The sequence below is a fragment of the Pseudoalteromonas sp. MMG007 genome (genome assembly GCF_018100985.1).
Taxonomy (GTDB): Bacteria; Pseudomonadota; Gammaproteobacteria; order Enterobacterales; family Alteromonadaceae; genus Pseudoalteromonas.
In genome coordinates this window covers 691,396-806,738 of sequence record NZ_JAGJEI010000001.1, presented here as the reverse complement: position 1 = coordinate 806,738, position 115,343 = coordinate 691,396, and the positions used below count along the sequence as shown (strand labels likewise).

Here is a 115,343-nt window from a genome sequence, read left to right as displayed (position 1 = left end):
AATTTTTCTTTTGGTGGAAATTTTGGGTCGTGCAAGCCCAGCTCTTTAGCTTGCTCAACCAAAGTCGTAATGTCCATTTGCGATATATCAAACAGATCATGAATCGAGTTAATGGTGTAGTACTGTGGTTGCATAATATCAATACGGTACGGCGTTCGCAGCACATCAATAACGCTCATAGGCGTTATTTCTGGTGTATCTGAATACACGTATTGCGTTTCACCTGGGCTTGATAAAATGCCGCCGCCGTAAATACGCAGGCCGTTTTCAGTTTGCATTAAACCAAACTCAACCGTAAACCAATACATACGTGCAAGGTACACACGATCTTTTTTCTGCGTTGCATACCCTAATTGGCCGTATTTGTGTGTGAATTCGGCAAAGTCAGGGTTGGTTAGCATGGCGCAGTGGCCAAATATTTCATGAAAAATATCAGGCTCTTGTAGGTAGTCAAACTCTTCACGGCTACGAATAAATGTAGCGACCGGAAACTGCTTGTTTGCCAACAACCTAAAAAACTCATCAAAATCGATAAGCGCAGGTACAGGCGCTACTTGCCAACCAGTTGAGGCAAGAAGCACTTCGTTAAGCTCGCTTAACTGTGGGATACGATCGTGTGGTAGGTTTATTTTTTTAAGCCCCTCCATGTACTCATCGCAGGCCTTGCCTTCTATGCACGCAAGTTGGCGTGCTACTAGCTCAGACCAAATTTTATTTTCTTCATCACTCCAGTGTATAACACCATTTTCGTCTGGTGTTTTGGATGTGTATTTACTTGCTTTAGCCATAATAACCTTCTTGGGTGTGAGCCCTAAATCGGTGTCAGTGTGATATTCAAATCTGTTGAATATCGAATGACCCCATACTATGCAAAAGTGAAGAAAAGTTTAATAGATAGGCTAACATCAGCATTTAGCGCGATCATTTAGATCGTAAAGTTTAAATTACACCTGTGACACATTAAAAGTACAGACCTTTAGATAAAGGCCTGAAGATTGCTTTTATGTGTATACAATTAAATACACCTAAACAATTTTAGTAAAAGCTTGGTTTAAGTCGTCAATAATATCGTTAACATCCTCAAGCCCAACAGAGAGCCTAATTAGACCGTCGCTTATGCCTGCAGCTGCTCGCTCCTGTGGTGTGTAAGGTGAATGTGTCATTGATGCGGGGTGCTGAATGAGCGTTTCTGCATCGCCTAAACTTACAGCGAGTGTGCAAAGCTTCATACTATCTATAAATTGCGCTCCTTGAGCAAGGGTGCCTTTAATTTCAAATGCAATAACGCCGCCTGCGGCTTTCATTTGATTCCCTATGTATTTATTACCAAGATGCGATTTAAGCCCAGGGTAATAAACAATATTAACTTGTGGATGCGCCTCTAAGTATTCAGCTACTGTTTGTGCACTTTGGCAATGGCGTTCCATGCGTATGGCTAAGGTTTTTAAGCCGCGGTTTATTAGCCAAGCGTCGTGCGGACTTATAGTTGCACCAATATCTTTAAGTACCGTCATTTTTATTAAGGTAATGTGCTCTTGCGTTCCACACACAAGCCCGGCTACTACATCACCATGGCCGTTTAAATATTTGGTGGCGCTGTGCATAATAATATCTATCCCATATTGCTTAGGTGATTGCAGCAGTGGCGTTAAAAAGGTGTTGTCGACCACACTAATTAAATTGTGTTGTTTAGCGAGCGCGCCAATTAAGGCTAAATCAATAACAGCCATTGTCGGATTTATGGGGGTTTCGACAAAAATCATTTTGGAATTAGGTTTAATGGCAGCCCGGAGTTCGTCCTCGCAGGTCATATCAACAAACGTGACTTCAATTCCCCAGCGCGGCAACATATGTGCAAAAAACGCGAACGTACAACCGTATAACGCACTTGATGCAACTAGGTGATCGCCCTGCGATAAAAAGCTCAATACCGATGCCGATACAGCGCCCATACCTGTGGCGGTGGCAGCTGCAGCTTCGCAGCTTTCTAACTGTGCTACTTTTTGCTCAAGTTCGGTGGTGGTCGGGTTACCTAGGCGGGTGTAAATATAACCTGGCTCTTCGCCTGCAAAACGTGCGGCGCCTTGTGCTGCATTTTCAAAATGAAAGGTAGAGGTTTGATACAAAGGCGACGTGAGTGCGCCGTGCGGATCGTTTGCTTTTTGTGGGCCATGAATACATTGGGTATTAATATGATGCTTGCTCATTGTGTGATCTCGTTTTTATTATATGTGTCAATTACATAAATAAAACGTACCGCACTTTAAATCACAAGCATGCCGGATGCTCAGATGGCTATTTGTGCAAAAACCGTCCAGCGCGGCTTTGTACACAAATATTGCCACTTTTTTATTGTGTTGGCTCGGCCTTTTTACGGCTCATAATTTTACTAGCAATACTTTGCACTGTGCCTTTTAACAAGCTGCGTTTGTTTTCAAGCCTTGGTAGTGGGCGGCTAAGCTCCATTGCTTTGTAACCAATACGTGCTGTAAAAATACCGGCACTTACACCTTGTGCTGCACGCCCCGAAAGCTTGCCTAAAAGCTCAGCACTGAGTGCTGTGGCTGCTAAATCAGATACAAGCTCAGCACTGCCTACAAACATCACTTGTTTTATCAGCATACGGTAGAGCTTAATGCGGCTTGCGTAACCAAAACCAATGCCATAAATCTTACCAATTTGCTCAATTAACTTAGTACCGCGCCAAAGCACCGCCATCATGTCCACCAGCGCAAGCGGGCTTAGGGCAACAAGCAAGGCTGACTCTGTGGCAAAGCGATTTATTAACTTTTTAGCGTGGGTGTCTTGCGTTATAAGTAAGCTATTCGCGTAAAGGGTCATTATTTCTTTATCGCTATGATGGGTAGCTACTTGGTTTTTAAACGCGTCGAAGTTGTCGAGTTGTTGGTGCTTGTTTAGTTTTTCAAGCCACGGCAATGCGCCGCCTACTTGCTCGCTATTTAAAAGCCTGTCCGCTTCTTGACGGTGTAACTGATTGCGCTTTAAACTGCGCAGCATTCTATATTCGCGCCAGAGCATGCGCCCAATTAATAGCACACCACTTACCACGGCTGTTAAATATACGCCGCCTAAAATTACCGATTGCTGAAATGCAAATACTAGCGAATAAGCAAACTCAAGTAGCACCAGTACTAAAAAGCTGACAACAAACACACCTTTAAGCGTTTGCCATTTTGACTTTTTATATACCGGCTCTAAGTCTATTTCATCTTCAAGAAGCTCATCATAAGGCTCTTCAATGTATTCACTTTGACCTTGAGCAACTATTTTTGCAGGGGCAAGTTTAGGCTCAACCTGCTCATCTGCTTGGGTATTAATACGCCTACCCGCTTGAAATGTTTGGTGTGTATCGTTCATGATAATTTGTCTCCTAACAGGTACTGCATCACATGATCAAGGCGAATATGTTTAAGTTGCTTATCGGGGTTTGGCATAGGCGAAAACGACAAAAACTCAAACCCCTGCGCTGGCCACTCATTTTTATTAAGCATGCGGTTAGGTGGCTGTGGTGGTAAGTAAGTTAGCCAGTCTTGCTCGTTAAGTGGTTTGCCATAAATGCAATCAAGCGTTTGGCCTTTATCGGCAACTTGGCGCGGCTGCGTTGCAGTAATTGACGACATAGCCATGGTTTCTATTTGTACGCCATCAAACTTTAAGTGATTGCTTTGCTCATGCACTAGCGAATCAAGCAGTAGTGCTAAGTCTTTATGGTGCTTGGCACTTATATGATCTGACTTATTGGCAGCAAAGAGTATTTTATCTATATTGGGTTTAAATAAGCGCTTAAAAAATCCCGACTCGCCGTAATTAAAGTGTGCGAGCAATTGATTAATTACACTACTTTGCTCTTGGAGTGTTTCGTGGCCTTCGTTTAAAGCGCTGAGTACATCTACTAGCACAATTTGACGGTCAAAGTGTTTAAAGTGCTCATTATAAAAAGGCTTAACTACTTCTTTTATATAGGCGTTAAAACGCTTAATTAAATGCGCTAAGTTAGAGCCAGGCACCACTTCATCGCTTTTTATATGCTGTGCATTTACCGGAAAAAACAATAACAGCGGCGCACCTTGTAAGTCGCCAGGCATAAGCATTCGCCCAGGTTGTAACATGGCAAGCTTAGTGTCTTTTTTAAGACCCACCAGCATACTTTGATAAAGCGCTGCAATGTGCGCAAGCAACCCTTCATCTACGGGGGCATTTAAATCAAGCTGTTCAAGCGCGTTTAAAAATTCAGTAGAGGTGTTCACACGCGGGTGCTGTAACAATAACGGATATTGTTGCTCGCACCACTGGCTATAGCTTTGCTCAAGCATAGGTAAATCAAGTAGCCATTCACCTGGGTAGTCAATAATATCTAAATACAGCGTAGATTGCGGCGAAAAATGTCCACGTAACCCTGAGGCACTTTGGTATTTAATAGCCAAACGGAGGGTGTTAATACGCTCGGTTGATGCAGGCCATGTAGGCTCCCCATCACTTGGGAGTAATGCGTTAAGTGCTCGTAGGTAGTCAAACGTAGGCACCTTTAACGCCTCTTGCGGCACAACTTTAGTGGCAATGTGGCGGTGCTCTCGCATTACATCAAAAAAGGGTAAGTTTTTATCATCACTTTGTGTGGTTAAGTGTTTAACAAGCGCGGTAATAAATGCCGTTTTACCACTACCACTTAAACCCGTTACGGCTAATTTTACGTGTTGATCTAAACTACGATGAAGGGCTTTTTGGGCTGAACCTTTAATGCTTTTAAGGGTTTTTTTGGCAAATGAAGTGCTACTCATAATGGGCTAGCACTTCATTGATGCTTAATCACCGAACAAAGTGCTATTAAATCCTTTAAAGTTTGTTGATTTCACGGCTAACCGTAAACTCGCTTGAAGTAACATGGCGTTCCATATCTTGGAGGCGCGAATCTACTCGCCCTAAACGCTCTTTTAAGTCTTGCAATGCGCGGCGCGGAGGCTCGCCTTTTTGCCATACTTTAAATTTAACTTCTAGCGGATCGTCAGTTTTAGTCGAGCTGCTTGTATGTGTAGTTGTGGGGTCTTTTTTATCTAAAATAAACCACGCTGCAATATACGCTACCACAAATAATGGGCCACCTGTTAGCAGTACCGCACTAACAAATATAATGCGAACTAACCATAACTCCATATTAAAGTAGTCACTTAATCCCGCACATACACCGGCTATTTTACCGCGTTGTGGGTCTCTTAATAATTCGCGTTTGGCACTCATACTTTGCGTCTCCATTGTGGTGACTCTTGATCAAGTAATGCTTCAAGGGTTTCTACTCTATCAGCCATTTTTTCGGCCTTGTGGGCAAGTTCCAATAACTGGCGATGTTCATGCTCACTTAACCCTTGGCTCACTTGCTTTTTGCTCCGGTAATGTAAAATTAACCACAGTGGCGCAACAAAAATCATGAACAAGATAAAGGGTGCAATTAGTATCTCTGGATCAAACATAATCCTCTCCTGACAATCCGTATTCGATGTTTTAAGCAGTGGGGCACTTAAAGTACCCCTTTATAAGTTATTTATCAGCTAGCTTCTTTTTAAGTTCGGCAAGCTCATCATCTATCTTTTCATTTTTTTGTAGGTCGGCAATTTCATCTGCAAGCGACTTTTTACCTAAATCGTAAGACTCTATTTGAGATTCTAGTCCATCAATTTTAGTTTCGTAACGTTCAAAGCGATTAAGTGCATCTTCTACCTTAGAGCTATCAAGTGCTTTTTTCACTTCAAGGCGCGACTCGGCCGAACGTTGACGTAAAATAATTGCTTTTTGACGTGCTTTAGCATCGGCTAGCTTTTCTTGTAGTGTGGTCACTTCTTGTTGAAGTTTCTCAATGTGAGACTCTACATGCTCAAGCTCAGACTCTACTGCCGCCACTGCTTCTGCCGATTTTTGCTTTTCAAGTAATGCTGAACGCGCTAAATCGTCGCGGTCTTTACTCAGTGCAAGCTCTGCTTTGTCTTGCCAGTCGCTTACTTGTGCTTTTAGTGTGTCTACACGACGTACTAATTCTTTTTTCTCAGCCAGTGTTTTAGCTGACGTAGAGCGAACCTCTACCAATGTGTCTTCCATCTCTTGGATAATAAGACGAACCATTTTTTCTGGGTCTTCTGCTTTATCTAAAATGGCATTGATATTAGAATTAACAATGTCTGCAAAACGCGAAAAAATTCCCATAACATTTACCTCTGTAATATAAACTTAGTTGGTCTGCTGTAACTAGTATCAATATGCTTGCCAACTTTTTAAAATCTAAAATACACTTTATTTTCATTAAGTTAAACTAAATATACAAATTCCTTTAGTTATCCCTGATTATGAAATACACTAACTGTTAGCAAAAATGACCAAGAGTTAGGAAAAATGAGCCAATATCGCCAACAGGATAATTTACTCGGCCAATCTGATAGCTTTTTAGCTGTACTTGATCAGGTATCGCAGTTAGCTAATTTAGATAAGCCAGTGCTTATAATTGGCGAACGAGGAACCGGTAAAGAGCTCATCGCTGCGCGTTTACACTTTTTATCAAAACGTTGGGATCAAAACTACGTAAAGCTTAACTGTGCTGCCCTTAACGAAAACCTCCTCGAAAGCGAATTATTTGGTCATGAAAGTGGTGCATTTACCGGAGCAAGTAAACGTCACGAAGGCCGATTTGAGCGCGCTAACAGCGGTACTTTATTTTTAGATGAGTTGGCTAATACTTCCGCTATGGTACAAGAAAAGCTTCTTCGTGTTATTGAATACGGCGAATTTGAGCGTGTGGGCGGTAAGCAAACCGTAAAAGTTGATACCCGTCTAGTATGTGCCACTAACGAAGATTTACCCCACCTTGCTGAGCAGGGCGAATTTAGAAGTGACTTACTTGATCGCTTAGCTTTTGATGTAATTACTCTGCCGCCACTGCGCGAACGTCAAGACGATATTATGTTACTTGCCGAGCAATTTGCGATGAACATGGCCCGCGACCTAGAGTGGGAGTTATTTAGTGGATTTACCCGAAGCGCGACCGAAACCCTGTTAAGTTACGATTGGCCAGGTAATATACGTGAGCTTAAAAATGTAGTTGAGCGCAGCTTATATCGCCATGGCAGCGAACATATTCCCGTTCACCAGATTATTTTAGACCCATTTGAAAGCCGCTTTAGACCAAAAGCGCGTATTAAAGCCCCTATCCCCGCGCAAGTTGTTGCACAAGAGCCCGCTTTGGCTCCTGCGCCAAGTGCTTTACCTAAAGCAGAGCCCAATGCAGAAATACAGTTTCCGTGTAGCTTAAAAGAGCGTTCTAACGAGTTTGAAATAAATATGATTAATAAAGCACTAGAACATAGCCAATTTAATCAAAAGAAAACTGCAGAAGTACTTGGTTTAACGTATCATCAATTACGTGGTTATCTTAAAAAATACAACTTGTTGGATCAACAATAGTTAGAGGTTATGCGGGTGCATAAATTATTACTTGTTTTGCTTGCCACCACTTTAGTTGGTTGCCTTGATAGCAAAGAAGAAATCATAGAAGAAAAAAACCAAGGGCTTGTTTATTGCGCTGAAGCTAACCCTGTGTCGTTTAACCCTCAAGTAACGACTACAGGTTCAACTATTGATATTATTGCCAATCAGTTATACGACCGCTTAATTAGCATTGACCCCGTCACGGCCGAATTTAAAAGCGAGCTCGCTACCGATTGGAAAATTAGTAAAGATGGAAAGTCGGTAACCTTTACCCTTCGTAAAGACGTAAAGTTTCATACTACGTCGTATTTTACCCCGTCGCGTGATTTTAATGCCGACGATATTATATTTACCTTCAGTCGATTATTTGACGTATATAACCCCTATCACTTTGTGGGCGATGCTAATTATCCGTATTTTCAAAGTGTGGGGATTGATCAGCTAATTCGTAAAATTGTTCGCGTGTCGGATTATCAAGTGCGTTTTGAACTGTTTAACCCTGAGAGCAGCTTTTTAGCGAATATGGCTACCGATTTTGCCGTGGTGCTTTCAGAAGAATACGCCATGCAGCTTAAAAAAAATAACCAAGAGAACTTATTTGATCAATACCCTATAGGTACTGGTCCTTATATTTATAAAGAGTACCGCCGCGACCATTTAGTGCGTTTTTACCGTAATCCGCTGTATTGGAAGCACGATGTAGCCCTTGAGCAATTGGTTTACGATATAACACCTAATGGCACCACCCGCATTGCAAAAATGCTAACTAAAGAATGTGATATAACCGCTCACCCAAGTAGCGCACAACTCAGTATTTTGGCTCAGCGCGATGACATAAACGTAGAAAAAGAAACCAATTTAAATGTAGGTTATTGGGCTTTTAATACTGAACGAGCGCCGTTTGACGATATTCGCGTACGCCAAGCACTGGCGCATGCTATAGACACCGATAAAATAATGCAGGCTGTTTATTACGGAAATGGCACACGTGCACAATCTATTTTACCGCCAACATCATGGGCATTTGAGCCACAAGAAGATATGCCTAGGTTTGACCCCGAACTTGCTAAAAAACTACTCATAGAAGCTGGCCTACCTAATGGCTTTGATATGACCATTTGGGCAATGCCAGTGAGCCGAATTTATAACCCTAATGCACGTAAAATGGCTGAGCTAATGCAAAGTGATTTACGAAAAGTAGGCGTTAACGTAAGTATTGTAGAGTACGAATGGAACACCTTTATTCAGCGCATTGGTGAACATCGCCACGACAGTGTATTACTTGGTTGGGCCGCTGATACGCCCGACCCAGATAACTTTTTTAGCCCACTATTAAGCTGCACCGCCACATTTACCGGTAAAAACCCTGCAAATTGGTGTAATCCGCAATTTGATTTAATGCTTACACAAGCACTCGACACCACAGATTTAAACAAGCGTAAAAAATACTACGAAGATGCACAAAGCTTAATAATTAAAGAGCTGCCATTGCTGCCTTTAGCCCATGGTCTGCGTTTTCAAGCCAGTAGCGCCGATGTAGAGGGCATAACACTTGGCCCATTTGGTGCTATTTCTCTTGCCAATGCGAGGAAAAAATAATGATCGTAGATTATATTTTACGCCGCCTTGGCTTATTGTTTTTTATGGTTTTAATGCTCAGCGTTTTTACTTTTTCTCTCGCTTATTTGTTCCCTGGCGATCCATTAAGTAATTTAAGTGGTGTACCTAGCAGCAACTTCGCTCAGCATAGTGAGCTTGAAGACAAATATTTATACAACAGCAATTACTTTATGCAATACATTGCTTTTTTAGGGCGAATATTTCAAGGTGATTGGGGGCTGTCGTTTGCCTCTGGTGGCAGTGTGTTTAGTCATATTTTTGATTTATTACCAGCAACGCTTGAGCTTAGCTTATATGCACTTATTGTATCAATTGTGGTTGGTGTACCAGCAGGCATTTTAGGCTCTGGCTATCATAAACGCTGGCCCGATAAACTCATAAACTCAACCACTATGGTGGGTTATTCTATTCCGGTATTTTGGCTTGCCCTGTTATTAATAATGATTTTTTCATTAAAGCTTGGCTGGTTTCCTATGTCGGGAAGAATGGGCTTACTTTATGAAATACCAGCAAGTACTGGGTTTATTTTAGTTGATATTGCTTTAGCGGGCTTTCCCTATAAAGGCATGGCTTTTGTAGATGCCCTGCGCCATTTAACACTCCCCACTATTGTACTGGCAATGTACCCCACAACGGTATTGGTGCGCTTTACACGTGAGTCTATGCTTAAAATAATGGATCAAAACTTTATTAAAACAGCCAGGGCAAAAGGCCTTAACCGACGCCAACTTATCATGCACCATGCGCTTCGTAATGCATTATTACCGGTTATAAAACAAATAGGTTTGCAATTTAGTACGCTAATTACCCTTGCTATGATAACCGAGGTTATTTTTTCGTGGCCAGGCATAGGCCGCTGGTTAATTGACAGTATTTATCAGCGCGACTTCCCAGCTATTCAAGGTGGTTTAATGGCAGTGTCTTTATTTGTTATATTAGCCACTATTATAGCTGAGCTCACTTACACATTATTCGACCCACTCTCGCGGAACCAGGCCCATGGCAAAGTTTAATTTATTTTCTGAAGAGTCGAATAAATCGCCACTTGCGCGATTTTGGCGAAAATTTAAAAATAATCATCCTGCTCTTGTGGGTTTATGGATTTTTATGGCGTTTGCTTTATTAGCAGCCAGCGCGCCATTTTTAGCGCCTTATGGTGTAAATCAACAACATAGTGATGCCTTACTCATTCCACCTTCGTGGCGTGAAATGGGCGATGTGCGCTTTATTTTAGGCACCGACGATTTAGGCCGAGATGTTCTCTCTCGTTTAATGAATGGCGCAACCTATACGTTTGGATTGTCTGTGGTCGCCGCTTTATTAACAACAATTATTGGTGTTTTAGTCGGTACTTTTGCAGGTATTAGCCGAGGCCTTCGTTCAAGCTTTTTAAATCATTTACTTGATATAACGCTCTCAATACCTTCTTTATTATTGGCAATAATTATAATAGCCATACTTGGCCCTGGTTTAATGAATACCGTATGGGCAATTATATTGGCGCTACTGCCACAGTTTATTCACTCGGTTCGTAACTTAATTGTTGATGAACTAGGTAAAGATTACATCACCGCGTTTAAGCTAGATGGCGCATCTAACTGGCATATTATATCGCGGGGAATTTTTCCAAATATTTACGAGCACATTGTGGTTATTTTCACTATGGCGCTTTCTACCGCTATATTAGATATTTCTGCCCTTGGCTTTTTAAAGCTGGGTGCACAGCCTCCCACAACCGAATGGGGCGCAATTTTAGCTGAAAACTTAGGCCTGATTTATTTAGCACCGTGGACGGTAGCTTTGCCCGGTGTACTGTTATTTTTAGCCGTATTATCTACCAATTTAGTAGGTGATGGCCTGCGACAAGTGCTTAAAGCACGTAAGGCAGATTAAATGCAATTACTTGATGTTCGTAACTTAACAATTGAACTACGCACCTCTGAGACGATAATTAGAGCCGTAGACAGAGTGAGCTTTAGCTTAAAAGAAGGTGAAGTACATGCACTTGTAGGTGAGTCTGGTTCAGGTAAAAGCTTAATAGCAAAAGCGATTATTGGCGTATTAAACGAACGCTGGGATATAACAGCCGATCGTATTCACTGGCGCGGTGTTGATTTAATGCGCCTAAGCCCAGAGCAGCGCCGTAAAATAGTCAGCCAAGACATCGCCATGATTTACCAAGATCCAAGTAGATGCCTTGACCCTACCGCAAAAATATTTGACCAAATAGCCGAAACACTCCCTGAAGTTGCTCACAAAGGTTTCTTTTTAAAACGCAACCGCGAGAGAAAAGACCGCGTAAAAGCGCTTATTCATAAGGTCGGTATTAAAAATCACGAAGCTGTACTTAGTAGTTACCCGCACGAGCTCTCAGAGGGCGTGTGCCAAAAAGTAATGATTGCAATGGCCATCGCTCGTACGCCTAAGCTCTTGATTGCTGATGAGCCGACTACAGCGCTTGAAAGCACCACCCGCGCGCAAGTTTTTAGGTTACTAAAAAGCTTAAACCAGCTTAAAAACATGTCTATTTTGATGATTTCTCATGAACTTGAAGAAATTGCTCATTGGTCACATGGTATCCATGTTTTGTATTGCGGGCAAATGGTGGAAGCAGGCCCTACTCATCAAATATTTAAACAACCTAGGCATCCGTATACACAAGCGCTCTTAAAAAGCTTGCCCGACTACGAGCAAGGCTTAGCCCATAAAGAGCCGTTTTATGCGCTTAAAGGTACCATTCCTACGCTGCAACATTTGCCTATTGGCTGCCGATTAGGACCGCGTTGCCCACAAGCGCAAAAGGCATGTGTCGTTACACCCGCTTTAACTAAACATCATGGCCATAGTTATGCGTGTCACTTTCCGTTAATTAAGGACATGAAGTAATGCAGCCAGTATTAAAAGTACAAGCCCTTTGTAAAACCTTTAATGTACGCGCCGGGCTTTTTTCTCGCAAAAAGTTTGAGGTACTTAAAAATATTTCATTTTGCGTAGGCAAAGGTGAAAGTATCGCCATAATTGGCGAAACTGGTGCGGGTAAAAGTACATTAGCTAAGCTGCTTTCGGGCGCTGATAACGCAGATAGCGGGCAAATTTTACTCGAAAATAATATTATTGAAGATAACGGCGTACGCGATAATCAATGTCGGCATATCCGCATGATTTTTCAAGACTCAGGTGCCTCGCTCAACCCTGGTTTAACCATAGGTGAAATGCTTGACGATTGCCTGCAGTACAATACCGAGTTTGATACAGCTCAGCGTGATGAGAAAATAGATGCCACGCTTTCTAAAGTAGGTTTATTAATCGATCATAAACATTATTACCCACATATGTTTAGTGTGGGGCAATTGCAGCGTGTAGCGTTTGCTAGAGCTCTAATATTAGATCCGAAGGTAATCGTACTTGATGAAGCGGTTTCTTCTTTAGACCCTTCGATACGCGCTCAAATCGTAAATCTATTACTTAAACTGCAGCGTGATACTGGCCTCACTTATGTCATGATCACTCATCACCTTAGTTTAGTTCGCCATATTAGCGATTTAGTCGTCGTGCTTGATAAAGGTGAAGTGGTGGAATACGGGCGCACTGAAGAGGTATTTCAAAACCCACAATCAAAAGTTACTGAGCGTTTATTAAGCTGCTAATGCCGTTTTTTGTAATGTAAGTACATTTTAGAAGGTCTTGTTATTAACTTTTACTTTTAACAAGGCCGCTCCATGCTCAAACACACACTACTTAGTATTACTCCCCTACTGCTATTATCTGCTTCTGCTATTGCCGATACCCATAACAAAGTTAAAAACTGGGTTGGCGGAGTCGATCATTTGGGCTTAACTGTTTCAGATTTAGATTCATCAAAAACATTTTTTACACAAGTATTAGGTTTTAAATTACTGGGTGGTGATAAAAGCTACCCGGCTTATTTTTTATCAAACTCACATATTACAATTACGCTTTGGAAAGTTAAAAATGATGAAAAGCATGTTGAGTTTAATCGAGCCAATAATGTGGGGTTACATCATTTAGCGCTAAGCGTAGAAAGCATTGAAAAACTCGCCGAGTTATACATGCACCTAAAAGGCAAAGATAATATTAAAATTGAGTTTGCACCAGAGAAGTTAGGTAAAGGCCCTGCGCAGCACATGATGATAAGAGAGCCTAGTGGTAATCGGATTGAGTTTATTGCGAGGCCTATCTAGCCCCATAAAATGATTAGTATTATTACGGACTGCTGAATTCAAGACAATAAAAAAGGCGCTCAAGGCGCCTTTAGTGTATTAGCTAAAACAACTTATTCAGCCGCTTGCTCCACCAGTGGTAAGTTAAGCTCAGCTTGTGCTTTTAGCGCTTCAATAAATACCATATAGTTTTTATTGGCTTGCGCCATAGTAATTGTTTGCTTAGTTTGTGCATCAATGTTTTCTGCAACTTGTGCATCACTCACCGATTTAAGCGCAACAATTGCTGAGTCACCATTGTTTAAATCAACAATATCAACCACTGCAGAATCTGCTGGGTGAGCCATTTTAAACGTTTGCGTTACAATTGCTGGCGATACAGTGTAGCTTTGACGCGTTAATTGCGCTTCTTGGCGAACTATTAAGCTTTGCTCTTGTGCAACATCATTTAAGCTTTTGCCTGCTTGTACTTGAGCGAATAATTCACGCGCTTTACTTTTAGCAAGCTCTGATGATTTTTCGTTAACTAAGCGAGTTTTAATTTGCTCACTTACCTCAGATAGTGGCTTAGTTGCTGCAGGTTCGTGTTCGTTAATACGAACAACAACTGCGTGCTCATCACCAAGTTCAATAACCTCAGAGTTTACTTTATCTTCTAGTAAATCAACTGATGTTAGCGCTGTAATAACCGCTGGGTTATTTAATGGCTCAGGAAGTGCGTTAAGCGCTAAAAGAGGTGTAGATTTAACTTCAATGTCTGCAGCTTCTGCGGCGTCATCTAAACGGTCTGAAATTTCGAACGCTAATGCGCCCATTTCAGTTTGCTTCTCGTAAAATGCATCTACTTTTTCAGTTTGCTCAAGCTCAGCACGTAAATCTGCTTTAACATCATCATACGCTTTTACTTGTTGTGGCTGTAGATCTGTAAGTTTAATAATGTGATAACCAAACTCAGATGCAACAACCTCTGAAAAGTCACCTTTATTTTCAAGTGCAAACGCAGCCTCTTCAAATGCAGGGTCCATTACATCACGCTCAATCCACTCAAGGTCGCCGCCCATTTCACCGCTTACAATATCATCAGACGATGACTCAGCAAGCTCTGCAAAATCTGCACCTTGCTCAAGTTGAGCGTGTAGCGCGTTAGCTTTTTCTTTAGCTGCATCGTCGTCTTCACTGTTATCAATTAAGATATGCGATACACGGCGTTTTTCAGGCTCGATGTACTGCGCTTTATTTTGCTCGTAATACGCTTTTACATCATCCTCAGTTACCGACTCAACGTTAATATCTGACGCATTTAATTCAATATAATTTACTGAAATTAGCTCTGGCGATAAAAACTGTGAAGAGTTTAGGTCGTAGTAATCAGAAATTTCTTGCTCTGATACTTCAATGTCTTTTGCTAGTGCTTCTTTGTTAACGACTAAGTAGTCGATGCTACGCGTTTGTTGTTGTAGTGCAATCGCACTCTTAAGCTCGCTTTCTAATGCAAAGTCAGTACCTGCTACAGCTGATACTAATTGGCTGCGCGTCATATCTCTACGAAGATATTCACGAAATGCATCTGGTTGAAAGTTCATTTGACGAATTACTTGTAAGTAACGGTCGTTATTAAACTTTTCGCCAATTTGAAAGTAAGGTAGTTCTAAAATGGTTTTACGTACGCTGTCGTCGCTTACGCGAAGGCCTAAATCTGCCGCTAATTGTGATTGCAATTCTTGTTGTACTAAGCGGTCAATTACACCTTGACGTATTTGTGCCATATAATTTGGATCGGCTGCAATTTGTGTAAAGTATTCACCAAATTGTTGCTCTAAACGGCTACGTTCGTTTTGATAAGCACGATTAAATTCGGTCTGGCTAATTTTAATTCCATTTACTTCAGCAACGGGTTGTTCTGTGGTTTGACCTAAGTAACTACCGATCCCTGCTAAGGCAAAAGATAAAATCACCGCGCCTAAAATTATTTTGGCTACAGGGCCTTGTGAGCCCTCTCTGATTTTCTCAAGCATTTGTTTATCTCTTTTTGATCAAGGTATTTTACCTTGTCACATGTAAAAAAAGCGTATCTTACCAGATACGCTTTTTCACTTGAAGTAACTGGCGGTAAAGTTACTTAATTCATCTGTTGTGGTGAATCAGTATCTTTACACTCGCCATAACTAATGTGTGTAAAACAGTGATTAGTTTACTGCGTCTTTAAGCGCTTTACCGGCTTTGAAAGCTGGGATATTAGCTGCAGCAATTTGAATAGTTTCACCAGTTTGTGGGTTACGGCCTGAACGTGCAGCACGTTCACGTACTGAGAAAGTACCAAAACCTACAAGTGCAACTGAATCGCCATCTTTAAGCGCGCCAGATACAGATCCGATGAATGAATCTAGTGCACGACCTGCAGCCGCTTTAGAAATGTCAGCGTCAGCTGCGATTTGATCGATTAATTGAGATTTATTCACAATATCATCCTCTTTCATTGTTATTATCAAGAGCGATGGTTTTTTAAACTAACATCACTTTTTTGAAAATTTTAGAGCAAACTTTTAATGCTCACATGATTATATTTTTCTTAAGCCTAGGCCCCATAAGGGCTAGGCTTGAAAACCAGTGCTTAACTTATCATACCGTTTAGATTTGAAAAGCCCTAAGAAGCACTTTTTTTGGGTTTTTTATTGGTTTTTCGGTGTTTCGGGCGAAAAACTCTCAACAGGATGCACTAAAGCAAGCTTTAACACCTCGTCAATCCACGTAACAGGGTGAACATCAAGACCTGCCAGCACGTTGTCTGGGATCTCTTTTAGGTCACGTTCGTTAATTTTTGGAATGATGACTGTTTTAATTCCACCGCGATGCGCAGCCAATAACTTTTCTTTAAGGCCACCAATTGGCAATACTTCACCACGCAGTGTTATTTCGCCTGTCATTGCAACATCAGCTTTTACAGGGTTACCCGTTAAGCTAGACACTAAACCCGTAACCATAGCAGCACCGGCACTTGGGCCATCTTTAGGTGTTGCACCTTCAGGTACGTGAACGTGTATGTCGCGTTTTTCGTAAAAATCGCTATTAATACGGAATGTATCAGCACGATTACGAACAACAGTCATCGCAGCCTGAATCGACTCTTGCATTACATCACCCAGTGAACCTGTGTAACTTAACTTGCCTTTACCTGGAACAGCCGCACATTCAATAGTAAGTAAGTCGCCACCTACTTCTGTCCACGCTAAACCAGTTACTTGGCCAATACGGTTACCATCTTCAGCTTTACCATAATCAAAGCGCTGCACACCTAAAAAGTCTTCTAGGTTATCTTGATTGATAGTCACAGTTTTAGTGTCTTTTTCTAGCAAGATGTTTTTAACAGCTTTACGGCACAGTTTAGATATTTCACGTTCTAGGTTACGTACACCCGCTTCACGCGTGTAATAACGAATAATGCCAATAATAGCGCTATCTTCTATTACTACCTCGTTATCTTTTAAACCATTACGTTTAACTTGCTTAGTAATAAGGTGCTCTTTTGCAATGTTTAGCTTTTCATCTTCGGTGTAACCCGATAAGCGAATAACTTCCATACGGTCCAATAATGGGCCCGGGATATTAAAGCTGTTTGATGTGGCTACAAACATAACGTCAGATAAATCGTAATCTACTTCAAGGTAATGATCGGCAAAATGGCTATTTTGCTCAGGATCAAGTACTTCTAACAATGCTGATGCTGGGTCGCCGCGCATGTCTGATGACATTTTGTCAATTTCATCTAACAAGAATAATGGGTTTTTAACGCCCACTTTAGACATGTTTTGAATTAGCTTGCCTGGCATAGAACCAATGTAAGTACGACGATGGCCACGAATTTCAGCCTCGTCACGTACGCCACCTAAAGCCATACGCACATATTTACGGCCAGTAGAGCGCGCTATTGATTGCCCTAAAGATGTTTTACCAACACCTGGAGGACCCACTAAACATAAAATAGGCCCTTTGAGCTTATTTGTACGCTGTTGTACTGCGAGGTACTCAATAATACGTTCTTTAACTTTATCTAAGCCGTGGTGATCGCTATCAAGAATTTTTTGCGCGCCCGCTAAATCTTTTTTCACTTTAGAGCGCTTTTTCCATGGCACGTTAATTAACGTATCAATGTAAGAACGCACAACCGTGGCTTCAGCAGACATTGGCGACATCATTTTAAGCTTATTAAGCTCAGTAGTGGCCTTTTCTTTAGCTTCATCAGGCATGCCAGAGTCTTCAATACGCTTTTTAAGCGCTTCAAATTCATCAGGCACATCATCAAGCTCACCAAGCTCTTTTTGAATGGCTTTCATTTGCTCGTTGAGGTAATACTCGCGCTGAGATTTTTCCATCTGCTTTTTCACGCGGGTACGAATTTTCTTCTCAACTTGCAGTAAGTCTATTTCACCTTCCATCAACGCCATTAAATACTCTAAGCGTTCAGTCACACTTGAGATTTCTAGCACTTTTTGTTTTTCAGGCACTTTAAGCGGCATATGCGCTGCCATTGTGTCGGCCAGACGTGCTGGCTCATCAATACCCGACACAGAGGTTAATACTTCTGGTGGAATCTTTTTGTTTAGTTTTACGTAGCCTTCAAACTGGCTAATAGCGCTGCGAATAAATATATCTTGCTCTTGCTCGTCTACCGAATCAGATTCAATAAATTGGGCGTTAGCAACAAAAAAGTCATCGTTATCTACAAATTCTTCAATTTGTGCGCGTTGTGTACCTTCAACTAAAACTTTCACTGTACCGTCTGGTAATTTTAATAACTGAAGTACAGTGGCAATAGTACCAATACGGTAAATATCGTCTTGTTCGGGTTCATCTACAGTTGCATCTTTTTGTGCAACCAAGAAAATTTGTTTGTCTTTGTCCATTGCCGCTTCTAGGCATTTTATTGATTTTTCACGGCCAACAAAAAGCGGGATCACCATGTGTGGATATACCACAACATCGCGCAGTGCTAGGACTGGGATTTCGACTCGGTCGGTTCTCTCAAGCGTCATTATATTTTCTCTTCGCACTTTATTTATTTAAAAGATTACTCAAGTATATGGGGATAAACTAATTAAAGTTCAACAATTTTCCCCTACTCGACTAAATTAATTATAAAAAAAGGAGCCTAAGGCTCCTTTTTTATGCAAATAGCTTAAAAACTACTCAGATGCGGCTTTGTCTTGTTTATTGTTTTCATAAATCAAGATTGGGTCTGACTCACCTTTAATAACGGTTTCATCAATAACCACTTTGCTTACATCGTCCATAGACGGTAGTTCGTACATGGTATCAAGTAATACACCTTCAACAATCGAACGAAGACCACGAGCACCTGTTTTACGCTCCATTGCTTTGTGAGCAATTGCAGCTAAGGCGTCATCACGAAATTCAAGTTCAACATCTTCCATACCAAACAATACAGAGAATTGCTTAGTAATCGCGTTTTTAGGTTCACTTAAAATTTGCACAAGCGCTGCTTCGTCAAGTTCAGTTAACGTAGCAACAACCGGTAGACGACCGATAAACTCAGGGATTAAGCCGTATTTAACTAAATCTTCTGGCTCTACGTCTTTAAATGTATCACTTAAAGAACGGCTCGCCGCAGACTCTTTTACGTTAACGCCAAAACCAATACCAGTGTTTTTATGGCTACGCTGCTCAATTACTTTATCTAGGCCTGCAAATGCACCACCACAAATAAATAAGATCTTAGATGTGTCTACTTGTAAAAACTCTTGCTGTGGGTGCTTACGACCACCTTGTGGTGGAACCGAAGCAACAGTACCTTCAATCAATTTAAGTAGTGCTTGTTGCACACCTTCACCTGATACATCACGTGTGATTGATGGGTTATCTGATTTGCGAGAAATTTTGTCAATTTCATCAATGTAAACAATACCGCGCTGGGCTTTTTCTACATCGTAATCGCATTTTTGCAATAGTTTTTGAATGATGTTTTCTACATCTTCACCTACATAACCGGCTTCGGTTAATGTTGTAGCATCAGCCATAGTAAACGGCACATCTAATAGGCGTGCTAGCGTTTCTGCAAGTAATGTTTTACCACTACCTGTTGGGCCAATAAGTAGAATATTACTTTTACCTAGTTCAATTTCTTGCTTAGTAGATTGGTTACGCAAGCGTTTGTAGTGGTTGTATACCGCTACTGACAATACTTTTTTAGCATGGTCTTGACCAATTACGTAGTCGTCTAGGTGATTACGAATTTCTTTTGGCACAGGTAGTTTATCAGACGCATTATGCTTAGGAGCAATGTCTTTGATTTCTTCCCTGATGATATCGTTACACAGCTCTACACATTCATCACAAATGTATACTGAAGGACCTGCAATTAATTTACGAACTTCATGCTGGCTTTTGCCACAAAAAGAACAGTATAACAATTTATTACTTTTGTCGCCGTCTGTAGGAGTGTCAGACATTCAGCTACCTCATTTTATACGTTGGCTGCCAAACCAGTTGGCAACTATTCAAATTCGCTTTTAACTATACCAAAATTTACTGGTTTTCGCATAGTAACTCATAGTGGCAAGCAATAGTTTGCTTGCCTACACGCTTACTTGCTATCGCGATTTGTAAATACTGAGTCTACAAGTCCGTAGTCTACAGCTTGTGATGCACTCATAAAGTTATCACGATCTGTATCGCGTGAAATAACATCTAATGGTTGGCCTGTATGCTCAGCCATTAAGCGGTTAAGTTTGTCTTTAATAGACAGAATTTCTTTAGCGTGTATTTCAAAATCAGACGCTTGACCTTGGAAACCACCTAATGGTTGGTGAATCATTACACGTGAGTTTGGTAGACAAAAACGCTTACCTTTAGCACCCGCTGTAAGTAAAAATGCGCCCATGCTTGCTGCTTGACCAACACAAATTGTGCTTACATCTGGTTTGATGAAGTTCATTGTATCGTAAATTGCCATGCCTGCAGTAACTGAACCACCTGGTGAGTTGATATATAAAAAGATATCTTTGTCAGGGTTTTCTGATTCTAAAAATAGCATTTGCGCTAAAATTAGATTTGCCATGTTGTCTTCAACTTGGCCTGTTAAAAAGATAATACGCTCTTTTAATAATCTCGAATAAATATCATACGAGCGCTCGCCTTTAGCCGTTTGTTCAACAACCATAGGGACTAATGCGTTTAGGGGATCTGTAATACCAGTGTTCATACTTATTTAATTCCTTATGCGCTTATACTTATCCTTCACTATAAGAAAAGCATAGTTATCATTTTTCGCAAATTAAGAGCCACAAACTAAAATGGCCCGGGCACACTGCATAAACAGAGTAACACGAGCCATTTAATCGTTAGCGAGAGCTTAAGTCAATGACTTATTAAGCACCTTGCTGCGGATTCATGATGTCGTCAAATGCTTTTTCAACGTCAGAAACATTTGCTTTAGCTAAAATAGCTTCAACTGCTTGCTCTTCCATTGCTACATTACGCATTTGCTGCATTAGTTGATCATTACCTTTGTAGTATTCTACTACTTCAGTTGGATCTTCGTATGCAGATGCTACTGTTGCGATTAGTGCTTCAACTTTAGCATCATCAACTTTGATGTCGTTAGCTTTGATCACTTCACCTAATAAAAGGCCAGTTTTAACGCGTGTTACAGCTTGCTCATGGAACAATTCAGCTGGAAGCTCAGGCATGTTTTTAGCGTCGCCGCCAAAACGTTGAGCTGCTTGCTGACGTAGTGCGTCAACTTCTTGATCAACAAGTGCTTTTGGCACTTCAATTTCGTTATTTTCTAAAAGACCTTTAATTGCTTGGTCTTTCACGTTAGCTTTAACCGCTTGGTCAAGCTCACGTGTCATGTTCTTTTTAACTTCTTCTTTAAGCGCGTCTACGCCGCCTTCGGTAACACCGAATTTAGTTGCAAACTCTTCGCTTAATTCAGGTAACTCTTGCGCTTCAACTTTTTTCACTGTGATAGTGAATTGAGCCGCTTTACCTTTAAGATTTTCAGCGTGGTAGTCATCAGGGAAAGTTACATCAGCAACTACTTCTTCGCCTGCTTTTTTACCTACGATGTTATCTTCAAAACCTGGGATCATACGACCTTGGCCAAGTTCTAATGGGAAGTCTTCAGCTTTACCGCCTTCAAATACTTCACCATCGATAGTACCTACGAAATCAACAGTTACACGGTCGTTTTCGCCAGCAGCTGTATCAACATCTGCCCAAGAAGCGTGTTGTTTACGAAGTGTTTCTAGCATGTTTGCTAAATCTTCGTCAGTTACTGTAACTGCTGGTTTTTCTACAGCAATTTTATCTAAACCTTGAACTTCAACTTCAGGGTAAACTTCAAACGTAGCTGAAAATTCTAAATCTTTACCTGCTTCAAGAGATTTTGGAGCGAATGATGGTGCGCCAGCAGGGTTAATTTTTTCAGCAACGATTGCCTCAATGTAATTACGTTGCATTACTTCGCCAGCAACTTCTTGACGAACTGCAGGACCAAAACGCTTGTTAATTACTGAAACTGGAACTTTACCAGCACGGAAACCATCAATACGCTGTGTTTTTGACAGTTGTTGTAAGCGTTTTTTTACTTCGGTCTCAACGTTCTCTGCAGGAACGGTGATGGTCAGACGGCGCTCAAGGCCTTGAGTCGTCTCAACAGAAACTTGCATGATTTACCTCAATATTCAATTTTGGCGACTGTTCGCCTTCCTTACAAACAAAGTACCTTCATGAGTCTTGATAAAATTTAAGCTAAATTTAATGCTTAAATACATCCGTCGCTACCATGAGATATCATTGCTGCTCTGCCCTTCGGGCACTATGTTAAACAATAGACGCGGCATTATAACCTAATAATCATGAGAGTCGAGTGCAGGGGGCAATTATTTAGGCTAGATCGGCACTGATCGCGCACAACCGAATAAAAAACAAACTAATTAGATTGCCAGTAATTAAAATTTTATTATTGAATTTGGATATATAGATAAGATGTGGACTATAGAGTGTTAATTTTCACGTTTCATTATTTGATATAATGAAAGTGGTCGGCGATGCAGGATTTGAACCTGCGACCCCTTGGACCCAAACCAAGTGCGCTACCAAACTGCGCTAATCGCCGATATATAATTGTGAATACTTAAACTTTGAATTTAAGACCACTTATAAGAAAGTGGTCGGCGATGCAGGATTTGAACCTGCGACCCCTTGGACCCAAACCAAGTGCGCTACCAAACTGCGCTAATCGCCGATACTCAATGTAAATTGGGGTGACTGATGGGGCTCGAACCCACGACAACCGGAATCACAATCCGGGGCTCTACCAACTGAGCTACAATCACCGCTATATTTACACGTTTTCAACATGGTGCGCCCAGAAGGATTCGAACCTTCGACCCACGCCTTAGAAGGGCGTTGCTCTATCCAGCTGAGCTATGGGCGCATCGAAAACTTCATAGCGTACAAATAAGCTTACTTTTTAAAAGTGGTCGGCGATGCAGGATTTGAACCTGCGACCCCTTGGACCCAAACCAAGTGCGCTACCAAACTGCGCTAATCGCCGATGCTTACTATTGTTAACGAATGACCTCGTTGACAACGGGGTGCATAATAGTGATTTGACGGGGTTAGGTCAAACGTTTTTTTAAGAAAACCAATCAACTGCTTATTTTTAGCTCACAATGGTTAAATATTGCAATGTAGGGTTTAAAATTTAAACTCTTTTTACGCTTCTTGCATTTTATAGCTTAAAAGCACCTTGGCGCTTTAGTGCTTTTCTGCGAAAATAGCCTCTATATTAAAAAGTGATAATTTAAAGAATAGATTCTTTATAGGCATTACTACCCCTATTTTATGCATTCACTTTTTAAAGTATCGGAATCAAGTTAATTAACCCTAATTAAAGGTCACCCATGACGGCAAACATCATTGATGGTAAAGCAATCGCAAAACAAGTACGTAGTGCAGTAGCAGAACGTGTATCTGAACGTGTTAAAAATGGTTTACGTGCACCAGGACTCGCAGTAGTACTTGTAGGACAAGATCCTGCAAGCCAAGTTTATGTTGGTTCAAAACGCAAAGCCTGTGAAGAAGTTGGTTTTATTTCAAAATCTTTTGATTTACCAGCAGACGCTACTGAACAAGCGCTTTTAGATTTAATTGATGAGTTAAATAATGATGCTGAAGTAGACGGTATCTTAGTTCAATTACCGTTGCCACAAGGCCTAGACGCTGAAAAGATTTTAGAGCGCATTACACCACACAAAGACGTTGATGGTTTCCATCCTTATAATATTGGTCGTTTAGCGCAGCGTATGCCAGCGCTTCGTCCTTGTACTCCAAAGGGTATTATTACCTTACTTGATTCAACAGGTGTGCGTTATAAAGGAATGCATGCGGTTGTGGTTGGTGCATCTAATATAGTTGGCCGCCCAATGTCGCTTGAGTTATTACTGGCAGGTTGTACTACAACGGTATGCCATAAATTTACACAAGATTTAGAAACACACGTTCGCCGTGCTGACTTATTAGTCGTTGCTGTTGGCAAGCCTGAGTTTATCCCTGGTGATTGGGTTAAAGAAGGAGCAATAGTTATTGATGTAGGTATAAACCGCTTAGATACTGGCAAATTAGTAGGTGATGTTCAATACAGTGTCGCTGAGCAAAAAGCTGACTTTATAACACCTGTACCAGGCGGCGTTGGCCCAATGACAGTAGCAAGCTTAATTGAGAACACATTAGAAGCATGTGAAAAATACCACAGCTAAAATTACTTAATATAATTAATATATTAACTAAGATGCAGATTAAATAAAGAGGGTTGCCAATTGGCAACCCTCTTTATTTTAAAGCTATTTTTTAAAACATTTACGCTTTACGCCACGTTGTTTTACCGGCTGAATCTTCAAGTATTACACCTAATGCATTAAGCGCATCACGAGCTTCATCAGCAGCAGCCCAGTCTTTACCCGCACGTGCTTCATTACGCTTTACTATTAAGGCTTCAATCGTCGCAACTTCATCATTATCTTGCCCGCCTTGTAAAAAAGCCTCAGGTGCTTGTTGAGCAACCCCTAGCACTTCACCAAGGCTGCGCAGTATAAACGCTAACTTACCAGCTTGACCTGTATCAGTATCTTTAACGCGGTTTAACTCTTTAGCAAGTTCGAACAACACAGGTAATGCTTCTGGTGTATTAAAGTCATCACTCATTGCTTTTCTAAACTTAGCTACAAACTCATTGCTTTCTAAATCGCATTCTACCGGCTCTACATCACGGAGCGCTGTGTAAATACGCTCAAGAGACGAACGTGCTTGATCTAAATTCTCTTGCGAGTAATTTAATTGGCTGCGGTAATGACCCGATATTAAAAAGTAACGAACAGATTCAGCATCGTAAGCTTTTAATACTTCACGTACAGTAAAAAAGTTATCTAAAGATTTAGACATTTTTTCTTTGTTTACTTGCACCATACCCGTATGGATCCACGTATTTACGTATTTACCATTATTTGCACAGCACGATTGCGCAATTTCGTTTTCATGATGTGGAAACTGTAAATCAGAACCCCCACCGTGAATATCAAAATGCTCACCTAGATGCTTTGAGCTCATTGCTGAACACTCAATGTGCCAACCTGGGCGCCCTTCTCCCCATGGAGATGACCAAGATGGCTCCCCTGCTTTGGCTTTTTTCCATAATACAAAGTCAAGTGGATCGTCTTTATCTTGTGCCACTTCAACACGTGAGCCTGATTGAAGCATTGTTAAATCTTGCTGAGATAGCGCGCCATATTGCTCAAATGTTGAAACATCAAATAATACATCGCCATCAGCCGCTACATACGCATGACCTTTAGCAACTAAACGCTCAACCATTTCAATAATTTCATCCATGTGCCCTGTTACTGTTGGCTCAACATCTGGACGTAACATGTTCAAACTATCGAAATCTTCATGCATTGCTTTGGTCATACGAAGTGTTAAATCGTTTATTGACTCGCCGTTTTCATTTGCACGTTTAATTATTTTATCGTCAACATCGGTAATATTACGTACGTATTTTAAATCGTAGCCAATATGGCGAAGGTAACGGACTATTACGTCAAACCCAACAAATGTACGCGCATGACCTATGTGACAGTAATCATAAATGGTGATACCACACACATACATGTCGATTTTTCCTTCGACCATAGGTTTAAATTGTTCTTTTTGTCGCGTGAGTGTGTTGTATATTTGTACCATTTAGTTGGTGTCCTTCACTGTTATCAAGAAAATGTATGTTACCACTTGCAAAGCATGGGCTCTAGCGCTTTGTTAATCTTAGCTAACTAAGATAAAATAGCGCGACTATTTAAACCAGATACAGGAAACCTCATGGTTGTTCTACACACAAACTTTGGTGACATCACCATTAAAATGCACGAAGCGGAAGCACCAAACACAGTTAAAAACTTTTTAGAGTATGCAAATGCTGGTTTTTACAACGGTACAATTTTTCACCGTGTAATTGATGGCTTTATGGTTCAAGGCGGTGGTTTTGTGCCAGGTATGGAACAAAAAGACGTTAACGATCCGATTCAAAACGAAGCTAACAACGGCCTATCTAATAAAGTAGGTACTTTAGCAATGGCACGTACGCCTGATCCTCATTCAGCTACTGCACAGTTTTTTATTAACGTTAACAACAACGATTTCTTAAACCACAGCAGCGAAACATCACAAGGCTGGGGTTACTGTGTGTTTGCTGAAGTAGTTGAAGGCATGGACATTGTAGAAAAAATTAAAGGTGTAGCGACAGGTAGCAACGGTTTTCACCAAGACGTACCTCTTGAAGACGTGATCATCGAAAACGTTACTGTTAGCTAATAGTACATTTACCCACGTAATGTGGAGTATCAGCGGGTGTTTATGCAATAGGCATACACCCGCTTTATTAATATCGAAAAGACATCCTTATGACTCGTAAGACATACTTTATTGCTGATTTACATTTAAGTGAAAATAGACCTGATATTAGCGCTGCTTTTTTCAAATTTTTAAAATCTAATATTCTAAATCAAGACGTTGATGCGCTTTATATTTTAGGTGACTTTTTTGAAGTATGGGTAGGTGATGACTACGTCACTGAACTTGCAAGCGACGTAGCTAAGCATTTAAAAGCTGTGAGTAATGCAGGTACACCAGTCTATTTTATACATGGCAACCGCGACTTTATTATGCGAGAGCAATATGCAAACTTAGCTGGCATGACACTTTTAAGCGAACAAGCCGTGATCGATTTATACGGGACACCGACCGTTATTTTACATGGCGATGAAATGTGTACTCAAGATACTGAATATCAAAAATTTCGTAAGAAAAGTCGTGGTTGGTGGTGGCCAAAGCTTATGCTAGCTATGCCGCTTTGGTATAGAAAAAAAATAGCCCGCAACGCACGTGAAAAAAGTAAATTAAGCCAAGCCGACAAGCCAATAGAAATTTTAGATGTTGTAGAAGAGGCTGTTATTGAAACGTTTAAAAAGCATGATGTGAGCAATATGATACACGGCCACACTCACCGCCCTAACGTTCATACATACACGCTAAACAATAAAACGCTTACGCGCACAGTATTAGGAGACTGGTACACGCAAGGCTCATACTTAGTGGCTACACCACAATCACAAGAATTAATTAGTACACCTTTCGCATAATTTTATTTTCTGACTATTATTTAATTAAAGTATTTAAATAGTTAAGGACAATACATGTTGCGGTTGCTAATTTTTGTAGTACTGGCTTTAAATGCGTTTAAAGCTAAAAGTGAGCAAACCTGGCATATAGTGACCGAAAATTTCCCTCCGTACTTCTCCGAAGAGCTACCAAATAATGGCTGGTTGTTTGAAATAACTAAACTTGCTTTAAAAAGTCAAAATATAAATACCGAAATAGAATTTACCTCTTGGAATCGCTCTCTTAATCTTTTAGAAAAACAAAAAAAAACAGCTATTCTTGGTGCTTTTTATTCAAAGCAAAGAGGCGAAATTTTTGATTATTCACGCCCACTAGCCGTTGCGCATTCAGGGCTTTTTAAACTTAAAAAAAGTACAATTAACTACGATGGCTCGCTTGAGTCTTTACTACCTTATAATATTTGTAAAGAAGCTGGTGATCCTGTTAGTACTGAATTTTCGCTAGATCCTAGACTGTCTCTAACCTCTACTAGTAACTTAATTAATAGCTTATATTTATTACAAAACGAACGGGTAGATCTGGTTGCAGGCCCAAAAGAAGTGGGAGAGTATTGGCTTGATCACAGCCCAAAATTACTAAAAAGTGAAGAGCAAGAAATTGAATACCTACTCCCACATTTAGCAATTCATAAGCTGCACTTAATTGTATCTAAAAACAACCCAAATGCTGACAAACAAATTGCTCAGTTTGAGGCAGGCCTTAAAACTATTATAAAAAATGGAGCTATTGCTAAAGTATTAAAAAAACACCATTTCAGTGATGAAGACATTAAACACTATTTAAAAGCGCTTGCTGATAATTTTAACCACTAATTAAAGCATTAATAAGTAATTAGCTATTGGGTGTTGGCGCACCACTATGAAACTTAAAATCATCATCTGGAGATTGGATTAGATCAGCTTCTATCTTTGCAAAAAAATCTACGCGCTCTGTAATGTCAAAATCGGCAATCTCTTGCGCTAGTGTTAAATAATCTTGGTAATGACGCGCTTCAGAGCGAAGCAATGAAATATAAAAATCACCTAAGCGTTTATCTACATGCGGAGCAAGCTTTGCAAAACGCTCACAAGAGCGTGCTTCTATGTAGGCACCTACAATTAATTTATCGACTAAAGCATATGGCTCAAATGTTTTTACGTTGCGTAGCATACCTTTAGCGTATCGACATGGCGTAATACTTTGATACTCAATCCCATACTCATCCATTATTTCGAGCACTTGATAAAAATGATGCAGCTCTTCTTTTATAAGCATCACCATTTTATCTATCAAGTCTTGTCCGTAAGGAGAGTTCGATTTAGGAATAATAGACTTGGTGAGTTTATTTTTTGCAGCCAGATCTCGCCAATTACCTTCACGCTTATAAATAAGCGTTTCAAAAGGCTTAAGCCACTCAAGCAAAGCATCGCTACTTTCTTTATCTACAGCATATTTACGAATTAAAAACATCGCACTTTGCGCTGCTTTTAACTCACTAAATGTAAATATGTGCATATAAAAATAAATATAACTAACACAGCTAGTTAGGATGTTTCTACTAATTTAAGGACTGCGTAACTAGGTATATGAGATGAATAAGATTGAATTACGGCTTAGGTATCTATATAATTATGTATGTGTGCCGAGTGCAGTAATTTTTAATTAGTTGGCAATTCAGCTAAGGGAATGTAAAAGAAATTTAATTCAGCTTTAAAATCCCATTAGGAGAAGCGAAATGATCATTAAACCAGTACATTAATCTAAGTGAGAGCTCACTGCTCTCATATCAGGGTCAAATCTAAGCTGCTGAGCTTTACTAGGTTCTATTTCATAAACGGCATTAAAGGCATCCTTAGCTTTTTTCAAATGTCCTTGCTTTCTAGTGACATCATACAAACATGATGCGTAGCACGATAAATTATAGAATCTATCCACAGCGAGAATTAGATTATATTTAGGGTCAGCAGCCATTTCTTGTAAAAGTAACGCATCATTATACCGTCCATCGTAATAGTGTAAAATGGCCATTTCTGAATATATCCAAGATATGCTCCTCAAATCACCGATATCTTTAGCAACTATCACAGCAGTTCTACTTATATGGAGTAAATTTTCTTTGTCTCTATGTCGCACCTCACTGTTTAAATAGCTATGTTTGATTGAACCTGACTCTAAATATTTTTCTGTATATTCTTTTAACTCATTTTTAAGAAGAGCTAAATCAACACAGTGAGCTGGTACTTTACTCATAATATTTTCTGTAGCCTTAGACAGTTCGTCAATTTTAGCTTTGGACTCTTCTACGTACTTAGTATGCTCTTCCAAAAGCTTTTTCCTATCGCTGTAGCCGAAAAACACACCAAACCCGACTAAGACCGAAATTAAACTAACACTCAAGTAAATGACATATTTAATTGTTTCAATTGATTTATTACTGGAATCGATCGCCGCTTTAGAAGTATCTTTAATTGAGTTTATAGCTATTTCGTATACCTTTAGATTACTTCCACTCTGCTGATTAAAGCGCTCTGTATTTAGTTTATCTATTGCGGTTACCTTTTCTGAAAGTGACTTAACATTTGTCTCTATTTCATGAACTTTATGAGTTTCCCCTTGAGATAAAAAAGGTAATAACATTATGACTAAGAAAGTCCATCTAAAGCTTGGTACACAATTGAGGTTCATATGATCTCTTTAATAAATAAATTTCTTTAACTTTAAACAGGTTACCCTATATAAATTACTCTGGTTACAATCAGAAAGTAATCCTGTTTAATAAAAATTGTTCTAGTCTAACTCTATTTTTATTAATTAAATCTTGCAAATTATCTTCAGCTTTTAAATTAAGTGTTACAAATAACTTAAATCATTCAGACAGTGCCTTGCTACATTGTTTATAAACGCGTACCAAAAATTAAGAATATTTCGGTTTGTGAATACTCAAACACGTCAAATAAAAAAGCTTATAAAATAAAATTTTATTCTAACATAGTTTTAAATTTTAAGCTGAGGATAACATTGAGCCCAATAACCGCATAGAGTTAGTAGAAAGTAAACAATTTTAAAAGCGCGTGGAATCTATCTAGTATTCGCCTTAGTGAATTGATAGAAATGTTTTTTTAGTAATGATTTTGAAATATTGCTTTTAGATTGACCTAAACTGTTGCCTTTCAAACCCCTATAGTATTTATCTCTGACTTTATCAGAAACGATTATTTTCAAAGTCTGCGGCTCGATTGATATTAAAAACCTGTCAAATAGTCGATGTATATCGACTCTGAGACATAGTCCATTTTGCAACAGATTAGATTGTTCTCCTTTGTAAGGAATAATATGGGCAGCTTCTAACAAAGCCAGCTCAGCACATCCTGATACGGCACATTTTGAATAAAAGTTATCAAGAGTTAATGATCTAAATCCCTGCTGGCCAACCCTTGTAACTTGGCTCCTACTGACTCTATCCCTGTTATCTTCTGTTAACGCATGTAGGCTCACTTGCTCTTTATCATCTATTTTTGCGTGAACATTTTCTGTTAACTTATCAGTATCTTCTTCATCAATGTCAAAATCTAAATCAAGAATTTGGGGGTGTTCTAAAAAGGCTTTCCAGTGTTTTTTCTGGCTATCAATTTTTGTAGATTTTCTAATAATAGCTAATGCTTCACATGCCGCAGATATTGAAGAAAATGAGTAATTGCGCTCTTCCCATAATTTTAAAATACGCTTTAAAGGAAGCTGCACAACTTCAGATCTATTATATTTTTTTCTGTGAAACGGATTGATTGTGATTATCTGATCATTTTGAGGATTTTCTGCTAACTCAATATCCTTTAACTTTCTTTCAAACTCACTGATTAAATCATGATTTAAATAGCTTTCCCAACCCTTATAGTTCTTAATATTACCATCATTTACATTCTTAATAGCCAATATTTCTGCCGCTGCTTCTTTTGTACCACATAACTTTAACCTGTGATGCCAAACTAACTCTACCTCCTCTAAAGTAAGCTCAGTTACATCTTCAGGGTCAAACACATATAGGTGCAGTGGCAGGTTATTTTTTACTTGGGTAGCAGTAGTCTCTTTATTTGGCGTATCTATTGTTTCGTAAAGATCATTTGAGCTCATTGATAAAGCAAAATCATCATCGAGATCTAAAGGTATTTCCGTACTCTGCTTTTCTAAAAGGTATCGCTCGACATTAAAAGATGGACCAGGGTTAATTTTTCTTTTAGTTTTATTATTCTTTTTTCCTTTATGCTCGGCATAAGCCTGTTTAGCTTTATTAAAATCAACAATATTTAAAAACTTCTTGAAAGCACTAAAATTTTCTTTATTTTCATAAGCTACTTTAAGAGCTTTCTTCTCAGTTTTAGCTAACCTGAATTCATGTTTCGCTAGTAGGTGAAATAAGTCGTTTATGCTTTTCCCTTTAGAATAATATTCAAAGATATCTTTTTTTATTCCAATAACAGTACGCTTCATCATAATTCTCTAATTAGATCTATATTTTGATATTATCGACATCTTTAATATAACTCGCGAAATTCCTATTCACCTTGCATACAAATACTTCTGAAAACCTATAAATGTGTCGCGTATCGCAACTGGTGAGCCAAACTCAATCGCTGCATCATTAATGGTGTTGTATTTAAGCTCTACTAAACTTCGCATTTTTTTAGGAGCCAGTTCTTGAACGCCGTCTTCAATATATTTACTTAATATGAAGTTTATAAACTCTTGTTGTTTATAGTCAGTAAATGCAGAGTTTATTTTAGGTTTTGCTTGTTGGGCTCGCTCAGTGCGTGTTCGAGCCTCAGCTGCATAAGCCACATACGATAAAACATCGTATACATCACTATCTTGTGCATCAATTACCGCCTTCATACTATCGAGTTTTTCGCTATCGTAACCCGCTTCAGTTAAGTCTTCTAATAGCTTTTCGCGGGTGGTTGGGTCGCTCCAAATTTCGCGTAGTTGATCTTCGTTTTCAAAAAAGCGTGGTAAGTCGTCAAACATACGTTCAACAAACTCTTTAGCTGTAATGGGCTTACCTTCAGCACTCCAGTACATTGCTGAAGAAATATGTTTAATTTGCCGTGTACGGCCGTCTGAGAGCTTTATTTCGAGCTTTTCACATACACATGGTCTTTCGCCACATTTTTCGCAGCCTTCTGGCTCTGGCTTTTCGCAAACACATGGCTTTTGTTCACACACCTTACACGGTTTCTTCTCACCGGCTCCATCGCCGCCAGTGTCTTCACATTGGCACGGCGTTGTGCCGCACTCAGGGCATACTTCGTTGGGTATTGGCTCGCCATCCCAAGCAGGGTCGGCAAAGTTATGGTGCGCTTTTACAAAGTCGTAAATGGTAAAGTAGTCTTTGCCATCGTATGTACGAGTGCCTCGCCCTATGATCTGCTTAAACTCAATCATATTATTACAAGGGCGCATGAGCACAATGTTACGTACGTTACGCGCATCAACGCCGGTAGAGAGTTTGCGTGATGTAGTTAGAATTGTCGGAATAGTTTTTTCGTTATCACAAAAGGTTTTTAAATCGTTTTCACCCGCTACACCATCATTAGCGGTAACACGAACACAATAGTTAGTGTTGGTAGTCCAACCTTTTTTTACTGCGTACTGATTAATAAAATCGCGCACCATACCGGCATGGACTTGTGTTGCACAAAACACGATGGTTTTTTCTTTAGGATTAAAGCGATCCATCCAATAGTGTACACGGCGCTCTTCGCGCTGAGGTATGGTAATAATGCGGTTAAAGTCACCTTCTTTATACAGTTTACCAGGCTCTGGATCGCCTTTTACAACAACACCATCCCCCTCTATGTACTTGTACTCATCCATAGTGCCAACAATCGGTAACACTTTAAATGGCGTTAAAAAGCCATCGTTAATGCCTTCTTTTAGGGTATAGCTGTAAACTGGTTCGCCAAAATAACCATAGGTATCAGCGTTATCGGTGCGCTTAGGAGTTGCGGTTAAACCCAGTTGCACAGCAGGAGCAAAATAATTAAGAATATCACGCCAAGCACTTTCATCATTTGCGCCACCACGGTGACACTCATCAATAATAATTAGATCAAAAAAATCAGTTGGGTATTGCTCGAAATACGGATTCTCTGCCTTTTTAATTGGAGCATTTTCATCTTCTTCTGTTGTGGTTTCTTTTAATTCGGTTTTAGGCCCACACATTAGCGTATGAAAAATAGTAAAAAACACACTGGCATTTTTAGGAACGCCGCCTCGTTTACGAATATCATCAGGGGTAATACGAACAATGGCGTCTTCACCAAATGAGCCAAAATCGTTAAATGCCTGATTGGCTAAAATATTACGATCGGCCAAAAACAAAATACGTGGGCGCTTTTTAGCAAGGTTTATATCTTTCTGCGCGGTTAAACTCCATCGGGTTTGAAATAACTTCCACGCTGTTTGAAAGCTAATACAGGTTTTACCTGTACCGGTAGCCAGTGTCAGCAGTATGCGATCTTTTCCTTGAGCAATGGCTTCTAGCGCATTATGAATGGCATTCTCTTGATAATAACGCGGTGCCCAATCACCTTTGGCTTCAAAGGGAATGGTAGAAAACGCATCACGCCAAGCAGTCGTAAAATCCGCTTCTGGTGTATCCCCTTTTTGCTCAAAGGTTAAATCCCAGAGCGCTTGCGGTGATAAGTATTCATCTACCAGCGTCTCAACGCCAGTGAGCATATCAATCTGGTAAATATCATGGCCGTTAGTGGCATAAGCAATACGGCATTGCAGGCGTTGTGCATAGTCTTTCGCTTGGCGCACACCTTCGCTATAAGTAAGGCTTTCTTTTTTTGCTTCTACTGCGGCAAGCTTACGGCCTTTATACACCAGCACATAATCACAAGGCACTTTATTAGCGCGTTTGCCACCGGCCATAATTTGGCCTGGGCAAATAAGCTCGCGGCGAATAAAGCTGTTATCAACTTCACCCCAACCCGCAGCGACTAATTTAGGGTCGATTAAATCCGCTCTTGTGTCGGCTTCGTTACGCGTCCTTGCTTGTGACATTAGGCCACTGCTCCTTCTTTTTCTTTACTTAGCTCACCTGAGAAGGCTTTTTGCAGGATAGATTTTTTGAGTTCTTCTAATAAAATAGTTTTTTCTTTATATACCCTTTCTACTCTACCGATAGATTCTTTAAGTAACTCCAGCTCATCCACAGTAGTTTGCTGGACATCTAAGCTAGGCACTGGAATCGAATATTCTTTTATCATTGGAACTGTTAATTGAGGGATTGCGGAGCCACTTCTTAAAATATCTAAAGTTTGCAATGCATGTTTTAAAAATTCAAGATCAACAATATCTTTATTAGGGGTTAAAACAATTAACCTTACTATTGGTAAAAATGGCTCTTTTCTCAGTTCGATATGACCAGTGCCACTCCCTCTAGCTGAGATCGTTATTGATGGCTCATTGGCTCTAGAGTAATCAGTATATCCATACAAACCATTTTGCTTAACCGCATTCGCGTAAATAGGTATGCAAAAGGTTTCTGTTTTTTCTTTTGAGTATAATCCCTTCTTAGGAGCATCGCCTCCTGCAAATATATTGTTACATACTGAAGGAAGTGGCATTAAATTTGCCTTAATACTGAGCTTTTCAAATAAGTTCACTTTTTTGCTTTCAAACAACTCACGGGCGTTTTTGAGGTTTTGCTCAGTCTTGGCGCGGGCTTGTTCTATATCGGCAAAGGCTTGGTCGAGAATGGCGACGATGCGTTTTTGTTCTTTTAGAGGAAGTAGTGGCATTTTAACACCACTAACCAAATCTATATTTAGGTTTCTGACTGTTGAACCTGCGGCTAAAGAATCAAACTGCTGAAAAACTAAAGGGGAGCCTAGAATATGATAAAGAAAATCTTGGTCGATACTGTCATCTTTTGCACTGAGCACTAACCACCCATCGTGAATACAACCAGTTGTACCCATAATATATGGCCGCCCAAAACTCATCGAGTTTGAAAGGATGAAATCACCTTTTTTCACAAAGCGTGATCGCTGTATTCCCTCAGGTATTATTTTTTCCTTAGTTTCAAATATATACTTGCCACTTGCAGTAGCATCACCAATTTTAATCCAGTTAATACCATTTGGATCATCTGTGATGAATTTTTTTATAGGTCTTGGCGAGCCACCACGAGCTATATTATATAAGCTATCCAGACGAACGAGAGGCCATTCCATCACAACAACTCCTGAATCTTTCCCAGAATCGCTTCGCTCTCTTTATCCAGCGCGATGATTTCTTCGATAATGTCTTTCGGTTCACGCAGGGGCGCTTCTTCAGCTTGATTCGGGTTTTTAACTGATAAGTCCCATGTTGTTTCGTCAATATCAGTTATCGCTAATGACCAAGACTTAGCACTGTCCTCAAAGCCTTTTTGTAACTCGATAAATTCTTTTAAGTCGTTGTCGTTGAGCGGGTTGGTTTTACCCAAACTACGGCCAGGGTCTAGCTGATAGAACCATGTTTTTTGTGTTGGTTCCCCTTTGGTAAAAAACAACACTACGGTTTTTACCCCAGCGCCTAAAAAGGTTTTGGCTGGGCAATCGAGTACGGTGTGCAAGTTGCAGTTTTCTAATAGCTCTTTGCGCAGTGCTATGGCGGCGTTATCGGTATTGGATAAGAAGGTGTTTTTAATAACAATAGCGGCACGGCCACCAGGCTTGAGCATTTTTATAAAGTGCTGCAAAAACAAGAAGGCGGTTTCACCGGTTTTAATCGGGAAGTTTTGCTGAACTTCTTTACGCTCTTTACCACCAAACGGCGGGTTAGCTAATACAATATCGTGCTGGTTGCTTGGAGTAATGTCTTGTAAGTTTTCAGCCAGTGTATTGGTGTGAATAACGTTAGGTGCTTCAATGCCATGTAGAATCATGTTCATAATGGCGATAACGTACGCTAAAGACTTTTTCTCTTTGGCATAAAAGGTGTGTTCTTGCAGGGTTTTTAAGTCGCTGGTTGAAAGCTGCTTGCGACTTGCACCACCTTGGCGTAGGTAATCGTAGGCTTCACACAAGAAGCCTGCCGACCCTGCTGCACCGTCGTATATGGTTTCGCCAATGTGTGGCTGTAATACGTCTATCATGGCGCGGATTAATGGGCGTGGTGTGTAATATTCGCCACCGTTGCGACCAGCGTTGCCCATGTTTTTAATTTTTACTTCGTACAGGTGTGAAAGCTCATGTTTTTCTTCTTGTGAGCGAAAACGTAATTCATCTACTTTCTCTAGCGCATCACGCAATGAATAACCACTTTGAATTTTGTTTTTGATCTCGCTAAATATCTCACCAATCTTGTATTCAATGGTGTCAGGGCCGTTGGCACGTAGTTTAAAACCTTTAAGGTAAGGAAATAACTCGCCATCGACAAAATCCATTAAGTCGCTACCGGTTAAGGCCTTGTCGTGATCAAACTCACCTTTAGCGGTTTTCGGTGCAGCCCACGAACTCCAACGGTATTCTTCATCAATAATATATTGGTAGTCTTCTGCCATTAGCTCGGCTTCTTGAGACTTAGTAAACTCTAAATCATCAAGGTATTTTAAAAATAGCATCCACGACGATTGCTCGGTGTAGTCTAGTTCGCTGGAACAGCCTGAGTCTTTATGGAAAATGTCGTCGATGTTTTTAAAAGTTTGTTCAAACATTATTGTTTTATCCCTGCATAGGCTATAGAACCTATTTAAATTGAACTGGTTTAATTGAGCCGGACACTTTAATAATGGACAATGTTCTAATATTGAGGTGTTAAATGACAAAACGTAAAAATAAATCTTATACAACTGAATTTAAGCAAGAAGCAGTCGCTCTTGTAACAGAACAAGGCTATTCAGTTTCAGAGGCCGCAGCCTCTCTGGGGATCACCACCAAACTTATTTATAACTGGAAAGCTAAACTTGAAGGGCAACAAGCTGGCAATTCACTCAATGAAGATGAGCGAGCCGAGCTAAAACGCCTGAGAAAAGAAGTGAAAGATCTCAAAACGGAGAAAGAGATCTTAAAAAAGGCCAGCGCCTTCTTTGCGAGAGAAATGAAGTAAAGTATCAGTTCATCAAAGAGAATAGCCAAGCTTATTGCGTTATGAAATTATGCTCTGCTATGAAGGTAAATCGCTCAAGCTATTACGCGTGGTTGGCACGTCCAGCAAAGCTTATACCGGCAGAAGAGCTACATCTTTACAGAAGAGCAAAAGCATTGTTTAAGCGCAGCAGAGCAAGCTTAGGCTACCGTGAGTTATGTAAGAACTTACGTAAAGAAGGTTTTAAAATAACGCGCTACAAGACTAGAAAGTTAATGGCAAAGCTCAATTTAGTTGTTAAACAACGTGTGGCTTATAGAGTGACAACTAAACGTAAGCACTCAGATGCAGTTGCGGATAATTTGCTTAATCAGAACTTTAATCCGGTAGCACCGAATCAAATTTGGGCAGGCGATGTGACATACTTAAGAACTGGCGAAGGCTGGATGTATCTAGCCATTGTTATGGACTTATATTCTCGTCGCATTGTTGGTTGGCATATTGATAAACGCATGACGACTGATTTGGTCAGTAAAGCAATGATAAAAGCATATAACTTACGGCAACCGCCCAAAGGATTAGTATTTCACAGCGACAGGGGCTCACAATATACAAGCAAGCAATATCGGCAATTACTTAGGAGTTATAGTGTTAGAGCAAGCATGGGTGATGTGGGAGCGTGTTGGGATAATGCTGTTGTTGAAAGGTTCTTTGGTAGCTTGAAACATGATTGGTTACTAAAAGTGGCTCAACTAACGCGTGAGCACATGAAAAATGATGTTGCAGAATATATGAAGTATTACAATCTGGAAAGACTGCACTCAGCTAATAACGATCAGTCACCAGTAGAGTATGAAAATTCTTTAGGAAAAGTGTCCGGCTGGAGTTGACCAGAACACATATCCATATCCATATCCATATCCATATCCATATCCATATCCATATCCATATCCATATCCATATTATTTTCTCATATTCCGTTATGACAAGTTAATATCTTAACATAAATGGCACTACTCGTTATTTTTACCCTTAAATTAATTATTATTTATTAAGAAAATTATTTATAAACGCCTAAAATCAATAATAAACAAAATAGATATAAAATTAGCAATATTTATTTTTATCGATTGGCGTCGAGTTACCCCAAATACGTTACGATAGTAATAATCAAAACAAGGAATAAAGTTTATGAGTAACGTTTATATTGAAATTGAATTCATCTCAATTGTTGCAAACCTAGATAATGTATTTTCAGTTAAAATTGATGACACCATTAATCTTACTGTAACCCTAGAAAAGGAGAGCTGCATGTTAAGCGTAGACTTAACAGTTATGGAATCTAAGGAGTTTATCTTCGACGAAAATACAGGGGCTATAACAGGAGATGCAAGTCTGAAAGTCTTGCCTGTTTCCTTAGAAGAGGCAAAAGCTATCTTCTGGGAAGAAGAGTCCATATGGGGTTCTATTAGCCCCCCATCTTCGAAAGATAAAATAGCTTTCGAGGCAAATGCTCATAAAAAGAAAATTAAATTTTCTAAAAGAGCCTGCCCATCGACTAAAGAAAACACACTAACAAATGAAAGCGCAACTGCTATAAAAGACGAGCATGGGGGGCCATTAGATTCAATGGGTGTTTGCCCTGAAAAGTGTTAACCCACCGCGAAGCGACATTTTGGCTGAGTTGCGTAGCGTTACTCTTGCCAAAATGTGGAGTGGGTGCACAATTTACAATTGTGTTCAAAATTGTCTATAGACAATTTTGAAAATGCATCCACATTTAAAAAATTGGCTAAGGATTAGGCAATGATTGATACAGGCAACAATAAAGCTATCTTCAGGATAAAAAAAATTAATTTGCAAAGACAGTTACGTGCTGCCCTTGCTCATAATTTGCGACTGGTAAACCCTCCAAACGTAAACACTGAGCTATCTCATTATAATATCCAAGCGAAAGGGTTAAACACTATTGAAGTCTGTATGAGCCGGTTTGAGAGTGCTTTAGAGGGTATAAAAGTGCGTAAGAATGCTGTACTAGCTCATGAAGCAATCATCACAGGCTCTCCAGATCATATGAATAAATTGACAAAAAAACAGCAAATAGCATATTTCACTGATGCTGCACACTGGCTTGTTAAATTACATGGGGGAGATTACAAAAATATCCTTTGTTTATCAATACATTACGACGAGAGCGGCACGCACGCTCATTATATTATAATGCCCAAAATAGACTCTAAGTTAAATAGCCGAGCTATTATAGGTGGAGCTCGAGGGAGACTTAGCGAATTACAAACAGAGTTTTACGAAAAAGTGGCAAAAAAATACGGATTTACACGAGGTATAAAAAATAGTAAGGCTACACACCAGCACTATAGTGAATTTAAAAACCTTAAAAACGACTTAAGTGAGGTAAAAAATAAATTGGAACAAACCCAAATTGAGTACAAGACAGCCCTTAATAGACTCAGCTCTGCTCAGCAAAGCCTGTTATTTATAAAAAAGGAACTGAAACTAGCTAAAACTCTGGGGGTATCTGACTTAAGAAGAAAAATCGCTCTTTTGGAAAAAAATACTATATTTAAGATGAGCTCACGCATTTAGAATTATTGTCTTAGCGATTAAATTAAATTCCATGAAGTAACTAAACAAATAAAATTATTTAACCTCTCAGGTTCCGAGTAAAAAAATCGGCTATAATCAGAAACTCAAACAATGGTGTTATTTAAATAACACCTTTTTATCAACTAAATGCTAAGGAAAGCAATTTAATGAAGTTACATGTTACCCGCCAAGTAAAAGCTGTATTGGAAGAAGACAAGGGCTTAGATAAGCATTATGTCACTGATAAGTTAAGCTACTTTGAAAAAGCTAAAACTAACCGCGAAGCACTTATGCTTTCTAGCTTTTTAGATCGAGAGGGTCGAAAAATGCTTGCTAACCGCCTGAAAATGAACGAACGCGACTTAACGGGCTTTTATCAAATAGTCGAACAATCTTATTGGTGGTAGAGTAATCGGAGACTTACTACAATAGATTAATTATTTTATTAAACATGGGCTTAAAAACCCATGTTTTTTATTAATAAGATACAATTGTTAATGAAAGCTATCTTAAACTCAGATGGTGAAACGCTAACTTTGCAGGTTAAACCATTATGAAAGTGTAGGCACACCACTATGAAACTTGAAGTCTTTATCTGGTGATAAAATTAGCTCAGCTTCTATGCCACCAAAAAATTTGATTCGCTCGGTAATATCAAAATCAGCAATGTCTTGAGCAAGGAGCAAGTAATCTTGATAATGACGCGCTTCTGAACGCAATAACGATATGTAAAAGTCACCTAAGCGTTTATCTACATGCGGTGCCAGTTTTGCAAAACGCTCACATGAGCGTGCCTCAATATAAGCACCAATAATAAGTTTATCGACTAAAGCATCTGGCTCATACGATTTGACATGGCGTAACATGCCTTTAGCATAACGACATGGAGTGATGCTTCTATATTCAACGCCATACTCATCCATAATTTCGAGTACTTGATAAAAATGATGGAGCTCTTCTTTTATTAGCATCACCATTTTATTAATTAAGTCTTGGCCATAGAGAGTATCTGATTTTGGGATCATCGACTTAGACAATTTATTCTTATCGCTAAGGTTGCGCCAGTCCCCTTCTCTTTTGTATATCAGAGCTTCAAAAGGTTTTAACCACTCGAGTAAAGCATCACCACTATCTTTATCAACGGCATACTTACGAATTAGAAACATTGCTGATTGAGCTGCTTTTAATTCACACACGAGGTGGTCTAAAAGTACTATGTCGAGACTCTCATGTTTTTTTGCTTTTTCAACCCATTGCTTAGGGGTATTACACTGCAAGAAACTATTTATTGGTTCTAAGAGTTTATTAATTTCATTTGAGTTCATTACTAATCATCTTTTAATAATATATCTAAATAGCCACTTTCTGAATGTATCTTATGGTAATACATGACTCGAGCTGCAATTTCAAAAGTAGATCCCCTGATTTTGTGAGGGTTCATTAACCTATCGATATCCCAATCAGATGTGCGCACCTCAGTGACATATTCACTTTCTCTATAATACTCTTTTGAACCATAAAAAACACATTGGTAGGCTTTGCGTTTTCGATCATATTGGCTAAATTTGAACCTAGCTACAACGTTATCCTCTTCTAAGCTAAAAGATAATTCCTTATTTTTTAAAATTATCTTATTGCCTATCCGATTTAATTCAAGATTATAATTTAAAGGGTCGGTATGTGATAAATCGACTATTTTTTTAGATATTGAAGCTACATTAAGTTTTGTTTCAATTTCGGCTTGTATTTCAGCTAGCTGGCTAACAATATCATTTATTTCATCATCTAACTCTTCCATCAAACCAAATATTGTTCCTGATTTTTTTTCACTATTTTTATAATGATCTTTCAGGTCAGCCAATTTTGTCTGAAGCCCTTTTAATTCATAAGTTAGTTTCGCTTTTTTCTCATGACTGGTAGAGCTTCGTTTTGCACCGCTAATTTTAGCAAGTATCAAGGGCTCAACATAAGCAAAAAAGAAATGATAAGCTACAACATAAGGAAATGTTGTCGGTGCATCACAACTTTCTCCCCCTGATCTCTGTTTTCTACTACATCGAAGCAACGGTAATGACTCTGCTGATTGCTGGATACTCATACCTGAACCACAATGCCCACACTTAACCAAGCCATGTAAGGGCCACTTCCTGTCAGGTCTAACGCTCGTAAACAGTCGTTCTTTACATATCCGCTGAGAATTATAAAAATCTTTATCACTTACAACCGATTCGTAAAGCTTCTCATTGTAAACTAAACCTATGCACTTAGGGTTTTGAATTATTCTGATAATTTTTGTCGGATTGATATTTTTCAGTGGCTTTATTTTACCGTATTTTTTTCTCAGTGCTCTTTCAATCAAAACTTGACCAAGTCCTTCAGCATGCAATTTAAAAATATCTCGCACCACATCCGCGTATTCATTTAACTTGCCTTTTTGGTCTAGCCAAAAAGGCATCCGCATCTTAGGGGGTATTTTATTTTCTTTGGCGTTATATTTTCGTCGACTCCAAGAACTTTTTACTTTTTCTGAACGCCATTTAGAATCTGAATGAGCTTTATCAATCTCAACAATTAAACGCATACGTGTTGCTAAGTCATTACGTTTACTTGGGGAGTAAACACTTTGATCTCTTGCTGTAACAATAGAAACATCATGATCCCAAATTTTATCAAGTAACTTTTCCGTTTCAGTAATCGTCATTCGAGACAATCTAGAAAAGTGCTCAACAAGAATAATCGAGCCTTTAGGAACTACCTTTGACTCTATCGCAGCAACAAGCCTCCCCAAAGAACCCGAACTTAAATGCTTGCCCGAAAATGCTGATACACCTGCATCAATGAGAGGCTTACCTTCAAGCTCAACCACCACGCAGTTCGGGTGACTACGTAACCACTCTCTTTGTGCCTCCCCTTGTCTATACAAAGAGCTGTTCCCTTCTTGGGCTTGAGAACTAAAGCGCTGGTATAAATATACGTTACCAGATAATTTATCGTCTGACATAGCAATTACTCACTGAATTTATATATGCACACATTATCATTAAGCTCACAAATTAAGTGATCAATTAATATCACCGATAAGTTTTCTTTTTTTACTGCCTCAATAACCCATTCATTGGGAGTTTCGCACAATAAAAAATTATTAATAGGTGCTAAAAGTTCGCTGTGTGACACGTTGCTGCTCGTTACTTCAAAAAATAAAAATGCATTTTAACACGAAAAATAACTAAGAATAAAACGTGATAAAACAAGCCAATCAAAATGTTAATAACGAGTTAACTTGACTTTGTTTATGAACTAAACCATAAATATAGATACTGTATAAAAAACAAACTAACTATAAACAATTAAAACCAACAGTAATACGTCCCTTTTATGGAGTACCGCTATGATACTGAATCACCTTTGGGGCATTTATGCCCACCCACTCGAAGAATGGCAAACAATAGATAACCGTCACGAAAGTTTAACTTACAGTTTATCGCATATACTGCTTATTGCTTTATTTCCCTCCATTATGGGGTATTACTCATCTGTATATTTAGGATGGAGTATAGGTACTGGTACCCCAGTTTTTTTAACTCATGATAGTGCCCTACTCATTGCTGCTGCGATGTACGTTGCATTAATTGCAGGTGTTTTTGCACTTGCCTATTTAGCCCATTGGATGGCTATAACGTTTGGCGCTAAACCAACATTTACTCAAACATTAGAGCTTGCAGCTTATACAGCAACCCCTGTATTTATGTCAGCGCTTGGCGCATTTTGGCCTGAGCTTTGGTTTGTGGTATGTGTAGGAATACTAGCTTTGGCTTACTCTGTTTATTTACTATATACAGGAGTGCCTATTTTGATGCACATACCTCAAGAACGGGGATTTATTTACGCAAGCTCAGTGGTGACCTGTGGATTGATTCTGCTGGTAATAATTTTAGCAATAACAGCAATGCTTTGGACAAATGGGATTGTAAGCCCGATGTTCACATAACCCAATCAATATGTGTTGTTTGATAGAAGTGTTCCCTTCTTTCCTTCGCAAAAAAGGAGCTATTTAGCTCCTTTTTTTATACCTGATGATTCAAATCATACATTAATCAGATTCATTTTCATCTTGGTTATGAATTTCTAAATTAGCAGACATAGCGTTTTCGCGTGTGCTTTTTGCTGAGTCATTTCTTAATTTATCTATTCTGTTTAAGTAATCCTGATCTATATCGCCAGTGATGTATTGGCCATCAAAAACAGATGTTTCGAACTTTGTAATTTCAGGATTTTCTTGACTTACTGCGGCGATTAAATCGTTTAATGACTGGAAAATCAAACCATCTGCGCTAATGCTCGTATTAATATCTTCTACTTCACGGCCATGAGCAATAAGCTCAGCTGCCGATGGCATATCAATACCATACACATTAGGGAAGCGAATTTCAGGTGCTGCCGATGCAAAGTATACGTTTTTAGCGCCCGATTCACGTGCCATTTCAACAATTTGTGCCGATGTAGTACCACGTACTATTGAGTCATCAACTAAAAGTACATTTTTACCTTTAAATTCACGGTCAATAGCGTTTAGTTTTTGGCGCACTGATTTTTTGCGCATTTCTTGGCCTGGCATGATAAACGTACGACCAATATAACGGTTTTTTACAAAACCTTGGCGATAAGGTAAATCAAGCACACGAGCGATTTCTAGTGCCACATCACACGATGTTTCAGGGATTGGAATAACTACATCAATGTCTTTATCAGCCCATTCTCGCGCAATTTTTTCACCTAGCTTAGTCCCCATATTTACACGTGTTGCATAAACAGACATGCGATCAATAGTAGAGTCAGGACGAGCAAAATAAACAAATTCAAAAATACACGGAGAATATGAAACACTTTCTGCACAGCCTAACGAATGAAACTCACCCGACTCTGTAACATAAATAGCTTCACCAGGTGCTACATCACGAATAAATTCAAAGCCATCTGGTTTTAACGCAACGCTTTCTGAGGCGAACATGTACTCAGTGCCTTTTTCAGTCTCACGTTTACCAAATACTAATGGGCGAATGCCGTTCGGATCACGAAAAGCAACAATGCCGTGGCCGATAATCATTGCAATTGCTGCATAACCACCACTTACTTTGTTGTTTACTTCGGTCACTGCTGTAAAAATATCTTCAGGATCTAAATGTAATTTATCAGACTTACTTAGCTCATGTGCCATGATGTTAAGTAAAATCTCTGAATCAGACGTTGTATTTACATGACGACGCGCTTCTGAGAATAGCTGCTCTTTTAGCGCTTCAGCATTAGTTAGGTTGCCGTTATGAGCAAGAGCAATACCAAATGGTGAGTTAACATAAAAAGGCTGTGCTTCAGACGAACTAGAAGAACCTGCAGTTGGATAACGCACATGGCCAATACCAATTGTACCTTGTAGTCGCTTCATATGACGGGTGTGAAATGCATCTTTCACAAGTCCATTTGCTTTGCGTAAGCTAAACGTATTGTTTTCTATGGTAATAATGCCCGCGGCATCTTGGCCTCGGTGCTGCAAAACGGTTAAGCCATCATATAACGCCTGATTTACAGGAGACGTTCCGACTATTCCAACGATACCACACATGTAATTTATCCTCGCCGATTAACGGTTTACTGAATTTAGAAAGCTAGAGTTGTTTTCGAGGTACGAAAAGAACCATTCAACAACAAAGCCAAATTCTGGAATCAAAATAGAATTGCCCCACCAGTGCGTGCTAGGTGCACCAGTAAAAGCATCAAGAAAGAAGAGTAACGCGCTCACGACCAACACGCCTCGTAGAGCACCAAACACTATGCCAAAAACACGGTCGGTACCCGATAAACCAGTACGATGTACAAGCTCACCTAAAATATAGTTTAGTAAACCGCCTAACAGTAGCGTCGCAAAGAATAATATGGCTATGGCCGCCGCATTTCTTAAAAGGGGTTCAGAAATGGTTGTTAGGAAGGAAGCTAAATATTGGTAAAATAAACTAGAGATGATAAAGGCGCCAGCCCATACCGCTAATGACATTGCTTCTTTTACAAAGCCGCGTATTAAACCGATGATGGTAGACAGTGCAATGATGCCAAGAATGGCGTAATCAACCCAGATCATAAGAACCAATTAGTCGCTAATTTGGGGCGCATTCTATACCCAAACATCGTTTATATGCAAGTTTAAACGGGAGATAACCATGTTGACATTAATACAAATATTTAACATATAAAAATACACACAAAGTGCAATGAAGCATTAAAAAAAATAATTGTCTAAAAATAAAAAAGGCTCATTAAATGAGCCTTTTAAAATATTATTTTGTCACTTCGTATTGAGTCACTTTACCATTTAGTTTGGTAAGCTTTTTCAGCTCAGGGAGCTGTTTTTGTAGCTCTGCTTTATTAAGCGATGGCCCAACAAATACTTTTGTGAGTGTGCCATTCGGGGTTTTTATAGGCTTAGTAAATGTTTTAAAACCTTGAGCCTTTAATTTAGCCTGAAGCGCTTTAACATTAGCAACATGAGAAAAGCTACCTAGTTGGATAACATAGGCCATACTCGTCAAGTTTTCATCACTTTTACGAGGCGCAATCGGCTTCGCTTTAACAGGCGTAACTTTTTTAACTTTTGGCTGCTCTTTTGGCTCTATAGTCGCTTCTACAAGCTTGGGCTGCTGCGCATAATCGCTCTCTGTAGCCTCTGGTTGCTGCTTTAAAATATTATCATCGGCGGTTATATCTTCTATTTCATCTGGCTTTAGCGGCTCTGCATCAGCTACTTTGTCGTCGATTGATTGTTGAAGATCGATTGTTTTGAACTCAGGGCTATCTGGAATAGCTTTGAAGCCTTCTTTATAGTGTACTTTTTCGCCATCTAGAATATTAGGGATAAACACAATTGCTGCGATCACCACTATACTCGTTCCGACTAAGCGATTAATAAAACCTGAGTTCACCGATACCCTCTCTATTTTTTAAAGTAATTAATAGCGCCAGCGACTGTAAAAAAAGAACCAAATACAATCAAAACAGTGTCGTTTTTTTGTTTTGGTAAAATTTCATTTAGGGCTTCTGCAACGCTACCGTAACTGTGTATGTTATTAGCCACAGAGATACTTTGAAGTGCGTTATTTAAGTTTTCTGCGCTATCTCCGCGCGGTCCTCCCAAACTCGCTACCGACCACTGAGTAACTAAATGGCTTACTTCTTTAAGTACACCTGCTTTATCTTTATCAGCAAGCATAGCGGCTAATGCATGAATTTTAAAGCCTTTATCTACGTAGCTTGATAACTTATTAGCTAAATAACGAGCAGATTCCGGATTATGAGCCACATCAGTAAAAACCAAAGGCACTTCATTTAGTTGTTGAAAACGACCTTCAACAACTAAGTTAGCTAAGCACTGCTTAATTACTTGCTCTGTGGGTAGTAGGTTTAAAACACTTAACGTTGTTAAAGCAGTTGCCGCATTTTGACTTGGAATTGCAGGTTTATCTAACTCTAAATCAGACTCTTTATACTGCCAGGTAAAACTGTGTGTATGTTCTTTAAAAATAAAATCACTGCCCGATACAACCATATTGGCATTAATTTCATCGCCGTAATCGGTCATGGTGTGAGGTATATTTAAATCACCTATAATTGCGGGCGTGTTTTCACGAAAGATACCTGCTTTATCGTAAGCGACTAGCTCTCGGGTATCGCCTAAGTATTCTTTATGGTCTAAATCTATTGTAGTGATAACGCTGGCAAATGGTGTCACTATATTTGTTGCGTCGTAACGTCCACCTAAACCGACTTCAAGCAACACATAATCAACTTGGCAGCGTTTAAATATAGCAAGAGCACCTAAAGTGCCATATTCAAAATAAGTAAGCTGTGTGTCTTTACGCCCTTGTTCTAACAAATGAAATGCATCTACATGATATTGATCATCAAGTTCTTGAGCATTTATGCGAACTCGTTCGTTATAGCGTATTAAGTGAGGTGAGGCGTATGTGCCAACAGAAAAGCCTTGAGCAAGTAATAAAGACTCTAAACAACGCGCTGTTGTGCCTTTGCCATTTGTGCCTGCAATTAAAATAATTTTGCTAGGGGAGTTTAAAAGACCAATGTTATTGGCAACACTTGCGACGCGTTCAAGGCCCATTTCTATATTGGCCGGATGAACACTTTCTAAATAACAAAGCCAATCATCAAGGCTTGATGATTGGCTAGGGATTGTTTTTGTCATAGCGTGTAATCAGTAAAGCTGAAATTTACGCTACTCTATGCTCTTGTTCAGTAGAAGGCAAGTTCATAAATTTAGCTAAAATACGCGCTAAGGTATCGCGCATTTCACGGCGGTCGATAATCATATCAATTGCACCGTGTTCTAGTAAAAATTCACTACGCTGGAAACCCTCTGGTAGCGTTTCACGAACAGTTTGCTCAATAACACGAGGGCCCGCAAAACCAATTAAAGCCTTTGGCTCTGCAACGTTAATGTCGCCTAGCATTGCTAACGATGCTGATACGCCGCCCATAGTCGGGTCAGTCATTACAGAAATAAACGGTAAACCTTTTTCGCTCATTTTAGCAAGCGCGGCACTTGTTTTAGCCATTTGCATAAGCGACATTAGCGCTTCTTGCATACGTGCTCCACCTGAGGCCGAAAAACAAATAAGCGGCATGTTATGCTCTAAACATTCATCTACAGCGTCTACAAAGCGTGCACCTACCACAGATGCCATAGAGCCACCCATGAACGAAAATTCAAAGGCTACAGCGGCTATAGGTACGCCTTTTAAGCGCCCTTTCATGGCAACTAGTGCGTCTTTTTCACCACTTGCTTTTTGAGCTGCGCTAATACGGTCTGAGTACTTTTTAGAATCTTTAAACTTGAGTATATCTTTAGGTTCATGTTGTGTACCAAGCTCAACACGATCAGCTTCATCTAAAAAGCTTTCAAGGCGCTTACGGCCACTTACACGCATGTGGTGAGCACATTTAGGACATACATTTAATGACTTTTCTAACTCAGCTTTATATAAAATTGAGTCACATGATGTACATTTAGCCCAAACACCTTCTGGGATTTCTTTACGACCTGATGATTTTGTCGTTTTTGGTAAGATTTTTTCTAGCCAACTCATTTGCAACTCTCTTAATGCTGTTCTGTGTCGCGAGCCTGCAAGTAATAACTCACAGACAAATTTTTTCAATTAAAACATGAATTACACTAACACGGTATAAAAAACTGGTCTTAGTAGTTGCTGCTACTTAGTAAATAGCTAAAAGCCGATGCTGATTAAATATCAACATCAGGCAAAAATAAAGGCCCTAATGGCGTTTTAGGTACATTAAATTGTTCAGGGTAGTCAACATCAACTAAATATAAACCTGCGGCTTTTGCAGTGGCGCTGGCTTTTGCTCGCTCTTTAACATCTAAAAGCTCTTTTAGCCATACAGGCTCATGCTTGTGCAAACCAATATCCATAAGGCAACCAGTAATATTACGCACCATATGATGTAAAAAAGCATTCGCTTTTATATCTATAATAACGTAATCACCTTGGCGCTGTACCGATAAGTGATGAATGGTACGTGTTGCCGTATTTGCTTGGCAATGCAACGCTCTAAAAGAGGTAAAGTCGTGCTCACCTATTAAATGCTGGCAAGCTTGCTGCATTTTAGTTTCATCTAAATGATGATGAAAGTGTGTAACACCTTCGTTTAATACAGCTCCACGAAACGGATAATTATAAATAACATAACGATAACGACGAGCGGTTGCACTAAAGCGAGCATGAAAGTCATCAGAAACTGGCTGAGCAAAGCGAATAGCGATATCTTTAGGCATTAACGTATTCATGCCTAAAGTAAATGCAACCATATCGCGCTGAGCATCAGTATCAAAATGTATTACTTGACCTGTTCCATGAACGCCAGCATCTGTGCGCCCTGCACAGGTAACTTCTACAGGATGATTACAAATACGCGACAACGCCTTTTCAACTTCTTGTTGTACACTATTTACATGTGATTGACGCTGCCAGCCACTGTAACGTGCGCCATTGTATTCAACTCCAAGTGCTACTCGCATAATTACTGCTTTACCTACTGTACTAATGAGCGGGGCATTTTATGCTATCTCGCGATGCAATAAAAGCCAGTGTGTTGTGATCCAATAAATACCTACAAAAAAACCGCAATAAATTCCTTATTGCGGCTTTTATAGCGTCTAAAAAACTACTTTAGTTTTGCTTTTAAACTAAGTGCTTCTTCTTGGACATCCTCAGGACCTTTGTCGATAACCTCTTCAATCACGTTTAATGCAGAGTCAAAGTCGTCAATTTCAATGTATGCACGAGCAAGGTCTAGCTTGGCAGAGTACCCACCGCTTTCTGCATCCACATCCGTTGGATTATCACCGGCTAACAGTGCGTCAAACTCACTTAAGCCTACATCCATATTTACATCGTTATAGGGTTCGTGCTCAAGTTCAGCATCATCACTTTGTTCAAGCAACGAGTCTATATCAACGAAAGCATCCTCAACGGAGGTATCTACTTCATTACTATGCGCGTTTTGAGGTTTATCCTCGCTTGAAGTTTCGCCTAAGTCTTCACTTAATAAGCTATTAAAATCAACATCAAAATCACTGCTATCATCAACATTTAGCTCTTCTGGCTGTACTAATTCATTTAGTAATGAATCAAAGTCAGTTTGCGTTAAATCAGCCATAAACTCTTCATCGAGTTCATCATCTGATATAACACTGTTTCCATCAGTGCTATCCGTTTGCGTTAATTGAGCTTCTCGCTCTGCATTTGTTTGCTGTGTTAACTCATCAGTAAAGGCTTGTTCGAGTAAACTATCGTCTGTTTCTTGTGTTAGAACATCATCTGAATTTTCTGGTTCAGCATGCAGCTCATCTGTAATTTCTGGGTTATCAGATTCAGCTAAAGCTTCGCTATCAAGCTCTAACTCATTTAAAGACTCTAAATCGTCGTCAAAATCAGAGAAGTCGTTTTCAATTAATAGTTCATCATCAAAGTCGTCATCTAAAGAATCTAAATCAACATCTTTAGAAAGCGCATTTGCTAAATCTTGCTCAGTTTGGCTTGCCGACAATGGTGTATATTTAGTTGTGTCAACATCATCTAGCAGTTCAGAATTATTTGATTCCTCATTTTCTAAAGATGAGTGAGCGCTCTCTGAATCTGGTTGTTCAGGTAATCCTATATCTTCAAGTGAGCTATCAATACTTTCATTTTCTAATTCGCTTTGATGTAATTCATCGTTTAATAAATCTTCCTGCTCTTTTGTATCAACATCAAATGCTTGCTCATTATCAGAGGCTAACTCAGTAAAATCATTATCTATTAAAAGCTCATCATCAAAATCATCTTCTAGGCTATCTAGGTCAACGTCACCAATTAATGAACTAGCTAAGTCTTGTTCAGCCTGACTTGGCGACATGCCTTTAGCATCGCCGTCCAAAGAATCTCCTTGTAGCTCCTCAGGAACAAACGAAGGTTCGTCTTCGATAGGTTGTGAATCATCCAATTCTAGTTCAGGGTATTCATCAAGCTCTTCACTAGGAGTTACTAATTCATCTTCCTGGCTTTCATCATCTTGCGTCAGATCAGCTTCATCAGCCGCAAGTGGATCGTCACCTAGGTCGACTTCAATCTCTTCCAAGTCATCATCAAGCTCGTCTAAAGACCAATCCGGCGTTTCTACGTAATCATCATCTGTTGCTTGTTGTAACTCATTTAAAAGTTCATCGACGCTTTTTAGTGTATCGTCTGTGTATTCTTCAAGCGCATCCTCTGGATCTAAAAGTGATGGTGATGTATCAGTAAAATCATCCGCAGATTCAGACTCTTCTTCAAGTTCTGGTTCTTCTTCAAGTTCTGGTTCTTCTAAAGGCTCAGGCTCTTCTATAAGCTCAGGCTCTTCTTCAAGTTCCGGCTCTTCTATAAGCTCCGGTTCTTCTTTAAGTTCTGGTTCTTCTAAAAGCTCAGGCTCTTCTTCAAGTTCCGGTTCTTCTATAAGCTCAGGCTCTTCTTCAAGTTCTGGTTCTTCTAAAAGTTCTGGTTCTTCTAAAAGCTCAGGCTCTTCTAAAAGCTCTAGCTCTTCTTCAAGTTCAGGCTCTTCTATAAGCTCCGGTTCTTCTTCAAGTTCTGGTTCTTCTAAAAGTTCAGGCTCTTCTAAAAGCTCTAGCTCTTCTTCAAGCTCCGGTTCTTCTACATGTTCTGTTTCTTTAAGTTCCGGTTCTTCTATAAGCTCCGGTTCTTCTTCAAGTTCTGGTTCTTCTAAAAATTCAGGCTCTTCTTCAAGTTCAGGCTCTTCTAAAAGCCCAGGCTCTTCTTCAAGTTCAGGCTCTTCTAAAAGCTCAGGCTCTTCTTCAAGTTCCGGCTCTTCTATAAGCTCCGGTTCTTCTTTAAGTTCTGGTTCTTCTAAAAGTTCAGGCTCTTCTAAAAGCTCTAGCTCTTCTTCAAGTTCAGGCTCTTCTATAAGCTCCGGTTCTTCTATAAGCTCAGGCTCTTCTTCAAGTTCTGGTTCTTCTAAAAGTTCAGGCTCTTCTTCAAGCTCCGCTTCTTCTAAAAGCTCAGGCTCTTCTTCAAGTTCTGGCTCTTCGTTTAATGTAGAAGCTAAAGATTCAATATCATCAATATCTAACTCTTCTTGGGCATCAGCTAAATCCTCTGCAGAATCTGCTAACGCACTATCAATTTTAGAATCTCTTGAACCTTGCTCGTCTAATTGATTATCTATGAGACTGTCTATATCGTCTAAGTCAAAATCATCACTTGTGTCTAGTGAGTCACCTTCTTCAAGTAGCTCATTCTCTTCAAGTAAATCGCCGTCTAGTAAATCATTATCAGTACTTGTAGGCCCGTTTGCTTCATCGATTAGGCTATCTATATCGTCTAAATCAAAATTATCGCTTGTGTCTAATGACTCACCTTCTTCAAGTAGCTCATTTTCTTCAGGTAAATCCTCGTCTACTGAACCTCCATCGATACTTGTAGGCTCGTTTGCTTCATCAATTAGGCTGTCTATATCGTCTAAATCAAAATCATCGCTTATATCTAATGACTTATTTTCTTCAAGTAAATCTTTGTCTAATGAATCCTCATCAGTACTTGTAGGCTCGTTTGCTTCATCAATTAGGTCATCTATATCGTCTAAATCAAAATCATTGTTTATCTCTAATGACTCACTTTCTTCATGTAGCTTATTTTTTTCAGGTAAATCCGCGTCTAATGAATCTTCATCGGTATTTGTAGACTCGTTTGCTTCATCGATTAGGCTGTCTATATCGTCTAAATCAAAATCATCATTTGCTTCTAGTAACTCGTCTTCTTCAAGTAAATCCTCTCCTAATGAATCCTCATCAGTACTTTCAGGCTCGTTTGCTTCATCAATTAGGCTATCTATATCGTCTAAATCAAAGTCGTCATTTGCTTGAGGTCCATCAAAAGCCTTATTCTCGCCATCTAGGCTATTTGATGTTTGATCAAGTAAATCATCAATATCAAAATCATCCTCACCAGCTAACTCTTCACTCAATGCAGCCATTTCATCATGAGAATCTAAGCTATCATCTTCTAATGCTTCACTTTTTGCCTCTTCATCAAACTCCGGTAAGCTATCGTCGTCGTCAAATAAACTATCTAAATCATCGTTTGTTAAAATCTCATCATTATTTACAGGTTCATCTGTTAAATCTAAATCAATATCTTTTATACTATTGTCTGAGCTTTGGTCAAACCCTTGCTGCATAAAAATATCTAGGTCATCGTCACTTGTATTTTCATCATCAAAAACAATATCATCACTTAACAAGCTTTCTAATTCGTCTTGATCGAGTAAATTTTCCCCTTCAGAAAAATCATCTAAACTACCATCATCTAGATCGTCGTCAGGCAACATGCCATTGTCGAGATCATCAAGCTGCACACTTAAATCATCTAGTGGGTCTGGTACTATTGGATCATCATCTAAGCTTGCGGTGATATCTTCGTCGTCAGTATAAGCCGGTGTTTGCGGTAAAAAATCATCATCGTTTTGAGTTTCTTCTTGGGTTCCAGCACGTTTTCGTAAAAACATCATCACAGCAAAAATGATCAGTAACCCTGGAATAAACATTAATAAGCCGAGCACTATTGGGTTTGAAAATAACGAATTAAAATCAAATGACTCTTCTGGTTTTATTACTTTTTCTTTTTGTTGTGCAATGATCTCATTTTGTTTAACAATAAGTTCTTTTAATTGCTTTTGGATCTCGCTGTCTTGCCCTAACTGTAATCGGACATTTTCAAGCTCTTTTGAAATTCCTGACAATTGCTTTTTGAGCTGATTATTTTCAACTAAAATCTCTTCAACGTTGCTTACAGAGTTTTTAAATTGCTCTTGTAAAGCCACTAATTTAGTGCTTTGCTCTGTTTTTATTTCGTTTAATTCTTTTTGAATCTCTTTTTTAGCATCATCTACGTCTATTTTACGAGCTTGTGTAACTTTTGTTTGTGCTGACGTGATTTCGCTTTGCGTAAGCGTGCCATTTTTTTTCTTTTCCCATAAACCATCATCTTGCTCAGAACGTTGTTTGGCAAGTTGTGGGTCGACACTTCTGATCTCAGCTAAAGTAGGTATTTTTAAAAAAGCACCACTTTGCATGTGGTTAAGGTTTTGTTCTAAAAAGGAGTTTGGATTTTTGTTATACAAGGCTTGCATAACTTGATAAATACTAACTGAGTTATCGGGGCGTACTTTTGCGGCAATACGCCAAAGAGTATCGGTTGGTTTTATTGGCCCAATTGATCGCCCTTGCGCACCATAGTCAGCGCCTTTTGGCCCCTTTAATTGGGTACTGTCTTGAGAGTAAAGCGGAGTTACTACCAATGCAGACGCTAATATAATAAGTGAAGCTAAACCGCGCATGCTGATCCTTTAATATATAATGCTACGTAACTATCTATCTTTGTAACTACGTAAACACTGATTATTCTTGCCGTTACCAACCAAATGGTTGATTCTAATTTATTATTACAATCTATTTTTGTTGCAAGCTCTATTCCAGTTACAAACTATAAACCAGTTGCGGCCTAATATCCATTGCAACGCTTTGAAAATAAATACCTTAAAACTTTTTTCGTAATTCTATTTTAATCAGAAAGATCAAGGTGTTTAGTTTATTAACAAACTAAAGCGGCAATATTTTGGCATCCTAAAAACAAAAGCGGCAAACTATAAAAGTCTGCCGCTTATATTAACCTCTTTATTAATTACTCATTTTTATAGATAATTTGCAATTAACTCTTCTGCAATCTGAACGCTATTAGTTGCTGCGCCTTTGCGAGTGTTATCACTTACAACCCACATATTTAAACCATGGGGATGTGAAATATCGGCGCGTAATCGCCCAATATAAACTGTATCGTTGCCGCTTGCATCAGATACTGCAGTTGGGTAATCACCTTCATCATCGATTAGCTCAACACCAGGTGCATCGTTTAATAATTGCTTTACGTGCTCAAAATCGTAAGGCATGCGTGTTTCTATGTTAATAGACTCAGAATGACCGAAAAATACAGGTACTCGCACACATGTAGGATTAACTGCAATAGTCGTATCACCTAAAATTTTATGTGTTTCGTTAACCATTTTCATTTCTTCGCGGGTATAGCCGTTATCTTCAAAACTATCTATTTGTGGAATGACGTTAAATGCTATTTGTTTTGGGAATATTTCGTTTTCCATAGGGCGAGCATTCATTAAATTGGCTGTTTGTTTGGCAAGTTCATCTACCGCTTCTTTACCTGCACCCGACACAGCTTGGTATGTCGATACATTTACTCGGTCAATTCCATAAGCATCATATATCGGTTTAAGTGCCAGCATCATTTGGATGGTTGAGCAGTTAGGATTGGCTATAATATTTTTGTTTCTAAAGTCAGCTAAGCTTGAAGCATTTACCTCAGGTACTATAAGCGGTACTTCAAAGTCATTTCTAAAGTGTGATGTGTTGTCGATAACGACACATCCAGCCTCTGCTGCAATAGGTGCATATTTTTCTGACACACTGCCGCCAGCTGAAAATAAACCAATATGTGCTTGGCTAAAGTCAAAGCCTTCAACGTCTAGTACTTCTATGGTTTCACCACGAAACTTTATGTCTTCACCAGCACTTCGACTACTAGCAAGTAAAAAAAGTTGATCCACTGGAAACTTACGATCTTCAAGTGTTTCTATGATCTGACGGCCTACTAAACCAGTAGCACCAAGTACGGCAACGTTATATTTTTGCGACATATTTTTTCCTCTATTAGCGGTGTTAAAACAACACCGCAGATTAAATTAGTTTGCTGCTGTAAAGCCTAGCTGATTCAACTTTGACATTAGATCTGGTGCTGCTTGCACTTCTAACGTACTGAATTCACGCCTTACTGGATAGTTTTTACGTAGGCTATCAAACCCATCTTTAGCTAAGTGACGAAGTAAAATGCCGTCATCGCGGCGAACATCGTAAATTAAGTGTACTAAGCGCGCTATGTCTTCGTCTTCAAAGCTCGGTTGTAAAGTTGCTTGAGTAATTACAGGCTCAGGTAGAAAATCATCGAGTGATTTAACGCCCTTAACATTTTTTAGTTCGCATAATGCTTGATATAACATTTGCGTACCTCGGGCTTTCCCTTCAAGGGTGTGCCCGGCAATATGCACACTGGCATAGCGAACATGATCAAGCAATGGTGTTAATATGGCTGGTTCGTTTTCCCATACATCTAACACTAAATCTAGGTCTGCACCTTGCTCCATTACTTTTAGTAATGCTTGATTATCAATAACTTCACCTCTACAAGCATTAATTAAAATTAACCCAGGTTTAAGTGCTTTTAAACGTGTTTGATCTATCAAATGAAGCGTTTTATGTTTACCAGTTTTGATTAGCGGAACATGTAAAGTAACAACATCGCTTTTAGCCAATAACTCATCAAGTTCTATGTGCTCTTTTAGTAAGCCTTGCTCATGTTTTATTGGATCACATAGTAAAACATTAACGTTTAGCGCTTTTAGTTTATCAGCTAGACAGCTGCCTATATTACCAACGCCTACAATACCTATTGTTTTACCGCTAAGTGGCTGTGCATTTTCTTGACTTAAAGCATATAAACTACTGATTACATATTCAGCAACAGCGATAGCATTGCAACCTGGGGCACTACTAAATGCAATATTTTTATCGCTTAGTAAATGAGTGTCTATATGATCTACACCAATGGTTGCTGTACCAACAAAGCTCAGCTTATTAGCACACGCTAAAAGCGCAGTATCTACTTTTGTAACAGAACGAGTGAGTAGTACATCTACATCAATTAATTGTTCTGGTGTTAATTTGCGGCCATCAAAGCGTTTAACCTCACCAAAGTCTGCAAAGTACTGCTCAACTAAAGGCATATTTTGATCGGCAAGAATTTTCATCAGAGGACTCGTTTGCAATTAAGAGGCGCTATTGTAACGAACAATTTAGCCTATACACAAACTAAAAAGGCCGAATCAAAAGCTGATTCGGCCTATATTACAAAATAAAATAGTCGTATTCGTAAGTTACATACTTTTTAAAAATATTTTAGCTTATAACTCAAAATCTTTTTTGAATTTTAAGCCAAACTCACTACGGTCATTACTGCGCATAACACCAACAAAACCAGATTGTTGTAAACGACCGACATCGTAAACTTCGTTCAATACGTTTTCACCGTATATCGTAACTTCCATGTCGCCGTAAGGGTTCGTATAAGATACATTAAAACCAACTAACTCACGTGAGTCTATAGTTTCACTTTCGTTGTAAACCGATTGTCCTTGCATATCACTACGATATGAATAGTTAGCGTTAAAGGCAACTGTTGCGCCGCTGTCTAAATCCATAAAGTATGAAGGTGCAATCATAACAGTCCAACGAGGTGTAAGTGCTGGTGAATCACCTTTGCCAATCCCTTGAACGCCTGCATCGACGTCTGTAATTTCAGAGTCTAAGTAACCAACGGCACTACGAATGGTAAAGTCGTCTGTTATTGCAACCGTTGTTTCAAGCTCAATACCTTGCGCTTTAGACTGGCCTGCATTTTCTACAATTGTTACGAAGCCACCACCTGCGGTAGGATCTGAAAATGGCAATGCTAAGTCGGTGTAGTCAGTTACGAATACCGCTAGCATCATAGATACATTTTCATGTACTTGCCCTTTTAAGCCCATTTCGTAGTTAACCGCTTTAGTTTCATCAAATGATACAAACTGATCCGGTCCACCGAATGGGCGCGGAGGGAAACCACCTGTTTGATAACCTTTTTGTATTTGACCATACACATTCATGTTATTACTGATTTGGTAAGATGCATTTACATCCCATGTTACAGCGTCAAATTCAGCGCTTACATATTTGCGCTCTGCAAATGTAGGGAAGATAGCGTCTGCATCTTTTTCATCTTTTGAGTAGCGCAGGCCGCCACCAATACTTAAATCATCGGTTAAGTCGTAACTTGTATTAAAATAAACTGCGTATGAATTAGTTTCTTGGTTAATTTCAAAGTCGCCATAACTACCAAACGAAGGAGTTACACCATCGTTTAATAACCCATTAGGCGTATTAAACGGGCTAAATACAAATGGGCCTGAACGCGTAAATCCATCTTCATTAAAGAAATAAAGGCCTGATACAAAATCCATATTATCGTAGGTAGCATTGAGTTGAATTTCAAACGAGTATTGGTCAGCTCCGCCCTCTTCTGGGAACTCAGATAAATTAAGTGGTGAGGCATCATCATCTAGACCGCCTTCATATTCAGAAGTACGGTAGCTTGAAATAAACTTAGCTGTATATGTGTCATCAATTGCCCAATCAGCAGTAAATGACGACCCCCAACCTGAATAAGATGTAGACTCAATACCAGCAACAGTAGTACCCAAATCATCAGGGTCTGACGGGATCATGTCTTGTGTAAGTAGTGGAAAGTCACCATTGAATACATCGTTTGCATCTAGCGGCTCAGTTAATTCAATAGTGTAAGGCGATTGACCTGACTCGTTATCAACTCCATCTAAAGAGAAAGTAAATGCTAAATCGCTACTCGCTTGCCACTTAAGGGCAACACGACCACTAAATTCTTCTTCCTCACCAATTTCTTTCTCAGGATTTGCTAAATTAACAGCTTCACCAACACCATCACGTGTTTTGTATGATGCACTAGCCGACATGCTTAGCTCATCATTTAGTGAGTTATTAAAATAAACATCGCCGGCAATACGTCCGCGGCTACCAATTTTTGCCGAAGTAGTCACAATGCCTTCATCGCCCGGTTGCTTAGTAATTACATTTACCGCGCCACCTAATGTGTTACGACCATATAGCGTACCTTGTGGGCCACGTAAAACCTCAACACGCTCAACATTAGGTAGTGATAGGTTTGAGCCCATTTGACGACCTAAATAAACGCCATCTAAATAAACGCCTACACCAGGATCTGTAGTGATAATATGATCTTGCAGACCAATACCACGAATAAATACAGACGCATGTGCTGCATTACCAACACCATAGCGGGTGATATTTAAGTTTGGAACATATTTACCAATATCTTCAAGGTTACTCATATTAGCTTTATCAATAAGGTTTGCCCCAATTGATGTAATAGCGGTTGGAGATTCAAATAAGCTCTCTGTGCGTTTACGAGCAGTAACTTCGATTTTTTCAAACGCGTCTTGTTTTGCTGTTGTTTTAGCTTCTTCAGCATTTACTGAGGCAGATAGTGCAGCGACAATTGCTAGGCTTAACTGTGAGAGTGTGCGTAGTTTCAAAATATTCTCCAAAGGATATCGTGTGATTTGTTATGCATCTATATTTATATTAAAAAGATATAAATTTTAGGCATAAAAAAAGATGCGTGATGGCACCTTTCCTCTGGAAGGACATTATATGACAATATTGTGAATAAACGCACACTTTTTTTAATAAATTGAAAAACATTCAAACCTTAGTAGGATTATTAGGTTTCTCAAAATAAAGTGGTTTGATATATAGAAAACGATCACACCTTGTAATTAAAGTTAAAATACAAAACTTTCAAAGTATAACAAAACAACATTTTATTGTGCTCAATAAGTACACAAAAAAATAAAGCTTCGTCATTGAAATTAACAGTAATAGGAATGTAGTACCAAGGCGCAGTCTAACGATAGAATAATATGAGCATAGCAAGCAAATCAAACTGACAGTGATGAAGCAAATGTTAGCCAACTAACTGCAATCTACACTACCGTCATTAACATGCAAAGAAACTAAGGTGTTAAGCTTATTCTACTCTGGTTTGCGTTCCAATGCCAAAGCAGAGCATTGTTTATAGATGAAGCGACAGTCCGCATCCACTTGTATAAGATTCATAAAAAATTGTAGTTAAAATAAGTAGCAGGCATTGCTTCGGTGTAAAGAAGACTTGAGTAAAGTAAATAGCTAAAAAACATTTAATGAGTCTTATTAATTAAATATAAAAGTTACTACAATACGAATCATATAATTTAATTTAAAGTACCTTAGCAAACACCCACCCCGACACAAAACCTATAAGGCTGTCAATAAATATATTTTCACTAACTTGCTAAGTTTATTAGATAAAAACTAAATTCACTTCTATAATCCTATTGAAATCAACATCCAGATAACAAATAGGAAATACATATGAATAAGTTATCAATTGCAGTAGCTGTATGTGCAGCACTTGCTTCAAGTTATGCAAGCGCTGAAGTGCGTATTAACGGCTTTGCATCAATTGTAGGCGGTAAGAGTCTAGACAGTGATCAAACTCTATACGGGTACGATGATGACATCTCGTTTAAAAACGAAAGTAAGTTTGCTTTACAATTATCAGCCGATCTTCAAGAAAAGTTAACCGCAACGGCACAAATAATTGCACGTGGCGAAGACGATTTTGACGCTACATTCGAATGGGCATACGTAACTTATGAATACAGTGATGAACTGCAATTCAGCGCTGGTAAAATGCGTGTTCCGTTTTATAAATATTCAGACTTTTTAGATGTAGGTTATGCTTATCGCTGGGTACGCCCGCCTAAATCTGTATACGGGATCCCATTTTCAACTTATGAAGGCCTTAGTGTAGTTTATAATACTCAAATTGGAGACTGGGACTCGACTTTACAAGGCTTCTATGGCGGTTTTGACGGTGATATAGATGTATTTGGAAATGATCTACCTGCAGAATTAAATAATTTAGGCGGTTTAAACTGGAACTTGTCATATGACTGGTTTAGTGCGCGCGCAGCCTACATTGTTGCAGATACAAGCATCTACTCTGATGATATTAATCTATTAGGACTAATTGATGTACTTAATAACAGTGGCTTAAGCGACACAGCCAATGACTTAATTACAGAAGAAGATAGTACAACATTTATCGGTGTTGGTTTCTCAATTGACTATGAAAACATCCTATTTGATGCCGAATATACGCAGTTTGAAGTTGAAGAAAGTCTTTTAGCTGAACAAAAACAATTCTATGCTTCTCTAGGCTACCGCCTTGACGATGTAATTGTACATTTTACCTTTGAAGAAAATGATGATGAACATAAATCATCACGCTTTGATACTATCGAAAGCATTCCATCTTTAAATAGTGTTGTAAACTTAGCATTAGAGGGCATTCGTGCACAAAGCAATGTATATACAATCGGTGCTCGTTATGACTTTCATCCGTCTGCTGCATTTAAGATTGACTTTAGTCGCTTCAAAGATGACGTAGCAGATACTGAGACGGATGTTGTAGCCGTTGGTATTGATTTAGTATTTTAACTGGAGCGAAAAATGAAAAAATTAATTCTAGCTAGTGCACTTTCTATCTGTTCGTTCAGTGCTTTTGCTGAAGTTGCCGTGATTGTAAATCCTGGCAATTCAAATGCAATTGATGCAGACACTATAAAGAAAGTTTACTTGGGTAAAGCTAAATCATTTGCGAATGGTAACAAGGTGACCCCTGTAACTCAAAACGGTACTGCGGTAGCCGATGAGTTCAACACTAAAGTAGTGGGTAAGTCGAGTAGCCAATTAAATGCTTACTGGTCTAAGTTAGTATTTACTGGCAAAGGCACACCGCCTGAGAAACTAGATACTGACCAAGCTGTCGTTGATTTTGTAGCTGCTAATGGCGACTCTATTGGCTATATTGATAGCAGTAAAGTTACTGATAAAGTTAAAGTAGTTGCTACTTTTTAACTAATACAATCAATAAAAAAACCACCGAAAGGTGGTTTTTTTATAACTAAACTTCAGCGACTTTACTCAATTTTAAATTTCGCAGTGGCATCTAGCAGGTTATCAGAAAGGTAATGAAGGTTTTTAGCCACATCCCTAACAGCAGTCAGAGAATCCATTGTATCTTCAAACGATACATGCATATTTGTTACGTTTTCTACCACCATTGCAGCAACTGATGTTTGCTCTTCTGTGGCTGCAGCAATTTGTGAGTTCATTCCGTTTATTTCTAACATTTGCTCCGCAATTTTCTCTATAGAAATACCTGTTTTTTCAGCTGCTGTGGCATTATCTGTAGCCATATCTCTAGCAGATGTCATTGCAGTCACTGATTCGTTAGCCGCTTCAGTTAAAGTAGTCAACAGTTCTCGGATCTCATTTGTGGAGTGAGCGGTACGCGATGCAAGCTCTCTCACTTCATCAGCAACAACAGCAAAGCCTCGGCCATGCTCACCAGCACGAGCTGCCTCAATCGCAGCATTAAGTGCCAGTAAATTTGTTTGCTCGGCTATTGATGTAATAACATTTAGTATTTGCGATACGTTTTTTGTGTCGTCTGCTAATTTATTAATCGTTGTAGCTGCGTGGTTAATCTCATCACTTAACGTACGAGAAGCCGTTACTGATGTTTGTACTTGGGTTCGACTTTGCTCAACTTCTTTCTCTGCCGTTTGCGCAGCATGAGAAGCACTGGCAGCTGATTGAGATATATCCCCAACACTTTGCTTCATCTCTTCCATCGATTGCTTCACAATTTCAGCATCAGTGGTTTGCTTGGTCGTTGCACGTTCAGCTTGTTCCATCCCTTGAACTAAGCGTGTAGAATTTTCCATTAACGGCTCGCAAACCGCTATTATTTCTAATACTGTTTTTTTCAATATACCGATAAAAGAATTAAAGTTTATAGATACTTGACCTATTTCATCTTCAGAGTTGACTGTTAATTTAGTACTTAATGAGCCTTTACCAGTTGCCAATAAACTTAAATTATTCGCCGCATCGCTTGCTGAAGAAGCAATTCGCTTAGCTATCCAAATAGCCATAAAGAGCAATAAAATAAGCGATACAATAGAAACAACTAACATTAATGTAAGCGCGTAATCAGAGCGGTCTTTAGTACTTGCAACAAGCTCAAAAAAACGATCATCTGCTTTTACTTGTGCTGACTTAAACTTTTCGAGAACATCATTGTAAAGCGCTGTTTTTCTCTGTGCTTGTTGTTGAATTTTACTAAAGTCTGCTGTCCCATTGACCATTCCATTAGCTATGGTCGCTGATATTTTTTCATAATTTGCGAGTTGCTCTTTAGTGTCACTATGAATGTAAGACGCATTAATTTTTTCTATCGCAATAATATTTAATTTGAGTTGATTATATGTGTCGGATGCTTTCTCCACTAAATCCTGCTCACCAAACGTTACCGCTTGAGTGTAAAGTTCATCTAGCTTCTCTAAAATGCTAACGTTAGCTGATGTTAACTTAACAACTTGATAGGATGATTTTTCCATTTCATTTAATGCAATTCGATTATCATTCATTGCAAAATAGTTAATCAGCACAATCACTAAAAATGCAACGACGGCAATACTCGTAATTGCATGTATTTTTTTACTTATGCTAAGATTTTGAAAAGAGAAGCCTGAAGCCATTGTAAATACCTTATTTTATTGTCTAAATCTATTATCGGCTTATTACTTATAAGTGTTAACTAAATTTGTAATATTTCTAGTTTTTTTTTATAAATAATTCAAAATTTTAAGCCACTAGCCGTTTCACAACAACAACAGCAGCACAAATAACAACCAATATGGATTTCAGGTATAAAAAAACCAGTAACATTATTGCTACTGGTTTCTATAATTTGGTGCGGATGGGGGGACTTGAACCCCCACGCCCTAAAGCACTACCCCCTCAAGGTAGCGTGTCTACCAATTCCACCACATCCGCATTTTAAGCTTTCGCTTGAGTGTTAAACTTAATGACTTATTTGAGGTTTATAAATCGTTTAACGTTAACTTTACACTAATTTAGTTTGGTACGTCAGAGCTTTGCTCTTTAGTAACTGAAACTGGAACATCTTCTTCAGCAGGTAATACTGTTTCTGCTGCAGGTGCTGCTTCAAGATTTTCCCACTCGTCGGTCTTTTTAATTTGACCCGCAGTAAGATTACCTAAAACAATACTCAATACAAAAAATACTGTTGCCAAGCTGGTTGTTGTTTTAGTCATGAAGTTACCTGCACCTGACGAGCCAAAAACAGTGCCAGAAGCACCAGCGCCAAATGAAGAACCCATATCTGCACCTTTACCTTGCTGGATTAAAACCATACCAACTAAAGCTAAAGCAACAACTAAATAAATTACTAATAAAATTTCGTACATTTTACACAGTTCCTTTTGCACTGTTACAGATTGCAGTAAATGAATCTGCTTTAAGACTAGCGCCGCCAATTAGACCGCCGTCTATATCTGTTTGTGCAAATAATAATTCGCTATTTTTTTCGTTAACGCTACCACCATACAAGATGGTAAGCCCTTGTGCTAAATCGCTGTCTAGTGACGCAATTTTATCGCGTATAAATTTATGAACAGCTTGTGCCTGTTCCGGCGTTGCAGTCTTACCTGTGCCTATGGCCCAAACGGGCTCGTATGCTATCACAGAATCTTTCAGTGCTGCTACACCTAATTTTTTAATTACTGCATCAATTTGAGCAGCAACTACGTGTTCGGTTTGACCGTTTTCTTGCTCACTTTCACTTTCACCAATACACAAGATGGGTGTTAAACCTACCTCTTGTGCTCTAGCAAATTTATTAGCTACGGTTGCATTGCTCTCGTTATAAATACTACGGCGCTCAGAGTGACCTACAAGTACATATTGTGCACCTAAGTCTTTAACAAGCTGCGCATCTACTTCACCAGTAAAAGCACCTGGCGTATTTTCTGAAACAGTTTGTGTTCCGGTCGCGACTCCACTTGCAATCATTGCTGATATTAGAGGGAAAGGAGGAAATAAAACAATGTCCATCTTTTGAAATTCTACATTGTTAATAGCATCAGACATTTGCTTAACTAGCTCTAAAGAGCCATTCATTTTCCAATTGCCCGCGACCATCGCATTGCGTGTTGCCATTCTTCCACTCCATATTAGAAAGCGGGCGAGATATTAACTTTTCTCGCCCAAAGTTACAAGAGGTTATTGTTATCAATCAGTTTGTTTGCTCATAGATTCGACAACTGCTGCAATTTTTTTAGCGCTGTCTAATACTATTTTTTCTTGTTCAGCTTCAACCATAACACGAACTACTGGCTCGGTACCTGATTTACGAAGTAAAACACGTCCTTTATCACCTAGAGTTTTTTCAACGTCTGCCACTGCATCGAGTACTTCGCTTGCTTTTGTAGGATCGGTACCGGGTGTATAACGCACATTGATCATCTTCATTGGGTACTTGGTAAAACCGGCACCTAAATCTTGTAATGTTCGATTTTGCGCAACCATAGCGGCAAGTACTTGAAGGCTTGAGATAATACCATCGCCGGTACTAATTAAGTCTAAATTTAAAACATGTCCTGAGCTCTCTCCGCCAATTTTCCAGCCTTTTTGTTGGAGCACTTCCATAACATAACGGTCGCCCACTTTACTGCGGGCAAAGTCTATACCTTTAGCTTTTAAGGCATTTTCAAGGCCCATATTAGACATAACGGTACCAACTACTCCACCGCCCAGTATATGATCATCTGCAGCTTGGCACGCTATAATATAAACCAAATCATCACCGTCAAATACACGGCCATTATGATCGACCATCATTACACGATCGCCATCACCATCATAGGCAATGCCCACATCGGCTTTGTGCTCTAGTACTTTACGTTTTAATGTATCTACATGCGTTGCACCACATTCGTGATTAATATTAACCCCATTAGGTTCACAAGCATGAGTAATAACCTCAGCACCAAGCTCTCGCATTACTGAAGGTGCAATATGATAGGTTGCGCCATTTGCGCAATCTAAAACAATTTTAAGTCCCTCTAGTGAAAGACCTTGAGGAAACTGGCTTTTACAAAACTCAATATAACGCCCATCAGCGCTAACTAAGCGTGATGCTTTACCAAGCTTGTCAGATGCAACACACGTCATCTGTTCATCGAGCATCGCTTCTATCTCAAGCTCAACAGCATCATCAAGTTTTAAGCCTTGACCATTAAAAAACTTAATACCATTATCGTAATAAGGGTTATGCGAAGCACTAATAACAATGCCCGCTTCAGCTCTGAATGTTTGTGCTAAATATGCAACTGCGGGAGTTGGCATTGGGCCAAGCAATACCACATCAATACCTGCAGCAATAAGGCCTGCTTCTAATGCGGTTTCAAGCATATAACCAGAAATACGCGTATCCTTACCTATAATTACTTTTTTGGTGCCACTTTGTGATAATACTCGTCCTGCAGCCCAACCTAATTTCATTGCAAATTCAGGGTTTATTGGAGCTGTACCGACTAAACCACGTACGCCGTCAGTGCCAAAATATTTTCTTTCTTTCATTGTGTAATTCCTTTATCGCACGCTTGATATACACCTAGTACATCTGCGGTTTCTTTTACATCGTGTACACGAATAATTTTTGCGCCATTTTGCGCAGCTATTAATGCACCAGCTAAGCTACCTGCAAGGCGCTCACTAGTGTCTCTATTTAATAAATTACCTATCATCGACTTACGCGATAAACCAGCTAGTAAGGGTAAGCCAAATTTATTAAAGTCATTAAACTGGGCCAATATTTGATAATTATGGCTCAATGTTTTTCCAAATCCGAAACCAGGGTCAAGAATAAGCTGCTCTCGCTTAATCCCGGCTGTTTCACATTCGCTAATACGCTGAGTAAAAAAAGTATTTATGTCTAAAAATAAATCATCGTAATGTGGAGCTGATTGCATACTTCGAGGTTGCCCTTGCATGTGCATCAAACAAATAGCCACATCGCTGTGTTTTGCTGCAACCTCTAATGCGCCCTCTTCTTGAAGTGCTCTTACATCATTTATAATATCGGCGCCAGCTAATAAAGCTTGCTCCATTACCTTTGCTTTACTTGTATCTATAGAAATAATACAGTCACTATGCTCCCGAATGGCTTTAATGGCGGGAATGACGCGAGCAAGTTCATCTTCAAGAGATACGTCAGGGGCACCAGGGCGGGTGGATTCACCACCTATATCAATTATTTGTGCGCCATCATTTAACAATTGCATAGCTTGATTGAGTGCTATTACGGGGTCTATAAACTGCCCTCCATCAGAAAAAGAATCTGGTGTGACATTTAGTATTCCCATAATCACTGGGGTTTCTAGGCTGAGCTTACGGCCTCTTGGAAGCTTTAATACGGTAGTCATCGCCAACCTTTTATTCTTATTTCTAAATAGTTGATACAAAAAAGCCCCGAAGTACGGGGCTTTCATAACTATTTTAACGATTATTCAGCTTTGTCATCAAGGTTTGTTTCATCTTTTTTTGATGAATCATCTGGTTTTTGAGTTTCTTCAATAACCGGCTCTTGTGGTGCTTGGGCTTTTTCAGGCTTAGCTTCGTGACGGTCATGTGCATCGCGAGGTTCGCGAACTGGCTGACGCGCCATTAAATCATCAATTTGTTTAGCATCGATAGTTTCATATTTCATCAGTGCGTCTTTCATCGAGTGAAGAATATCAATATTTTCTTTTAATATATCTTCTGCTCGTTGATAGTTGCGATCTGAGAACAAACGAACTTCAGCATCAATTACTTTAGCCGTATCATCCGACATGTTCGATGCACGACTACCGCCGCCACCCATATACATTTCGTTTTGATCTTCAGCGTAGAGTAATGGGCCCAGCTTTTCACTTAAACCCCAATGCGTCACCATTTTACGTGCAATATCAGTTGCGCGCTCAATATCGTTACTTGCACCGGTTGTTACTTTGTCTGCACCATAAATAAGTGCTTCAGCAATACGGCCACCATAAAGGCTTGAAATCATAGACTCTAAAAGCTCTTTAGAGTGGCTAACACGGTCTTGCTCTGGCAAGTACATTGTTACACCTAACGCGCGACCACGTGGAATAATAGATACCTTATAAACAGGGTCGTGCTCTGGCACCAAACGGCCAACAATTGCGTGGCCAGCTTCGTGGTAAGCCGTCATTTCTTTTTCTTGCTCGCTCATCACCATGGTTTTGCGCTCTGCGCCCATCATGATTTTATCTTTAGCAGCATCAAACTCAGCCATATTGACAACACGTTTATTACCACGTGCTGCGTAAAGAGCGGCTTCGTTTACTAAGTTTGCTAAATCTGCACCTGAAAAACCAGGTGTACCGCGTGCAATAACAGCCGCTTCTACATTGTCGCCTAATGGTACTTTACGCATGTGAACTTTAAGTATTTGTTCACGGCCGCGAATATCTGGTAAACCTACTTCTACTTGGCGGTCAAAACGACCTGGGCGAAGTAACGCAGGGTCAAGTACGTCTGGACGGTTAGTCGCAGCAATTACAATTATACCTTCGTTACCACCAAAACCATCCATCTCTACTAGCATTTGGTTTAACGTTTGTTCGCGCTCATCGTTACCGCCGCCCATACCTGCGCCACGTTTACGACCAACGGCATCAATTTCATCTATAAAGATAATACAAGGCGCTGCTTTTTTAGCTTGTTCGAACATATCACGAACACGTGATGCACCCACACCAACAAACATCTCAACAAAGTCAGAACCTGAAATTGTGAAAAATGGTACTTTTGCTTCACCTGCCACCGCTTTCGCTAGCAATGTTTTACCTGTACCTGGAGGACCAACCATAAGTACACCCTTAGGTATACTGCCGCCCAGCTTTTGAAATTTCGATGGGTCGCGTAAGAAATCTACCAATTCGGTAACATCTTCTTTTGCTTCATCACACCCAGCTACATCAGCAAAGGTTGTTTTAATCTGATCTTCGCTCATTAGGCGCGCTTTGCTCTTACCAAACGACATCGCGCCTTTACCGCCCCCGCCTTGCATTTGACGCATGAAGAATATCCATACACCAATAAGCAGTATCATCGGGAACCAAGAAATAAATATACTTGCTAAAAATGATTGCTCTTCAGGTTGAACACCTTTCACATTTACATCATTTTTAAGCAAATCATTTATTAAGTCTTCATCATACATTGGCATTGTTGTTTGAAAACGTTCGCCACTGTTTTTAGTGCCCGTAATACTGCCTGTACCACGGTCAATGATTACTTCTTGTAAAGAGCCACTACGTACGTCCTTTACAAATTGAGTGTAACTTGTTTGACGATCAACTTGATCGCCGCCATTAAAGCTCTGAAAGACTGACATCAGCACAACTGCAATCACCAGCCATAGTATTAAATTTTTCGCCATATCGCTCAAGGGGTTAACCTCTTGTATCCAATTAATTTAAATTCAACTAAACGCCAAGCAACTGTACTACAGTTTGTATCCAGTCGCTACTATATAAACTTCCCGAGAACGGGCACGTGAGGCATCAGGTTTGCGTATTTTCACTGCTTTAAAACTATTACGTACATCCTGCAAGTATTGATCAAAGCCTTCACCTTGGAAAACCTTAACAATAAATGCGCCATTTTTCTTTAAAACTTGATTACACATATCTAGCGCGAGTTCCACTAAATACATGCTACCAGCTTGATCTACCGAGTTATTGCCACTCATATTTGGTGCCATGTCAGAGAGTACCACATCAACATTTTTACCATCAATGCGTTTTAACAATGCATTGAGTACTGCCTCTTCACGAAAGTCACCTTGTAAAAAGTCAACGCCCGCCAGTGAGTCCATAGGTAATATATCACACGCAACAACTTGGCCTTTGTCACCCACTTTTTCAGCCAAATATTGAGACCAACTACCAGGAGCGGCCCCTAAGTCGACCACGGTCATACCCGGGCGAAGTAGCTTATCTCTATTTTGTACTTCATCTAATTTAAAAACCGCTCTTGAACGCCAGCCTTTTTTTTGCGCTTCTTGAACATATTTATCATCAAAATGTTCTTTCAGCCAACGCTGTGAACTGGCTGACTGTTTTTTATTTGTCATAAATTAACACGCAACTAATTAGTAATATTCTTTAGATGGCGTTAGAATACCCTTAATTCAAGCCATATTCAGCAAAATTTGTATAAACATGACATTATCAAACAAACAAAAGCAGTTTTTAAAAGGTCAGGCGCATAGCCTTAAGCCTGTAGTTTTACTAGGTTCTAACGGTTTAACCGAAGGCGTAGTAGTCGAAATTCAAAGTGCATTAGAAATTCACGAATTAATTAAAGTGAAAGTACCCACTGACGATCGTGAAACTAAAGCATTAATTTTTGATGCTATTATTCGTGAAACCGGCGCGACTAAACTACAAACAATTGGTCACACTATTGTGCTTTACCGCCAAAGTGTTGAGAAAAAAATCCAATTACCACGTAACTAATTAATCCTATTTAAAGGATTTAGTACGTTTAATTAAAAAAACCAGCTTAATGCTGGTTTTTTGTTATTTAATTAATACAAATTAGAAGTTCATTTTGTGCTCGGCAACAGAGTATTCATTGGTATTTTGATTTACACTTTTACTTAATAAAAAATAACGTGAAAATTCACTCTCACTCATTGGTGTTATTGTTTCATTTGAAAGTAGCGCCGCTAATCGCGGTGTTGTATTGCTGTGCCCTATAACTATCACTACTCCGTTAAGCTTAAGTAGTTCATCTTTAAAAGCAGGTAACTCTCTTGCGTCGTAAGTACTAATTTGCTCATTAAAATGCTCACTCAATGGTTTTGCACTTTGAAGAGTTCGTTTGTAATTACTACTGTAAATGTGAACCTTTTTATATTTTTTTAATAAAGTAACCAAATGATTAGCACGTAATTTTCCGGCATCAGAAAGATCTGGGTTTTTACCTGCTAAATTTTCACTGTGACGAAATAAATATATTTCATCAGGTACTGCTAACACTAAAAAGCTATTTAATAAGGTAACTAAAGAAATTACACCCGTAAGTAAAATACGTTTGTATTTCATATTTTTTCACCTCGTTTATATTCAAGTACTCGGTCAATAAACTCCGTAGTTAACTCGTTAATCACTCCGGTTTCAGCATTAACTATCAAGCTAAAGCCAATATTTAAATGAGGGAATACAACTACATCACTTCTGTACCCTTGCACCCAACCACTATGATAATAAAGCGTTTCTTTTGCGTAATCGTAAATCCGCCAGCCTAGCCCGTAATACGCATTATTTACGTGTTTTTTCCATACTCGGCGATATCTTTCTTTTTTTGTATAAGTATAAGGGCGAGTTTGTTTTGCAAGAGCGTCTAAAGATAATACATCTGGGTATGAGCCTAACTGTGCTTTTAACCAAATAGCCATGTCGCTAGCGCTCGCGTTTACACCTGCGGCGGGGCCAACTTTATAATAGTTTTTTTTAAGCTTGGCGCTATACCAACGCTTCGTCCCTCTGACGTGCGGTAATGCAAAGTTTTTATCTTCAACCATAGCGTCAAAACCTAAGCTTGCGTCACTCATTTTTAAAGGGTCGAAAATAGCTTCTCTTAGCCACTGTGCATAATTTTTATGAGTGCTTTGTAATATCACATCATCAATGAGACTAAACATGACATTTTGATAGCCATAGCACTCTCCTGGTTTACAGATAGGTTTTACTGTAAGCAGTTTTTGTACAATATCGGGGTAATCCATTCGAGATTCAATCAAGTTATCGTAAGCATTTGGTACTAAACCACTAGAATGACTAAGTAAATGAAACACCTTTAAATCGTCTTTATAAACGGTATTTTTAAAATCGCTTAAATAGTCACTTACTGGTTTATCTAATTCAAGTAGCCCCTCATTTGCAAGCTTAGCCGATAAGGAGCCTGCAAATGTTTTAGACACTGACGCAAGTCTAAATCGAGTGTGTTTATTAACCTTTTGGCCATTACGTATTTTCGTAACACCCATAGTATGAATATAATCCGCATTATTTATATTAACGATAGAAAGAGCGGCACCAGGTATGCCTTTGTTCTTTAGTTTTTTTTGTGCGTAACGACCATACTTTTTTACAAATGCATCCCAGTTAGGGTCTGCTTTTGCTGAAAAACTCACAGCACTAAACAGTAAACACAAAGCAGATAGGCAATACAATAAAGGGTTGAGATACTTCATTTTTTGAAATTTTTATCTTTTTAACTACATCTGCGTAGATAATATCATGAAGTTTTGTTTGGACTAACGTACAATACGACGAATATTTGGCTTTTAGTGAGTGTTTTGTACTTATGCGTTTTTTAGTTGTATCACTTTTTATTTTATTATCAACAGGTTGCACTCTTACGAAGCAATCAGCCGAACCTTTGGCTATGCCATCAAAGCCAACATTAAAAAGTCAGTCGTATCAGCTTGAGTACACCACCGAGCATGCATCGCCAAAAGTGAAGTCTGTACAGCTACCGGCACATAAAGTACTAAGAAACCAAACAGTTAAAATAATTACCGATAAAGCAAGTGTAACTGATAAGTTACTTTCGCAAATTGGCCAAGCACTTAACGACAAACAATTAAAAGTAACGACTAAAAATAATAGCGACTACACGCTCACTATCCAGCAGTTAGACTTAACATTTACTGACGACACTAAGTACGCTATAAAGCAACCTGAAAACCCTTACCCTATCTATGCAAATGTTGCTCAGCAATACCCAGCTCAACAATGCGCTACAATATTTGCACAAGTTAGCATGCGCCTAACACACAAATCGTCTGGTGATGTTGTATGGTTTGCAAAATCATCAATAGACAGTGCAAGTTTTCATCGTGAACCATTAGTTTATAATTTTAGTGAAGAGCAAAAGATTACTAATGAGCTTGAAATTGCTTCGTTTATTCACCAGCAAAATACAGATGAAGCACGTATAGCAAGGTTTGGAAAAGACATACAAATTCCTCAGTACAAAACGCTTTCTAAGTTATCAAACCTTACAAAATTAAGCGGCCCGTGTAATAGAACAGAAGTAAGTGCATTAACACCTATGATGCAGTTTTACCTAAGCAGTATATTAATCGATAAAATTAAAGTGCAGTAAATTTAAGCCGCCTTAAGATCACGCTTACTACATTTTTTTACAGATTAAAGGAACGCCTTAACAATATACTACGCTTAATAACAAATAATAATTAGGCCCCTAGGGATGAGAAACACTTTGCTTAACCATACTTTTTTGAGCATCACATTGCTTTTTTGCTGCATGTTTAGCACTTCGAGTATGGCAAGTAATCGCTATTATGCCGATAACACGCTTGAGCCAACTCAAGGTTTTGCGTGGGACTGGAGTGCCGGCGCTGGATTTTATATTGAAGACTCTTACCTTGTTGGGATTGATTCTTACGATAAAGGTGTCGAACTTGACCTCAGCCTTGCGATTTCTTACGACAGATTTTACCTTGATTTTGATCATAACCAGCTAAGCGGCGGCCTTGTTGTCGGTTACAGCCTTATCGATAAATTTGATTGGGGCCTAGATATTTTGGGTACTAATACTCAAGCCGGTTTTAGCGAAAAAGGCCTTGGATTTTATAACAATGGCGTTATTGAAGAGCTCCAAGGAATAAAAAAGCGTAATTACGATTTTGACGTAGGTCTTAGATTAACCCGCAGATTTGAAAACTCACAGTTCTCCTTTGAATACCTTCATGATGTATCAGGTGCCCACAATGGCTGGGTAATAAACAGTTTTTTTAGCCAAATATTACCATGGCGAAATTGGGAGTTTAGATCAGGAGTAGGTATTAGCGCTTACTCCGCTGACTTCACTAATTATTATTTTGGTATAGATAGCGATGAAGCCACCAGCATTCGTCCTGTATATAGCACTAATACCAGCACCAGTATTATATTTGAGTTTCATGCAGAATACCCCTTGAGTCGTGACTGGGTATTTTTAGCAGGTTGGCTCACTACATGGTTTTCAAAAGAAATTGACGACAGCCCAATTATTTCCCAAGGATATCAACATAAAGCCAAGGTAGGCCTACGTTATGTATTTTAGATGGATCTGTGTATTACTGATCTTCCCAAGCCCTTGGCTTTTACAAGCACAAGAGCCACCCGAAACACTTATCGCATTGCCCGATACTTGCGTTGCGTTGCGCGAAGGCCGTAATTGCTATGCTGATATTACACTAACATGGGAGCAACCTGTAATTGGTAATTACTGCCTGCGTGATGCAACATCAAAGTACATAATGCAATGTTGGCTCAAACAGCAAAATGGTAGCTTTAATTATGCTTTTGACTCACAGCAAAGCATTTCATTTGAACTATTTGATAGCAATACAGCTAAAGTTATCAGCACAGCAGAAGTAAAGCTACAATGGGTTTATCAAAACAGACAAAAAAAACGTCGCTGGCGACTATTTTAATACCACTTGTTTTAAGGATATTTTATGGATAACTACGGCACCATTTTACTTGTTGAAGACGATGTATCGCTTGCCCAGTGGGTAGCTGAATATTTAACGGAGCAAGGCTATACAACCCATGTTTGTCATCGGGGAGACGAAGTTGTCAGCCAAGTAAAAACATTAAACCCTACTATAGTGCTGCTAGATATTATGCTTCCAGGACAAGATGGCATTAGTGTTTGCAGAGAGCTTCGCAGTTTTTATAGCGCACCGATTATAATGCTCACCGCCCGCGATGAAGAAATGGATGAAGTCATAGGCCTCGAAGTTGGTGCAAGCGATTACATTATGAAACCTGTTCGCCCACGTGCCTTGTTAGCACGAATTAAAGCAGCGCTGCGTCAAAACAATGAAACTAGTACGCCACAGGTTAACGAAAGCCTTATTCAAGTCGGTGCGCTTAGCATTAATACCGAATCAAGAAATGTAACCCTTAACGAGCAAGATATAAACATATCAAGCGCCGAGTATCTCTTACTGCATTACCTAGCAAGTAATGCGGGGCAAGTTGTATCACGCGATGCTGTATTTAAAGCGACGAAAGGTAGAGAGTACGACGGACTTGATAGAAGTGTTGATGTACTTATTTCTGCACTTCGCAAAAAATTTAATGATGACCCTCAAAACCCAGAAAAAATAAAAACTATTTGGGGCCGTGGTTATTTACTTGTTTCTACTGCATGGCAATAAAGTGATAAATAAATGAAAAAGTTTTATATATCACTCCTAGGCAGTGCACTGTTATCTATTGTGGTTTTAGGCTGGCTTATTGATGCATTTAGTCAGCGCGCACATACACCACAGGATGAGTTTAGCCAACAAAGTAAAATGATCACTGGCTTTAGTAAGCAGCTCGCCAACATTCCCACACCTGAGCGTAGCAGCTATGTAAGACAACTCGCTCAAGAGTTTGATATTTTAATTGATTACAAACCTAACGACTCGCTAGCCTTACCGCCATCACTATTATTGCAAATGCACACCCCTGATGGTCTGATTTTAGAAGACCAGCAAGGCTTTTATATGCTTTACAGCAGTGAAATACTAAACCCTTTTCATTTATCTATGCGCTTAGATAAACACTCTGATAGCGAGCAACGTAATGACATAATGCTAACATTGCTATTTTATGCAGGCTTATGTGTATTTATGGGCTTTATTATTGCCCCTTTAGCAAAACGTTTAACTGTATTAAACGAAGCTGCCAAAAAATTTGCATCCGGTAACGTTCAAGCCCGTATAAAAGTGTCGCACTTTACTTATATAAAAGATGTTGAGCTCACCTTTAATCGCATGGCGAGTCAGATAGAAAAGCTCGTCGCCGAAAATAAATTAATGGCCTCAAGCTTATCTCACGATATACGCACTCCTATAGCCTGCCTTCGATTTGGATTAGATGCCGCGCTTGATAGCCATGATGAGCATAAAATAAAGCAATATTTAGCACGTATGGAAAACGATTTGGATCATATGGAGTCTATGCTGAGCAGTTATTTAGCATTTGCAACACTTGAGCAAAATGCTAATAAACTAACCTACTCTTCGACAAATATTAAACCTTACCTTGAAGATATTTTAATACAGCTAGCACCTAAGCTTGAATCGCAAATGTTAAGTGTGCAACTTAACAGTAGCGATGAATTAATAAGTGCCGATCTTCATTGGCTTGCTCGCGCCATTACAAACTTATTAACGAATGCCTGCGATTTTGCGGGTCAATATATTTACCTAAGTGCAAAATTACATGAGCAACAACTTATAATTACTGTAGAAGATGATGGCCCGGGAATCGCCCGTGAAAACTTTAATAATGTATTCAGCCCATTTTTTAGAGAGGAAGACCACCGTAACAGAGCCGATAAAAGCTATGGCCTTGGTTTAGCCATAGTTGCTAAAGTAGCTGATTGGCATCACGGTAGTGTTAAAGTTACTAAAAGTAATCAACTAGGTGGGGCTTGCTTTACCCTCACTATTGCTCAGCATTACAACCCGTAAAGCAATAGTTACAGAGTAAAGTTAACAATTATTAAACAAAATCAACTCGTTATTTTAAACGACTCGATAACAATAAATAAAACTGATGCTTAATACATACACTCGACTTATTAAATTGTGCTAAATCAGCAAATAAGCACTTTTTATTTATTTACATTTCCAGTAGATTGTCAGCGCCGTCACACAATAGAGAAGTACAATAATATGAGCGCAGTTAGAGGCGAGTTTAGCTCTCGCTTTGGTTTTATTATGGCCGCCGCCGGTTCTGCCGTTGGTTTGGGTAATATATGGGGATTCCCTACACAAACAGCAAGTAACGGCGGCGCTGCATTTTTAGTCGCTTATTTAGTGCTTGCTTTCTTTTTAGCCTACCCTGCTTTGATGGCTGAGCTGATGATTGGTCGTCACGGTCAAGCCAATGCAGTGTCATCACTTAAAAAAATATCGACTAAACCTTGGCAAAAGCGTTTTGCTTTTACTGTTGGTTTTGGTGGTATTTTATGTGCAGGCTTTATTTTAAGTTTTTACGCTATTGTTGCAGGCTGGATGCTCAGTGCTACCGCTGAACCCATAGCTACCTTAGTTGGCGCCGACACAGCATCAACATGGCTAAGCGAGCAGTCACTTACTCGAAACATTATATTTACCCTGGTATTTATTACTTTAACCGTCGCTATTATCAGTCGAGGCGTAGAAAACGGCATCGAAAAATGGTCTAAACGATTAATGCCCGCACTGTTAGGTATTTTATTTGCACTTATTGCCTATGTAATGACGCAAGATGGCGCTATGGAAGGTTTAAAAGCGTATTTAGTTCCAGACTTTTCATCTATTTTTGACGCACAGTTATTAGTAAGTGCACTTGGCCAAGCCTTCTTCTCTTTATCGCTAGGCACTAGTGTAATGATTATTTATGGCTCATATATTAGCAAAAAAGAGAACCTGGTTTCTTTAGGTGCTTATGTAACGCTTATTGATGTATTTATCGCTTTTGTTGCAGGCTTACTGATCATCCCAGCAATGTACGTAGCACAAGCACAAGGTGTTGAAATATTCTCAGCATCAACAGGTAAATTACTCTCTGAAGATACATTGGTGTTTCAAGTACTTCCCGCTTTATTTAACGGTATGGGCGGCGTAGGCTTATTTGTAGGCTTTGCATTTTTTGCGCTAATGAGTATTGCTGCGTTAACCTCATCTATTTCAATGTTAGAAGCGCCTGTGTCATACACTGTTGAGCGTTTTGCGATGAAACGCGTTCAAGCAACGTGGTTAATCGGTGCACTCATTGCAATTGTTAGTATTACCATAGTTTGTAACCTTGGTAGCTTGTTTGGTTTAGTGATCACCTTAACAACGAAAGTAGCACAGCCATTGCTTGGCCTAATGTGCTGTATTTTTGTTGGCTGGATTTGGTATAGAGGCTCATTACTTAAAGCAATTCAAGAAGGGAACCCGGAGGTTCATAACACTTTATTTTGGAAAGTATGGCCTTGGTACACTAAGTTTATATGTCCGCTGGCCATAGGCATGGTGTTTTTACACTCTTTGCTAAGCTAAACTTAAAATATAAAAGCTCACATGTGTGAGCTTTTATATTTGTACTGATTTATAACACTTTTAAAATCATATCTTGATGGGCAATTCCATCTTCTAAGTATTCATTACCGTAATCTTCAAAGCCAAAAGAGCGATAAAACTCAAGTAAGTAAGTTTGAGCACCAATATAAATATCACGCTCTGGCCAGTGTGTCTTACAACAATTTATAGCCTCGTTGACAAGCAACGTAGCCAGCCCTTTTCCTCGCGCACTTTCACTGACAAGTACACGCCCTATTGCACTGTAGTGCTTATTTTTTTCGTAGCAACGCGCATAGCTCTGTAACTGATCATTATAAAGTGTATATAAGTGTTTAGTATTCGCAGCAACATCTACATCATCTAACTCGGGATAAGCGCATTGTTGCTCTACTACAAATACATCAATACGCCCACGAATTATTGTAAAAAGAGTACGAGAGTCAAGAGAGTCAAACGGTTCACATTTAAACGTCATATAAAATCCTGTAACAAAAAACCCAGCCTTAGCTGGGTTTTACTAAACTACGCTATACTATCAAGTAAATAAGCGCTCTAGTTGGTCGCACAACTGCGACAAATTAACATGGTCATGCTCTATAGTTAAATCTACATAACCATCGCTTCTAAAGGCTCTATCAAGCTCTATCAGCACATGTGTTTTATGTGCCTCAGGAACAAACGATAGCTCAATTTCTTGCAGCCCAAATAAACTGCGACTATTTGGTTTGTATTCAAGTTCTTGATAACAGCCCGACAGAGACTGAAAAGTAGATGCACGTAAATGACCCTTTTCAACATCCGCTTTCATCAAGCTGAATCCTAATTTATCCATTGCCTGCATACATGTTTTAACGGCTTCATTAGGATAAATGTGTAAATGGTCTTTATCAGTAGGATCAAGTGCTAAATCAATATCTAAACCTGTTTCAATCCATACATGAGATTGATTGTAACCTGCGTTAATTTCAGTAATTGGTGTTTCAGGGTGAAGGCGAGCTTCAAAAGGAATGCTTTTTACTTCACCAGGTTCAATAGTACCTATGTCAGTAATGCGCCACTGATCGATTACATGATTGGTAAAATAATCCCCATCATCACCGGCCACTTTTACGCGGGTCATTAATAGTAAGTCTAAACCTGCAATCTCTTGACTTACATCACCCGCTGTAATAACTATTTGCGCGTTAAAAAGCTGACCTGGTTGTAAGTGCTCAGTTTCTAAAATAGTGTCTACTTTAGCAGCACCAATACCCACTGATGCTAAAATCTTTTTAAACATATATTTCTCCTTAAGCTGAGCGGCTGTATTTCTGCCCATGCTTAAACTTCTTCGTTAAAGCATCTTAACCATATTTGAAAGCCAATGTCAGTGAAAAAGTGTTATTTACATGCTATTTACGATTAAACACGTGTTTAATGTGTATTTTTTATACGTCACTGAGCAAGTAATTGATTAAATGCGCTCATTTTTAGCACTGTTTTTATTTTCAATGGTATAAATTTTTCGTTACACTGCAATCCCAAATGAAGTGATATTAAGAATTATGGAACTAATCTATTTTGCCGCCGCATTTGTATGTGGCTTTGGCGTTTATCAGCTGAAACTTCCTCCACTAATTGGCTTTTTATTAGCTGGTTTTGCTTTAAATTTATCAGGCTACAAAAGTACAGAACTCCTCGACACGATTGCGGCACTTGGCGTAACACTTCTTCTTTTTAGTATTGGCTTAAAACTTAAAGTACACAGCTTAGTAAAACCCCAGGTATGGGCGCCTGCGACCTTACATATAATTTTTAGTAGCGCATTATTTAGTGGCTTTATGCTATTACTTGGTGTGTTTGCAGTACCTATGTTTGTTGAGCTAAGCTGGCAAAGTGCTTTACTAGTTGGCTTTGCGCTTAGCTTTTCAAGCACAGTTTTTGCAGTAAAAGTACTTGAAGAGCGCGGAGAAATGGCAAGCTTACACGGTAAAATAGCCATTGGTATTTTGGTAATGCAAGATATCTTCGCGGTTATATTTTTAGCAATAAGCACAGGGAAAGTACCAAACTTATGGGCTATTGCTTTAATAATTGCGCTGCCTTTACTTAGACCCTTAATGTACGGCGTATTAAATCGCTCAAAGCATGGTGAACTCCTTCCTTTATTTGGGTTCTTTTTTGCTCTGGTTGCTGGCTATCATGCTTTTGAATTTGCAGGTCTAAAAGGCGATTTAGGTGCACTAATAATCGGAATGATGTTTGCCCCACATAAAAAAGCGGGCGAGCTATCAAAGTCGTTACTCAACTTAAAAGATATATTACTGGTTGGATTTTTCTTAAGTATTGGCTTAAATGCAGAGCTTACGAGTAACTCTTTAATCGTTGCGATACTACTTATTTTGGTATTGCCAATTAAAGCTGCACTTTATTATGTGTTTACTAATTTATTTAAGCTGCGTGCACGCACCTCTTTACTTACTACATTTAGCTTATCTAACTATAGCGAATTTGGCTTAATTGTATGTGCTGTGGCAGCAACTACCGGTATGATCACCACTGAGTGGCTGGCAGTAATGGCAATTGCAGTGTCTATTACGTTCGTCATCGCCTCGCCTTTAAATAAACGCTCAAACGAGTTGTACGTGAAAATAGAACACTGGCTATTAAAGATTGAAAGTAAAACACGCTTAGCAGAAGAGCTGCCGGTTAATCTAAATAACACTAAAATAGTCATTTTTGGCATGGGCCGTATAGGTACCGGTGCGTATGAAACAATAAATGCCACGCACCCAAATGTTGTAGCGGGTATTGATATAAAACCAGAGGTGGTAGACAAACACGTTAAAAGAGGACGAAATGTACTCATTGCGGATGCAACAGATCCAGATTTTTGGCAACGAGTAAACCACTCGAATGTTCAAATGGTTATGCTTGCAATGCCAAAGCATATGCAAAATATTTTTGCATTAGAGCAACTTCTGGCTTCTGGCTACAAAGGCCAAGTTACCGCCATTGCAAACTACCCTGATCAGCAAAAAGAACTTGAAGAAATGGGTGTACACTCTACCTATAACTTTTACTTAGAAGCTGGTAGTGGTTTCGCTGAACACGTTAAGCAAGAGCTATTTAACGACTAAATCGTCTTTGATAACGATAACTAATAACAAAGAATGTAGTTCTTTCTTATTAGTTTCAAAATAAAAACTCATTCTATTTACATTCCTTTACAAGCCTACTCACCACGGCAATAAAAAACAGGTAGACTAGCCGTGTTGGTTAAATAAGAACCCATGTTAAAAATAATAACGTAATTAGACTTCAACTAATTAGCGTCATACAGGGGTTATATTGACCAATATAAATTCTTATATCAGAGGGCCTACTCCCTCGCTCAATAGGCTGTTTCTTGCCCGTCACAGCCTATTTTATCTCTCTAAAATCCCTTACACTTAGCTACACATAAATATTTAAGTTATCTATATGGATCCAAAACAACTCAAGATAGCAATCAACACAATAATGCCTTTTGGAAAATATGCAGGCCGTCCTTTATTGTTGCTACCCGAGCCCTATTTGGTTTGGTTTAAGCAGCAAGGATTCCCCGATACAAGACTCGGTGGCCAATTAGCGATGATGTACGAAGTAAAATTAAATGGGCTTGAGCAAATGCTGATGCCGTTGCTTGAAAAAAGATAAATTAATCGAGAACTTTTTTGAAGGTAGTCGGTCTATTTAATTGCTACTTGTTGATTTTGGTTTTTAACCACAAAAAATGCGCCTCTCGGCGCTTTTTTTATGCCTTGGATTTAAGCGGTAAACATACAATAAATTTAGCACCACCTAAGGCTGAACTTTCTACTTTACATTCACCTTGGTGCCAATGAATAATTTTAGCGACTATAGCAAGCCCTAAGCCAAAACCGCCAGTGTCCTTTGCTCTGCTCTTATCTAATCGGGTAAAGGGTTTGAATACGTTTTCTCGCTCACTGGGAGTGACCCCCTCTCCATCGTCTTCAACGATAAGTAAAATATGACTTTTTTCAGTTAAAAGAGAAATCTTAACCTGTGAATACGTATACTTTAACGCATTTCCTATTAAGTTTTGTAAAGCTCGCAACATAAAGTGGCTATCACAGTCGTAATAAAATTTATCAGGAAAGTCTGTAGAAAGATTTATCTGCGTTCCAAAGTTTAGCTTTTCAACAACTGTTTTTATCAAACCCACTAAATCACAATTTACTGACTTAATGCTTGGTTGCTGTGAGTCTAAACGTGCGTACTCAAGCATCTCAGAAACTAAAGCTTCAAGCTCGCTAATATCGGTTTGCATATTTGCCAGGTACTTCTCACCCTTTTCATCAAGTAGCTGCTCTTGCAGCATAACAACGGCAAACTTTAAACGCGCCAATGGCGTTCTAAATTCATGCGATACAGAAGAAGTAAGCTCTTGTTGCGCGCTAAGTAAAAACTCAATACGCTGCTGCATTACTTTTAGTGTATCGGTAATTGGCAAAAAAAATGATTTTGATGTGTCATTCAAATCAAAGTCTTGTAAGCCTTCAACTGCTTCACAGGCTTTACTTAGTTTTGTAAAGTCGCGCCAAAGTAAAAAACTCCAAAGTCCTACCGGTATTCCAACAATCACGAGCAATAATAAATAGGGCCAAACAGACGATGCTTCTGGTGTTAAAACACCTACAGGCCCAACTTGAAGCAATGTATTATTGCCAAGCTCTACATACCAGACTATGCGCTGCTGCTTATCGTACAAATATAGGTAATGATCTTGATTAAGTTGTGTTTGCTGCTTTTGAGGAAGTATTAAATCGCGTCTGGCAATAACTTTACTTTCAAAGTTATGCTTAAGCTGTTGAAGACCGTTGGGGGTTTGTGAAAGCAACCAAAGCGATTGCCCAAACTCATCATCTAATAGAACTTGCTGCTGCGACTCTTCATAGGGCCACAGCTGCTCAATAACACCACTTACAACAAATAATGAAACAATGATATATAAGTATAAGCTGGTAAACAGTTTTCCCATTAAAGCCGATTAACCTTAAATAGTGCTAGAGATCCCACGCATCAGAAACAAATAAATAGCCTTGTCCCCATACAGTTTTTATACGATAAGGCTTATCGCTATTATCGCCTAATTTTTTTCTAATTCGTGATACGCGCACATCAACTGTTCTATCAAGGCCATCGTATTGACGCCCTATCATATGTTGATGAACATGTTCTCGACTCAGTACTTCGCCTGCATTTGAAGCAAGTAGCCATAGTAGCTCAAACTCATGTGAGGTTAATACTATTTCAGAATCACTTAACTTTACAATACGGCTTGTTTTATCAATCACTAAATCGCCAAATTGAAGCTCTTCACTTGCCTTTACAACCGGTTGTCCACGACGAAGCAGTGCATTAACGCGAGCCAGAAGTACACGAGGCTCTGCTGGTTTTATTACATAATCATCTGCGCCAAGTTCTAAACCAAGTACTTGGTCAAAGTCTTCACCTTTAGCGGTCAGCATTAAAATGGGTAGAGTAAACTTATCTCTTACTTGGCGACAAACGCTAAAACCATCTTTACCTGGCAGCATTACGTCTAATATCATTAAATCAGGAGTGTTATTTTCTAAGTAGTCAAACACTTCGTCACCACGATCTAATACATCGACTTCTAGGCCATTATGTTCAAGGTAATCTTTTGTTAGCTGCTGTAAACCGAGATCATCTTCAACAAGTAAAATTTTTGGCATTTGTTGCTCCTAAATTAAAAAAAGCTCCACGGAGAGCGAAGCCTACGCCTATTTTTTTTAGCATGGGCGCTTTGTACTTCAATTTGTGTTGTTGCTATTAACACACCCGTATGAGGATTGATTAAGGAGTATATGGTCTCTACCTGAACACGCGCTTTATAATTAAATTGCCCAGAACGTTGCTGCTGCCAGCACTGCAGCTGCTCATCTTGTTGATACAAACACACATCACTAGAGGCATGTAACTGCCAGTTAAACTGTAAATCAAGATCGCAAAATTCTTGTTGCTCAGAAACAACACAAACTTTGGGGGAAACGCTAAGATCAGCGGTTTGTGCCATACTAAAACCACTAAACAAAGTGATAATAAACACAACTAATATTGAATACTTCATATTAAAAAGTACGGTCAAATCCTATAAAAGCAGTCATTGAATAAGTGTGTTCAAAAAGCGGACTGCCATCCATAGCCGAATAGTCATAATATGCTACATGAAAACGAAGAGAGTCAGCCTTACTCAGTGGCCAACGGGCGTCGATTTTAGCATAAGGTTGCCAACTACTACCAACGTCTATTTTACCAAATTGAGTTTCACCGTCTTTAAGTCCATAAAAGTAGTTATTTAGTTCAGAAGATTTGTAATTTATTCCAAGGGAGGGTTTAATTTTAAGCTGCCCAAACAGTGTATGGTACTGCCATTGCAGCGCACCACGGACACCGGAGTACACATCGGTTACATCATGTAGCGCTTGGACAGAAAATACATGTTCTTCATTTACATAATGATATGCCAGTCCAGCATCAAGAGCTAGCTTGCGTTTATGTAGGGTATTTATATTTACAGAGCGCGCTTCACTTTCCTGTTCTATCACCTGTTGAGTTTTAAACGCACTATTTTGTAGTGTAAAAATATTTTTGGGATGCCAGTCAATAAAAAAGCGAGACTCAGTATTTAATTCAGTTACTAAATTAAGATGATGTTTTGGGGTTTGTATAAATGAGTAACCAAGGCGACCGTTATCAAAAAACCATTGTTTTGCATAAAAAGCAACTTGAGGAATTACCACCAACGGAATGTTATCCCCACCGTGTAACGGGTTCGTTATTACACCTACCCCCGCACTTAAACTTAAATGCCACTGGTTGGTTAATATGCTTTGCTCTGTAAATTCATCAGCGTGATTACTATCTTGTGTAGCACACACTGAAAAGCAGCTAAACAGCAAGCTAAAGCACAAAGCTGTAATTAATAAAAAGAAGTACCGCATTAGCGTAAATCAAAATATAAAAGTAAGTAAGTTCCTCATACTAGCAAGGTCTTTTAAAACTAGCTCTAGTTGGTTACAATCATTCACAATTTATATACACAAATGTTAATTTTCAGGTTTAAAAAGATAAGATTAAATATCGGGGGCTATTTCAATACGGTTGCGTCCATGAGTTTTAGCTATATATAGCGCTCTATCTGCGCGCTCTACTAATACAGTGCTATTTGTAAACGGACGTAATATAGCTAATCCAAAACTGGCCGAAATGGCACGTTTAGTTGTAACATCATGCTTTTTACGAATCGTTAGTTTTGCAATCTCTAAACGAATACGATCTGCAAACGCTATAATATCGTTAATCGTGTCAAAGTACGCTGTAATACAAAACTCTTCCCCGCCATACCTATACACTTTGGCTGTATCAATTGAGTTTTCTCTTACCTTTTTAGCTACCAACTTGAGTACTTCGTCACCCTTTTGATGACCAAAGTCATCGTTAAAGCGCTTAAAGTGATCAATATCAAACATAATAAGTACAGCAAGCGAGCTTTCTTGTTCTTGTTCTGAATATTGACGACAAAAATGTATAATGTCGGTATCAAACTTACCTCTATTATAGAAACCGGTAAGTGTATCTTTATCAGCAGCTTCTTTTGAAATATTTAACGCTTCTTTTAAATCCTTAATTTCATTATATGCAACGGCTAGTTTCGTTTGAAACTCACGCGCATAATCTTGCATAGCAATAGACTCATCGGTTAGCCGCTCTACACACCCTAATATTTCATTATATGAGCTTACATCTGTAAGCATGTTTAATTCATTTTGAGAGTCGACGAGGCTGGTAGTAAAACTTTTAGAATGATCGAGCGTTATACTTATATCTTGCTGAACTTGCTCCATAGTTGTATGGAACTTTTCTGTCATTTCTTGAAAAAAAGCCAAATCGTCTTGCGTTAGATGCTTATCAAAAATCTCTTTAGCTTTATCTTGAGAACAGGTTTGTTGCTGCTCAATAACCTGCTCTAACTCAGCATTAAGAGAAGGGTTATTCCCTTGAATATAGCAGTACCAAATTGCGTAATTAATGGGAGTAACCGGCATACGGTACTTTACCATTAATGGAATAGCCTTTTTAAGGCATTGGGCAGAATGAGCAAGTGACACTGCTTGGTTCATAGATAAACTCTCATGCGGCATTGTTTTTTTTATTAGTGCTCAATGTTAAGTAATAGTAAACCGTTAAGCAACCACTATTCATACTATTTACTTAACTAGTTTTTTTCAGGGTATATTAAATAGCTTTTGCGTCTAAAGTTTGCGCTATATTCCATAACGCACTGATAGCTGGGTCGTTTAGTTCTTTTTTTAATACCGCTAAACCTATATCAAACCCCTCAGGCACTTGCATTTTAGGTGTCAAAATTTGCACTTTGTCTTGTAGCGGGCTGTTATCAAGCACTATTTTAGGAACCATTGCCACGCCAAAACCTAGGCTTACCATAGAAACCATAGCTTCGTGTCCTGCAACTTGTGCATATATTTTTCCGTGAATATTATTTTTACGCCACCACTGCTCTAACCTTTGTCTTGCAAAGCCTTGCTCTGGCACTATAAATTCAAGATCTGACCAATCCGTTATTTCATTATTTTGTATCAATTTTTCACTAAGCGGGCATTGAATTTTTGGGCCTATTAATACAAGTGGGGAGTAACCAATATCCACAAATGCAATTTGCGTAGGTAACTTACTTGGTTTAGCAGCAATTGCCATTAATTCATGTCCATCAAGCACCCTATTAATAGCTAACGCTGGGTCGCCCGTGTTTAAGGTTATTTCTATATATTGGTGTTGCGCTCGCAGTTGTTCCAATATTTGGTGTAAAAAACTATACGAAGCAGTCACTGAGCAAAATATACTTACTTTGCCATAAATGTGTTGAGTTGGGTCCTGTGCGTTAGCCTTAAAACGTTGCCAACTTGCAAGCGTTGCTGTTGCGTAATCAATAAACGACTCCCCTTCGCGCGTTAACTTTACACTTCTGTTATCTCGTAAAAATAATGCAACCCCCACTTCTTCCTCTAACTGCTTTATATTACGACTTAATGTAGGTGCACTTATATGACAAAGCTCGCTTGCGCGGGCAAAGTGTAATGTTTTAGCCAGGGCTAAAAAATAGTTTAAGTGTTTATGGTCCATATCATGCTCTATGTTTCATATTATGAAATACTTTAATTCAAATATATCATTTTACGCAAGTAACGTTTTTGCATAAGGTGTTTGTAAGCGCAGCAAATGCCGCGCATCTAACAAACAAATTTATAGGACACTAACAATGGCGAATTATTTCAATACCTTACCTTTACGCGAGCAATTAGCGCAATTGGCACAATGTGAATTTATGGACGCTGGCGAATTTACCGATGGCGTTGACGCACTAAAAAGTAAAAAGTTAGTTATTGTAGGTTGTGGGGCACAAGGTTTAAACCAAGGCCTTAACTTACGTGACTCTGGTTTAGACGTTTCTTATACATTACGTGCATCTGCTATTTCTGAGCGTCGTCAATCGTTTTTAAATGCATCTGAAAATGGCTTTACAGTAGGCACATACGAAGAATTAATCCCAACAGCTGATGTAGTATTAAACCTAACGCCAGATAAGCAACACACGGCAGTAGTAAGTGCAATTATGCCGCTTATGAAAAAAGACTCTACTCTTGCATATTCTCACGGCTTTAATATTGTTGAAGAAGGTATGCAAGTACGCGAAGACATTACGGTAATCATGGTTGCGCCAAAATGTCCTGGTTCTGAAGTACGTGAAGAATACAAACGCGGCTTTGGTGTTCCAACACTTATAGCTGTTCACCCAGAAAACGACCCGCAAGGTCATGGTTTAGCGCAAGCTAAAGCATACGCAGCAGGTACTGGTGGTCACCGTGCAGGCGTTTTAAAATCTTCATTTATTGCTGAAGTAAAATCAGACTTAATGGGTGAGCAAACTATCCTTTGTGGCATGCTACAAACAGGCTCTATTTTATGTTTTGATAAAATGATTGAAAAGGGAATTGATGCAGGTTACGCATCTAAACTAATTCAATACGGCTGGGAAGTAATCACCGAAGCCCTTAAATACGGTGGTGTTACTAACATGCTTGACCGTTTATCAAACCCAGCAAAAGTAAAAGCGTTTGAGTTAAGTGAAGAGCTTAAAGTTATTATGCGTCCGCTTTACAACAAGCACCAAGATGACATCATCGACGGTACATTCTCACGTGTAATGATGGAAGACTGGAACAACGACGACGCAAACCTACTAAAATGGCGTGCAGAGACAGCTGAAACTAACTTTGAAAAAACACCTGCTGGTGATGTAGAAATCTCAGAGCAAGAGTTTTTTGATAACGGTATTTTAATGGTGGCTATGGTTAAAGCCGGTGTTGAACTCGCTTTTGAAACAATGACCGCAGCGGGCATCATTGAAGAATCAGCTTACTACGAGTCATTACACGAAACACCATTAATTGCTAATACAATTGCCCGTAAAAAGCTTTTCGAAATGAACCGTACTATTTCAGACACTGCTGAATATGGTTGTTACTTATATAACCATGCATGTTTGCCACTATTAGCTGATTTTATGAAAAACATTGATACTGATGTTATAGGTAAAGGCCTTGGCGAGCAAAGCAACCAAGTTGATAACCAAACATTAATTCAGATTAATGCAGCCCTACGTGAACACCCTGTAGAAAAAGTAGGTGCCAAGCTGCGTGGTTACATGTCAGCAATGAAAAAAATTGTATAACCCTAAACACTAAAGTTTCGCTTGTTAGAAACCAAGCCCATATGTTTTGCGTATGGGCTTTTTTGATACCTATTAATAAAAACGTAATCAATTCAACCTAAGTACCCATTATGCTAAAGCCAATAGTTAGCTCAAAATAAATAATGTGCTAACATAGCCCCCTACTCAGCTGTAAAATAATTAACATCATGATGACAAACAACCTTTCAATTACTCAAAAAATAACGGCCCTTGGGAGCGGTATTGCTATATGCGTAGCTGCACTTATTGGCTTAACTTCGTTATACAGCTCTGAAGATATTATTGAGCAACGTATGATCACATCAGAATTGCCAAGCAAGCTGCAAACAATTAGTAACCACATTGGTGGTGAGATAAACGAACTAGTAGGCGCTGCACAGCAACTATCATCAAATGAGTTTATATTACAGTGGGCGGAGTCTAATAACCAAGACGATACATTACTGTTAAAAGAATTAAACCGAGTGGCCTCGCAGTTTGACCTAGCTACGGCATCTTGGGCAAATAGAAATACAGCGCAATATTGGAACCAAGATGGTTTTTTACGTGTGCTACAAAACGATAGTGCTGATGGTTGGTTTTTTGGATTTACACAATCTAAACAATCCTACTCTATTAGTATTTACCAGGAGTCTGCTAATGACGTAAAAATGTTTGTAAATCATCAGCAGGTAAATGGCACAGGGTTAGCGGGCCTTGCTAAAAGCATCACAGATATGCAAAAGCTTTTACAACAGTTTAAAATTGAAAAAACAGGCTTTGTATTTATTGCAGATAAAAGCGGCCTAATTCAACTACATAAAGACGCCAGTAAAGTGGCTAAAGCGAATATTAATGATTTATATGGTGCAAATATTCACAACCAATTACTTAACAAAAACGGCTTTGCATTAGAAGAAATAAACTTAAATGGTGAGCCAACGCTAATCGCCGCTACACCTATTAAAAATACCGATTTATACGTTGTTGCTCAAGTACCAAAAAGTGAAGTATTTGCAAGTGTTAGTAAACTACAGTGGCAAATATTTACCTTCACATTAATAATTGCAATCATTGCAAGCTTAGTTAGTTACTTACTTGCGCGCTCACTTTCATCTCCGCTTTCTGAAATGGCGGAGCTATTTTCAAGGTTGGGATCGGGCGATGCTAATTTAGCGTACCGCCTACCTGAATCGAGCCAACCTGAGCTTAATAATTTAAGTAATGGCTTTAATCAGTTTATCAATAAAATAGAAACGGCGATTACTCAAGTTGCAAACGAAAGCCACGATATTCGTCAAAGCTCTGACCATGTGTTTGAGCAAGCAAAGCGAAACTCACAAGCAATAGATAGTCAAAAAGAGCAAACAATTTCTGTTGCAGCTGCAATTAACGAAATGGGTGCGACTGTTCAAGAAATAGCGCAAAGCGCAGCAAACACAGCAAAATTAACTGATAACAGTCGCGAAAATACCGTTCAGAGTCATAAACAAGTATTACAAAGCCAGGCGACTATTTCAGCCCTTGCAAGTGATATTGATGGCATAACAGAGCAGGTTACACTGCTTTCTAAAAAAACAGTGGATATAGCAAGTATTGTCGATTCAATCAGAGGTATTTCAGAGCAAACTAATCTACTTGCTTTAAATGCTGCCATTGAGTCTGCTCGTGCAGGCGAACACGGCCGAGGTTTTGCTGTAGTTGCAGATGAAGTTCGTGCCTTGGCTAATCGCACATCGCAATCAACGACTGAAATTCAATCTATGATTGAAGAGCTGACTAAAATCTCTGATGATGTGGTTAATGATATTAGCCAATCAAAAAATAAAGCCCAGCAAAGTGTGGGGGCAATGCAAAGTTCGGTGGAGCTTCTTGACGCAATTAGCGAAACGGCTAATCAAATAAATGATATGGCGACGCTCATAGCAACGGCTACTGAGCAACAAAGCAATGTAGTTGCTGATGTAGGGCGTAACATTGAACAAATCAGTGAAATTAGCGATAAAGCAATGAGCGAGCAAATTAATACTGAACAAGCTATTCGCGACTTAGCAAACAGTGCACAAACACTTGATGCATTAGTTGCTACTTTTGAAAAACACCGTTAAGAAAATAAAAGCGATTGAATAACACCTTTGAGCATCACTATAAACATTTAGTGTTGTTTAAAGGTGTTTTATAACCCCCATCAACTCACTATTTATGATACCCACCACATACTCGTTTTAAGTTATGTGTACAGCTAGTCAATATAGCTACTTAAGAATTACTTTTAAATGCACTTTAAAGTCTATTGGGGCGCAAGGTGCACATTTAAAATGCTGATATGTCGCTTTAAACTCGATGCGCTATTAGTTGATGTATTAATTAACTAGGGCGTGTTGATCTTTACGGATTGAAATTTGTTCAATCTAGGGGCGATTAAATCGCGGCGCGAGGTTTGTAACCTAGTGGGCTAAGTAAAAACCGAGTAACAAAGAGTTTATCGCCCCTAGGCAGAACCCGAAGGGCAGCGCATGTTTGGCATTTATGCTGCGTTATCGCCTATTTATGGGGAGTAACCACACTTCATAGGCTCTGCCTTGCCTAAAAACCAAACATACTGCTGCAAATTCAACCATCAAAGATCAACACGCCCTAATCCTAGCTTAATCTTTGCAGGTGTAAGCTAATACATACGCTTCTTTTTTTGCTCTAGTCAGTTTTTTTAGCTTATATTCCAGCTTGCTCGCTTCGCTTTTATTACCTACTTCTTGTTTGTGTATAAGTAAAAGCGGGCCCTTACCTTTTAAGTTTTTAGCCCCCTTACCTGCTTGGTGAGTTGCAAAACGTTTTTCAACGTTCGTTGTGATCCCTGTGTACCAATGTCCAAATCGTGTTTCAACTATGTATAAAAACCACATAGGCTCATTTTTTAATGCGTTTGTATCAATACGCTGTAAACTTTTTTCGTTATTTATGGTCAAAAAATTACCTTAACACCCTTAACAAAAAACAATTGCTTAAAAGGGTTTTACCTTCAGTGACTAATCGGTATCATGCAGATTATAAAAAATAAGGATCACAACTAACAATGCAGTCGTTAAAAACTTTTTCTCTTTGGCTTATCGTCGCTTTAACATTTAGCTCATTAGCGGGCTGTTCTAGCTGGGTATACAGAATAAATATCCCTCAGGGTAACTTTTTAGAACAATCAGATGTAGATAAGCTTCGTGTAAACATGACTCGAGAGCAAGTTATTTATGTATTAGGGCGCCCAATTGCTGAAGATGCATTTGATAAGAGTACATGGCGCTACCTTTACAGCTTCAATAAAGGCCGTAAAAACGAACAACAGAAAGAGTTAGTGATCAAATTTGAAAATGAACAACTCGTTGCTGTTTCAGGTGACTATGACCAACCAGAAAACTTTAATACGCCACTTGAGCAGTAATAATATTAGTAATTAAAAAAGGTGAGCAAAGCTCACCTTTTTTGTAACTGGTATTATTATTCGTTTATAACGGGCGTCCACCAGTGATTTTGTTTGCTCGGCCTTCTTCTTTTGCTTTTTCTGCACGCTTTCTACGTGCATCTTTAGGGTCAGCAATTAAGGGACGATAGATTTCAATTCTGTCCCCCTCTTTTAGCTCGTAGTTAGCTTTGACTGTTCGATTCCACACACCTAACGTTAATGCTGTTGGGTCTATTTCAGGGCACTTTTCAATAATACCTGACTGAATAACCCCCTGCTCAGCAGTAGTACCTTGTGGCACTTCTATAGATAAGCTTGTTGCTGTTGTAGGCAATGCAAATACAACTTCTATATTAATCATAATCGCGATCCGTAAACCTGCTTAGCTCGTTGGGTAAAGGCACTCACCATATTTTTAGCAACATCATTAAATATTTTGCCAAATGCAAGTTCAACTAATTTACTTGAAAATTCAAACTCAAGCTCTAAGTTAACTTTACATGCTGTTTTATCTAATGCTTGAAAATACCAACGCCCTTGAAGCATTTTAAATGGGCCATCAACTAAACGAAGAGCAACCGTTTGCTCATCAATAAATGTATTTTCGGTAGTAAACCACTTTTTTATACCCGCCTTAGATATTTCTAAGCTCGCGGTCATGTTATTATCATGCTGTGAAACAATTTTTGAGTCTGAACAATTAGGTAAAAACTCTGGATAAGCTTCTACATCATTAACTAGATCAAACATCTCTTTGGTGCTGTACATAACCAGCGCACTTTTTTCTATTTGTGGCATACTCACTCCCAACTGTGTGGGCGAATTTTAGCAAGCTTTGCGCGTTTCCCCAAATTTTCATGGCGCTTAAATTAACCTGATTATTTTAAATGCAGAATTAAAAAATCGATGTAAAACATCTCTTAATACGTATATTATAGGGCACTATGGCTAAGAACAAATCATCAAAATCGAATAGTAATACCATCGCGCTAAACAAAAAAGCGCGCCATGAGTATTTTTTACACGACAAGTTTGAAGCAGGTGTTGAACTACAAGGCTGGGAAGTAAAAAGTATCCGAGCAGGTAAGGTAAACATCTCAGAAACTTACATTCACCTTAAAAATGGCGAAGCGTTTTTATTAGGCAGTCAAATTCAGCCTTTAAACAGCGCATCAACCCATGTTATTTGCGATCCTATGCGATACCGCAAACTTCTATTAAGTCGAAGAGAGCTTGATAGATTAGTCGGCGCAACCGAACGTGACGGCTACTCGTTGGTAGCCACAGCCATGTATTGGAAAAAATGTTGGGTGAAACTAGAGTTTCATTTAGCTAAAGGTAAAAAAATGCATGACAAACGTGAAGATGGTAAAAATAAAGACTGGTCTCGCGAAAAAGAACGTTTAATGAAGCACAAAGTATAAGCACAGCGCCTAACTAAGTTAGGCGTTTTTTTATATCAAAAGTTAATTAAGTGCACTTTAAATAATAACTCTAAGTAATCTATATAAACCCATATCGTTGCCGAGTACAGGCAAATCAAAATTCTTCATAAATATTTTTTACCTGAAATAAACTTTTATCCCTGATATAAACAAAAAACCGCCATTTGGCGGTTTTTTATTAAAAGCAAAGGGCTAAATTATAGCTCGCCTTCGTTTTCAGATAGGAATTTAGCAACACCTTCAGGGCTTGCGTCCATACCTTTTTTACCTTCAGTCCAACCAGCTGGGCAAACTTCGCCGTTTTCGCTGTGAAATGCTAAAGCGTCAACCATACGGATCATTTCGTCGATGTTACGGCCAAGTGGTAAATCGTTCACTACTTGGTGACGTACGTTACCTTCTTCATCGATTAAGAAAGAACCACGAAATGCAACACCCGCTTCTGGGTGCTCAACGTCGTATGCTTTACAGATTTCGTGTTTAACGTCTGCAACTAGTGCGTATTGAACTTTACCAATACCACCGTCAGCTACAGGCGTGTTACGCCATGCGTTATGTGAGAATTGTGAATCGATAGAAACACCAATTACTTCTACGCCACGCTTTTTAAATTCTTCAAAACGCTTATCAAATGCGATAAGTTCAGAAGGACATACAAACGTGAAATCTAGTGGGTAAAAGAAGATTACTGCTTTTTTACCTTTAATTGTTTCGTGAAGGTTGTAGCTATCTACAATTTCACCGTTACCTAGAACAGCTGCAGCGGTAAAGTCTGGTGCCTGGCGGCCTACTAATACACCCATTTTATTCTCCAAATATTTTGAGTTTGTTTTAGATTGCTAACGCAATACTGATAGTTATATGGGCGCTAAAAATTAAAAACCAATAGCGCAAACATATAATTATTTCGCATTCTAGAGTTATTCGATATAAAAGAACAATTGTATTTAACGATGCGAACAATCGAAAATACCGAACACAGTTAAATACCATTTTTCGGATACAAAAAAACCTGCAAAAGCAGGTTTTTAATATTAATTTAATCCATTATATCGGAAGGCATATCATCGCGAATTTTTTGCCAAATTTCGCCAGTTTGATGACCAAACTTACGCATCATTGAAATAGCTCCGTCATGCTCTCTATTTTGAGCAAGAACAGTTAAATCTTTGTAGAATTGACGCGCTAACTCACGAGTGCCCGCATCTGAAAAGTAATGGCAACCAATCTTAAAGTAAAAACCTCTAAAGCCATTTAATATAAGTACATAAATACGGTTGTTACCGGCCACTGCAAGCTCATGATGTACTTTATAATCATAATCTGCGAATGCTTGAGCTGTATCTTCTAATTCGTCGCATTCTGATAAAATTTCAATTACACGCTCTGGGTTTAACTTAATAGCGGCACGCGTATAAATAGCACTTATATTAGTACGGGCGGATAAAAGCTGATCGGTAAGCTCTGGCATTTTATCTTCATCTAGGCGCGCTAGTGTTTCAAGTATATTTAAGCCAGACGTTTCCCAAAAATTATTCACTTTGGTAGGCTTACCATGCTGAATGGTTAACCAGCCATCACGGGCTAAACGCTGTAATACTTCACGTAAAGTTGTTCTTGTAACGCCAATTAACTCTGAAAGTTCTCGCTCTGCTGGTAGAATTGAACCTGGAGGGAAATCGCCATTCCAAATAGACTCAACTATATATTCTTCAGCAAAACCTGCTGGGCTTTTCGCTTTAAAAATTCTCATTCAATTCCCACTCGAATTAATCAACACTTATCGTTTTTCACGAATAACTGACAGATTGTACCAGACGAAACACAACTAACAAGTAAAGTAAGTTATATTAGCCAAGCAAATGAGTAGAAATTTCAAATTAGCAAATATTCAAATTTAACTTTGCATAAAATAGTCATCTTTTGTATTTTTAGCTTACTCCGTTCATTGTAGGTACATAGTCACTATCAATGCATTTGTTACGCTTAATACCTTATATTAATTAGTTGCCAGTAATTAAAATATATTAAAAATTAAAAGATACACCTTAGTAACAACACGTTTTACTTGAATATTTAGACAACATTAAAACACCTCAAAAGCAAACGTAAAAGTAGAGCGATATAATCAAATGTTTACTAGCACAATGTATTGAGCAACAATTAGCTAAGGCAAAAGTTGTTACAAGCAACCATTTAGCTCATCCTAAAAAAAGTGATTCGGTAGCTTTTTTCCCCTTTTTGTTGCCGCTTACTTTATCCTAGTACATAATCTAACGTCTTATTTAAATGCGGAATTTTTATGAACTGGCTCGCACATCTTCCTACCCAACGTTCACCATGGCTTTTATTTACTGGTATTATATTTTTACTAGAAGTCACTGCACTGTTTTTTCAATACCAGATGGGCTTAGCACCATGCATTATGTGTATTTATCAACGTACTGCTGTATTAGGTTTATTAGGCGCGGGTATTATTGGCTCAACTAAACCTCAAAGCAAACTTGTAAGAGCCTTTGCATATTTAGTGTGGGGTGTATCGAGTGTGTGGGGCTACCTAATAGCTCGTGAGCATATTGACATGCAAACCACTACAGATCCTTTTGCATTTAGCTGCGAATTTGAGCCTAACTTTCCTCCTTTTATGCCACTTCATGAATGGATCCCAAGTTTTTTTCAGGCAACGGGTGATTGTGGCAACATAGATTGGCAGTTTATGAGCTTAAGCATGCCAGCTTGGATGGAAATAATATTTGCACTATTTACAGTTACGCTGTTTGTTTTAGTAACTTGCCGCCTAATAATTAAAAAGTCGATTTAATATGTTTACCTTTTTTTCAAGCCAAATAAATGAGTTAAAGCAGTTAAAAATACGTCAACGTCAGCAGGTAATTGCCTTATCTTTGAGTATGCTTTCACCTACCGATAAAGTATTACTTCGAATTATAAAGCTCGTATTACTTAGCCCATTATTTTTAATATTTACCGTGTTTAAAGGTTGGATTTTAATTCCGTTTTTAATCCTTGGCGGGCTTTGCTACCCATTGCTCACTACACCTATTGAAATTAACTTTGCAAAAAAACATTTAGCAAAAGCCTTAGAAGAATATAACCAGAGCAGTTAACGCTCTGGTTATAGCTAATTAAAGCGATATTTTACCCTCTAGTTTTTCTAATAGTTTTTCACCAATACCCTTAACATTTGATAAATCATCTAGATTTTCAAAATCACCATTTTCTTGACGATAATCAACTATGGCTTGGGCTTTTTTCTTACCTATACCCGGCAACTGAGCAAGCATTGCAGCATCTGCATTATTTATACTCACGGTTTCAAGCTGCGGTGTTTGCTTAGTTATTTCTGGTAACTGTGCGATTGCAGCTGTTATGGGCATTAAAGATAATAAAGCTACAACCAGTAAGCTTTTTAAGATTTTCATTTCTTTGTCCTTCTTATTTTCTTCTAAGTTTTATATTGCTCAGGAAAATCAATAAATAAAGAACAAAAAAGCTCGTCACTTAAAGAGTACCTAAACGCATTATCACCATGATCCGAAATCCTGAAAATGCAGCTGGTACAACAAAGTGACAGCTTAACTAAAGTAAAGTTACCGTTTTTTGTCAAATCTAAGGCAGTGGAAATCAATACTCTTAGCTTGCAAAATCCTTCGCAAACCATTACTGTACATAAAAACAGTAATATAATGGTTTTTATAAACCACAGTACCACGCAAGCTTGCAGGAGAAATCATGGCTGTTGTTGTTAAATATGTTGTAGAACGAAACGGAGTTGAGCGCATGACGTTTACTACCAAAAAAGAAGCTGATGCCTATGACAAAATGCTTGATATAGCAGAGTCACTTGAACTGATGTTAGAAAAGGTAGACGTGCCGTTAAGCGAGCAACAAGTCGAATCATTAGCGCTTGAAATTGCAAAAAGTAAAGATGACTTTATGGCTGTGCTCAAAGGTAGCAAAGAGCCTGCAGCAGCTAAATCACCTACAAAAAGTAAAAAAGCTGATAACGTAGCGCCAATTAAAGGCGATGAGCAACAAGCAAGCTAATCGTATCAAAAAATATAAAAAAGGGAGTAACTAACGTTACTCCCTTTTTGTTTTTAGCTCTTTAATCAAGCTAAAGGTTTGGGATTACTTTTCAGCACGGCCCATAAATTTATGTTCCACTGTATTGATGCGAATACGATCGCCTGTAGAAATATGCTCTGGTACAGAAATAGTTAAGCCAGTAGAAAGCTTTGCTGGTTTAGAGCGAGCACTTGCTGAAGCCCCTTTAATTGATGGGTCTGTTTCTTCAACGACAAGCTCAACGCTTGAAGGTAAATCAAGGCCTACTGGGGCGCCATCAATAACAATAACGTGCACGCCTTGTGTTTCTTCGTTAACAAATTGCATTTCTTCTGCTATTGCGTCTTTATTTAAGTTATACGGCGTGTAATCTTCGTTATCCATAAATACATATTCGTCGCCATCTACATAAGAAAGCATCACTTCACGACGAGTTAAATCGGCAAGCGTTAACATATCGCTGTCTTTAAATGTCTCGTCTACTTTAGCGCCGGTTACTACATCGTATAAACGCATACGGTATAAGCTACCACCCGCACGCCCCTGTGGCACAGAGCGCACAATATCTTTTACAACTAAAACACGATTATTAAAATCAATAGCCGTACCTTTTTTAACTTCACTCGCCTTTGGCATGTGTGTATTCCTATTATTTTTGTGATTGGCAGAAACATACCACGAACTAGATTTTGTTCAACAATTAAGTTGATCTTATAATATGCATTTACTGTATTAGGTTGTATTAGCTTGCAAAATTCTAATTTATACTAAAATACATATAATCAAATGAACAAAAAACTGCTATGGTAGCTTTACCGAGTATGACTTCAAGGAATGGATCATGGACCAGACTAAAGTACATGAGTATTTAATTAAAAAACCACTTGTGCAGGTTACAAAACCATTTGCACAGGAGGTTGACGTTTATAAAGTGAATCATAAAATGTTTGCCACTCTTGCTGTTGGCAATGATGATGAAACAAACGATGACGGAGAAGTTATTTGGTGGCTTAATTTAAAGTGCGATCCTGATGAGGCACTTTCTTTACGTGAAATTTTCCCGGCGGTGATCCCTGGCTATCACATGAACAAACGTTTATGGAACACTGTTATTTTAGACGGCACTATTCCACAAGGCGAAATAGAGAGAATGATTGATAACTCATTCAATCTAGTTGTAGAAAATATGCCTGAGAAAGACAGACAAGCTATTTTACTTCATTTGTAGGCATTTTGGGGCTAGGTTGCTAGCCCATTAAAATATCCTAAAGCTTTAATGTGTAAACCAAATCATCATACAGCTTACCACTAATTGTATGTGCACTTTGAAGCGTATCTGTATGCGTTAAACCACACTTACTCAGTACCTTTTCAGAATTAACATTGCCACGTGTTACCACGGCTTTATATTGATGAATTTTGCACTCATTCCAAGCCCAATCGATCACTGCCCTTAATGATTCGGTGGCGTAACCATGACCAAAATATTCTGGCATAAATAAGTATCCAAGCTCTGCTGTATCTCCATCATAAGTAAAACCGGTCACGCCAAGTAAAACACCTGAAACTTTATCGGTGACAACTAAACACAATGGGTCCCTCGAGCGTGTATCCCACTTACCTACGCGCAGCTCAAATCGATTACGTACAAAGGCCTCGCTAGGCATGTCATAACAATAACGCAGCACTTGTGGCTCTCTGTGCAGCTGTAAAAATAGCGGCCAATCTTTATTATTTAACTGCCGCATCGCTAATCTGGGTGTAAATAACTGCATTAATCCCCCTTATTTACCTACGCCCTAAGTAATTACGCTAACACATTACATACTAATTCACTTAATTAATCTATTTTGGGAATGGGAAAACGTATTCATAGTAAAGCAAAATAATTAAGTATTATTGCGGATTGGTATTATGTATCTATTAATAGCAGGCATAAAAAAACCGCATATAAATGCGGTTTTTATTAAAGCAGCTGTTAAGAGTCTTGTTTTGGCGACTCAGCTACGCTTTCTTCATTTTGCTTATCAGAAGATTCAGCGTGTATTACTTGCTCTTCAATTGTGGCTGAGCTTGGCTCATCTGTGGCTGTTTGCACATTGTAAAATGTAGCGCCTGAGTTTGCCATTGCTACTAATGTATCGCACGGAGCAAAGTTCGCATTGCTGTTTGCTAAAGTAGACATGTCAGAACTTACTTTAGTTGCGCCAAGTTTATCCATGTAGCTAAACGGTCCACCTAAAAACGGTGGGAAGCCAATGCCAAATATAGCGCCAATGTCACCATCACGAGGGCTTGCAATAATGCCATCATCTAAACAACGTACAGCTTCGTTAAGCATTTGTGATACACAACGCTTAGCAATTTCGCTTTTATTTAAACGCGATGAAGGAGTTACACCTAATAGCTCATAGACAGATTCGTCAACTTTTTTGCTCTTTTTATCGTACTCATAAAACCCACGACCCGTTTTACGACCTAGGCGTTTTGAATCAATCATACGAGAAAATGCATCTGGTGCTTTAAATCGCTCGCCTAGTTCTTTTTCAAGAATTGGGGCAATTTTAGAGCCTATATCAATCCCTACCTCGTCAAGTAAAGCAAGCGGTCCCACTGGGAAACCAAATTCTACAAGCGCTGCATCTATTTTTTCAATTGGCTCACCGGCAAGCATTAAATTAGCCGCTTCATTTACATAAGGCGCTAAAATACGATTTACGTAAAAACCTGCCATGTCTTTTACCACAATGGGCGTTTTACCTTGCTTACGAGCAAAGTTAACTACACGCGAAATGGTCTCTTGTGAAGTCCCTTCATGTGGAATAATTTCCACTAGTGGCATTTTTTCAACTGGCGAAAAGTAATGCAGGCCAATCACGTTTTCCGGGCGCTGCGCCTGTGCTGCAATTTGTGAAATAGGCAGTGATGACGTGTTACTAGCAAAAATAGTATTGTTTTGACATTGCTGCTCTATATCAGCAACCATACCTTGCTTTAAGGCTAGGTCTTCAAATACAGCTTCCACTACTAAATCAATATGTTTGAAGCCGCTGTAGTCAGTAGTACCGGTAATACGGTTCATGGTTAACTGCATATCAGCTTTAGACATAATACGGCGCTTAAGGCGTTTATCTAAAATTTTGTAGGTGTAGTTCATGGCATTACTAATGCCCTGCTCTGCTACATCTTTAATACGCACAGGTACTTTGGCTTTTACTGCGCTTACATGCGCAATGCCAGCCCCCATTAAGCCACCACCTAAAACGGCTGTTTTACTGATAGCCGGCGCATCATCGTTACGCCACTCTTTTTTCATTTCAGTGGTTGCAAAGAAAATACTACGAAGCGCCTTAGATTCATCACTCATTACGAGTGTTGCAAAACTTTCAGCTTCTGTTTTGTATGCTTTTAATTTATCAAGCTCTACACTTGCACGCACAGCCTTGATAATTGCAATAGGAGCGGGGTAATGTCCGCCTGTTTTTTTAAGTACGTTTTCTTTCGCTTTTTTAAAGATAAAGTTACGGCCAAACGGGTTTGACTCTAATAATTTGCTGACTTTATCAAGCTTAGGCTCTTTATTTTGTGGCTTTTTCTTAGCTGCAAATTCTTTAGCGACTTTAAGCAATACACTTTGTGGCACAACGTCGTCTAATACGCCCGCCTTTTTGGCTTGCTTAGGACGAATTTGCTTACCAGTTAGCATCCACTCGAGTGCTTTTTGAATGCCTACAATTTTAGTTAAACGCTGCGTCCCACCGCCACCTGGTAATAAACCAAGCTGTACTTCAGGAAGGCCTACTTTAGTGATATCACTATCTGTGCCTACGCGGTAGTCACACGCTAAAGCAAACTCTAAACCACCACCAAGCGCCGCACCATGTATTGCACTTACAGTCGTATAAGGTAGTTTTGTCATATCAAAAAATGCTTGGTGGCAAAGCTCACTAATTGCTAATGCATCTTCACGCTTTTGCACGCTATCAAGCATTTTTACATCAGCGCCCGCGATAAAGTTATCGCTTTTACCACTAATGAATACCATACCCTTTACTGACTCTTGTTTCGCTTCTTCAAGTAAAGCTTTTAAGTCATCAGCGAATGAGTCACGCAGGGTATTCATTTTTTCACCCGGCACATCAATGGTTACTACGGCAATTTTGTTTTCATCTACCGTTAAATTAAATACTGAATCTGACATTACGCACTCTCCAATACAAAGGCTGCACCTAAACCACCAGCAGCACACGCTGTTGTTAATGCTAAACCGCCACCACGACGTTTAAGCTCGTGTAAGCTTTGCGTAATTAAGCGAGCACCTGTTGCAGCAAATGGGTGACCATATGCTAAAGAGCCGCCGTTAACGTTAAACTTATCCATGTTAATTTCGCCAATTGCTTTACTACGACCAAGTTGCTCTTGCGCAAACTTATCTGAGGCAAACATTTTCATATTGGCAAGTGTTTGCGATGCAAACGCTTCGTGCATTTCAATTAAATCTAAATCAGCAAGTGTAATACCTGCTCTATCAAGCGCGATAGGCGTTGAATGCGCAGGACCCATTAACATGTCTTTTTCTACACCAATAGCTGAAAACGCAAAACTGCGTACATAACCTAAAATTTCGTAGCCAAGTGCTTTTGCTTTACTTTCGCTCATCATAAGTACCGCTGCTGCACCATCGGTTAACGGTGTTGCGTTTGCTGCGGTAACCGAGCCATGTTGGCGGTCAAATACCGGTTTAAGCTTAGCGTAGCCTTCAACTGTCGAATTTTTACGAATATTATTATCTTCTTCAATAAAGCTTTTGTATGGCGGTAAGTGCGCTGTCATTACTTCATCTTTTAACTTGCCATCTGCCCACGCTTGGGTTGCAAGTGAATGCGAACGATGTGCAAGTGCATCTTGATCTTCACGGCTTATATTATGTGTTTTAGCCATTTGCTCAGCCGTTTGCCCCATAGAAAGGCCTGTTGAGTACTCAGCAACCGCAGGCGGTACTGGTAATAAATCTTTTAAACGCAGTTTTGAAAATATTTTTAAGCGCTGGCCTAGGGTGCGGGCTTTGTTTAGATCAACTAAGCTACCTGCCAGTTTTTTACTTACACCAATAGGCAATACTGAAGATGAGTCGGCGCCACCTGCAATACCTACACTTACAGAGCCTGCCATAATAGACTCAGCTACATTAGCAATAGCCTGAAAGCTGGTAGCACATGCACGCGATACAGAATACGCGTCTACGCCTACTGGCATACCCGTACCTAAAACAATTTCACGTGCAATATTTGGCGCTTCTGGCATTTGTACTACTTGACCAAATACAAGTTGATCGATTTCTGACTTGTCGAAATTTAATCGTTCAAGCATTTCGTTAACCACCAGCTTACCCATATCTAGGGCTGGTACATGGTGAAACGCTGTTGCTTGTTTTGCAAAAGGTGTACGTAAGCCGCTAACTATGGCAATACGGTCGCCCTTTGGTGTTTTTAGTATGTTTTGCTCAGACATTTATGCTCTCCCGCTGACAGGTCTGACCTGTTTGTTTTCCTCGATTCTAAACAACCCGTGTGCTAAAGCCAATAGATAAACACAAATTTATACAAAAGCACTATAAGTACACATATACATGGTGCTTAATATTGACTACCACAATAGGCTTTTTTACGCGTTTTTACAAAGTTTTGTGGTACGCTAAAAACCGTTAAAAAATAACGAACTATTTTGAAAAATTAAGTCTAACTCTTGAGTTACTCAATTATAAACCTTATAACTAGGTCAGAATTTATTACCTAAAACAATTTAGGTACAACCCAAGCTGACGAGGACAGTCTACTTATTATGGCAGCTAACGCATTTTCACAATTAAAAACGTACTTAGATACACAGATTATTGGCCAGCCAGAGCTCACTCAAGCACTACTTATTGCAATTTTAGCCGATGGCCATTTATTAGTAGAAGGCCCTCCAGGGCTTGCAAAAACGCGTGCTGTAAATGCGCTCGCTAAAGGGATTGAAGGCTCGTTTCAGCGTGTACAATTTACGCCTGACTTATTACCTGCAGACGTAACAGGCACCGATATATACCGCCAACAAACCAGCGAGTTTGTATTTGAAAAAGGCCCTTTGTTTCATAACCTTATTTTAGCCGATGAAATAAACCGTGCCCCAGCAAAAGTACAATCAGCACTACTAGAAGCCATGGCAGAGCGCCAAGTAACGGTAGGTAAAAACACCTACCCGCTTAGCGATTTGTTTATGGTTATGGCAACCCAAAACCCGCTAGAGCAAGAAGGTACTTACCCGCTACCAGAAGCTCAGCTTGACCGCTTTTTATTACATTTAAGTATTGGTTATCCGGGCGCCGAGCACGAGCTAGACATTTTACGCCTAACTCGAGGTGAAGCATTAAAAGAGCAGCAAGCTGTTTTACAAAAAATTAGCCAAAGCGATTTATTTGCTGCCCGCCAAGCAATTTTAGGTTTGTATTTAGCCGAGCCGCTTGAGCAGTACTTAGTACAGCTTATTATTGCAACACGAGAAGGCGCGCAACTAGATGAGCAACTGGGTCGTTGGATAGAATTTGGCGCAAGCCCGCGTGCAACTATTGCACTGGATAAATGTGCCCGTGCTCACGCTTGGTTAAACGGCCGCGATTTTGTAGCTCCCGATGACATTCAAGCCGTTGTGCATAATGTACTGCGCCACCGTATTATTTTAAGCTACGAAGCACAGGCCGATGGCATTACTAAAGATCAGGTAATAAGCCGAATTGTTGAACTTGTAGCCGTGCCCTAAGTTATGCAAAAACAATTAGACCCTCAGGCATGGCTGAAAGAAAGCCACAGCCACGGTGTAAATTTAGCGCTAAAAGAGCTGATGTATTACAAAGCAAAAGCGCGGTTACTCGAGCTTGCACCAAAAGTTAAAATTAAAAATAGTTTAACTGGGCAATACCTTGCGCCACATAAAGGCCGAGGAATGGAGTTTGCCGAAGTGCGCCATTACCAGCAAGGCGATGATATTCGCTCTATTGACTGGCGAGTAACAGCGCGCACCGGCGAAACCCATACAAAGCTTTTTCAAGAAGAAAAAGAGCGCCCAGTTTTTGTATTTACTGATTTTTCAAATTCTATGCTATTTGGCTCAAAACTGCTGCTTAAGTCGGTACAGGCTGCGCACATTAGCGCGCTAGTTGCTTGGTCGGCATGCCTTCGCGGTGATAGAATTGGCGGCATTGTGTTTAATCAGCACTCGCATTTGGAGCTAAAACCCAGTGCACGCGAAAAAGCAGTTCTTAAACTTTGCCATAACCTATGCGACAACCACCAGCAAGCGCTAAGCAACATAGATAAAGCAGCCAATAACAACTTTAGTGATAACTTAAAGCGCCTTAATCATTTAGCAAAACCTGGCAGCTTAGTGTATTTAGTCTCTGATTTTAATGCCCTGGATGATGCAAGCTTTAAGCAATTAGAAATTTTAAGCCGCCACTGCGAACTAATAGGCTGTCATATAAGCGACCCGTTTGAGCATCAGCTCCCTGCGTTTAAACAAACGGTTACGGTAAGTGCAAATAACCAAGACTTTGCCCTTCCGCTAATGGATAACAGTTTTAGAGAACGCTTTGCAAAAAATGCCGAACACGCATTTAGCACTCGCCTTAATCGCTTAACTAAATCAGGCCTTAATTTAATATCATTCAATGCAGCCAGCCCGCTTGAACTGCAATTAGTGAGAAAGTAACCATGCAACCCAATCCACTCGACGGCCTGCACGACATAATAGCACCAAGCCAAGTAAGTTGGTGGCCACTCGCCCCAGCTTGGTGGGTTATTATTACGGCGCTATTTATAGCAATCTGTGCAGCTGCTTTTTGGTATTACAAAAATCACAAATTTAAAAAACCAAAACGTTACGCAATAGACTTAAGTAAAACAGAGCAAAACCCGCTCACCCTTCATATTATTTTAAAACGCCTTGTTATTGAGTATTACGACAAACGCCTAGCTGCACAATCAACAACTAATTGGTGCAATACGCTTAATGCGTTAACCGGCTTAAGCTTTAGCGAACAAGAAATACTCAGTCTTTATAATACCGAGCAAGCAAACGAAGCACTAACCGACAAGTTTCGCCAAGGTATTAAACAATTTAAACTAAAGGAGTCAGTCCATGTTTGAGTTTAGCTGGCCCTGGTTATTTTTATTACTGCCACTGCCTTTATTACTTTTATTATTAAAACCGGCTGCAACTAGCGCTCAAACGCGCCTTCGCATTCCTAGCTTTGCTAAACACAACTTAACCACGCATAACCTTGAGCAAGGTGCACGTAAGTTAAATGTTTTCGAATGGATTTTATGGTTTTTACTTGTAACAGCAGCTGCAAATCCAACGTGGTTAGACGAGCCTATTTCATTACCTAATGAAGGGCGCGATATAATGCTCGCAGTTGATTTATCAGGATCTATGACCGAACAAGACATGGCCTACAACGGCCAGTATGTTGACCGCCTTACTATGGTAAAAGCCGTATTGAGCGACTTTATAGAACAGCGTCAAGGCGACAGGCTTGGCTTGATATTATTTGGCGACACCGCATTTTTACAAACACCACTTACGCGCGACGTGAAAACAGTGAGTAAAATGCTCAGCGAATCTCAAATTGGCTTGGTAGGGCGCGCCACGGCTATTGGCGATGCACTAGGTTTATCGGTAAAACGTTTTGCCAATAAAGATAAGAGTAATCGCATTGTGGTGCTATTAACCGATGGGCAAAACACAGCGGGTAATTTAAAACCAGAAGATGCCCTACTCCTTGCCCGCGAAGAAGGTATTAAAGTATATACCATAGGTGTAGGCTCAGATAACCCACGCGGCTTTAGCCTATTTAATATGGGTGGTTCAAGTGGTGGCAGCTTAGATGAAAGCTTACTAAAGCAAGTAGCTGAGCAAACAGGCGGCTTATACTTTAGAGCAAAAGATGTAGCCGGCCTTCAGCAAATATACGCTGAGCTTGATAAATTAGAGCCAATAAGTGCTGATGAACAAACATTTCGCCCACAAAGCTCACTATTTTACTACCCACTACTGATTGCACTTTTACTCATTAGCTTAAAAGTAATGATAAGTACTTTGCGTGCACTTAAGGAGCCTAACTAATGGATTTCGAATTTATTCGCCCAGCTGTTTTGTGGCTTTTAATACCTGCTGTAGCGCTATTTTTTGTCGCGTTTATTAAACATAAAAAAACGACAGCAGATAACTTAATCGCTCCTCATTTGGCGTCGTTTATTATGAGCGAATCTAACACTAAAACCAGCCAACCACTTTGGCTTATTGCTGTATTTTGCTGCTTAGGTATTTTATTTAGTGCAGGCCCTAGTTTTGAAGAAAAACAAGTGCCCGTATTTCAAAGTAAAAGCGCTCGCGTAATCGTTATGGATATGTCGTATTCAATGTACAGTACCGACATTTTACCAAACCGTTTAACGCAATCGCGCTTTAAAGCACTCGATATGATTGAGCTATTTAAAGAAGGCGATACAGCCTTAGTTGCCTATGCAGGTAGCGCATTTACTATTTCTCCTTTAACTAACGACGCCACTACGCTTGCCAATTTAATCCCAAGTTTGAGCCCCGACATAATGCCTGACAAAGGCTCTAACGTTTTAGCCGGGCTTGATATGGCAAAAGAACTTTTAACTCAAGCAGGTTATATTGATGGCGACATAATTTTAGTTACCGATGGCATAGATCAAACTGAGCAAAGTGATGTCAGTAACTTTACTAGCAACAGCCAATACCGCTTAAATATTTACGGTGTAGGTACTGCCCAAGGTGCGCCAATAAAATTACCTGAAGGCGGCTTTTTAAAAGACCGCTATGGGCAAATTGTAGTGCCCACTCTTAACTCATCGCAATTAAAAGGCCTTGCCAGCAACAGCGGTGGTAAATATGCTAGCTACCAGCCTAGCAGTAGCGACATTGCAACGTTTGCACCAAACGCAAATAGCGAGCTATTAAAAGATGAAAAGCAAAGCCATGCACTTTGGCGAATAGATGCAGGTATTTATGGCTTACTTATTTTATTGCCTTTAAGTTTATATTTATTTAGAAACGCGGCATTTGTAGGTGCATTTTTAGTATTAAGTTTTTTACCACAGCAACAAGCTTATGCTCTAGAGCTACCTGCGTTTTTAAAAAATACCGATCAACAAGCGCTAGATGCATATCAAAATAAAGACTTTGAAAGCGCAGCCAATGCCGATTCAAGTAAATTAAAAGGTGCGGCTTTATACCAGCAAGGCAACTTCGAAGGAGCGCTTGATGCGTTTAGCAAAGATAAGTCGGCCTCTGGTTTATACAATTATGGTAATGCACTTGCAAAAGCGGGCCAGCTTGAGCAGGCTATTGACGCTTATAAACAAGCACAAAACCTACAAAGCGATTTTAGTGAAGCCGCCGACAACCAAGCATTGGTTGAACAGCTTTTAAATCAGCAAAAGCAACAAGACCAGCAAGATCAAAACGGTGACTCTCAAAACGAGCAAAACAAAGATGAGCAAAACCAACAGCAAAATGATCAATCAAAGCAAGATCAGCAGCAAAGCGATGGTGAAAAAAGCGAATCTCAAGAAGGTGAAAACCAGGGCGAGCAATCACAAGATCAGCAAGGTAAACCCGACGAGTCTGATAAAGATAAAAATGAGCAATCAGACTCTGAGCAAAACACACAGCCAGGTTCGCAATCAGATAAGCAAAATGAACCTGATATGCAAGCAGAGCAACAATCTGAGCAAGCACAAAAAGAGTCTGAACAAGCTAAACAAGAACCGCAAAACGCACAGCCCCAAGGTGCAAATGAGCAAGCGTTAACGGATGAGCAAAAGCAAAATGCACAGCAACAAGCTGCTCAAGCACAAGCGCGTGAACTTACCAACGAAGAGAAAGAGAAAGCGCAGCAGCTTAATCAATTATTACGAAAAGTACCGGACGACCCGGCAATTTTATTACGGAATAAAATGCAATTAGAAGCCCAAAAAAGACAATATCAACGTCGCCCTACAGGAGTAGAAAAATCATGGTAATGCGATTATTTTGCTGTTTATTGCTATTAAGTGCGATGCCAACATGGGCCGCCACCAAGTTAGAAGCAAGCGTAGACAAAAACCCTGTACTTGCAGGTGAATTTTTTATGCTCAACATAACCGTAGACGATACAGTTAAAGGCCAGCAACCTGACACATCAGCACTACTGAAAGATTTTGTTGTTGGGCCTACAAGCTTAAGTTCGCGAACAAATATTATTAATGGCAGTATTAATAAACAAACTACGTGGTCAGTAAAGCTAATGACCCGCGCCGAGGGTGAATACACTATTCCACCTTTTAGTGTTGCCGGGCTTACATCGCAGCCTATTAAATTAAAAGTAGCTAAGCGCTCGGCGGATGCAGATAAAAATAACGACATATTTTTAAAAACAGAGCTCTCTAGTAACTCTATTTTTGTGCAAGAGGCCGGTGTTTACACTATAAAACTTTACCTCGCAAAAGAGCTACTTGATGGCAGCTTAAGCACGCCAAATATGGAGGACGCGCAGTTAACGCAATTAGGTAAACAAACGGAGAGTTACGAGCTTGTTGATGGTAAACGTTACCTCGTTATAACCCGAGAATATCTAATTCAACCTCAAAAAAGTGGCCTTTACACTATTGCTGGGCCGGCTTTTCAGGGGCGCGTGCAGCAAAACTACCGACAACTTGAAGTATCTGCGCTTGGCGACGATCAGCAGATAGAAATAAAGCCTATACCAAGTAATTATAAAGGTGCATGGTTACCAAGCGAACTTGTTAATCTAGATGAGCAATGGCAACCAGAAGAAAACACCGTAGAAGTAGGCACCCCCATTACACGTACAATTACCTTAACTGCGCTTGGAGTAACAAAAGAGCAATTACCCGAAATAACAATGCCAACAATAGATGGCATTCGCAGCTACCCAGATGAAAAAGAAAACAATAATGCTGTACGTGATGGGCGAGTCGTATCGCAGCAAACTGCATCGTATGCGTTACTGCCTCAAAAACCAGGAACTTACACACTACCTGAAATAAAATTACCTTGGTATAACACTAAAATTAACCGTATTAGTTATGCAACGTTGCCTAAGCGCACCATAACAGTTACAGGTAACGCAAATACACCCGCGCCTGATGTAACCAATGCAATTACTTCAAATGAGCAAAGCAGTGAAATAAATTCATCAAATAACTTAGCTGGTAAGTCTACACTCACCCCGGTTATTCAAAGCATTACACCTCTTTGGTTAATTGTGGTTGCGGTACTTGGTTATATTTTATGGATTATTACTGCAATTTTATTTTGGTTAAACCGTTCTACTAATAATGAACTAAAAATTGATAGCTTAAAAAGTAACACCAAAGCGCCGCTTTCACTAAATAGATTAAAAAATACCGCCAAAGCGAATAACTCAAGCGCATTTTATAGCGAACTAAATAATGTTGCCAAAGAGCTTACAGGTAAAAATGTTGCCGCCATTGATGCATTAACAAATCTTATACATAGTAGCGAACTAACGGGCCTAATAAACCAACTACAAGCTACGCTGTACGCTAATAACAGTACAAAGGTAGATCTTGATGCTATTATTAAAATAATTGAGCAATACCATGCTCAAAGCAAGACGTCGCAACAAGCTGTATTAAAAGACCTTTATTAACTAGTTTGATAAATTCAGGTCTTTTCATGCATTAAATAATAATTTTTAACTAAAAAAGTACTTATGCTTGGAAAGAAAAAATCAAATAATCAGGTCTTAGTTGATATGGCAGAGAAACAAAAGCGTTATGAAGCCTTAGTGCATGTATACAATAAGGAGCTTTATCGCTTTGCTTATTGGTTATGCCGTGACCCACATATAGCAGATGACTTAGTACAAGAAACGTTTTTACGTGCTTGGCGCTCGCTTGATTCATTACTGGATCAAAAAGCGGCAAAGCCTTGGCTACTTACTATTTTGCGCAGAGAAAACGCACGTCGTTTTGAACGCAAACAGTTTGATTACAGTGACGTAGAGAACGACACCCTTGTTGATGAAACAAGTCATTCACTCGATGATGAAATGGAGCAAACGGTTATACAACGCCAAATTGCACTGCTGTCTGATGAATACAGAGAGCCATTACTACTTCAGGTAGTTATGGGTTGCTCTGGTGAAGAGATTGCAGAAATACTCGATTTAAACAAAAACACGGTAATGACTCGTTTATACCGTGCCAGAAACCAACTTAAAGAGGCTTTAAGCCGTGATGATGAACAACTTAAAGGGGCATCAAAATAATGGATGAACTTGAGTTTCGTCGCCGCACTATTGCGCAGCCAAACGATTTAGAAAAGGAGCTTTTAGAGTTTGCTAAAGAAAACTCCGAGCGACAAAATTTTATAAACGACATGAAAGATTTTGATAAACAAATTCAAGATGCGCTAGATATACCAGTGCCTGATAACCTTGCTGAGCGTATTCTTTTAAATACTTCTTTAAAAGAAAAAGCACTACACGATGAGCAAGCTTCTGGCAAAAATGTGGTAGATGCTCGCTCTCGTTTTAAGTTTGAACGTGTACATTTAGCACTTGCAGCCTCTTTTTTTGTAGCGATGGGCGCTTTCTTTTTTAGCTCTGAACAGCACATTGCCCATGAAGCGGGTGAACATGCGCTAGCCCACGTTTACCACGAAATTAGTGCACTAGACAAAACAGATGCAATTAGCTTACAAAGCGTAAACGATAAGCTCGCTATGCTTGGCGGACACATAGAAGAACTTCCGGGCAAAATTACCTACGCTATGTTTTGTGATTTTAAAGGTCAGGAAGGATTACACTTAGTATTTGAATCAGACTTTGGGCCGATGACGGTATTTATTGTGCCCTCTGAAAACCAATCGTTTGGTTTTGGTGCTGATGATTTTCATGATGAACGTTTCGAAGGCTTTATCAATCGAGGATCAAAAGCTGATACTATTTTGGTTGCAAACGCAGGTGCACCAATTAATGTATACAACGAGCGAGTAACTGAGGCCATTCGTTGGTTGTAAACGTTAAACGTTATTACTAAAGCCGCACAATGTTTATTGTGCGGCTTTTTTGTACACAACAACTAAAGATGCTTACTTTGCATTCAATCACATTGATCTCCAACGTAATTTATTAGATTTTACTGAAAAGTTAATTATACTCGCCGCTCAGTCTTATTTAGGGAATTACATGAAGAACATCATTGTTATATTTTCATTACTTGCATTGCTTTGTACGGCAAGTTTTGATGCACACGCACGCAAAAAATTTGGCAGTAGTAAACGTGGTAAAACACCAACCACACAGCAAACAACACAAAACAAACAATCTGACGTTCCAGCCTCTACAGCTCCAAAAGCTAAATCGAATAAAAAAGGAATTATGGCCGGTGTATTTGGCGGGCTTTTAGCCGGTGGCTTAATTGCTGCTATGTTAGGCGATGACTTTGAAGGCTTCCAACTTTTAGAGATAATTTTACTAGCTGGGGGACTTTTTATTTTATTTAAACTGATCACCGGTTTTATGCGCGCGAGACAATCGCCTCAGCTTGCTAATGCAAGCATGTCGCAAAATGCGTTTAAGCAAGCGACTACAGAGCAACCTACTAACACAGGTTTTTCAAATAGTGCCCCACACAGTGAAAACGTACCTTTTAATTTGCCGCCTAATTTTGACGTTAACGGTTTTTTACAAGGTGCTCGCAATCATTACCACACACTGCAAAGTGCTTGGAATAATGCTGATTACGCCATTATGGCAGAATATTTGAGTCCAGAACTTGTCGCAGAGTTTAAAGCGGAGCGCGAGGCAATACAAAGCGTAGAAACAGAAGTAATGTTTATTGATGCTGAGCTTGTTCGCGCAGATATTACAGCCTCTGTGTGGCAAGTAAGTATTCGCTTTAAAGGTAAGTACCGCGACTTAGGTGATAAAAAAGAACAGCCAATTTTAGAAATTTGGCACTTAGAGCGCGCTATTTCAGACGACGCTCCTTGGCTTATTGTTGGTGTCGAAGATTTAATCGACGCTTAGTAAGATAATTCACCGCGCTTTAATTATTATTACTAGCGCGGTGCTTTATTGTATTAGTAAATATCTAAACCAGTGTTTAGGTTATTAAAAAACAATTGATTTACCACGTCCTGAGCTTTCAGAAGCGGCGTCTAATTTACCCTTTTTATTAATAATGACATGTAAATCACCAAAGTGTCGCTCATCAAGGGTGTAACCCATTTTTATAAGCTCTGCTTTAACGTTATCAGTAAAACCGCTATGTGTTCTAATTACGTTTTTAGGCCAAAGTTGATGATGAAAACGCGTGCTGTTTACAACCTCTTTTGCACTCATATCAAACTCTACCGCATTTAAAATAGACTCATAAACAGAGCTTATAATCGTCGTGCCACCTGGTGAGCCTGTTACCATTTTCACTTTGTTATCTTTTAATAGTATGGTTGGTGTCATAGAGCTAAGCATACGCTTATTAGGTTGTATCTCGTTTGCTTTACCACCAATGGCGCCAAATACATTCATAACGCCTGGCTTGGCGCTAAAGTCGTCCATTTCATCATTTAAAATAAACCCTGCGCCTTCAACGACAACCCCACTTCCAAAACCTAGATTTATAGTTGTCGTATTTGCGACTGCATTGCCCATGTTATCAACAATTGAAAAATGTGTAGTTTGCTCACTTTCTTTTAAACCTGGTTTAATATTTTCGGTTGTAGAAATAGCCGTTAACGAAATATCGTCGCTACGCTTTTTAAGGTAAGTAATGTCTGTAAGTGCATTAACTGGTACATCAAAAAAATCCGGATCCCCTAAATACTCTGCTCTATCGGCAAATACGCGTTTACCTATTTCAGAAAGTAAATGCACATACTGCGTTGAGTTATGTACTAAACCCATATCTGGCTTTTTTAGTTCAAACATTTTTAGCCACTGTAAAATAGCAATACCACCAGAGCTTGGTGGTGGTGATGTTAATACTTCATAGCCATTCCAATTTGCTTTTATAGGTGTTCGCGATTTAGCCGTGTAATTTTTTAAATCATCTTGATTAATAATACCGCCATGCTGGTGCATAAATTTGGCAATAATATTTGCAGTTTCGCCTTTATAAAACCCATCTTGACCATTATCGCGAATGCGTTTTAATGTAGCTGCAAGCTCAGGTTGCTTAAATACTTTGTTCGCTTTCACACCTGCAAAATATTCCTCAAAATTTACATTTATCTTTTTTGCTTTTAAATGCGCAATATAACGACTTACTCCCTGAGCTAATTTAGGAGGCACTACAAAGCCTTGCTCAGCTAACGTAACCGCAGGCTGTACTAATGTTTCCCATTTTAACGTGCCGTGTTTTTGATGAGCCAGCCACATACCTGCCACACTGCCCGGTACACCGCTTGCGTGAATGCCATAGATTGATTTGTTAGGAACAACATTGCCTTGCTCATCTAAATACATATCCCGATGAGCTGCCGTTGGCGCTGTTTCACGATAATCTATAAAGTCGCCCTGGCCGTCTTTTTGAATAAGCATAAAGCCACCGCCGCCAATATTTCCAGCTTCGGGTAATGTAACTGCCAGTACAAACTGCGCTGTAATGGCAGCATCTACAGCATTACCTCCTTGTTCTAATATGCTTTTAGCGGCGTCGGCACTAAATGAGTCAGGCATGGCAACCGCACTTTGAGGAACTTGCTCAGCTGCTGCGCCAAATACACACAGCTGTAAAATAAACACACTTTTTACTATTAATTTATTTAGTGAACACAATCCCATACAACATCCTTAATTTATTATTTTTAAGTTACCCACCCACATTTATGCATATCAATTATGCTCAGGTCAATGTTTGTACAGGTAAATTATAATCTTAGCCTAGAGTGTTTTAGCGTATAACACTGCGGGCAAGTCACCGTGTTCATCTGTATGTGTAACTTTTTATAAAGGTAAGCCCTAATTTTTTCATAATATTAATAGACCCTAGGTTATCTTTGATTGCAGTTGCACTGATTTTTTTAACGTCTGCTTGCTTTGCTAATTCGTCGCACAATGCCTTTGCAGCTTCAGTTGCATAACCCTTTCCCCAGCTTTGCTGTTTAAAACGCCAGCCTATTTCAATATCATTAAAATTAGGCTTATCACTAAAAAAGTGCATGGGTCTAATTAAAACCCACCCTATAAAAGTATTGCTAGGCTTAATGCTTATAGCCCAAAGCCCCCACCCTTTTTGCTCATTTTTATATTCAAGCATACGAGGTATACCTTCGTTTTTAATTTTATCTAAAGGT

General features: G+C 39.2%; 103 protein-coding genes, 6 tRNA genes and 3 pseudogenes (2 of these 112 only partly in view). 44 read left to right on the top strand and 68 right to left on the bottom strand.

The window, feature by feature from the left end; all coding sequences use genetic code 11:
• From phhA to pspA, 7 genes are all read right to left on the bottom strand, one after another.
• Nucleotides 1–788, bottom strand: partial view of a phenylalanine 4-monooxygenase gene (gene phhA / locus J8L71_RS03850; protein ID WP_210999330.1) — the 5' portion only. The gene continues 10 nt to the left of window position 1, outside the view; 788 of the gene's 798 nt are visible here — the first part of the coding sequence; it begins with the start codon at nucleotides 786–788; its stop codon lies off the left edge, out of view.
• Between the two features lie 237 nt (nucleotides 789–1,025).
• On the bottom strand, nucleotides 1,026–2,207 hold the full coding sequence (gene megL / locus J8L71_RS03845) for a methionine gamma-lyase (protein ID WP_210999329.1): 1,182 nt from the start codon (nucleotides 2,205–2,207) through the stop codon (nucleotides 1,026–1,028).
• Between the two features lie 142 nt (nucleotides 2,208–2,349).
• A complete protein-coding gene (locus J8L71_RS03840) occupies nucleotides 2,350–3,378 on the bottom strand; it encodes a YcjF family protein (protein WP_210999328.1) in 1,029 nt (342 codons plus the stop codon).
• Nucleotides 3,375–4,799, bottom strand: coding sequence for a YcjX family protein (locus J8L71_RS03835; RefSeq protein WP_210999327.1), 1,425 nt, complete (start codon nucleotides 4,797–4,799; stop codon nucleotides 3,375–3,377). Before J8L71_RS03835 ends, J8L71_RS03840 begins: the two co-directional genes overlap by 4 nt.
• Before the next feature lie 55 nt (nucleotides 4,800–4,854).
• Nucleotides 4,855–5,256: an envelope stress response membrane protein PspC gene (pspC, locus tag J8L71_RS03830; RefSeq protein ID WP_210999326.1), complete on the bottom strand. Its 402-nt coding sequence runs from the start codon at nucleotides 5,254–5,256 to the stop codon at nucleotides 4,855–4,857.
• The gene (pspB, locus tag J8L71_RS03825; RefSeq protein WP_004586907.1) at nucleotides 5,253–5,486 is read right to left on the bottom strand and encodes an envelope stress response membrane protein PspB; all 234 of its coding nucleotides are present in this window, start codon (nucleotides 5,484–5,486) and stop codon (nucleotides 5,253–5,255) included. Before pspB ends, pspC begins: the two co-directional genes overlap by 4 nt.
• Nucleotides 5,487–5,553: 67 nt before the next feature.
• Entirely contained in the window at nucleotides 5,554–6,213 is a 660-nt protein-coding gene (pspA, locus tag J8L71_RS03820) for a phage shock protein PspA (protein WP_004586906.1), read from the bottom strand.
• 186 nt (nucleotides 6,214–6,399) lie between these two features.
• On the opposite strand from pspA, the gene pspF reads away from it, so the two are divergent.
• The 7 genes from pspF (at nucleotide 6,400) to J8L71_RS03785 (ending at nucleotide 13,310) form a co-directional block, all read left to right on the top strand.
• Complete coding sequence (gene pspF, locus J8L71_RS03815; protein ID WP_210999325.1) at nucleotides 6,400–7,464, top strand: phage shock protein operon transcriptional activator; 1,065 nt, start codon at nucleotides 6,400–6,402, stop codon at nucleotides 7,462–7,464.
• Nucleotides 7,465–7,479: 15 nt separating this feature from the next.
• Nucleotides 7,480–9,087 (top strand): ABC transporter substrate-binding protein, encoded by a 1,608-nt coding sequence (locus tag J8L71_RS03810; protein WP_210999324.1) that lies wholly within the window; start codon nucleotides 7,480–7,482, stop codon nucleotides 9,085–9,087.
• Nucleotides 9,087–10,121, top strand: coding sequence for an ABC transporter permease (locus J8L71_RS03805; protein WP_210999323.1), 1,035 nt, complete (start codon nucleotides 9,087–9,089; stop codon nucleotides 10,119–10,121). The genes J8L71_RS03810 and J8L71_RS03805 overlap by 1 nt, the downstream gene beginning before the upstream one ends.
• Nucleotides 10,108–11,001 carry an ABC transporter permease subunit gene (locus J8L71_RS03800; protein WP_138682923.1) on the top strand — a complete coding sequence of 298 codons (894 nt, stop codon included), beginning with the start codon at nucleotides 10,108–10,110 and terminating at the stop codon, nucleotides 10,999–11,001. The genes J8L71_RS03805 and J8L71_RS03800 overlap by 14 nt, the downstream gene beginning before the upstream one ends.
• Nucleotides 11,002–11,994, top strand: coding sequence for an oligopeptide/dipeptide ABC transporter ATP-binding protein (locus J8L71_RS03795; RefSeq protein WP_210999322.1), 993 nt, complete (start codon nucleotides 11,002–11,004; stop codon nucleotides 11,992–11,994).
• Nucleotides 11,994–12,755 carry an ATP-binding cassette domain-containing protein gene (locus tag J8L71_RS03790; protein WP_210999321.1) on the top strand — a complete coding sequence of 254 codons (762 nt, stop codon included), beginning with the start codon at nucleotides 11,994–11,996 and terminating at the stop codon, nucleotides 12,753–12,755. The genes J8L71_RS03795 and J8L71_RS03790 overlap by 1 nt, the downstream gene beginning before the upstream one ends.
• Nucleotides 12,756–12,827: 72 nt before the next feature.
• A complete protein-coding gene (locus J8L71_RS03785; RefSeq protein ID WP_210999320.1) occupies nucleotides 12,828–13,310 on the top strand; it encodes a VOC family protein in 483 nt (160 codons plus the stop codon).
• 92 nt (nucleotides 13,311–13,402) lie between these two features.
• Here the strand turns inward: J8L71_RS03785 and J8L71_RS03780 are convergent, their stop codons facing one another.
• The 11 genes from J8L71_RS03780 to J8L71_RS03730 all read right to left on the bottom strand — a co-directional run bounded on the left by J8L71_RS03780 (nucleotide 13,403) and on the right by J8L71_RS03730 (nucleotide 22,866).
• Entirely contained in the window at nucleotides 13,403–15,304 is a 1,902-nt protein-coding gene (locus J8L71_RS03780; protein ID WP_210999319.1) for a SurA N-terminal domain-containing protein, read from the bottom strand.
• 171 nt (nucleotides 15,305–15,475) lie between these two features.
• Nucleotides 15,476–15,766, bottom strand: coding sequence for an HU family DNA-binding protein (locus tag J8L71_RS03775; RefSeq protein WP_158657444.1), 291 nt, complete (start codon nucleotides 15,764–15,766; stop codon nucleotides 15,476–15,478).
• Nucleotides 15,767–15,958: 192 nt separating this feature from the next.
• Complete coding sequence (gene lon / locus J8L71_RS03770) at nucleotides 15,959–18,319, bottom strand: endopeptidase La (RefSeq protein ID WP_138682927.1); 2,361 nt, start codon at nucleotides 18,317–18,319, stop codon at nucleotides 15,959–15,961.
• Nucleotides 18,320–18,469: 150 nt separating this feature from the next.
• Nucleotides 18,470–19,753, bottom strand: a complete 1,284-nt coding sequence (clpX, locus tag J8L71_RS03765; RefSeq protein WP_210999318.1) for an ATP-dependent protease ATP-binding subunit ClpX — start codon at nucleotides 19,751–19,753, stop codon at nucleotides 18,470–18,472.
• 134 nt (nucleotides 19,754–19,887) lie between these two features.
• Complete coding sequence (gene clpP / locus J8L71_RS03760) at nucleotides 19,888–20,505, bottom strand: ATP-dependent Clp endopeptidase proteolytic subunit ClpP (protein WP_058548410.1); 618 nt, start codon at nucleotides 20,503–20,505, stop codon at nucleotides 19,888–19,890.
• A gap of 166 nt (nucleotides 20,506–20,671) precedes the next feature.
• On the bottom strand, nucleotides 20,672–21,976 hold the full coding sequence (tig, locus tag J8L71_RS03755; RefSeq protein ID WP_058548411.1) for a trigger factor: 1,305 nt from the start codon (nucleotides 21,974–21,976) through the stop codon (nucleotides 20,672–20,674).
• Nucleotides 21,977–22,348: 372 nt separating this feature from the next.
• Nucleotides 22,349–22,425, bottom strand: a tRNA-Pro gene (locus J8L71_RS03750).
• Between the two features lie 52 nt (nucleotides 22,426–22,477).
• Nucleotides 22,478–22,554 (bottom strand) — tRNA-Pro (locus J8L71_RS03745).
• Nucleotides 22,555–22,569: 15 nt separating this feature from the next.
• Nucleotides 22,570–22,645, bottom strand: a tRNA-His gene (locus J8L71_RS03740).
• Between the two features lie 24 nt (nucleotides 22,646–22,669).
• A tRNA-Arg gene (locus J8L71_RS03735) sits at nucleotides 22,670–22,746 on the bottom strand.
• A 43-nt stretch (nucleotides 22,747–22,789) separates the two neighbouring features.
• Nucleotides 22,790–22,866 (bottom strand) — tRNA-Pro (locus J8L71_RS03730).
• Between the two features lie 349 nt (nucleotides 22,867–23,215).
• On the opposite strand from J8L71_RS03730, the gene folD reads away from it, so the two are divergent.
• Nucleotides 23,216–24,070, top strand: coding sequence for a bifunctional methylenetetrahydrofolate dehydrogenase/methenyltetrahydrofolate cyclohydrolase FolD (folD, locus tag J8L71_RS03725; protein ID WP_138682929.1), 855 nt, complete (start codon nucleotides 23,216–23,218; stop codon nucleotides 24,068–24,070).
• Nucleotides 24,071–24,170: 100 nt separating this feature from the next.
• Here folD and cysS read toward each other — a convergent pair whose 3' ends face one another.
• Nucleotides 24,171–25,550 carry a cysteine--tRNA ligase gene (gene cysS, locus J8L71_RS03720; RefSeq protein ID WP_210999317.1) on the bottom strand — a complete coding sequence of 460 codons (1,380 nt, stop codon included), beginning with the start codon at nucleotides 25,548–25,550 and terminating at the stop codon, nucleotides 24,171–24,173.
• A 132-nt stretch (nucleotides 25,551–25,682) separates the two neighbouring features.
• Here cysS and J8L71_RS03715 point away from each other — a divergent pair, with 132 nt between their 5' ends.
• From J8L71_RS03715 to J8L71_RS03705, 3 genes are all read left to right on the top strand, one after another.
• Nucleotides 25,683–26,174: a peptidylprolyl isomerase gene (locus tag J8L71_RS03715; protein ID WP_210999316.1), complete on the top strand. Its 492-nt coding sequence runs from the start codon at nucleotides 25,683–25,685 to the stop codon at nucleotides 26,172–26,174.
• An 89-nt stretch (nucleotides 26,175–26,263) separates the two neighbouring features.
• A complete protein-coding gene (locus tag J8L71_RS03710; protein ID WP_210999315.1) occupies nucleotides 26,264–27,001 on the top strand; it encodes a UDP-2,3-diacylglucosamine diphosphatase in 738 nt (245 codons plus the stop codon).
• A 54-nt stretch (nucleotides 27,002–27,055) separates the two neighbouring features.
• Nucleotides 27,056–27,853, top strand: a complete 798-nt coding sequence (locus tag J8L71_RS03705; protein ID WP_210999314.1) for a transporter substrate-binding domain-containing protein — start codon at nucleotides 27,056–27,058, stop codon at nucleotides 27,851–27,853.
• Between the two features lie 19 nt (nucleotides 27,854–27,872).
• On the opposite strand, the pseudogene miaE (J8L71_RS03700) reads toward J8L71_RS03705, so the two are convergent.
• The 6 genes and pseudogenes from miaE (J8L71_RS03700) to J8L71_RS03675 all read right to left on the bottom strand — a co-directional run.
• Nucleotides 27,873–28,514: pseudogene (gene miaE, locus J8L71_RS03700) on the bottom strand (tRNA isopentenyl-2-thiomethyl-A-37 hydroxylase MiaE); the annotation flags it as partial.
• Nucleotides 28,515–28,775: 261 nt separating this feature from the next.
• On the bottom strand, nucleotides 28,776–29,705 hold the full coding sequence (locus J8L71_RS03695) for a hypothetical protein (protein ID WP_210999313.1): 930 nt from the start codon (nucleotides 29,703–29,705) through the stop codon (nucleotides 28,776–28,778).
• Between the two features lie 393 nt (nucleotides 29,706–30,098).
• Nucleotides 30,099–31,508, bottom strand: a complete 1,410-nt coding sequence (locus tag J8L71_RS03690) for an HNH endonuclease (protein ID WP_210999312.1) — start codon at nucleotides 31,506–31,508, stop codon at nucleotides 30,099–30,101.
• Between the two features lie 66 nt (nucleotides 31,509–31,574).
• Nucleotides 31,575–34,085, bottom strand: a complete 2,511-nt coding sequence (locus J8L71_RS03685) for a type I restriction endonuclease subunit R (RefSeq protein WP_210999311.1) — start codon at nucleotides 34,083–34,085, stop codon at nucleotides 31,575–31,577.
• Nucleotides 34,085–35,260, bottom strand: a complete 1,176-nt coding sequence (locus J8L71_RS03680) for a restriction endonuclease subunit S (protein WP_247655191.1) — start codon at nucleotides 35,258–35,260, stop codon at nucleotides 34,085–34,087. The genes J8L71_RS03685 and J8L71_RS03680 overlap by 1 nt, the downstream gene beginning before the upstream one ends.
• A complete protein-coding gene (locus tag J8L71_RS03675; RefSeq protein WP_210999309.1) occupies nucleotides 35,260–36,726 on the bottom strand; it encodes an N-6 DNA methylase in 1,467 nt (488 codons plus the stop codon). The genes J8L71_RS03680 and J8L71_RS03675 overlap by 1 nt, the downstream gene beginning before the upstream one ends.
• A 104-nt stretch (nucleotides 36,727–36,830) precedes the next feature.
• Here J8L71_RS03675 and J8L71_RS03670 point away from each other — a divergent pair.
• The 4 genes from J8L71_RS03670 (at nucleotide 36,831) to J8L71_RS03655 (ending at nucleotide 40,108) form a co-directional block, all read left to right on the top strand.
• A protein-coding gene (locus tag J8L71_RS03670; RefSeq protein WP_210999308.1) for an IS3 family transposase occupies nucleotides 36,831–37,987 on the top strand; the annotation gives its coding sequence in 2 pieces (ribosomal slippage) (nucleotides 36,831–37,074 and nucleotides 37,074–37,987; 1,158 coding nt in all).
• Nucleotides 37,988–38,288: 301 nt separating this feature from the next.
• Complete coding sequence (locus J8L71_RS03665) at nucleotides 38,289–38,753, top strand: hypothetical protein (RefSeq protein ID WP_210999307.1); 465 nt, start codon at nucleotides 38,289–38,291, stop codon at nucleotides 38,751–38,753.
• 150 nt (nucleotides 38,754–38,903) lie between these two features.
• Nucleotides 38,904–39,701 carry a MobV family relaxase gene (mobV, locus tag J8L71_RS03660; RefSeq protein WP_210999306.1) on the top strand — a complete coding sequence of 266 codons (798 nt, stop codon included), beginning with the start codon at nucleotides 38,904–38,906 and terminating at the stop codon, nucleotides 39,699–39,701.
• A 167-nt stretch (nucleotides 39,702–39,868) separates the two neighbouring features.
• Nucleotides 39,869–40,108 carry a hypothetical protein gene (locus J8L71_RS03655; protein ID WP_210999305.1) on the top strand — a complete coding sequence of 80 codons (240 nt, stop codon included), beginning with the start codon at nucleotides 39,869–39,871 and terminating at the stop codon, nucleotides 40,106–40,108.
• Between the two features lie 144 nt (nucleotides 40,109–40,252).
• On the opposite strand, the gene miaE (J8L71_RS03650) is transcribed toward J8L71_RS03655, so the two are convergent.
• From miaE (J8L71_RS03650) to miaE (J8L71_RS03640), 3 genes and pseudogenes are all read right to left on the bottom strand, one after another.
• Nucleotides 40,253–41,026, bottom strand: a complete 774-nt coding sequence (miaE, locus tag J8L71_RS03650) for a tRNA isopentenyl-2-thiomethyl-A-37 hydroxylase MiaE (RefSeq protein ID WP_210999304.1) — start codon at nucleotides 41,024–41,026, stop codon at nucleotides 40,253–40,255.
• A 2-nt stretch (nucleotides 41,027–41,028) separates the two neighbouring features.
• The gene (locus J8L71_RS03645; RefSeq protein WP_210999303.1) at nucleotides 41,029–42,702 is read right to left on the bottom strand and encodes a recombinase family protein; all 1,674 of its coding nucleotides are present in this window, start codon (nucleotides 42,700–42,702) and stop codon (nucleotides 41,029–41,031) included.
• A gap of 41 nt (nucleotides 42,703–42,743) precedes the next feature.
• Nucleotides 42,744–42,875, bottom strand: a pseudogene (gene miaE, locus J8L71_RS03640) (tRNA isopentenyl-2-thiomethyl-A-37 hydroxylase MiaE); the annotation flags it as partial.
• A 214-nt stretch (nucleotides 42,876–43,089) separates the two neighbouring features.
• Between miaE (J8L71_RS03640) and J8L71_RS03635 the strand changes: the two are divergent.
• Nucleotides 43,090–43,689, top strand: coding sequence for a Yip1 family protein (locus J8L71_RS03635; RefSeq protein WP_210999302.1), 600 nt, complete (start codon nucleotides 43,090–43,092; stop codon nucleotides 43,687–43,689).
• Nucleotides 43,690–43,791: 102 nt separating this feature from the next.
• Here J8L71_RS03635 and purF read toward each other — a convergent pair whose 3' ends face one another.
• The 10 genes from purF to J8L71_RS03585 form a co-directional block, all read right to left on the bottom strand.
• Complete coding sequence (gene purF, locus J8L71_RS03630; RefSeq protein ID WP_210999301.1) at nucleotides 43,792–45,318, bottom strand: amidophosphoribosyltransferase; 1,527 nt, start codon at nucleotides 45,316–45,318, stop codon at nucleotides 43,792–43,794.
• 18 nt (nucleotides 45,319–45,336) lie between these two features.
• On the bottom strand, nucleotides 45,337–45,831 hold the full coding sequence (locus J8L71_RS03625; protein ID WP_058548420.1) for a CvpA family protein: 495 nt from the start codon (nucleotides 45,829–45,831) through the stop codon (nucleotides 45,337–45,339).
• Between the two features lie 196 nt (nucleotides 45,832–46,027).
• The gene (locus J8L71_RS03620) at nucleotides 46,028–46,669 is read right to left on the bottom strand and encodes an SPOR domain-containing protein (protein WP_210999300.1); all 642 of its coding nucleotides are present in this window, start codon (nucleotides 46,667–46,669) and stop codon (nucleotides 46,028–46,030) included.
• An 11-nt stretch (nucleotides 46,670–46,680) separates the two neighbouring features.
• On the bottom strand, nucleotides 46,681–47,946 hold the full coding sequence (gene folC / locus J8L71_RS03615) for a bifunctional tetrahydrofolate synthase/dihydrofolate synthase (RefSeq protein WP_210999299.1): 1,266 nt from the start codon (nucleotides 47,944–47,946) through the stop codon (nucleotides 46,681–46,683).
• A gap of 25 nt (nucleotides 47,947–47,971) precedes the next feature.
• Nucleotides 47,972–48,847, bottom strand: coding sequence for an acetyl-CoA carboxylase, carboxyltransferase subunit beta (gene accD, locus J8L71_RS03610; RefSeq protein ID WP_058548423.1), 876 nt, complete (start codon nucleotides 48,845–48,847; stop codon nucleotides 47,972–47,974).
• 155 nt (nucleotides 48,848–49,002) lie between these two features.
• On the bottom strand, nucleotides 49,003–49,797 hold the full coding sequence (truA, locus tag J8L71_RS03605; RefSeq protein WP_210999298.1) for a tRNA pseudouridine(38-40) synthase TruA: 795 nt from the start codon (nucleotides 49,795–49,797) through the stop codon (nucleotides 49,003–49,005).
• Nucleotides 49,798–49,943: 146 nt separating this feature from the next.
• Nucleotides 49,944–54,647, bottom strand: a complete 4,704-nt coding sequence (locus J8L71_RS03600) for a FimV/HubP family polar landmark protein (protein WP_210999297.1) — start codon at nucleotides 54,645–54,647, stop codon at nucleotides 49,944–49,946.
• A 354-nt stretch (nucleotides 54,648–55,001) separates the two neighbouring features.
• Nucleotides 55,002–56,018, bottom strand: a complete 1,017-nt coding sequence (locus J8L71_RS03595) for an aspartate-semialdehyde dehydrogenase (RefSeq protein ID WP_104643041.1) — start codon at nucleotides 56,016–56,018, stop codon at nucleotides 55,002–55,004.
• A gap of 45 nt (nucleotides 56,019–56,063) precedes the next feature.
• A complete protein-coding gene (locus J8L71_RS03590; protein ID WP_210999296.1) occupies nucleotides 56,064–57,185 on the bottom strand; it encodes a 4-phosphoerythronate dehydrogenase in 1,122 nt (373 codons plus the stop codon).
• Between the two features lie 153 nt (nucleotides 57,186–57,338).
• Nucleotides 57,339–59,561 (bottom strand): TonB-dependent receptor, encoded by a 2,223-nt coding sequence (locus J8L71_RS03585; protein WP_210999295.1) that lies wholly within the window; start codon nucleotides 59,559–59,561, stop codon nucleotides 57,339–57,341.
• A gap of 877 nt (nucleotides 59,562–60,438) precedes the next feature.
• Here J8L71_RS03585 and J8L71_RS03580 point away from each other — a divergent pair.
• Nucleotides 60,439–61,569 (top strand): porin, encoded by a 1,131-nt coding sequence (locus J8L71_RS03580; protein WP_210999294.1) that lies wholly within the window; start codon nucleotides 60,439–60,441, stop codon nucleotides 61,567–61,569.
• Between the two features lie 12 nt (nucleotides 61,570–61,581).
• Nucleotides 61,582–61,989 (top strand): phosphate ABC transporter substrate-binding protein, encoded by a 408-nt coding sequence (locus tag J8L71_RS03575; RefSeq protein ID WP_210999293.1) that lies wholly within the window; start codon nucleotides 61,582–61,584, stop codon nucleotides 61,987–61,989.
• Nucleotides 61,990–62,051: 62 nt separating this feature from the next.
• Here the strand turns inward: J8L71_RS03575 and J8L71_RS03570 are convergent, their stop codons facing one another.
• The 8 genes from J8L71_RS03570 to rlmE all read right to left on the bottom strand — a co-directional run bounded on the left by J8L71_RS03570 (nucleotide 62,052) and on the right by rlmE (nucleotide 70,147).
• Nucleotides 62,052–63,677, bottom strand: coding sequence for a methyl-accepting chemotaxis protein (locus J8L71_RS03570; RefSeq protein WP_210999292.1), 1,626 nt, complete (start codon nucleotides 63,675–63,677; stop codon nucleotides 62,052–62,054).
• A gap of 213 nt (nucleotides 63,678–63,890) precedes the next feature.
• Nucleotides 63,891–63,975: transfer RNA gene (locus tag J8L71_RS03565), tRNA-Leu, on the bottom strand.
• Between the two features lie 80 nt (nucleotides 63,976–64,055).
• Nucleotides 64,056–64,409: a preprotein translocase subunit SecG gene (secG, locus tag J8L71_RS03560; protein WP_210999291.1), complete on the bottom strand. Its 354-nt coding sequence runs from the start codon at nucleotides 64,407–64,409 to the stop codon at nucleotides 64,056–64,058.
• A 1-nt stretch (nucleotide 64,410) separates the two neighbouring features.
• Nucleotides 64,411–65,160, bottom strand: coding sequence for a triose-phosphate isomerase (gene tpiA, locus J8L71_RS03555; protein WP_210999290.1), 750 nt, complete (start codon nucleotides 65,158–65,160; stop codon nucleotides 64,411–64,413).
• 72 nt (nucleotides 65,161–65,232) lie between these two features.
• Nucleotides 65,233–66,582 carry a phosphoglucosamine mutase gene (glmM, locus tag J8L71_RS03550; protein WP_210999289.1) on the bottom strand — a complete coding sequence of 450 codons (1,350 nt, stop codon included), beginning with the start codon at nucleotides 66,580–66,582 and terminating at the stop codon, nucleotides 65,233–65,235.
• Complete coding sequence (gene folP / locus J8L71_RS03545; RefSeq protein ID WP_210999288.1) at nucleotides 66,579–67,427, bottom strand: dihydropteroate synthase; 849 nt, start codon at nucleotides 67,425–67,427, stop codon at nucleotides 66,579–66,581. The genes glmM and folP overlap by 4 nt, the downstream gene beginning before the upstream one ends.
• Before the next feature lie 80 nt (nucleotides 67,428–67,507).
• Nucleotides 67,508–69,451, bottom strand: coding sequence for an ATP-dependent zinc metalloprotease FtsH (gene ftsH / locus J8L71_RS03540; protein WP_247655170.1), 1,944 nt, complete (start codon nucleotides 69,449–69,451; stop codon nucleotides 67,508–67,510).
• A 66-nt stretch (nucleotides 69,452–69,517) separates the two neighbouring features.
• Entirely contained in the window at nucleotides 69,518–70,147 is a 630-nt protein-coding gene (rlmE, locus tag J8L71_RS03535; RefSeq protein WP_058548437.1) for a 23S rRNA (uridine(2552)-2'-O)-methyltransferase RlmE, read from the bottom strand.
• Nucleotides 70,148–70,235: 88 nt separating this feature from the next.
• Here rlmE and yhbY point away from each other — a divergent pair, with 88 nt between their 5' ends.
• On the top strand, nucleotides 70,236–70,532 hold the full coding sequence (yhbY, locus tag J8L71_RS03530) for a ribosome assembly RNA-binding protein YhbY (protein WP_058548438.1): 297 nt from the start codon (nucleotides 70,236–70,238) through the stop codon (nucleotides 70,530–70,532).
• Between the two features lie 81 nt (nucleotides 70,533–70,613).
• Here yhbY and J8L71_RS03525 read toward each other — a convergent pair whose 3' ends face one another.
• Both J8L71_RS03525 and J8L71_RS03520 read right to left on the bottom strand, forming a co-directional pair.
• Nucleotides 70,614–71,123, bottom strand: a complete 510-nt coding sequence (locus tag J8L71_RS03525) for a histidine phosphatase family protein (RefSeq protein ID WP_210999286.1) — start codon at nucleotides 71,121–71,123, stop codon at nucleotides 70,614–70,616.
• On the bottom strand, nucleotides 71,120–72,274 hold the full coding sequence (locus tag J8L71_RS03520; RefSeq protein ID WP_210999285.1) for a serine hydrolase domain-containing protein: 1,155 nt from the start codon (nucleotides 72,272–72,274) through the stop codon (nucleotides 71,120–71,122). The genes J8L71_RS03525 and J8L71_RS03520 overlap by 4 nt, the downstream gene beginning before the upstream one ends.
• Before the next feature lie 113 nt (nucleotides 72,275–72,387).
• Between J8L71_RS03520 and J8L71_RS03515 the strand changes: the two genes are divergently transcribed.
• The 6 genes from J8L71_RS03515 to J8L71_RS03490 all read left to right on the top strand — a co-directional run bounded on the left by J8L71_RS03515 (nucleotide 72,388) and on the right by J8L71_RS03490 (nucleotide 78,124).
• On the top strand, nucleotides 72,388–73,191 hold the full coding sequence (locus J8L71_RS03515) for a hypothetical protein (protein ID WP_210999284.1): 804 nt from the start codon (nucleotides 72,388–72,390) through the stop codon (nucleotides 73,189–73,191).
• 180 nt (nucleotides 73,192–73,371) lie between these two features.
• On the top strand, nucleotides 73,372–74,154 hold the full coding sequence (locus tag J8L71_RS03510; RefSeq protein ID WP_247655169.1) for a MipA/OmpV family protein: 783 nt from the start codon (nucleotides 73,372–73,374) through the stop codon (nucleotides 74,152–74,154).
• Nucleotides 74,144–74,527 (top strand): DUF3019 domain-containing protein, encoded by a 384-nt coding sequence (locus tag J8L71_RS03505; protein WP_210999282.1) that lies wholly within the window; start codon nucleotides 74,144–74,146, stop codon nucleotides 74,525–74,527. The genes J8L71_RS03510 and J8L71_RS03505 overlap by 11 nt, the downstream gene beginning before the upstream one ends.
• A 24-nt stretch (nucleotides 74,528–74,551) precedes the next feature.
• Nucleotides 74,552–75,259 carry a response regulator transcription factor gene (locus J8L71_RS03500; RefSeq protein WP_210999281.1) on the top strand — a complete coding sequence of 236 codons (708 nt, stop codon included), beginning with the start codon at nucleotides 74,552–74,554 and terminating at the stop codon, nucleotides 75,257–75,259.
• 12 nt (nucleotides 75,260–75,271) lie between these two features.
• A complete protein-coding gene (locus tag J8L71_RS03495) occupies nucleotides 75,272–76,564 on the top strand; it encodes an ATP-binding protein (RefSeq protein ID WP_210999280.1) in 1,293 nt (430 codons plus the stop codon).
• A 204-nt stretch (nucleotides 76,565–76,768) separates the two neighbouring features.
• Nucleotides 76,769–78,124 (top strand): sodium-dependent transporter, encoded by a 1,356-nt coding sequence (locus tag J8L71_RS03490; protein WP_210999279.1) that lies wholly within the window; start codon nucleotides 76,769–76,771, stop codon nucleotides 78,122–78,124.
• Between the two features lie 49 nt (nucleotides 78,125–78,173).
• Here J8L71_RS03490 and J8L71_RS03485 read toward each other — a convergent pair whose 3' ends face one another.
• Together J8L71_RS03485 and J8L71_RS03480 are read right to left on the bottom strand one after the other, a co-directional pair.
• Nucleotides 78,174–78,620, bottom strand: a complete 447-nt coding sequence (locus J8L71_RS03485) for a GNAT family N-acetyltransferase (RefSeq protein WP_210999278.1) — start codon at nucleotides 78,618–78,620, stop codon at nucleotides 78,174–78,176.
• A gap of 60 nt (nucleotides 78,621–78,680) precedes the next feature.
• Nucleotides 78,681–79,424 (bottom strand): sporulation protein, encoded by a 744-nt coding sequence (locus tag J8L71_RS03480; RefSeq protein WP_210999277.1) that lies wholly within the window; start codon nucleotides 79,422–79,424, stop codon nucleotides 78,681–78,683.
• A 265-nt stretch (nucleotides 79,425–79,689) separates the two neighbouring features.
• Here J8L71_RS03480 and J8L71_RS03475 point away from each other — a divergent pair, with 265 nt between their 5' ends.
• Together J8L71_RS03475 and J8L71_RS03470 are read left to right on the top strand one after the other, a co-directional pair.
• Nucleotides 79,690–81,264, top strand: coding sequence for a cation:proton antiporter family protein (locus tag J8L71_RS03475; protein WP_210999276.1), 1,575 nt, complete (start codon nucleotides 79,690–79,692; stop codon nucleotides 81,262–81,264).
• 343 nt (nucleotides 81,265–81,607) lie between these two features.
• On the top strand, nucleotides 81,608–81,823 hold the full coding sequence (locus tag J8L71_RS03470) for a DUF3820 family protein (RefSeq protein ID WP_210999275.1): 216 nt from the start codon (nucleotides 81,608–81,610) through the stop codon (nucleotides 81,821–81,823).
• Nucleotides 81,824–81,920: 97 nt separating this feature from the next.
• Here the strand turns inward: J8L71_RS03470 and J8L71_RS03465 are convergent, their stop codons facing one another.
• From J8L71_RS03465 to ilvY, 6 genes are all read right to left on the bottom strand, one after another.
• Nucleotides 81,921–83,168 (bottom strand): ATP-binding protein, encoded by a 1,248-nt coding sequence (locus tag J8L71_RS03465; protein ID WP_210999274.1) that lies wholly within the window; start codon nucleotides 83,166–83,168, stop codon nucleotides 81,921–81,923.
• Between the two features lie 25 nt (nucleotides 83,169–83,193).
• Nucleotides 83,194–83,886 (bottom strand): response regulator, encoded by a 693-nt coding sequence (locus J8L71_RS03460; RefSeq protein WP_210999273.1) that lies wholly within the window; start codon nucleotides 83,884–83,886, stop codon nucleotides 83,194–83,196.
• 14 nt (nucleotides 83,887–83,900) lie between these two features.
• Nucleotides 83,901–84,281, bottom strand: a complete 381-nt coding sequence (locus tag J8L71_RS03455) for a DUF3019 domain-containing protein (protein ID WP_210999272.1) — start codon at nucleotides 84,279–84,281, stop codon at nucleotides 83,901–83,903.
• Nucleotide 84,282: 1 nt separating this feature from the next.
• Nucleotides 84,283–85,092 carry a MipA/OmpV family protein gene (locus tag J8L71_RS03450; RefSeq protein ID WP_348771781.1) on the bottom strand — a complete coding sequence of 270 codons (810 nt, stop codon included), beginning with the start codon at nucleotides 85,090–85,092 and terminating at the stop codon, nucleotides 84,283–84,285.
• Nucleotides 85,093–85,287: 195 nt separating this feature from the next.
• Nucleotides 85,288–86,334 carry a GGDEF domain-containing protein gene (locus tag J8L71_RS03445; RefSeq protein WP_210999270.1) on the bottom strand — a complete coding sequence of 349 codons (1,047 nt, stop codon included), beginning with the start codon at nucleotides 86,332–86,334 and terminating at the stop codon, nucleotides 85,288–85,290.
• A 115-nt stretch (nucleotides 86,335–86,449) separates the two neighbouring features.
• Nucleotides 86,450–87,355: an HTH-type transcriptional activator IlvY gene (gene ilvY / locus J8L71_RS03440; protein ID WP_210999269.1), complete on the bottom strand. Its 906-nt coding sequence runs from the start codon at nucleotides 87,353–87,355 to the stop codon at nucleotides 86,450–86,452.
• A gap of 136 nt (nucleotides 87,356–87,491) precedes the next feature.
• Between ilvY and ilvC the strand changes: the two genes are divergently transcribed.
• Nucleotides 87,492–88,964 carry a ketol-acid reductoisomerase gene (gene ilvC, locus J8L71_RS03435; RefSeq protein ID WP_210999268.1) on the top strand — a complete coding sequence of 491 codons (1,473 nt, stop codon included), beginning with the start codon at nucleotides 87,492–87,494 and terminating at the stop codon, nucleotides 88,962–88,964.
• Between the two features lie 188 nt (nucleotides 88,965–89,152).
• Complete coding sequence (locus J8L71_RS03430) at nucleotides 89,153–91,072, top strand: methyl-accepting chemotaxis protein (RefSeq protein WP_210999267.1); 1,920 nt, start codon at nucleotides 89,153–89,155, stop codon at nucleotides 91,070–91,072.
• 540 nt (nucleotides 91,073–91,612) lie between these two features.
• Here the strand turns inward: J8L71_RS03430 and J8L71_RS03425 are convergent.
• Nucleotides 91,613–91,930 carry a GIY-YIG nuclease family protein gene (locus tag J8L71_RS03425; RefSeq protein ID WP_210999266.1) on the bottom strand — a complete coding sequence of 106 codons (318 nt, stop codon included), beginning with the start codon at nucleotides 91,928–91,930 and terminating at the stop codon, nucleotides 91,613–91,615.
• A gap of 107 nt (nucleotides 91,931–92,037) precedes the next feature.
• Here J8L71_RS03425 and bamE point away from each other — a divergent pair, with 107 nt between their 5' ends.
• On the top strand, nucleotides 92,038–92,397 hold the full coding sequence (gene bamE, locus J8L71_RS03420) for an outer membrane protein assembly factor BamE (RefSeq protein WP_210999265.1): 360 nt from the start codon (nucleotides 92,038–92,040) through the stop codon (nucleotides 92,395–92,397).
• Nucleotides 92,398–92,461: 64 nt separating this feature from the next.
• On the opposite strand, the gene J8L71_RS03415 is transcribed toward bamE, so the two are convergent.
• Nucleotides 92,462–92,779, bottom strand: coding sequence for an RnfH family protein (locus J8L71_RS03415; protein ID WP_058548458.1), 318 nt, complete (start codon nucleotides 92,777–92,779; stop codon nucleotides 92,462–92,464).
• The gene (locus tag J8L71_RS03410) at nucleotides 92,776–93,216 is read right to left on the bottom strand and encodes a type II toxin-antitoxin system RatA family toxin (protein ID WP_210999264.1); all 441 of its coding nucleotides are present in this window, start codon (nucleotides 93,214–93,216) and stop codon (nucleotides 92,776–92,778) included. Before J8L71_RS03410 ends, J8L71_RS03415 begins: the two co-directional genes overlap by 4 nt.
• Before the next feature lie 146 nt (nucleotides 93,217–93,362).
• Between J8L71_RS03410 and smpB the strand changes: the two genes are divergently transcribed.
• Nucleotides 93,363–93,842 (top strand): SsrA-binding protein SmpB, encoded by a 480-nt coding sequence (gene smpB, locus J8L71_RS03405; RefSeq protein WP_058548460.1) that lies wholly within the window; start codon nucleotides 93,363–93,365, stop codon nucleotides 93,840–93,842.
• A 218-nt stretch (nucleotides 93,843–94,060) separates the two neighbouring features.
• Here the strand turns inward: smpB and J8L71_RS03400 are convergent, their stop codons facing one another.
• Together J8L71_RS03400 and fadR are read right to left on the bottom strand one after the other, a co-directional pair.
• Entirely contained in the window at nucleotides 94,061–94,666 is a 606-nt protein-coding gene (locus J8L71_RS03400; RefSeq protein WP_006793938.1) for a peroxiredoxin C, read from the bottom strand.
• A gap of 236 nt (nucleotides 94,667–94,902) precedes the next feature.
• Nucleotides 94,903–95,616, bottom strand: coding sequence for a fatty acid metabolism transcriptional regulator FadR (gene fadR / locus J8L71_RS03395; protein ID WP_210999263.1), 714 nt, complete (start codon nucleotides 95,614–95,616; stop codon nucleotides 94,903–94,905).
• A 549-nt stretch (nucleotides 95,617–96,165) separates the two neighbouring features.
• Here fadR and dsbB point away from each other — a divergent pair.
• Together dsbB and J8L71_RS03385 are read left to right on the top strand one after the other, a co-directional pair.
• Nucleotides 96,166–96,684: a disulfide bond formation protein DsbB gene (gene dsbB / locus J8L71_RS03390; RefSeq protein WP_210999262.1), complete on the top strand. Its 519-nt coding sequence runs from the start codon at nucleotides 96,166–96,168 to the stop codon at nucleotides 96,682–96,684.
• 1 nt (nucleotide 96,685) lies between these two features.
• Entirely contained in the window at nucleotides 96,686–96,988 is a 303-nt protein-coding gene (locus J8L71_RS03385) for a DUF6170 family protein (RefSeq protein ID WP_210999261.1), read from the top strand.
• An 18-nt stretch (nucleotides 96,989–97,006) separates the two neighbouring features.
• Here J8L71_RS03385 and J8L71_RS03380 read toward each other — a convergent pair whose 3' ends face one another.
• A complete protein-coding gene (locus J8L71_RS03380) occupies nucleotides 97,007–97,303 on the bottom strand; it encodes a helix-hairpin-helix domain-containing protein (RefSeq protein WP_210999260.1) in 297 nt (98 codons plus the stop codon).
• A gap of 310 nt (nucleotides 97,304–97,613) precedes the next feature.
• Here J8L71_RS03380 and J8L71_RS03375 point away from each other — a divergent pair, with 310 nt between their 5' ends.
• Nucleotides 97,614–97,928 (top strand): YebG family protein, encoded by a 315-nt coding sequence (locus J8L71_RS03375; RefSeq protein WP_210999259.1) that lies wholly within the window; start codon nucleotides 97,614–97,616, stop codon nucleotides 97,926–97,928.
• An 84-nt stretch (nucleotides 97,929–98,012) separates the two neighbouring features.
• Here J8L71_RS03375 and yeiP read toward each other — a convergent pair whose 3' ends face one another.
• A complete protein-coding gene (gene yeiP, locus J8L71_RS03370; RefSeq protein WP_210999258.1) occupies nucleotides 98,013–98,585 on the bottom strand; it encodes an elongation factor P-like protein YeiP in 573 nt (190 codons plus the stop codon).
• A 205-nt stretch (nucleotides 98,586–98,790) separates the two neighbouring features.
• Between yeiP and J8L71_RS03365 the strand changes: the two genes are divergently transcribed.
• Nucleotides 98,791–99,177: an MmcQ/YjbR family DNA-binding protein gene (locus tag J8L71_RS03365; protein ID WP_210999257.1), complete on the top strand. Its 387-nt coding sequence runs from the start codon at nucleotides 98,791–98,793 to the stop codon at nucleotides 99,175–99,177.
• Between the two features lie 37 nt (nucleotides 99,178–99,214).
• Here J8L71_RS03365 and J8L71_RS03360 read toward each other — a convergent pair whose 3' ends face one another.
• The 3 genes from J8L71_RS03360 to fadI all read right to left on the bottom strand — a co-directional run bounded on the left by J8L71_RS03360 (nucleotide 99,215) and on the right by fadI (nucleotide 103,460).
• A complete protein-coding gene (locus J8L71_RS03360) occupies nucleotides 99,215–99,724 on the bottom strand; it encodes a GNAT family N-acetyltransferase (protein ID WP_210999256.1) in 510 nt (169 codons plus the stop codon).
• 203 nt (nucleotides 99,725–99,927) lie between these two features.
• The gene (gene fadJ / locus J8L71_RS03355; RefSeq protein ID WP_210999255.1) at nucleotides 99,928–102,150 is read right to left on the bottom strand and encodes a fatty acid oxidation complex subunit alpha FadJ; all 2,223 of its coding nucleotides are present in this window, start codon (nucleotides 102,148–102,150) and stop codon (nucleotides 99,928–99,930) included.
• Nucleotides 102,150–103,460 (bottom strand): acetyl-CoA C-acyltransferase FadI, encoded by a 1,311-nt coding sequence (gene fadI, locus J8L71_RS03350; RefSeq protein ID WP_210999254.1) that lies wholly within the window; start codon nucleotides 103,458–103,460, stop codon nucleotides 102,150–102,152. Before fadI ends, fadJ begins: the two co-directional genes overlap by 1 nt.
• 330 nt (nucleotides 103,461–103,790) lie before the next feature.
• Between fadI and J8L71_RS03345 the strand changes: the two genes are divergently transcribed.
• From J8L71_RS03345 to J8L71_RS03305, 9 genes are all read left to right on the top strand, one after another.
• Complete coding sequence (locus tag J8L71_RS03345; protein WP_104643066.1) at nucleotides 103,791–104,747, top strand: MoxR family ATPase; 957 nt, start codon at nucleotides 103,791–103,793, stop codon at nucleotides 104,745–104,747.
• Nucleotides 104,748–104,750: 3 nt separating this feature from the next.
• Nucleotides 104,751–105,695 (top strand): DUF58 domain-containing protein, encoded by a 945-nt coding sequence (locus J8L71_RS03340; protein WP_210999253.1) that lies wholly within the window; start codon nucleotides 104,751–104,753, stop codon nucleotides 105,693–105,695.
• A 2-nt stretch (nucleotides 105,696–105,697) separates the two neighbouring features.
• Complete coding sequence (locus tag J8L71_RS03335) at nucleotides 105,698–106,132, top strand: DUF4381 domain-containing protein (RefSeq protein WP_210999252.1); 435 nt, start codon at nucleotides 105,698–105,700, stop codon at nucleotides 106,130–106,132.
• Nucleotides 106,125–107,111, top strand: coding sequence for a VWA domain-containing protein (locus J8L71_RS03330; protein WP_210999251.1), 987 nt, complete (start codon nucleotides 106,125–106,127; stop codon nucleotides 107,109–107,111). The genes J8L71_RS03335 and J8L71_RS03330 overlap by 8 nt, the downstream gene beginning before the upstream one ends.
• Nucleotides 107,111–109,039: a VWA domain-containing protein gene (locus J8L71_RS03325; protein WP_210999250.1), complete on the top strand. Its 1,929-nt coding sequence runs from the start codon at nucleotides 107,111–107,113 to the stop codon at nucleotides 109,037–109,039. The genes J8L71_RS03330 and J8L71_RS03325 overlap by 1 nt, the downstream gene beginning before the upstream one ends.
• Nucleotides 109,033–110,691, top strand: a complete 1,659-nt coding sequence (locus J8L71_RS03320; protein WP_210999249.1) for a BatD family protein — start codon at nucleotides 109,033–109,035, stop codon at nucleotides 110,689–110,691. The genes J8L71_RS03325 and J8L71_RS03320 overlap by 7 nt, the downstream gene beginning before the upstream one ends.
• A 63-nt stretch (nucleotides 110,692–110,754) precedes the next feature.
• Nucleotides 110,755–111,312: a sigma-70 family RNA polymerase sigma factor gene (locus J8L71_RS03315; RefSeq protein ID WP_039972214.1), complete on the top strand. Its 558-nt coding sequence runs from the start codon at nucleotides 110,755–110,757 to the stop codon at nucleotides 111,310–111,312.
• Complete coding sequence (locus J8L71_RS03310) at nucleotides 111,312–112,064, top strand: DUF3379 family protein (protein ID WP_210999248.1); 753 nt, start codon at nucleotides 111,312–111,314, stop codon at nucleotides 112,062–112,064. The genes J8L71_RS03315 and J8L71_RS03310 overlap by 1 nt, the downstream gene beginning before the upstream one ends.
• Nucleotides 112,065–112,233: 169 nt before the next feature.
• Entirely contained in the window at nucleotides 112,234–113,076 is an 843-nt protein-coding gene (locus tag J8L71_RS03305) for a Tim44-like domain-containing protein (RefSeq protein ID WP_210999247.1), read from the top strand.
• 84 nt (nucleotides 113,077–113,160) lie between these two features.
• On the opposite strand, the gene ggt is transcribed toward J8L71_RS03305, so the two are convergent.
• Nucleotides 113,161–114,831: a gamma-glutamyltransferase gene (gene ggt, locus J8L71_RS03300; RefSeq protein WP_210999246.1), complete on the bottom strand. Its 1,671-nt coding sequence runs from the start codon at nucleotides 114,829–114,831 to the stop codon at nucleotides 113,161–113,163.
• Between the two features lie 99 nt (nucleotides 114,832–114,930).
• Nucleotides 114,931–115,343, bottom strand: a pseudogene (locus J8L71_RS03295) (GNAT family N-acetyltransferase) (it continues 128 nt past the right edge of the window).

What these genes read in the sequence shown, in the direction of transcription:
- megL (WP_210999329.1), bottom strand. Translation starts at nt 2,207, where the DNA reads ATGAGCAAGCATCATATTAATACCCAATGTATTCATGGCCCACAAAAA.
- J8L71_RS03840 (WP_210999328.1), bottom strand. Translation starts at nt 3,378, where the DNA reads ATGAACGATACACACCAAACATTTCAAGCGGGTAGGCGTATTAATACC.
- J8L71_RS03835 (WP_210999327.1), bottom strand. Translation starts at nt 4,799, where the DNA reads ATGAGTAGCACTTCATTTGCCAAAAAAACCCTTAAAAGCATTAAAGGT.
- pspC (WP_210999326.1), bottom strand. Translation starts at nt 5,256, where the DNA reads ATGAGTGCCAAACGCGAATTATTAAGAGACCCACAACGCGGTAAAATA.
- pspB (WP_004586907.1), bottom strand. Translation starts at nt 5,486, where the DNA reads ATGTTTGATCCAGAGATACTAATTGCACCCTTTATCTTGTTCATGATT.
- pspA (WP_004586906.1), bottom strand. Translation starts at nt 6,213, where the DNA reads ATGGGAATTTTTTCGCGTTTTGCAGACATTGTTAATTCTAATATCAAT.
- pspF (WP_210999325.1), top strand. Translation starts at nt 6,400, where the DNA reads ATGAGCCAATATCGCCAACAGGATAATTTACTCGGCCAATCTGATAGC.
- J8L71_RS03805 (WP_210999323.1), top strand. Translation starts at nt 9,087, where the DNA reads ATGATCGTAGATTATATTTTACGCCGCCTTGGCTTATTGTTTTTTATG.
- J8L71_RS03800 (WP_138682923.1), top strand. Translation starts at nt 10,108, where the DNA reads ATGGCAAAGTTTAATTTATTTTCTGAAGAGTCGAATAAATCGCCACTT.
- J8L71_RS03795 (WP_210999322.1), top strand. Translation starts at nt 11,002, where the DNA reads ATGCAATTACTTGATGTTCGTAACTTAACAATTGAACTACGCACCTCT.
- J8L71_RS03790 (WP_210999321.1), top strand. Translation starts at nt 11,994, where the DNA reads ATGCAGCCAGTATTAAAAGTACAAGCCCTTTGTAAAACCTTTAATGTA.
- J8L71_RS03785 (WP_210999320.1), top strand. Translation starts at nt 12,828, where the DNA reads ATGCTCAAACACACACTACTTAGTATTACTCCCCTACTGCTATTATCT.
- J8L71_RS03780 (WP_210999319.1), bottom strand. Translation starts at nt 15,304, where the DNA reads ATGCTTGAGAAAATCAGAGAGGGCTCACAAGGCCCTGTAGCCAAAATA.
- J8L71_RS03775 (WP_158657444.1), bottom strand. Translation starts at nt 15,766, where the DNA reads ATGAAAGAGGATGATATTGTGAATAAATCTCAATTAATCGATCAAATC.
- lon (WP_138682927.1), bottom strand. Translation starts at nt 18,319, where the DNA reads ATGACGCTTGAGAGAACCGACCGAGTCGAAATCCCAGTCCTAGCACTG.
- clpX (WP_210999318.1), bottom strand. Translation starts at nt 19,753, where the DNA reads ATGTCTGACACTCCTACAGACGGCGACAAAAGTAATAAATTGTTATAC.
- clpP (WP_058548410.1), bottom strand. Translation starts at nt 20,505, where the DNA reads ATGAACACTGGTATTACAGATCCCCTAAACGCATTAGTCCCTATGGTT.
- tig (WP_058548411.1), bottom strand. Translation starts at nt 21,976, where the DNA reads ATGCAAGTTTCTGTTGAGACGACTCAAGGCCTTGAGCGCCGTCTGACC.
- folD (WP_138682929.1), top strand. Translation starts at nt 23,216, where the DNA reads ATGACGGCAAACATCATTGATGGTAAAGCAATCGCAAAACAAGTACGT.
- cysS (WP_210999317.1), bottom strand. Translation starts at nt 25,550, where the DNA reads ATGGTACAAATATACAACACACTCACGCGACAAAAAGAACAATTTAAA.
- J8L71_RS03715 (WP_210999316.1), top strand. Translation starts at nt 25,683, where the DNA reads ATGGTTGTTCTACACACAAACTTTGGTGACATCACCATTAAAATGCAC.
- J8L71_RS03710 (WP_210999315.1), top strand. Translation starts at nt 26,264, where the DNA reads ATGACTCGTAAGACATACTTTATTGCTGATTTACATTTAAGTGAAAAT.
- J8L71_RS03705 (WP_210999314.1), top strand. Translation starts at nt 27,056, where the DNA reads ATGTTGCGGTTGCTAATTTTTGTAGTACTGGCTTTAAATGCGTTTAAA.
- J8L71_RS03695 (WP_210999313.1), bottom strand. Translation starts at nt 29,705, where the DNA reads ATGAACCTCAATTGTGTACCAAGCTTTAGATGGACTTTCTTAGTCATA.
- J8L71_RS03690 (WP_210999312.1), bottom strand. Translation starts at nt 31,508, where the DNA reads ATGATGAAGCGTACTGTTATTGGAATAAAAAAAGATATCTTTGAATAT.
- J8L71_RS03685 (WP_210999311.1), bottom strand. Translation starts at nt 34,085, where the DNA reads ATGTCACAAGCAAGGACGCGTAACGAAGCCGACACAAGAGCGGATTTA.
- J8L71_RS03680 (WP_247655191.1), bottom strand. Translation starts at nt 35,260, where the DNA reads ATGGAATGGCCTCTCGTTCGTCTGGATAGCTTATATAATATAGCTCGT.
- J8L71_RS03675 (WP_210999309.1), bottom strand. Translation starts at nt 36,726, where the DNA reads ATGTTTGAACAAACTTTTAAAAACATCGACGACATTTTCCATAAAGAC.
- J8L71_RS03665 (WP_210999307.1), top strand. Translation starts at nt 38,289, where the DNA reads ATGAGTAACGTTTATATTGAAATTGAATTCATCTCAATTGTTGCAAAC.
- mobV (WP_210999306.1), top strand. Translation starts at nt 38,904, where the DNA reads ATGATTGATACAGGCAACAATAAAGCTATCTTCAGGATAAAAAAAATT.
- J8L71_RS03655 (WP_210999305.1), top strand. Translation starts at nt 39,869, where the DNA reads ATGAAGTTACATGTTACCCGCCAAGTAAAAGCTGTATTGGAAGAAGAC.
- miaE (WP_210999304.1), bottom strand. Translation starts at nt 41,026, where the DNA reads ATGAACTCAAATGAAATTAATAAACTCTTAGAACCAATAAATAGTTTC.
- J8L71_RS03645 (WP_210999303.1), bottom strand. Translation starts at nt 42,702, where the DNA reads ATGTCAGACGATAAATTATCTGGTAACGTATATTTATACCAGCGCTTT.
- J8L71_RS03635 (WP_210999302.1), top strand. Translation starts at nt 43,090, where the DNA reads ATGATACTGAATCACCTTTGGGGCATTTATGCCCACCCACTCGAAGAA.
- purF (WP_210999301.1), bottom strand. Translation starts at nt 45,318, where the DNA reads ATGTGTGGTATCGTTGGAATAGTCGGAACGTCTCCTGTAAATCAGGCG.
- J8L71_RS03625 (WP_058548420.1), bottom strand. Translation starts at nt 45,831, where the DNA reads ATGATCTGGGTTGATTACGCCATTCTTGGCATCATTGCACTGTCTACC.
- folC (WP_210999299.1), bottom strand. Translation starts at nt 47,946, where the DNA reads ATGACAAAAACAATCCCTAGCCAATCATCAAGCCTTGATGATTGGCTT.
- accD (WP_058548423.1), bottom strand. Translation starts at nt 48,847, where the DNA reads ATGAGTTGGCTAGAAAAAATCTTACCAAAAACGACAAAATCATCAGGT.
- truA (WP_210999298.1), bottom strand. Translation starts at nt 49,797, where the DNA reads ATGCGAGTAGCACTTGGAGTTGAATACAATGGCGCACGTTACAGTGGC.
- J8L71_RS03600 (WP_210999297.1), bottom strand. Translation starts at nt 54,647, where the DNA reads ATGCGCGGTTTAGCTTCACTTATTATATTAGCGTCTGCATTGGTAGTA.
- J8L71_RS03595 (WP_104643041.1), bottom strand. Translation starts at nt 56,018, where the DNA reads ATGTCGCAAAAATATAACGTTGCCGTACTTGGTGCTACTGGTTTAGTA.
- J8L71_RS03590 (WP_210999296.1), bottom strand. Translation starts at nt 57,185, where the DNA reads ATGAAAATTCTTGCCGATCAAAATATGCCTTTAGTTGAGCAGTACTTT.
- J8L71_RS03580 (WP_210999294.1), top strand. Translation starts at nt 60,439, where the DNA reads ATGAATAAGTTATCAATTGCAGTAGCTGTATGTGCAGCACTTGCTTCA.
- J8L71_RS03575 (WP_210999293.1), top strand. Translation starts at nt 61,582, where the DNA reads ATGAAAAAATTAATTCTAGCTAGTGCACTTTCTATCTGTTCGTTCAGT.
- J8L71_RS03570 (WP_210999292.1), bottom strand. Translation starts at nt 63,677, where the DNA reads ATGGCTTCAGGCTTCTCTTTTCAAAATCTTAGCATAAGTAAAAAAATA.
- secG (WP_210999291.1), bottom strand. Translation starts at nt 64,409, where the DNA reads ATGTACGAAATTTTATTAGTAATTTATTTAGTTGTTGCTTTAGCTTTA.
- tpiA (WP_210999290.1), bottom strand. Translation starts at nt 65,160, where the DNA reads ATGGCAACACGCAATGCGATGGTCGCGGGCAATTGGAAAATGAATGGC.
- glmM (WP_210999289.1), bottom strand. Translation starts at nt 66,582, where the DNA reads ATGAAAGAAAGAAAATATTTTGGCACTGACGGCGTACGTGGTTTAGTC.
- folP (WP_210999288.1), bottom strand. Translation starts at nt 67,427, where the DNA reads ATGACTACCGTATTAAAGCTTCCAAGAGGCCGTAAGCTCAGCCTAGAA.
- ftsH (WP_247655170.1), bottom strand. Translation starts at nt 69,451, where the DNA reads ATGGCGAAAAATTTAATACTATGGCTGGTGATTGCAGTTGTGCTGATG.
- rlmE (WP_058548437.1), bottom strand. Translation starts at nt 70,147, where the DNA reads ATGACAAATAAAAAACAGTCAGCCAGTTCACAGCGTTGGCTGAAAGAA.
- yhbY (WP_058548438.1), top strand. Translation starts at nt 70,236, where the DNA reads ATGACATTATCAAACAAACAAAAGCAGTTTTTAAAAGGTCAGGCGCAT.
- J8L71_RS03525 (WP_210999286.1), bottom strand. Translation starts at nt 71,123, where the DNA reads ATGAAATACAAACGTATTTTACTTACGGGTGTAATTTCTTTAGTTACC.
- J8L71_RS03520 (WP_210999285.1), bottom strand. Translation starts at nt 72,274, where the DNA reads ATGAAGTATCTCAACCCTTTATTGTATTGCCTATCTGCTTTGTGTTTA.
- J8L71_RS03515 (WP_210999284.1), top strand. Translation starts at nt 72,388, where the DNA reads ATGCGTTTTTTAGTTGTATCACTTTTTATTTTATTATCAACAGGTTGC.
- J8L71_RS03510 (WP_247655169.1), top strand. Translation starts at nt 73,372, where the DNA reads ATGGCAAGTAATCGCTATTATGCCGATAACACGCTTGAGCCAACTCAA.
- J8L71_RS03505 (WP_210999282.1), top strand. Translation starts at nt 74,144, where the DNA reads ATGTATTTTAGATGGATCTGTGTATTACTGATCTTCCCAAGCCCTTGG.
- J8L71_RS03500 (WP_210999281.1), top strand. Translation starts at nt 74,552, where the DNA reads ATGGATAACTACGGCACCATTTTACTTGTTGAAGACGATGTATCGCTT.
- J8L71_RS03495 (WP_210999280.1), top strand. Translation starts at nt 75,272, where the DNA reads ATGAAAAAGTTTTATATATCACTCCTAGGCAGTGCACTGTTATCTATT.
- J8L71_RS03490 (WP_210999279.1), top strand. Translation starts at nt 76,769, where the DNA reads ATGAGCGCAGTTAGAGGCGAGTTTAGCTCTCGCTTTGGTTTTATTATG.
- J8L71_RS03485 (WP_210999278.1), bottom strand. Translation starts at nt 78,620, where the DNA reads ATGACGTTTAAATGTGAACCGTTTGACTCTCTTGACTCTCGTACTCTT.
- J8L71_RS03480 (WP_210999277.1), bottom strand. Translation starts at nt 79,424, where the DNA reads ATGTTTAAAAAGATTTTAGCATCAGTGGGTATTGGTGCTGCTAAAGTA.
- J8L71_RS03475 (WP_210999276.1), top strand. Translation starts at nt 79,690, where the DNA reads ATGGAACTAATCTATTTTGCCGCCGCATTTGTATGTGGCTTTGGCGTT.
- J8L71_RS03470 (WP_210999275.1), top strand. Translation starts at nt 81,608, where the DNA reads ATGGATCCAAAACAACTCAAGATAGCAATCAACACAATAATGCCTTTT.
- J8L71_RS03465 (WP_210999274.1), bottom strand. Translation starts at nt 83,168, where the DNA reads ATGGGAAAACTGTTTACCAGCTTATACTTATATATCATTGTTTCATTA.
- J8L71_RS03460 (WP_210999273.1), bottom strand. Translation starts at nt 83,886, where the DNA reads ATGCCAAAAATTTTACTTGTTGAAGATGATCTCGGTTTACAGCAGCTA.
- J8L71_RS03455 (WP_210999272.1), bottom strand. Translation starts at nt 84,281, where the DNA reads ATGAAGTATTCAATATTAGTTGTGTTTATTATCACTTTGTTTAGTGGT.
- J8L71_RS03445 (WP_210999270.1), bottom strand. Translation starts at nt 86,334, where the DNA reads ATGAACCAAGCAGTGTCACTTGCTCATTCTGCCCAATGCCTTAAAAAG.
- ilvY (WP_210999269.1), bottom strand. Translation starts at nt 87,355, where the DNA reads ATGGACCATAAACACTTAAACTATTTTTTAGCCCTGGCTAAAACATTA.
- ilvC (WP_210999268.1), top strand. Translation starts at nt 87,492, where the DNA reads ATGGCGAATTATTTCAATACCTTACCTTTACGCGAGCAATTAGCGCAA.
- J8L71_RS03430 (WP_210999267.1), top strand. Translation starts at nt 89,153, where the DNA reads ATGATGACAAACAACCTTTCAATTACTCAAAAAATAACGGCCCTTGGG.
- bamE (WP_210999265.1), top strand. Translation starts at nt 92,038, where the DNA reads ATGCAGTCGTTAAAAACTTTTTCTCTTTGGCTTATCGTCGCTTTAACA.
- J8L71_RS03415 (WP_058548458.1), bottom strand. Translation starts at nt 92,779, where the DNA reads ATGATTAATATAGAAGTTGTATTTGCATTGCCTACAACAGCAACAAGC.
- J8L71_RS03410 (WP_210999264.1), bottom strand. Translation starts at nt 93,216, where the DNA reads ATGCCACAAATAGAAAAAAGTGCGCTGGTTATGTACAGCACCAAAGAG.
- smpB (WP_058548460.1), top strand. Translation starts at nt 93,363, where the DNA reads ATGGCTAAGAACAAATCATCAAAATCGAATAGTAATACCATCGCGCTA.
- J8L71_RS03400 (WP_006793938.1), bottom strand. Translation starts at nt 94,666, where the DNA reads ATGGGTGTATTAGTAGGCCGCCAGGCACCAGACTTTACCGCTGCAGCT.
- fadR (WP_210999263.1), bottom strand. Translation starts at nt 95,616, where the DNA reads ATGAGAATTTTTAAAGCGAAAAGCCCAGCAGGTTTTGCTGAAGAATAT.
- dsbB (WP_210999262.1), top strand. Translation starts at nt 96,166, where the DNA reads ATGAACTGGCTCGCACATCTTCCTACCCAACGTTCACCATGGCTTTTA.
- J8L71_RS03385 (WP_210999261.1), top strand. Translation starts at nt 96,686, where the DNA reads ATGTTTACCTTTTTTTCAAGCCAAATAAATGAGTTAAAGCAGTTAAAA.
- J8L71_RS03380 (WP_210999260.1), bottom strand. Translation starts at nt 97,303, where the DNA reads ATGAAAATCTTAAAAAGCTTACTGGTTGTAGCTTTATTATCTTTAATG.
- J8L71_RS03375 (WP_210999259.1), top strand. Translation starts at nt 97,614, where the DNA reads ATGGCTGTTGTTGTTAAATATGTTGTAGAACGAAACGGAGTTGAGCGC.
- yeiP (WP_210999258.1), bottom strand. Translation starts at nt 98,585, where the DNA reads ATGCCAAAGGCGAGTGAAGTTAAAAAAGGTACGGCTATTGATTTTAAT.
- J8L71_RS03365 (WP_210999257.1), top strand. Translation starts at nt 98,791, where the DNA reads ATGGACCAGACTAAAGTACATGAGTATTTAATTAAAAAACCACTTGTG.
- J8L71_RS03360 (WP_210999256.1), bottom strand. Translation starts at nt 99,724, where the DNA reads ATGCAGTTATTTACACCCAGATTAGCGATGCGGCAGTTAAATAATAAA.
- fadJ (WP_210999255.1), bottom strand. Translation starts at nt 102,150, where the DNA reads ATGTCAGATTCAGTATTTAATTTAACGGTAGATGAAAACAAAATTGCC.
- fadI (WP_210999254.1), bottom strand. Translation starts at nt 103,460, where the DNA reads ATGTCTGAGCAAAACATACTAAAAACACCAAAGGGCGACCGTATTGCC.
- J8L71_RS03345 (WP_104643066.1), top strand. Translation starts at nt 103,791, where the DNA reads ATGGCAGCTAACGCATTTTCACAATTAAAAACGTACTTAGATACACAG.
- J8L71_RS03340 (WP_210999253.1), top strand. Translation starts at nt 104,751, where the DNA reads ATGCAAAAACAATTAGACCCTCAGGCATGGCTGAAAGAAAGCCACAGC.
- J8L71_RS03335 (WP_210999252.1), top strand. Translation starts at nt 105,698, where the DNA reads ATGCAACCCAATCCACTCGACGGCCTGCACGACATAATAGCACCAAGC.
- J8L71_RS03330 (WP_210999251.1), top strand. Translation starts at nt 106,125, where the DNA reads ATGTTTGAGTTTAGCTGGCCCTGGTTATTTTTATTACTGCCACTGCCT.
- J8L71_RS03325 (WP_210999250.1), top strand. Translation starts at nt 107,111, where the DNA reads ATGGATTTCGAATTTATTCGCCCAGCTGTTTTGTGGCTTTTAATACCT.
- J8L71_RS03320 (WP_210999249.1), top strand. Translation starts at nt 109,033, where the DNA reads ATGGTAATGCGATTATTTTGCTGTTTATTGCTATTAAGTGCGATGCCA.
- J8L71_RS03315 (WP_039972214.1), top strand. Translation starts at nt 110,755, where the DNA reads ATGCTTGGAAAGAAAAAATCAAATAATCAGGTCTTAGTTGATATGGCA.
- J8L71_RS03310 (WP_210999248.1), top strand. Translation starts at nt 111,312, where the DNA reads ATGGATGAACTTGAGTTTCGTCGCCGCACTATTGCGCAGCCAAACGAT.
- J8L71_RS03305 (WP_210999247.1), top strand. Translation starts at nt 112,234, where the DNA reads ATGAAGAACATCATTGTTATATTTTCATTACTTGCATTGCTTTGTACG.
- ggt (WP_210999246.1), bottom strand. Translation starts at nt 114,831, where the DNA reads ATGGGATTGTGTTCACTAAATAAATTAATAGTAAAAAGTGTGTTTATT.